Here is a 113,143-nt window from a genome sequence, read left to right as displayed (position 1 = left end):
ATACTTCAGTGAAAGGAGGAATCATGAGAACGATTGAAGAAGTTGAGAAACACCTCCGATCGTTGCACTTGCACGGCATGGCCCAGACCCTTCAAGCCCGCTGTCTGCAGGCACAACAAAACGGATCAATGAGTGTTCTGGATGTCCTGACAGAGCTTGTTCAAGATGAATTGGACTGCCGGCAATCACGATTGATTGAGCGACGTTTTCACAGCTCCGGGCTGGATGAACGAAAGATGATGCAGGATTTTGACTGGTCTTATAATCCCCGTCTCCCCAGACAGGAGATTCTTGAGCTGATCAGCGTAAAGTTTGTGCAATCTGCCGCCGATGCGCTTTTGATCGGCCACCCCGGCACTGGTAAAAGCCATATTTCCAAGGCGGTTGCGCATGCCGCGATCCAGGCCGGTTATCAGGTGGCCTACCGGGAAGCGCAATGTTTCTTTGAAGACATCTTTGAAGCCACGCAAACAGGAAAGCGCAAAAAGCTGTTCAAGCTGTTCTGCGGCGCCGATCTTTTGGTGATTGATGATCTGTTTCTGAAAAAACGTCTGCTGCAGGCCGCCGCTGATGATCTGCTGGATGTGATTCTGGAGCGCTATCGCCACCGAAGAAGCACGATGATCACTTCAAACCGGCCGATTGAGGACTGGGGAAAGCTCCTCGGCGACAATGCTGCAGCTTCGGCCATTCTGGACCGTCTGTTGCACTGCGGGCATCTGCTGAAATTTGAAGGAAAGAGTTACCGGCTCAAGGAGGCTTCTAAAAGACTTGCCTTAGAAAAGAAAAATAACTAACTTAACACCTGTTCTGCCGACCTTGGGGTGGGGGATTTTGACCCGGCCACAGGTGGGGGATTTTCAGGTGGCCATCCGGGGACTGCTTGATTTCAATCCGCAATTGACAAATTTTCCATAAATTACGAAGTTCGTTTTTAGTCCTTATTACCATGCTATCCGAAATCTTCTAGATGATTAGAGACGTGAAATTATGAAATATTTCACTTTTTTGGGAAATTATCATGTGGTATGTTTATTACAAAATGTCGGGAAAAGCGAACTTCGTATATTAATTGTTAGCGACCCCCGCCCCTTCGGGGCGCTTTGTTAAAGAGTAACTTGTTGTATGGTTCAAAAACGTTTACTGTCAGTCCGGCATCCGGGATGAGGAGACCGTATAAGCACTGGTGCTTTTTTATATGCCCGGTTGTTAGCGTGGTCCGGGGGCTGGCGAATTTGTCATTGGTGAAGCTTTGCTATCCCGTTCAGAAGAGAGCCGTATTCGACAGTTCCCCTTTCCGGTCATGCCGATTACATCTTTCGGAAGTCGGAGTCATGAAACAGAAAAAAGCAGTTAAAAAGAGCAAAAAGCTTCCCAAGCATCTACAGCACATCAACCAATATGCAGCAGGCATTGACGTCGGTTCCAGGAGCCACTTCGTAGCGGTTCCCGAGGATGCCGACGAGCAACCGGTGCGAGAGTTCTCCACCTTTACGGGTGACCTTGAACGGCTTGCCGAGTGGCTGATCGCCTGCGGTGTTACGACGGTTGCCATGGAGTCCACCGGCATTTACTGGATACCGGTCTTTGAAATACTTGAGAGCCATGGTCTTGAGGTCAAACTGGTGAATGCCCGGCACGTCAAGAATGTTCCCGGTAGAAAGAGCGATGTTCTGGACTGCCAGTGGCTGCAGCAGTTGCATACCTATGGCCTGCTTCGCGGCGCCTTCCGTCCGGATGAGCAGGTTTGCACCCTCCGCGCCTATGTGCGGCAGCGTGTCACACTGGTTCGGAGTGCTGCTTCCTACATCCAACGGATGCAAAAGGCACTGGCCCAGATGAATCTTCAACTCCACAATGTGGTAGCGGACATCACTGGTGCCACCGGCATGCGGATCATCAAGGCCATTCTGGGCGGTGAACGCAACCCTGATGTCCTTGCCGCCATGCGTGACAAAAGGTGCAAGAACAGCGCAGCTACAATTGCCCGTTCCCTCAAGGGCAATTATCGACCGGAACATCTGTTCAGTCTGCGCCAGGCAGTTGAGTTCTACGAATTTCACCAGTCGAAGATCGCAGACTGCGATCGCCAGATACTGGAGCAATTGAAGAACTTCGATGCTCAGGATTTTCCGAATGACGGATCGCCAAGCCGTTTAGGCGAAGCGCTGCAGCGCATGACCGGTGTTGACCTGACCAGCATTGACGGCATCGACACCAACACCGCCCTCAAGGTAATTGCTGAAATCGGCACGGATATGAGCCGTTGGAAGTCAGCCAAACATTTTGCCTCGTGGCTCGGCTTATCTCCTGGGGCCAGGATTAGTGGCGGCAAAGTTCTGAGCAGCACAACCAAACCCGTTGCCAACAAGGCAGCAGCCGCTTTGCGCATGGCCGCCTTCACGCTTTTCAATTCAAAGAGCGCCCTGGGGGCTTATCTGCGAAGGCAACGGGCACGGTTGGGTGCTCCCAAGGCTATCACTGCTACGGCACATAAACTGGCCCGCCTGATCTACGTCATGCTTTCCCATGGAACCGACTACATTGATGCCGGCCAGGAATATTATGAAGAACGTTATCGTACTCGGGTCCTGCAAAATCTGAAACGGAAAGCCCGAGAATTGGGGTTTGAATTGGTTACATTACAAGAACCAGCTGCTGTATCATGAATCAAATAAAATTAAACCCTTGGCGTTAAGTTACTCAGAAGGTCATAAAAAAACAGGATCAAAAATCATGATAGGAAAAAGAACTAATATATTTATAGCTGTGTTCATAGCTGTTATGTTTGTCGCCGTCATATTCTTTTACTACCAAAAGATTGGCGACAAGAAACGCAGTTTGATTTGTGCCAAATCTTACACAAATTTGATTCTTAAAATGTATGAAGCCCAAACACTTCTGGATGCCTATGTGGAAAACGCAAAAGTCAGAACAGAGAATAAACACCTGATAAAACGAAATTTAGAAGAAGCTCGAATGTCATATAAAGAAATGATGTCACATTCGGGAAAAACGAAATTAAGAATCCACAATCTTAAACAAGCAATTGACGATTGGGAGCGCTTTTCCAGTGCAGTTGTCTCTGCATTTGGAGAAATATCCGAAAAGGGTATTGCAGAGGATACAGGCGAAATACCTGCTTATTCGAAATTGGCTATGGAAAATTTCATCCAGTCAATGTTTATCGCATTTTCAACATTCAGTAATTTAGAACCAGAACCACCAGTAAAAGAAAAGGAAAATATCAAATTAAATCTATCCCAAGAAGACAGACAGTATCTTTCAGGCCGCCTTCAAAATGCTTATAAGAGTATCTGCAGTAAAGAAAAAGAGAAGAAAATACTTTCTGGTATAGAATGGTCTTTGATTGGGACAAAAAACTTTATTGACGATCCGAATATAGGGATAGAACAGATAATTAGTTGTAAAGAAATCCATTGATGAAAACAAGGTTTGACCTAACATCGGTGTGAACTCGGACTGGCAAATCCGCTGCACTCCTTTGCCAGCCGCGTACACCGTGCGTTAGAGCATATATCGTACCATGAGAATTAGTGCAGAGTATTGAAAGATGATAAACTACGGGAGATTCGATGAGTGTTGCAAGCCAAGTAGCTGATGCAATAAAAAAGCTTTTAGACGACCGTTTCGAAGATGCTATTATCGCATCGAGTGTTGCACTTTCAGCCACTGCTCGATTGGAAAATCCAACATTAGGAGATAAAGACGCTTGTCGTAAATTTCTAGAATATTACCTCCCTATTATCAGCAAAATTGCTTGGGGGGCTTTTGGTGTTTCACAACCCATTAATTTTAAATATCGACGTCTTGATTCTAGAAAATCTGGTATCGCTGTCCGCACGATGCCAGAAATGCTGTATGACGTTATACGATGTACAGCAGTTCATGAAGCAAAACTACCAGACAATTTGAGATTCACAAATCAGTCAGTCATTCAGCTAGGTAATGATGGCGAACTCGCATTACCAATTGACCTAATCTATGGACTGCTAATAGCCGTAGTAGCATCTCCCAAAAACTCTGATCAGAGAATCGAGGGAGACCCTGTTTTTTCTTTTGGCGGTAAAAGCATGAGGTTCAATGAGTTGTGGGGAAACCGAGATAAAATTGAAGTTCTTATTGGGATCAAATAATTAACATCATGGTTTTGTCTGTAAATGGGCAAGCCCTAACGAATAAGGATTGAGACGAAACCCGCAGGGTCGTTTCAATCCTGGGTTCAAGTAAGCCGGGGATGTAAGGGTAATGCTTCGGGAGGGGATTCTGAATAAGAGAGAAAATGGCCATTTCCCAATCCAGGGAAGGAACAGACCGAAACAATTGGGAATGTGGAAAGGGAGCGTCAGGGTATTTTTTCACGAAAATCCCGATCATGAAACCCTATCATCAAGCGAAAGTGCGGTTTCCCATGGCTCAGGGCGCAGATGGCCATTGCCGCCGACTGTTCGCGGATTTCGGGGATGGGGAAGATCCTATGTTTCGGGTTCTTTCTATCCCGAAGAGCAGTATTCCTTTCGAAAAGGAAGAATGCTTTTGAGGAAGATCAACACCCCGCCACAATCAGGACAGAAGGGACCATGAGGCGGATTTTGGCTTTCCGGCGGCACCGGAGGGGGATTTTCGTCTTCTTTCCCGAGCCGCTGGCGGATGTCTTCGGGACAGATGTTCGAGCTGGAACTCATGAACCCGAAGTGTCGGACTTTCATGAATCCCGAAGGGAGGACATGCTGGAGAAAACGCCTGATAAACTCCAGGACATGGAGGCTCAGGGACCGGTAACGTCTACTGCCATGTTTCCGGTATTTGAAAGTTACCGTGTGGTTTTCCACTTTAACGATCCGGCTGTTGGAGATGGCCACTTTAAAGACATACGGCGCAAGGTATTTCAGCGAAGCGGCCCCATTTCCAACGGCTTGACTGTTGACAACCCAGTCGGCCTCCCAGACTTTGGCCTCGACGGAATCAAGTAAACCGGTTTGATTCAGCTGTTCCTTGAACTTTGCCTTGAAGATCGGCGACAGCGCCTTGACGGGGGCATAGAAGTCGGTTCTTGAAGACAGCCAAGAGGAGCGGCCTTTGTTGAAGCCGCCACCGGGCACGATGTAATGGATGTGAGGATGATACTTCAACTGCCTTCCCCAGGTATGGAGTATCCCGGTGAAACCCGGCAGATCGGCGCCGAGGAATTTGGGATCTCTGGCAAGAAGTTTCAGTGCGTCGGAAGAGGCGGAGAAGAGAGCTTCATAACCGGCTTGCTGATGGGAACGGATAAAGGGACGCAGCCCCTCCGGCACCGTGAAGGTAATGAGAAAGTGCGGGACTGGGATCAGCCGTTCGAGTTGCGCTTCGAGCCATTGCCCGGTTTTGTGGTTCTGACACTGGGGACAGTGACGATTTCCGCAGGAACGGAAGATGGAATGGACCTGGCCGCAGGTCCGGCATTTATAGACGGTCATGCCGTAAACGGAGGTACGGCATGCGATGATGGCCTGGAGAGCTTTATGATGGCCTGCCGGCATATCATCCCCGTAGCGGGCGACATATTCGGGGCTGTAAGTGCGGAATATTTCTGTAAGGGTCGTCATATTACAGCTCCCTCATGAGATTGTTGATCTTCTCCCAGGCGTCCTGCTGTCCTTTGGAAGTCAAATGGAGGTACACCATGGTGGTTTCCAGGCGGACATGACCGAGGAACTGCTGAATGGTTCGCAGGTTGACGCCGGCCTCCAGGAGATGGGTGGCATAGGAGTGTCGGAGGGTGTGAATGGAGACGTTCTTTTTCGCGATGCAGGCCAGTTGTTTGGCTCTTCGGAAGGCGCCCTGGACACTGCTTTTGGCCATAGTCGAGGAAGTATAAGACGATCGCCTGCGGTCTCTTCCGATAGCAGGGAAGATAAGCCGCGGATGCCGATGGGTTTTCCAATGCTGCCTGAGGATATGGAGGGTTCCTTCCGGCAGGGGGACGTAGCGGTCTTTTGCCCCTTTGCCACGATGGACATGAATCATCTTTCTTGTACTGTCGATATCGGGAACCTCCAGATGGAGGCCTTCATGGAGGCGTAGGCCGCAGGAATAAACGGTGGTCAGGTAGGCGTGGTTGTGGGGGGTATTGACGCAGGACAGTATCCTGCGGACTTCTTCCTCGCTGAGGATGGAAGGCAGCCGGTGCTCCGCCTGGGCGCGGAGGATATTGAAGATGTGCCAGTCATGCCGTAGGATGTTCGTGTAAAAGAAGCGGATTCCGCAATAGCAGATTCGCATGGTCTTTGGCGACCAACTGCTGACGTTTTTCCGGTAAAGGAAATATTCCCGGAGTTCGTCTTCGGTGATGGATTCCGGTGTTTTTTTGCAGTGCTCGGTCAACATCCGCACGGTGCGGACATAGCTTTCCTGAGTACGTTCGCTCAATCCGTTGAGCTGAAGGGCTTCGATCATTCTTTCGGACCAGTCTGTCATCATGATAGATCTCCTTTTCTGAAAATGATTTTCCCCGGACAAACGGGGATTCAAAGGAGACATACCGGACAGATGGTTTAGGCGGGAAGATGAAAGATGGGAATTGGTGAATTTTATAAAGTGGTTTTTCTACCGCGAATGCGGTTTACTTGAACCAGCGCATGCAGGCCGACGCGCTACGCGCGCGGCTGATGCGCACCGTTAGCTGGTTAATGCTTTCATGGCGGAAATTATTTGTTTATGAAGAGATAATAAGTTTTGAAGGTAAAATTACTGACCCTCTCTTACCACCCTCTGCGTGGATAATTCCATCCAATGAATTGGAACAGTTCATTCGTAAATATAAAACTCGCACAGTAGTTTCTCGTGCAGATGTTAAAGCAAAAGGTGAGAAATTCTTGCATTCATGGTCATTAATTTGTGGACAAAACCAGCTAACAAGCGCATCCAGGTCGAAGCGGTACAGCCACGGGGCTGATTGCCGTCGTTACTCTCTTTCCGAACACTAATCGATATATTCTGGCTCTATCTTTTTAAAGCATTGGTAGATGAATTTTTCATTGATCGTTACCCATACGTTACCCATGAATAAAAAAGGCACTTAACCTTGATTGGCTAAGTGCCTGATTTTAATGGTGGGTCAGGACAGAATCGAACTGTCGACACTCGGATTTTCAGTCCGATGCTCTACCGACTGAGCTACCGACCCAACCTGATGTCGGAGTGGTTTGAAAACTGAGTGACTGATTATAGGATGTGCCCTGGTTTGTCAAGGCCTTTTTTAATCTCCTTCAGGGGTGGATGGTTCGTCATTCCGGTGAATGACCAGGGTTCCGGCAATTTTGTCATGCCAGCCCTGCTTTCTACTGTCAAACATTATCCAGAGGAACCCAAGGAATAGAATCAATCCGGAAAAAATGGAGCCCACCCAGCGGAGAAAAGCGATGCCGAGGGTCATCTTTTCGCCGGAGGACTGGATGACCTGGAGGCCGAAGAGCATCTTTCCCGGCGTCCGGCCGGATATGCCGTGAAAATAGGTGAAATAGAGCATCCCCAGGAGTTGGGTCGTCAAGTAATAGATCAGGGCAAAACGCCCCAGGGTTTTTTCCGGCTCCAGGCCGTTAAACCCCGCGCTGAGGCCGGACAGGCCGACCAGAAAGAAGAGAAGGCAGATAACAAAAAGGATGATCTTGTCCACGAAAAAGGCCATGGCCCTTTTCCAGAATCCTCCATACCGGTAAGAAGTCATGGTGCTGTTCCTTGAAAGATTGTTGTCAGATTTTTACTTTTCGGAGAAAGCGTCAAACAGGCCTGCCTCATATTGGAGAATGGCCAGGATGGCAATGGCCGCTGTTTCCAGTTTGAGGATTTGTTTTCCGAGGCCGACGGAAACAAACCCCGATGTCCTTGCCTGTTCAACTTCTTCCGGGGTCAGCCCTCCCTCCGGTCCCACGAGAAAGGAAAAATCGCGGGCTCCGGAAAAACGCTGCAACGCCTTTTTCAACCCCAGGCGGGATTCCTCTTCCCAGAAGATCAGTTTGGCCGCATCCGGTTCAGAAGCCTTCAGCATGTCTGTAAAATCCTGAATTTCCGTTATCGCCGGCACATCACAGCGGCGGCACTGCTTTGCCGCTTCCCGGGCGATCTTGCGCCATCGATTGATTTTATGAAGCGCCTTTTCCGGGCCCAATATCGGAACGGATCGCTCGGAGGAAAAGGGCCGAATCTCATCGACACCCAGCTCCGTGGCTTTCTGGACAATGAAATCCATTTTCTGAGCCTTGGGAAGCGCCTGGATAAGGGTGATACGAGCGGGCCTGTCCGCTGCAGCATTCGTGTCGAGAATTTCCACAAGGGCCTGCTCAGCGGAGATGGTGACGATGACGGCGGAGTGATCCCGGCCCGTGCCGTCAAACAGGGTAAGCCTGTCGTCCGCCCTCATCCGCATTACCGAGCGCACATAATGGAGATCATCTTCAACCAGAACACAGCAGCTGCCCACGGACAAAGGTCCCGGGTAATATAGCCTGGGGAGGGTCACGGCTGATTCGTCTCTTTTTTCAGCACATAACAGACCCATTCCTTTTCCGACAGGCTGGATAAGAGTTTCAGGGGTTCACGGAAAAAATGGGCTTCAATGTCACTCTGGTTCTGATCGATGATTCCGGAGATGATCAGGTAACCTCCCGGGCGCAGGAGGGATGTCAGCGTTTTCTTGAGTTTGATCAGCAGTTTGGCCGTCAGGTTGGCGACAATCAGGTTGTAGGTGTCCTTCAGGGTGCTTATTTCCTCCTGGGTGACGGAAACCCGGTCGCCCACGGAATTGATGATGATGTTTTCCATCGCGATTTCCGTTGCTTTCGGGTCGATGTCCACGCAAAGGACCCGTTCCGCCCCCAGCTTTGCGCAGGCAATGCCCAGGATGCCTGTTCCGGTACCCACATCCAGAACGTTCAGAGGTTCCGGAAAGCGGTGCGTGAGAATAAGAGTTTCCAGGGCTTCCAGGCACATCCGCGTGGAGGCATGCTGGCCCGTCCCGAAGGCCATTCCGGGATCGATTTCGATGACGGTATCCCGCCCCTGGGGGGTGTAGCGCTCCCAGGTCGGCTTGATGACGATTCCTCGACTGACCCGGAGCGGTTTGAAGTACTTTTTCCACTGCTCCCCCCAGTCCGGGTCCGTGATGATCTCCGTGGCCAGTTCCGGGGCATCGAGCTCGGGGAAGATCTGGGAGAGGCTCTCAAGGTACGATTTAAGCGAAGAGACGCGGGTTTCCAGGCGAACGTCAAAGGGGAGATAGGCATTTACCGATTCCTTCGAGGCCGCTCCAGGAAAGTCGCCGGACGACTGGATCTTATTCTCTTCCTGGTAAACGCCTTCAGCTCCCAATTCCGTTACAAAATTGGATAGCGCGTCCACCAGCTCGGGTGGAGAAGACAGCACGATTTTCAACCATTTTCCCTTGTTGCCCGCGTCCTTTGCGGTGCGGCTCGCCATGGTTCGGCCTCCTGAAATGGACTGGAAAAACCCTTCCCTCGATAACATCCCGGACGATCTGTTCCGCATCCGAACAGCCTTCCGGCAAAACAAGCGTGCTGATTTATAACCCCTTTCCGTCGATATTTCAAGCGGCTTGAAATTTCATGGCCATCATGATAGCGTTCACTCTCCGTTCTTAATAGAATGCAGGTATCAGGGTTTGTCTTCCAGATGAAATACTATCCCGTTTTTTTTGATTTGAGAGAGAAAATCTGCCTTGTCGTTGGTGGTGGGGGCGTTGCCGAACGCAAGGTCCGGCGGCTTCTCGAATGTGACGCCGCTGTCCGCGTGGTCGGCGAATGCCTTTCCGGGGGGCTGCAAACTCTGCAGAAGGAGGGGCGGATCCAATGCCAGGTTGGCCGGTATTCCCCATCCTGCCTGGATGGCGCGTTCATGGTGATCTGCGCCACAGACGACAGGGCCGTCAACGAGCAGGTGATGCAGGATTGCAGGAAGCGCGGGATACCGATCAATGTAGTGGATGATCCGGAGCGCTGCGATTTCATCCTTCCTGCCATTGCGGAACAGGGGGATTTGAGCGTCGCCATCTCCACGGCTGGAAAGAGCCCTGCCCTGGCCAAACGCCTGCGCCAGGAACTGGAGCGCCAATACGGGCCGGAGTACCGGGAGCTCCTTGACATGCTTGGGGAGCTCCGGAAGCGGAGATTGGCGAAGGGACATCCTTCGGAGGAGAATCAAAAGGTTTTCGAGGCCATTGTCTTTTCAGACATCCTGGAGCACCTGCGAAAGGGAGACCGGGCCGCAGCCGACGAGAAAATCCGCCGTCTTGCCGGGGAGGATCTGGAACGGAACGAGCCATGACACCCTTTCTTTTCAAAGCGGCCTTTTGCGCCTATCTGTTGAGTACACTGGGCTACGTGACTTCCATTCTGGGGAAGCGGGTCCGGATTGCAAGGGCGAGCCTTTGGCTGATGAGCGCCGCGTTCGGCTTTCATTCCCTGTTTCTTCTTTTCAGAATCGTTGAAAGGGGGCACATCCCGATCCTGGGTTACCATGAAGTCCTCAATTTATTCGCCTGGATCATGGCCGGGATCTTCATCTTTTTTCAATTCCGGACCCGGACGGTGGTCCTGGGGGCGTTCGTTTCTCCCGTTGTGCTGCTGATGATGATCTATGCCAGCCGCGGGATCGGGTCCGTGGCGGTGATGCCCGCCGTTCTGAAGGGGACCCTCGTGCCGGTGCATGTTCTCCTTTCCTTAACCGGAGAGGCCCTCTTCGCCCTAGCCTCATGTGCGGGAGCCATGTATCTGCTGCAGGATCATTTCCTCAAGCGGAAAAAGGCCCGGCGCGTCAGTTCAATCCTCCCTTCCCTGGGGGATCTGGATCGGATCAATCACCTCTGCCTTCTCTGGGGGTTCCCCCTGCTCACATTGGGAGTCCTCATGGGGGCCTTCTGGGCTCGAGTGGTCTGGGGAAGCTCCTGGCAGTGGGATCCGAAACAGGTCTGGACCCTGGCCGTCTGGGGGACTTATGCCGTGCTGCTTCACCAGCGCCTGGCCATCGGCTGGAAGGGGCACAAAACCGCCGTGTTTTCGCTGTTGGCCTTCCTCTTTTTCCTGACGGCCTTTCTTGTGGGAAAGAACCTCTTCCCGACGATCCACCGGTTTGTTTGAAATCATGGGCATTCTTCTTATCGGCATGAGTCATAAAACGTCTCCCCTGGCGATCCGGGAGCGCCTTTCTCTGTCCTGCGAAAATTCCGGTCATCCCCTGGAGCGGCTCCGGCAGATGCCGTCGGTTCGGGAAGCCCTCTATCTGGCCACGTGCAATCGTGTGGAGGTGCTGGTCTGCACGCCGGACCAGGCGGAGCGGGAGGCCGGGGAAGGGTTGAAGGCCCTGCTCGCCGAGCGGGCGAAGATTACCCTTTCTGAACTGGAGCGCTGCCTGTACGCCTTTTCCGATGCGGAGGCTGTGCGCCATCTTTTCCGCGTGGCATCGAGCCTGGATTCCCTGGTCATGGGAGAGGCGCAGATTCTCGGTCAGGTCAAGGAGGCCTATCGCGTCGCTGTGGAGCAAAAGGCGACGGGGATGATGCTGAACCGGATTCTCCACCATGCCTTCCAGGCGGCCAAGCGGGTGAGAACGGAAACGGGCATTGCCGACAATGCCGTGTCCGTCGGGTTTGCGGCGGTTGAACTGGCGAAGAAGATCTTCGGGAGGCTGGAGGGGAAGGCGATCCTTCTGGTGGGGGCGGGGGAGATGTCGGAACTTGCGGCCCGCCACCTGTTGAAGCAGGGTATTTCAACCATCTTCGTCGCCAACCGGACGTATGCGCGGGCCGAGGAAATCGCCGGCCTCTTCGAGGGAACGGCTGTTTCCCTGGAGCAGATTCCGGAAGTTCTGAAAAAAGTGGACATCGCGATCAGCTCCACCGGCGCGCCCGATTATGTGTTGACCCGGGAAATGGTTGCCTCCGCCCTGCACCGGAGGAAAAACCGCTTTCTCTTTCTTATCGACATCGCCGTTCCCCGGGACATCGAGCCGTCGGCCGGGGAAATTGACAACGTCTATCTCTACAATATCGATCATCTTCAGGAGCTGGTGGATGAAAACCGCCACCTCCGCGAGAGGGAAGCGGCCAAGGCCGAGATCATCCTCGAGGAGGAGATTCAGAACCACCTGGACTGGATTTCCAGCCTGGAAGTGGTGCCCACCATCGTGCGGTTCCGGGAGAAGATCGAAGGGATCATGAAAGCCGAACTGGAAAAGTCCGCCTCGTGGCGACAGGCGCTCAGCGAAAGCGACCAGAATCATGTTGAAAGCCTGGTTTCTTCCGTCGTCAACAAAATCCTTCATGAACCCACGGCGTGCCTCCGGGAGGAGAGCCGGAACCGGAACGGCCTCGCGTACGCCGCCGCCCTGAGGCGGCTGTTCAAGCTGGAAAAATAGAAGGGGAGGGGAACGCACATTCGAGAGAAACTGAACATCGGAACAAGGGGGAGTGCCCTGGCCCTGACTCAGACGCGGCAGATCGCGGCGCTTCTGCAGCGTCACTATCCAGCGATGCGGATTGAGGTGGTGGTGATCAGGACCAGCGGCGATATCCAGAAGGATGTGCCCCTGGCCAGGATCGGAGGCAAAGGACTCTTTATTAAGGAAATCGAAGAGGCCCTGCTGGCCGGGACAGTCGACCTGGCCGTCCACAGCATGAAGGATCTGCCTGCCGAACTGCCTGAGGGGCTCAGGATTGCCGCGGTCCCGTTGCGCGAGGACCCGAGGGATGTCCTCATCTCCGGGACGGGGCTTGGGATCGGTGAGCTGCCTGCGGGGGCGCGAATCGGGACAGGCTCCCTTCGCCGGATCGTTCAGTTGAGCTCCTGGCGGCCCGATCTGGAGATCCTGCCGATCCGCGGCAACCTGGACACGCGGATCCGGAAGGTGACGTCGGGGGATCTCGACGGAATCGTCGTGGCTGCGGCGGGCATCCGCCGGATGGGATGGGCCGGGCAGGTGACGCAGTTTATCCCGGCGGAAAAAATGCTGCCGGCGGTGGGGCAGGGGGTTCTCTGCCTGGAAACCCGCTGCGGCGAAGAGGATCTGGACGCCGGCCTCGCCTTCCTGGAAGACGAACGGACGCGGCGGGAGGTGACGGCGGAACGGGCCTTTCTGAGGCGCCTGGGCGGCGGCTGTTCCCTGCCCGTGGCTGCCTTTGCCGAGGAGCGGGAGGGCTCCCTGACCATCCGGGGGCTCGTGGGAAGCCTGGAGAAGGGAAAGATGATCCGCCATGAACTTCAGGGAAAGGCGGCAGACGCCGCCGACCTGGGAACAGAACTGGCCGATGCCCTTCTGGACGGGGGCGGGCGCATTCTTCTGTCTGCGTTGAACAGCGGGCAGCCCTGAAACGGGCCTCATTTGATCAGGCCCCGGTAACGAAAGAAAGCAGAGATGATCATGTTATGAGCAGGAAGGGAAAAGTCTATATTATTGGTGCGGGACCGGGAGATCCGGGCCTGATGACGTTGAAGGGAGCGAAATGCCTCCAGGAAGCGGAGGTGGTGATCTACGACCATCTGATCAGCCCCGAACTTCTCGACATGGCGCGCAGGGATGCTCGCCTCATCTATGCGGGAAAGGAAGGGGGCCGGCATACCCTGTCGCAGGCGGAAATCAACCAAAGGCTCTTGGAGGAAGCCGGTTCGGGGCGTGTGGTGGCCCGTCTGAAGGGCGGCGATCCCTTTGTCTTCGGGCGCGGCGGGGAGGAGGCGGAAGAGCTGGCCCGGGCGGGCATCCCCTTTGAAGTCGTTCCCGGCGTCACGTCGGCAATCTCCGTTCCTGCCTATGCGGGAATCCCCCTGACGCATCGCCGCTTCACGGCATCCGTGGCCTTCGTGACCGGCCATGAAGATCCCCTGAAAGAGCAGAGCGAGATCGACTGGAAGTCCCTGGCCGGCATGGGTACGCTGGTTTTTCTCATGGGGGTCCGCAATCTGCCCCAGATCGCGGCCAGCCTGGTTGCCCGGGGTAAAAAACCGGACACCCCGGCGGCCATGATCCGCTGGGGAACGACGGTGGATCAGGAGACCCTGACCGGTACGCTGGCCGATATCGCCGAACGGGCCGAAGCCGCTGGATTCAAGCCGCCGGCCATCCTGGTGGTCGGCGGAGTCGTCGGCCTGCGGAAAGATCTGAACTGGTTCGAGACGCAGCCCCTCTTCGGAAAGGGCGTCGTGATCACCCGACCTGAACCCCAGGCGGCTTCCATGGCCGCCCTGCTGCGGGATGCCGGGGCGCGGGTCGTTTCGTTCCCCACCATCCGGATCGCCCCCCCGGAAAGCTGGGATGAACTGGATGCGGCGATCCAGCGCCTGGAGACGTATGCCTGGCTGATATTCACCAGCGCCAACGGCGTCCATCATTTCCTGGAGCGGCTGCGGGCCGCCGGCAAGGATCTGCGGGATCTGAAGGGAATACGGCTCTGCACCATCGGTCCCGCCACGGCGGCGGTTCTTGAAGGCCAGGGCCTCCGCGTCGACCTGGTCCCGGAGACCTATCTCTCCGAGGGCGTCGTAGCGGCCTTCGAGCGCTACGACCTTTCCGGGCAGCGGATTCTCCTCCCCCGGGCGGAGAAGGCCCGCGATGTCATTCCGAATGAGCTGGCCCGCAGGGGAGCCTCCGTGGATGTTGTGACGGCCTACCGAACGGTGAACTCCGGCCGGAAAGCGGCGGAACTGGCGGAGCAGATCGCCCTGGGGCGTGTGGATGTCCTCACCTTTACGAGCCCCTCCACGGTGACCAATTTCCTGGAGATCATGGGGCCGGATTTTCTTCCCATCCCCGCGGGCATCCGGGTGGCCTGCATCGGACCCGTGACGGCCGCCGCCGCCAGGAAAGCCGGCCTGCCCGTGGATATCCTACAGGAGGCGTACACCGTTCCGGGCCTCGTGGAGTCGCTCAAAGACTTTTTTGCCAGAGGTTGAATGCTGGAGCATTCTCCAGTTTCTGTTCATATCTTGTTGCTCGATAAAGGACCGCAGGGTCCATTAGGAGGGATACAGCCATGCCGGGAAGCTTTCCGAAACCCGTCGTTGTGGTCAGCAAATGCCTGGGCTTTGATTCCTGCCGCTATGACGGCTCGAAAATCGATACGCCCTTTGTGGAAAAGCTCAAGGCCCATGTGACGTTCCTGCCTGTCTGCCCCGAAGTGGAGATCGGGTTGGGCGTGCCGCGCAAGCCCATCCGGATCGTCTTCGACAGTGGGAAAAAGGCCCTGTATCAGCCGGCCACGGGAAAGGACTTTTCCGGGCCGATGCAGAGCTTCGTCGAGACCTTCCTCGATTCCCTGGCGCAAGTGGACGGATTTTTTCTGAAAAGCCGTTCGCCTTCCTGCGGGGTGGGAGACGCCAAAATCCACGACGGCTTTGAAGAGGGGGCGCGCACTTTCAAGGGGCGCGGGTTTTTTGGCGACGCCGTCCAGGAGCGCTTTGCCGGGCTGCCTGTTGAGGATGAAGGGCGGATCCGCAATTTTTCGATCCGGGAGCATTTTCTATCCCGGATTTTTCTCTTCGCCCGTTTTCGCGAGGTGAAGGCCAATGGGACCATCCAGGGGCTGGTGAATTTCCATTCGGCCCAGAAACTCCTGCTCATGGGGTACAACCAGGCACAGATGCGCCTTGCCGGCAAAATCGTCGCCAACCACGAGAAAGCCGATTGGAAGACGGTCGTAACCTGCTACGAAGAGCACCTGGAACGGGCGCTGGCCCACCCGCCGCGTTTTACGGCGATGATCAATGTCCTGCTGCACGCCTTCGGCGGGTTCTCGGAAGTGCTCTCGAAGGAGGAAAAGGCCTTCTTCCTGGAGAGCATCGAAGAGTACCGGGACGAACGGATTCCCCTGAGCGTCCTACTTCACATCCTACGGGCCTGGTCCATCCGGTATAAGAATAACTATCTCCTGGGGCAGACCTTTCTTCAGCCCTATCCCCTGGAGCTGGTGGAAATCTCCGATTCGGGGAAGGGCAGAGACCGGTAACGGCTGCGCCGGAGAAACCCCTGCCTTCCGCTCCCGGCCCCTCCGTTTGCGCCCCTTCAGGCAGAACCCGGCCTGCCGTTTGGTCCGAGGCGCGCCTTCGCCGAACCGGCGGGCGGCACCCTGGCCGCTTATTCAGAAGCAGCTCCCCATCCGGAGCTGCAGGAGATTCTGGATCATGAGCGAGCGGTTTATCAGTGAAGCCTTGATCCCTGTCGTTTCCACCTGCGACACCTCGCGGATGGCCGCCGGGGAGCCCGGTCTGCCGCGGGAGTTCCTGTGGCGGGGCCGGAGCGTTGAAATCGCCGCGGTTCTCCGCACCTGGCGCGAAACGGGAACGTGCCGCCACGGCAGCCCCGAGCGGTATGTCCGCAAACACTGGTTCGAGGTTGCCACGACATCCGGGGACGTCCTGAAAATCTACTTCGAAAGACAGCCCCGCCGCGGAAAGAAGGAGCCCCGCTGGTGGCTCTTCAGCATCCGGGAACCGGGGGAACATTGAAAGACGAAGCATGATTTTTCAGACCTGACAAAGGCAACTTCTCCCTGGCGGCTCACGCCCCCTTGAGGTCATTGATCAAGGGATCGCCTGCCAGAAGTTGGTGAGATTCGACGTCCTTTTCGGTACAGGCCCTCTCTTTGCGCATGTGGGGATAGATCCTTGCTGCTTCAACAGTCAAAGGAAAACAATCGCGGGAACGGATCCCTTGGTCGACCTGAAGGGCGTTCTGCATTCCTGTGCGGTCCGGGTCAGTCAGGGCAGAAGCGGCGCTTGAGCCCTTCGCCGCTGCCGTCCGGGGTTTTGAAAAAGGAGGGGGTCGGGAACAAAGGGGTGTCCGGACCTGTCTAACCACAAAAACGAAGGATCACCTGGGCAGGAACGGGCGAACTGGAGACATCCTGCCCATGAAGAAAGGGAACCCTATGGGAAAAATTCGAAAGGCTTTTTGTTCGTTGCTCCCCTTTGGCGCAGCGCTGGCGATTTTTCTGGCGGCTCCGGTGATTTTGGCTGACGCTGAGGGGGTGCCTATGGAACCTCTGGTCAAAGGCAATACGGCCTTTGCCGGAAAACTCTACGGGGAATTGAGGAGCACGGAAGGCAATCTCTTCTTTTCCCCCTTCAGCATCTCTTCGGCGATGGGCATGACCTACGCCGGGGCGCGGCAGAACACGGCAAGGGAGATGGCGGAAGTCCTTTTCTTTCAGATGGAGCCGGAGCAGCTGCCTTCGGCCTTCAGGCGCCTCAATTGTGAACTGGCGGCCAATGCCTGCCGGGCGGGCCAGAAGCTCCGCATCGCCAACGGGTTGTGCCTTTCCGGGGGCGATGTGAGCCGCGATTTCAAGACCCTGCTGAAAGAAAACTTCGACGCGGAGCTGTTCTCCGGCGGGGTGGACGAAATCAACGGCTGGGTCAGGGAGAAAACGGAAGGGAAGATCGAGAAGATCCTCGAAGGACTCGATCCCAACTCGGTCTGCGTCCTCCTGAATGCCGTCTATTTCAAGGGCCGGTGGGAGAGCCGCTTTCGGGAAAGCGACACCCGCGACGCCCCCTTCAGGGTGTCGCCCGGCCATGAGGTGACGGTTCCCTTCATGTTCCGGAAAGGCGATGTTTCGATCCTGAGGAAGCCGGATTTCCAGGCCGCCTCCATCCCTTACGAAGGGAACACCCTGTCGATGGTCGTTCTGCTGCCCGCCGAGGCGGACGGGCTGGGCCGCCTTGAAAGGCGGTTGACCGGTGAAAACCTGGAGCAGTGGCTGGAAGAGCTCGATGCCTCCCCCGCCGGAGAAACGGAGCTTTATCTTCCGAAGTTCAAGCTGGAGACGGGGTACGACCTCGTGCCCCCGTGCAAAGCCCTGGGCATGAAGGACGCCTTCGACGCCTCCGGCAGGGCGGACTTCCGCGGCATGGGCTGGCGGAAAGGCGAGCTGTGGATTTCTCAGATCAAGCACCGGGCCTTTGTCGAGGTGAACGAAGAGGGGACGGAGGCCGCCGCCGCGACAGCCGTCGCCATGGTGACGAAGGCGATCCGGGAGTCCCCGGTGTTTCGCGCCGACCATCCCTTTCTCTTTCTCATCCGGGACAACCGGACCGGGACGATCCTGTTTCTGGGCCGGATCGTCAATCCCGCGGACGCGACCCGATCGGTCAAAGTTCCTTGACGTACTTGTGAATGCGGGTTAAGAATGCAGTGGCATCTGGCTTGAGGAATCAAGCCGGCATAACAACGTTCAAGGAGGTCAGCTATGGAGACTGCTCTGGAGTTCATCAAGGCCAATCCGGTTTTCCACCTCGCCACGGTCGAGGGAAATCAAGCCCGTGTCCGCCCCTTCGGTTTTGTCATGAAAAGAAACGGCGCCCTCTACTTCTGTACGAACAAAAGCAAGGACGTGTACAGGCAGCTGGTGCAGAATCCGGATATCGAGATTTCCGGTATGGGAAAGGACAGCTGGCTGAGGATCCGGGGCCGGATCGCCTTTGACGACAGCCGTGAGGCCAAGGCCCAGGTTTTCGAAGAGATGCCGGATCTGCTGAGAATTTATCCCAAGGGGGCGGATGACGAACTTTTTGTGACCTTCTACTTTACGGCGGCGGAAGCCAAGCTGTTCACCTTTGCCGCGGCTCCGAAAATTATTCCCCTTGTCTGAGGGCCGTAAAAACGAGCGAAGGACAACTTCGAAAACATGAACGCTTCTGCCGGGGGCGCTCCCGCTCCCCCAAAAAGCAGAAGGCGATATAAGGTTGAGATATGATTGGTATTTCCAAGCTTTACTGCGGGGCGGTCGAACCGGCGGATGTGCTTCGGTACAACCGGGAATCAGGCCGGCTGCCCTCCCATCTGCTCCAGTTTTCCAAGGACAAGCGCCCGGTCGTCGTCTGGAACATGACCCGGCGGTGCAACCTGAAGTGCGTCCACTGCTACTCCAGCTCCCAGAACATCCAGTACAGCGATGAGCTGACGACGGCGGAAGCCAAGGCGATGATCGAGGACCTGGCCGCCTTCGGCAGCCCCGTCCTGCTCTTTTCCGGCGGCGAACCCCTGATGAGGGAGGATCTTCCGGAGCTTGCCCGGTACGCTGTCGAACGGGGCATGCGGGCGGTGCTGTCCACCAACGGGACCCTGCTTACCCGGGAAAAGGCGGCGGTGCTGAAGGAGATCGGCCTGTCCTATGTCGGCGTCAGCCTCGATGGCCGGCGCGAGACCCATGACCTCTTCCGGGGCGTCTCCGGCGCTTACGCGGCGGCCATGAAGGGGATCTCCATCTGCCGGGACGAGGGGATCAAGGTCGGGGTGCGCTTTACGATCAACCGCCGGAACGCCGCCGACATTTCCGACATCTTCGACCTGCTGGAGGCGGAGGACATTCCCAGGGTCTGCTTCTATCATCTCGTGTATTCCGGGCGCGGTTCCGCCCTGGTCGCCGAGGATCTCTCCGCAGAGGAAACCCGGCAAACCGTGGATCTCATCCTGGACCGGACCCGAGACCTCTTCGAGCGGGGGCTGCCCAAGGAAGTGCTGACCGTCGACAATCATGCCGACGGCCCTTACCTTTACCTGCGGCTGCTGAAAGAGGACCCCCGGCGGGCGGCGGAGGTGATGGAACTTCTGCAGATGAATGAAGGGAACAGCTCCGGCAACGGCATCGGCTGCATCAGCTGGGACGGCGAGGTCCATCCGGACCAGTTCTGGCGGGGCATTTCCCTGGGCAACGTGCGCCGCAGACCCTTCAGCAGGATCTGGACCGATGAGGAGAACGGGCTGCTGATGAAGCTCAAGGACAAGAAGCCCCATCTGAAGGGCCGCTGCGCCACCTGCCGCTGGCTTGAAGTCTGTGGTGGAAACTTCCGGGCGAGGGCGGAGGCGGTGACGGGAGATCTCTGGGCCCCCGATCCGGCCTGTTATCTGACAGACGAGGAGATCGCGCCGCCGGACAAGGCCTGAATTTCAGGATAGATCCGGAACAACTCAAAAAGCGAGGTGACGAACCCATGAATTTTCCTGAATATCGACCGCGGCGCCTCCGGAAGAACGAACTCTTCCGGAAGCTCATCCGGGAAACCCGCCTGTCCGTGGACAACCTCATTTTCCCCCTTTTCGCCACCGTGGGCAAGGGCGTGAAAAAGCCCATCGGTTCCATGCCGGGCCATTTTCAGCTTTCCGTAGACCTGCTGGTGAAGGAGGTGCAGGAATGCCGGGCACTGGGGATTCCCGCGGTGCTGCTCTTCGGGATTCCGGACAAAAAGGACGAGGCCGCCTCCGGGGCCTTCGCCAGAGATGGAATTGTGCAGCAGGCGGTCCGGCGGATCAAGGACAAGGTCTCGGATATCCTCGTGGTGACCGATGTCTGCCTGTGCGAATACACGGACCACGGCCACTGCGGGATGATCGAAAAGGGTGAGGTCCACAACGACATGACCCTTGAGGTTCTGGCGGAGACGGCCGTCTCCCACGCGAAGGCCGGGGCGGACATGGTGGCGCCGTCGGCCATGATGGACGGTCAGGTCGGGATGATCCGCGAAGGGCTCGATGAAGCGGGGTATGAAACCGTTCCCATTCTGGCCTATTCGGCGAAATACGCCTCCTGCTTTTACGGACCCTTTCGGGAAGCGGCGGAAAGCGCCCCCCGCTTCGGGGACCGGAAGGCCTACCAGATGGACCCGGCCAACGGGGACGAGGCCATCCGGGAGATGAACCTTGACGTGCAGGAGGGTGCCGACATCCTCATGGTCAAGCCGGCCCTGCCCTATCTCGATGTCATCCGGCGGGCCAGGGAGGAATTCGACCTGCCCGTGGCAGCCTATAACGTGAGCGGGGAATTCGCCATGATCAAGGCGGCGGCTCAGCTGGGCTGGCTTGACGAGGAGAAGGCGATGATGGAATCCCTGACGGCCATTCGCCGGGCCGGTGCGGACATGATCCTCACCTATTTCGCCATGGAAGCGGCCAGGGTTCTGCAGCGATGAGCGCCCCCCTTCTTCCCTCAACCCTGCGGATGGTGGCCTGGGAGGTGACCCGGAGCTGCAATCTCTCCTGCATCCACTGCCGGGCCTCATCACAGAGGGGCCCCTATCCCGGTGAGCTTTCCACGGAACAGGGGAAGAAGCTTCTGGAAGAGATTGCAGCCTTCAGCCGGCCGATCATCATTCTGACGGGGGGTGAGCCCCTCCTGCGGGATGATATCTACGAACTGGCCGCCTACGGGGATGGGCTGGGATTGCGGATGGTCCTGGCGACCAACGGCACCCTGGTGACGGAGGAGATCGCCCGGCGGATGCGTGAGGCGGGGATTCAGCGGGTCAGCATCAGCCTGGACGGGCCGGATGCCGCCAGCCACGACGCCTTCCGGCAGATGCCCGGAGCCTTCGCCGGCGCGCTGGAGGGCATTGAAGCCCTGAAAAAGGCGGGAATGGAGTTTCAGATCAACACGACGATCACCAGCTCCAACCGCCATTCCCTATCCGCCATGATGGAGTTGGCCGTCCGCCTTGGGGCCGCGGCCCATCACATCTTTCTGCTGGTCCCCACCGGCCGGGGGAGGGACCTCGCCGGCCAGGCCATTTCTTCACAGGATTACGAGGACACCCTCCAGGCCTTTCATTCGGCGAGCCTGACCAGCCCCATTCTCTTGAAGGCCACCTGTGCACCCCATTATTACCGCATTCTCCGCCAGAGGGGCGGCGCCGGAAGCCAGCCGCCGCCTGAAGGCCACAGGGGCCTCCATGCCGTGACCCGGGGGTGTCTCGGGGGGATTTCCTTCTGTTTCATATCCCACACCGGATCGGTGCAGCCCTGCGGCTATCTGGAACTGAACTGCGGAGAGGTCACGGAGACGGGGTTCGAGGGGATCTGGAAGAATTCCGCCGTGTTTCAGAAATTGCGAAATCCGGAATCATACAGCGGAAAGTGCGGCCGCTGCGAGTTTTTCCGGGTCTGCGGCGGCTGCCGCGCCCGGGCGCATGAGCTGACGGGCGACTACCTGGCGGAAGAGCCCTTCTGCGTCTATGAACCGAAGGGAAAAGGGGCACCGCGCGGGGCGGATTCGTAGCCCCTCATTTAGGACGGAGAAAGCGGCATGGATGCCCTCGATAAACATCTTCTGAATCTGCTCCAGACGGATTTCCCCCTGGAGGCGGAACCCTTCCGGGCCGTGGCGGAAAAGCTGGGGATTTCAGAAGATGAGGTGCTGCGCCGCATTTCAAGCCTCAAGGACGAGGGTGTGATCCGGAGGATCGGGGCCGTGCTGGACAGCGCAAGGCTCGGTTTTGCCAGTCGCCTGTGTGCCGCCCGGGTTCCCGAAGAGCGGGTGCCCCTCTTTGTGGGCCGGGTCAATGTCCTTCCGGGCGTGACGCACAACTACGGGAGAAGCCATGCCTGCAATATCTGGTTTACCCTGATCGCCCCATCGGAAGAGGAGCTGGAGGGGACGATCGAGCGCCTTTCCCAGGAAACGGGGATCGAAAACATCATGACGTTCCGGGCCGCTCGAACCTTCAAAATCGACGCCAAATTTCTGTTCGATGAGCCCCCGCCGGAAGAGGAGACGCCTCCCGCGCAAGAGCGGGAAGGAAGGCCCTCTACGCCATCATAAAGAAAAAGATCGTTTCAACGGAACATGAAAAAGCTTCTCCTGCTGATTCTGCTTGCCTCTGTGTTGTTTAGCCTCTCCGTTCTGGGTGTTCCCTGCCGGCTCGATGCCGGGGAAAAAAGGCAGATCCGGATCCTGCATGTCAATGATTTTCACGGTTTTGCGGAGCCATACAGGCCCTACGGTTCCGATGAACTCTGGGGCGGCGCGGCATTCCTCGATGCGGAGATCCGCTCCCTCCGCTCCGATCCAGCCGTTCCTACCCTGCTGCTCGCGGCGGGCGACATGATCCAGGGGGACAACTGGGCCAATCTTTTTCAAGGGCGATCGGTCATCGAACTGATGAACGCCATGGCCTTCGACGGCATGGTTATGGGCAACCATGAACTGGATTTCGGCCAGGCGGCTTTGAAGGAGAGGATCCGTGAGGCGACGTTTCCCGTCCTGGCGGCGAATGTCCGGGGAATTCCGGGGTTGAAGCCTTTTGTGATCAAGGAAATCGGTGGTGTGAAAGTTGCCGTGATCGGGCTGGTTACCGAGCGCACCCCCCTGTGCACCCATCCGGCCAATGCCGTGGGACTGACCTTTCTCTCCCCGAGAGCGTCTTTGGAGGCCGACCTGCCGGAGCTTCGCAAGGCTGCCGATGTGGTGATCGTTCTGACCCATCTCGGGCATGATGCCGATCGGGTACTGGCACAGCAGGTAGCCGGCGGCGTGGATGCCGTGATCGGCGGCCATTCCCACACGCGGGTGGCGAATCCCCCCGGAATCGGCAATGCGCCGGTTCTTCAGGCCTGGGAGCATGGCAAGGCCCTGGGTGTCCTGGATCTTACCCTCGAGGACGGCAGGGTAACGGCTTACAGCGCCCGCCTGGTCGATGTGAAACCGGGTGGCCGTCCCGCCGAAGGGCCGGTGGCGTCGCTCGTCGGTCGCTATTCGCAGCGGATGGAGGCCCTGTTGAGCGAGGTGGTCGGCCGGACCCGGATTTCCCTTAATGCCGCGGAGGCGCGATATCGGGAAACCAATTTCGGCAGTTTCGTGGCGGACGTTGTCCGTCGCACCGCGGGGGCGGACGTCGCCCTGATCAACGGGGGGACCCTCCGCAGGAGCATCAGGAAAGGTCCGATTGTGTTGAAGGACCTCCATTCGGCTCTGCCGTTCAACAATTATGTCGTGGCATTCCGGCTGCGGGGAGATAAGCTTCGAGAGGCTTTGGAGCATGGTGTGGCGGCTGTGGAAGCGCGCGACGGCGCCTTTCCCCAGATTTCCGGGATGACGGTTGCCTATGATTCTTTAAAGCCGCCGGGGCGGCGGATACAAAGGATAACCGTAGGCGGGCGTGAGCTGGAGTCGGGGCGGGAGTACACGGTGGCGACCCATGATTTTCTGGCGGCGGGCGGCGACGGTTACAAGGTGTTCGGGGAGGTCGTCTCGGCTGAAGATCTCGCCCATCCGGCCGAAGGAGGCCGGCAGGGCTCGAAGCTGGTCTACAATGACGCCAGCCGCTGGCTGCGTGATATCGTGGCCGACACCATCCGGACACTTCATGAAATCCGTCCGCTGACGGAAAACCGCATTGTGGAGGTTTCCGCACCGTGAAAGTCTATGTCAACGGCCATGCCGTTTTCCTCATGGAGGGGATGACGGTCCGCCATGCCCTGCTGGCGTCTCAGTTCGGGGAGAGCTGGGAGAAGGCCGCCGTTCGTGATGAATGGGGCAATGAAGTCGGCATGGAGGGCGCTCTCCAGGAGGGCCAGAAGCTCCATGTAACGTTCTCTCCGCACGATGCAGAATAACCGCAGGCCCCGTCGTCAGCCCGAACGCCCCGGATGACCGCCATGGAAAAAGGCGGCGGGGCTGAAATGCAAGGAACCCGGACCGAAAGCCCTGCCTTGCGAGAGCGCGGCTAGGGGTGGATTAGGAGGGGTTTCTATGGTATGGAAGACGAAAACTCAGCAGGGCTGAACAGTCAGGATTCTTATGCCGACAGGGAAAAACGGGAAAAACAAGGGAAGTGACGCCATCTATCTGATCGACGGCAGCAACTATCTCTACCGGTCTTTCTATGCGATCCGGGAGCTTTCCAATTCCCGCGGCTTTCCGACCAACGCCGTTTACGGATTCACCAATATGCTCATCAAGCTCCTGAGGGAGCATGCTCCGCCTTACATTATCGTGATCTTCGATCTCCAGGGTCCGACCTTCCGCCACGAGACCTACGACCAGTACAAGGCGACCCGGAAACCGACTCCCGAGGCCCTGATTGCCCAGATCCCTTCCGTCAAGGAGATGATCCGCGGTTTTTGCATCCCCATCCTGGAGCAGCAGGGAATCGAAGCGGATGACCTGATCGGAACCCTGGCCCGCCGCTTTGCCGGAGAGGGACGGAAGGTCGTCATCATTTCGGGCGACAAGGACATGATGCAATTGATTTCTCCCGAAGTAACGATGATCGACACCATGACCGATCGGACGTATGACGAAACCGCGGTCAGGGAGCGTTTCGGGGTGGAGCCGGAGAAGGTTCCCGAAATCCTGGGGCTGATGGGAGACCTCTCGGACAACATCCCCGGCGTGCCGGGAATCGGGCCGAAAGGCGCCCGGCGGCTCATAGAAGATTACGGGAGCATTGAAGAGGTCATCCGGAATGCGGATCGCTTGCACAACGCCAAACTTCGGGAAAGCATCCGGGCGTACACCGATCAGGCCCTGCTGAGCCGGGATTTGGCCCGCATCCGCACCGATGTGCCGCTGAACTTCGACCTGGAAGAGGCCCGTCTCCGGAAACCGGACCGGGAGGCCCTGACCCGCCTGTTCCGGGAGATGGAATTCTCCTCCCTGCTTGAGCAATTCAGCGTCCATGAGGACCCCGGGGAAAGGGCATACCCTGTTCTGCAGACCCCCGAGGCCCTGGGCGCTTTCCTGTCGCCCCTGAAAGAGGGCGGTATGCTGGCGCTGGAGATGGTGCTGTCCCATCTGGAACCGATGCGGGCTGAATTGATCGGAATGGCCCTGGGGCGCGCCTCCGGAGAAGCGGGTTATCTCCCGCTGGCGATTCCCGGAGAGGAGGAATCCCGCGAGTCCCGGGAGGCGCGGGTATGGTCTGTTCTTTCCCCGTTTCTGGCCGATCGGAACGTGACTCTGGCGGGTCACGACATCAAAACGGCCCTGATCGTTCTGTCCCTGAAAGGAATGGAGGTGACGGGCCCTCTCCTGGACACGATGGTGGCGGCTTACATCCTCAACCCGGCGCGGCGGGGCTTCGAGCTTTCCGAGGTCGCACAGGACCATCTGCAGCGCCGGATTGACTCCCTGCGGAACCTGACCGGCAGCGGATCCCAGGCGCTGTCCCCTGCTTCCCTTCGGGTGGAGAGCCTCGCGGAGTTTGCCTGCCGCAGGGCGGAGGCCGTTCGGGATCTTGCGTCCCGGCTGACGGCAAAACTGGAGGAAGCGGGGATGCGGCAGCTCTTCGAGTCGGTGGAGATGCCCCTCGTGCCGGTGCTGGCCGCCATGGAGGAAAAGGGCGTTCTCCTCGATCTGGAGCTGCTGAACAAAATGTCTCAGGAACTGGAATCTCTCCTGGCCCTGTCGGAGGGAAAGATATACGCCCTGGCCGGGGAAAGATTCAACATCGCATCCCCCAAGCAGCTGCAGGTGATCCTGTTCGACAAACTCGGCCTCCCCAGGGGCAGAAAGACCAAGGGAGGCTATTCCACCGATGTCGATGTGCTGAGCAACCTGGCCCTGAACCATGAACTGCCCGCTGAGATCCTTTCCTACCGGAGCATGACCAAACTGAAATCCACCTACATCGATGCCCTGCCTCTGCTGGTCAATCCGAGGACAGGCAGGATCCACACCTCCTATAACCAGGCGGTCGCCGCAACGGGGCGGCTCTCCAGCAGCAATCCCAACCTCCAGAACATCCCGGTCCGCACCCTGGAGGGAAAGCGCATCCGCCAGGCCTTTATTGCACCGCCGGGCTGCTATATCGTCTCCTCCGATTATTCCCAGATTGAGTTGCGCGTGCTGGCCCACCTGTCCGAAGACCCCGTCCTGATCGACGCCTTTATCGCCGGTGAAGACATCCACAGCCGGACGGCCGCGGAGGTCTTCGGCGTCTTTCCGGAAATGATCAACGCGGAAATGCGCCGGCAGGCCAAAGTCATCAACTTCGGCGTGCTCTACGGGATGAGCGCCTTCGGCCTGTCGAAAGAGCTGGGCGTTTCCCAGAGACAGGCCCAGCTTTACATTGACGGTTATTTCAACAGATACACCGGTGTCAGGAATTATCTCGACAGAATTCTCGCGTCGGCCAGGGAACGGGGGTATGTGACGACTCTGCTGAGCCGCCGCCGCTATCTTCCGGAGATCGACAGCAGCAATGCCGCTGTGCGGCAGCTGACCGAACGGATGGCTATCAACGCCCCGATCCAGGGCACGGCTGCTGATCTGATCAAAATGGCCATGCTGAAGATCGCCGCCCGCCTCCGGGAAGGGGGGATGAGGTCGGCAATGACCATGCAGGTTCACGATGAGCTGGTTTTTGAGGTGCCCCGGGAAGAGAAGGATCTGCTGGTGGATCTGGTCCGGCAGGAGATGGAAGGGGTTTTTCTGCTGAAGGTGCCTCTGAAGGTGGACATTACCGTCGGACGAAACTGGGATCAGTCTCTCGTGCAGCGTCCCGACCAGCCGGAAAATGCGATGTGATCAGAGTGGAACAGGCCGGGCGGCCGGCCCTTCGAGCCGCCGATGAAGATTCCGGCGTCATGGGGGCAGGAAGAGGCCGCAGGCGTGGCGGATGGCCCGGTACGCTGAGACGAAGCTGATAAACAGAGAAACAGGAGTACCTGAAGGATGAAGAAGTTTTCCGTTTTGCTTTCCCTTTTGCTGATGATGATTTTCTTTTATCCCGCGGAATCGATGGCCCGCAACGAGGAGAAAAAGAAGGCTCCCGCCGCCAAAACGGCTCTCAAAAAGGCAAAGAAGTCGCCTGGAAAGGTTCAGGATAAAAGGAACAGCCGCAAGAGCAGCGCCCCCGAAATCCAGTCCGCCATCCTGATGAATATGAACAACGGACGGATCCTTTATGAGGAGAATGCGGACAAACCCCTGCAGCCCGCGTCCCTGACCAAGGTGCTGTCTCTTTTTCTGACCTACGAGGCAATGGGCAAGGGAAAGGTCTGCTGGATGGATCCTGTGTTGATCAGTTCCGCCGCCCGGCAGGCGGACGGGTCGAGAATGTATGTTGAAGCGGGGGAAAGGGTCCCTCTGGAAGTCCTGATCAAGGGGATGACGGTCATATCCGCCAATGACGCCTCCGTGGCGGTGGCGGAGCATGTCGCCGGAAATGTCGACCGCTTTGTCGAGCGAATGAACCATAAGGCCGCCGAGCTCGGGATGAAGAGCAGCGCCTTCCGGAACCCAAACGGTCTGCCGGCGGAAGGGCAATACACCACGGCGCGGGACATGCTGATCCTGGCCAATGCTTATCTCCACCGTTTCCCGGGCTCCCTGGCCCTTCATTCCATGCGGTTTTATCGTTACAAGAACATCACCCAGCACAACTGTAACGCCCTTCTGCAAAAATATCCCGGTGTGGACGGGCTGAAAAGCGGTTTCGTCCGGGCGGCGGGGTATCATCTCATTGTAACGGCCCGCCGGGGCAACACCCGCCTCATTGCCGTCGTGATGGGGGCGAGAAATCCGGAAATCCGGGTGCGGGAATGCCGGAAACTTCTGGACATCGGATTTCAGATGCTTTCGGCGGACAGTGGCGGCCATACAACAGCCGCAGAAAGGGCGTTTTTCGCACAGCCGCGGTTAGAGAAAGTCCCCGAGCGTGCGATAAAAGCACGCTATCCGTGCGATATGTGCACGCACCGTAACTACTTCAATATACACGTATAAATTGAATATCGCCCTGCCGCTTTGCCTTTAAAAGGCAGATATCGCACTTTTTGTCCTGCCCGAATAGCGTAGTACGTACTCCTTCCCGGTATTCATCCAATCCATCCATTCCGCAGATAAATGTAAATCATTGATAATATATGTAAATTTCTCGGGCTTTCTGGATGGCGATCTGGAGAGAAAGATGGAATTGAACTTGGTATTGCTCTTGCAATAGTTATGGTCAAGCGTGAAATGTTGTAGAGAACGGTGAACGACCAAGGGGTTCTCGCTTCTGAAACTGTGTCCGGTTAACGCGGAGTAGGACAGGCGGTTGGTTGTTGTTCCATGAGTCAGGAGTGCACAAAAGAAAAATCGCCCGGTGAAGAACAGCGGAAGAAGCTGTCCGGTGACTCGAATCAGGCCGCTGTCGCAAATGAGTACGAGTTTTTTCTTTCGGAAAGTGATCTTTCCGAGGATAAAGAGATAGGGGAAAACCAGAAAAGCGATTTGATGGACTTTTTCCTCTCGAAGTAGCGGAAGTAAGTGTTTCTCGTTTGACCATTTCAATAGAGCGGTGGGTGGTTGTTTCCTCCCCTCCTTTCCCACCCACTGCTCTCGTCTCGTGATCTGAGAGCGGATCTTACAAGATGATTCCTTTCAGTGTCCATAATGGTGGATGGTTTTTGGCTCCCTCCTTTTCCATCCACCATTTTTTTATCTTCCAACCCTTCCTTTCAACTCCCAATCCGCTTCAGACCATTTAATCCATCCGCCGCAAAACCAGGGCCGATCGAGTCGGAAGATAGAGGCTGGCATAATGCCCTGTCGGCCCCCCGGGCTGGGGCCGGGAGGTGGTGAAGTAAACCTGGCCGGGCTCAAGCCGGCCGTGGCCGCCGAATTCAGGTGCATCGCTGTCGAGGATGAGCCGGTACTTCCCGGGCAGCAGGTCAACCGGATAAGAAGTGAAGGATTGATGGGGATGAAAACAGAAGAGGAAGACCAGCCCTGCCCGGTGGAAACCGAGAAGCAGGTGCTCCTGGTTTTCCAGGATCAGGTGCGGTCCCGGGGAATTCAGAAGGTCATGCTGGTCCGCAAGGTGCATCATGGCCTTGTCGAACTCCGCAAGGAAGCGGTAACGAAGGTTGGCGTCGTCCCTGAGGTGCCACTGGCGGCGTGCATAATGGTAAGACCAGTTGTTTCCCTCACGGGGGAAATCGATCCATTCGGGGTGACCGAATTCGTTGCCCATGAAGTTCAGGTAGCCATTGCCTGCGGTGGCCAGTGTGATCAGGCGGATCATCTTGTGAAGGGCAATTCCCCGGTCTACCAGGAGATTGGGTTCAAAAACGTTCATGTGGGTGTACATGCCCGCGTCGATGAGGCGGAAGATGATCGTTTTGTCCCCCACAATGGCCTGGTCGTGGGATTCCGCATAGTTGATCGTTTTTTCGTCAGCCCGCCGATTGGTGAGTTCGTGGTACAGGTGACCCATGGGCCAGTGTTCGTCCGGGATTTCCTTCAAAAGCCTGATCCAGTAGTCGGGAACTCCCATGGCGAGGCGGTAATCGAAGCCGAAACCGCCCTCCTCCGGAGGGGTTGCCAGGCCGGGCATCCCACTCACATCCTCTGCAATGGTGATGGCATCGGGCCGCACAATATGGATTACCCTGTTGGCTAGAGCGAGATAGGTCAAGGCATCCTCATCCACATTCGCATTGAAATAATCCTCGTATCCGCAAAAGGCTTTTCCCAGTCCATGATCCAGGTAAAGCATGCTGGTCACACCGTCGAAGCGGAATCCGTCGAAGTGATACTCATCGAGCCAGAAGCGGCAGTTCGAGAGAAGAAAGTGAACGACTTCCGGTTTCCCGTAGTCAAAGCAGCGGGAGTCCCAGGCGGCATGATCCCCCCGCGGGCCTTCATGGAAATACTGGTAGAGAGTCCCGTCGAAGCGGCTGATTCCTTCCTCTTCGTTCCTGGCGGCATGAGAATGGATGAGATCCATAATGACCGCTATCCCCATCTCATGGGCGGCATCCACTAGCTCCTTGAGCTCCTCCGGCGTGCCGAAACGGGATGATGCGGCGAAAAAACTGGATACGTGATAGCCCAGGGAGCCATAGTAAGGATGCTCCTGGATGGCCATGAGCTGAAGGGTGTTGTAGCCGGCGTCAGCCACGCGGGGCAGAACCCGTTCCCGGAATTCCGCGTAGGTTCCGACCTTCTCCTCCTCCTGGGACATGCCGATATGGGCTTCGTAGATCCGGGGGGCCTCCGCCGGCCGGCGGAAGAGGGGATGGCGCCAGGGGTAGGGATGTTCCGGCTCCCAAACCTGTGCGGTGAAAAGCTTCGTATAGTCGTCCTGGACAGCCCGGCGCGCATAGGCGGGAATCCGCTCGCCTTCGCCGCCCGGCCAGCGGACCAGGAGTTTGTAAAGCTGGCCTGAGCGAAGCATCCGGTTGGAAAGGCGTACTTCCCAGTCCCCCCTCTCCCCGATTCTCTGAAGAGAAAACTCCTGTCGTTCGCGCCATTCGTTGAAGTCGCCGATCAGGAAAAGTGCGGTGGCATTGGGAGCCCATTCGCGGAAGATCCAGTCGTCTCCCTCGCGGTGCAGGCCGTAATACTCATGACCCGAGGCAAAATCGGCCAGACGGATCCGCCCTTCGGTAAGGCGCTGCTCCATCGTGCGGATTTGTTCCAGCCGGCGCCGGATTGCGGGAAGATACGGGGACAAGTAGGGATCGTTCATCAGTGACATGGGTGAGTTCCTGGTTGGAATGGAAATGAAAGAAAACGCGTTCAGTTTAAGATAGAGGAAGGGACTGGGGCTGTCAAGGACAAAGAAAATGGGCGTCTCTGCCGCCGCCGGAATGCTCTGAGACTTCGCGGCATTCAGGCCGGCTTCCCCTTTTGCGCCCTCAGGTTCCCGGGGAAGCCGCGGGCCAAGCCCGTCAGAACCCGGATTCCTGCAGCACTCTTGAGTGCGGATACGTGGAGCCGGCCATAAGCCGGCTGGTTACCGGAACTCGACGGTGACCGTTTCCTGCGTCTCTGCCGTGATGCCGGGAAAAGTGCGGAGCATCTCCGTTAGCTCTTTCGGGTTTTTCCTGTCGGCCTTCACAATGTTCCGGAACAGGTCTGTATTGGAGGTTAACTGGTCAAAATCCATCTCCATCAGCGTAATCCGGGAGCCCTCCCGATGGGTTGCATTTGTGGCGAGCACGGAGCCCTCGACTTCCACGGCAAACACCATTCTCAATCCATGAAACAGGGATTTGAACACTTCAACCGACTCTTTCGTTATGTCCTGTTGTTCCGGGTCACCCGTCGGTTTTTCGCTGGCTGTTTGACTCTTTGTGGAGTTCGGCTTTTCCTGCGGTTTGGGTATCCGGATCGTCAGGGTTGAAGGGCTGCCCTTTTGAAAGGAGAAGGAGATCTTCTCCGGAAGAGGGCCTTCTATGGCCCCGGGGCCCGAAACCGTCGGTTCATCGGGATTCTGGAGAATTTTCAGATTGTTGATGTCCTCAAAGGCATACAGGGCGCGGTACCCGTTTCCCTGCTGGGAGGTGATCCGTTCCGCTGAAACAAACCGCACGCCCATTCCCATCTTTTCCGCGTTTCTCCTGAGTTTTTCCTCATCCAGGAGGTCCAGTGGACGGCTGCCTCCCTTCGTCCCGCCCTGCATCAGTTGGCTGGCCTGCTGGTTCATCAGGACTCTCGATTCAAGGGTCCCGCTGCCGTCAGCTCTGACCCGGACCGTCGTTTCCACGTTCAGGCAACCCCAGAGTCCGAACATCAGAAGCAACGAGACCAAAACTCTGATCCGGAAATTCATTTTTTTGACTCCCGACGATTTCCTGTTAGCTGAAGGCGATCCCCATCTCTGAGGGGCCATGGCTTCCAGGGTCAAAAGGCCCGTTCGAAGCATCCGCATGCAGGAAACAACCAACGCGTTTCAAACGGCAATAAAAAACCCGTCATTTCTAACGGGTTTTTTATATCTGCGGACTTCCAGAACCGATGATCTGGTGGAGATGAGGGGGATCGAACCCCTGGCCTCGGCATTGCGAACGCCGCGCTCTCCCAGCTGAGCTACATCCCCATCCGGAAACGGAATACTTACCAGCGAAAGAACGATGCCTTATAATATGAACATTCCTCCTCTGTCAAGTAATTGTTCACCGTGAAAGATTCCCGACCGACGACGGCATCCTGCCTATCCGGGCCATCTTTTTGAATTTGCCGGAGCGTTCTTGCCGACCGGCTTTTTGTTTCGATCATCGACCGGCGGATATAACAGGATCTCCTGAACAGGGGAAGGATCCTGTTCCAGGTTTTCCGGGCGGAAGGCTATGGACCAGGGGGATCTTCCGATCCATGCAAAGGGGTGTCACCTTTTTTGCATAAAGTGCATTCCGTATGACCGTTTCACGGGTCAGAATCCATCAAACTCAGCAAGGTGAACACTTATGGCAAAAATCGATGCTTTTTTTCAATTGATGCATGAACAGGGCGCATCGGACCTTCACCTCATTTCCGGGCAGCAGCCTGCCATTCGGCTACGTGGCGAACTGGAGCGGGTCAAGTATAACACCCTGGATAATGATGAACTGAAGGCCATGCTCTATGAAATCACCCCGGAACACAAGGTCAAGCAGTTCGAGGAAACGGGCGATGTGGATTTTGCCTATGAAATTCCTGGATTGGCCCGCTACCGTGCCAATTTTTTCGAGCAGAAGTTCGGCGTGGGGGCTGTGTTCCGGGAGATTCCCAGCGAGATCCTGACCTGCGAGCAGCTGGGACTTCCACCTGTCATTTCCAAGCTGGCCTCGCTCCCCCGGGGGCTGGTCCTCGTGACCGGACCCACCGGCAGCGGAAAGTCGACGACCCTGGCGGCCATCGTCAATGAAGCAAACCGCATCCGCAAGGATCACATCATCACGGTCGAAGATCCTATCGAATTTGTCCATCAGAGCCAGAGCTGCATCGTCAATCACCGGGAAGTGGGCATCCACACGCAGAGTTTTTCGGCGGCTCTCAGAGGCGCCCTCCGTGAAGACCCGGACATCATCCTGGTGGGCGAAATGCGGGATCTGGAAACCATCTCGCTGGCCGTGGAGGCCGCCTCCACAGGCCACCTCGTCTTCGGGACACTCCACACCACAAGCGCGGCCAAGACGGTTGACCGGGTCATCGAGGTGTTTCCCTCGAGCGAACAGGCCCAGATCCGCTCCACCCTGGCAGATGGTCTGCGGGCCATCATTGCCCAGGTTCTGTTCAAAAGAATCGACAAGAAAGGGCGCTGCGCCGCCCTGGAAATCCTTATTGCCAATGCGGCGGTACGCAACCTGATCCGCGAGTCCAAGACGTTCCAGATCCCCTCCATGATTCAGACGGGGAAAAAGTACGGGATGCAGCTTCTGGATGACGCCATCATGGAGCTGTTCAATAAGGGCTGGATCAGCGCCGACGAGGCCTACATGAAGTGCAACGACAAGGCAAAATTCCGGGCTCTGTTGAAAAGCCCGCCGGCTGATTTCACGGAAGTGTAATCCCGGCAGCTGCAACCAGGCAGCGGATCGTCGCGAAGAGTGTGGAGGGGGAAAAGGCCTGCCCCCAGTGATCTATTTCTGAGGAGCCAGAACATGCGAAGGCAGGAACTCGATTATATTTTAACGGAGATGCTCGATAAATTCGACCATGTGTCCGATCTCAATTTTACCGTGGGTAAGCCCTTTCAGGTTGAAAGTTCCGGGCAACTGACCTCCGTGGACTTTGACCCTCCTTTTGAACGCTTGACGCCCTTTCAGACGGAGATGCTCGCCCTGAATCTCATCGGCGGAGACCGCCGCCTGACGGAAAACCTCATTGCCTCGGGGTCCTGCGACTCTTCCTATGAACTGCAGGGAAAGGCCCGTTTCCGTGTCAATATCTTCTCCCAGCGGGGAAACTATTCCATTGTCCTGCGAAAGCTGGAAACCACCATCCCGACGATTGTGGATATGAATCTGCCGGAGGCCTTCGAAAAAATGGCCCAGGAGATCAACGGCATCATTCTCGTCACCGGAGCCACGGGAAGCGGAAAATCCACCTCCCTGGCCGCGATGCTCAACGCGATCAACGAGTTGAAATCCGTCCATGTGGTGACCCTGGAGGATCCTGTGGAATTCGTCCATCCTCACAAGAAGTCGACCTTCAATCAACGGGAAATGGGGATCGATTTCGACACCTTTGCCAATGGGCTTCGTGCCGCTCTGCGCCAGGCGCCCAAGGTGATCCTGGTCGGGGAAATGAGAGACAGGGAGACGGTGGAAATCGCCCTGGCCGCGGCGGAAACGGGGCATCTGGTTGCGAGCACCCTTCATACGGTCGATGCCGGGCAGACCATCAACCGCATTCTCGGAATGTTCCCGCGCGAGGAGGAGCGCCAGATCCGCATCCGTCTGGCCGACACGGTCCGCTGGATCGTCTGTCAGCGGCTGCTCCCCAAGGAAGGGGGAGGGCGGGTGGCGGCCTTTGAAGTGATGGCCAGCAACCTGCGCGTGAAAGATACGATCCTCAACGGGGAATCGGAGGGCAAGACCTTTTACGAAATCATTACCGCCGGCAAAGCCTTCGGGATGATCACCTTTGATGAGTATATCGTGGAATTGTATGCACGAGGCCTCATCAGTGAAGAAACGGCGAAGATTTATGCCTCCAACAGGGGAGTCGTGGGCCGGGGAATCGATTCGGTCAAGAGCGCCAAGGGTGAGGCGACAACAAGCCTTGGCAAGCTGGAGGTCGATACCGGCTATGGAAAGATGAGAAGATTTTAGAGGGAGGCGGTAACCTATGGAGGAAGGCAAAAATCCTTTGATTGAGAATGCAGCCGGTTCGTATGACGCTTCGGAGCGGCTCTTTGACTTTCTGGTTGAGCAGGGGGAGACGGCGCTGGTTTGCGAGAGCGATTCCGGCGCGATAGAGAACATCAGCACGGCTCTTAAACGCCTGGACTATGCTGTGAACGTGGCGGAGTCCGCGGAGGACGCTCTTCAGAAGATGCGCTTTCACATTTTCGATGTGCTGATTCTTCATGATGATTTTGACGGGCAGAAGGGGGGCGAGAACCTTCTGAAGGCCCTGGAATTGCTGGACATGTCCATTCGGAGGAAAATGTTTGTCGTTCTCGTTGGCGACTCTTTCCGCACCATGGACAATATGGCGGCCTTCCACAGGAGTGTGAATCTCGTTGTTCATACCGGGGATCTCAATGAGCTTGCGGCCATCGTCAAACACGGGGTGCAGGAGAACAAGGTCTTTTACCACACCTTCATGGAGACCTTGAGGAACATGGGGCGGATCTGAGGCGGGCAGGATCAGGCTCTGTTGCCGGCTGAAAGACCCTTGGCTTTGCGGCGGGCTTCTTCCGCCTGCTCGGGGAGATTGAGCTTTTCGTAGGATTCGGCCTGGTAAAGGTAAAAAAAGGCATTGTTCTCTTCCAGGGCGATGGCGCGGTCGAACATTTCCACGGCGTCAAAATGGCAGCCTGCGTCGGCCAAGGCGCGTGCCAGGCGGTTGTAATAGCTTGCACCAAATCTGGGGTTACAGGCAACGGCGGCTTCCACGCTGTGCCTGGCTTCGAAAAGGTGCTGCTGCTTCACCTGGACTTCCGCCAGGCGGATCAGGCAGAGGGGATCGCCGGGGCAGGTTGCCAGGCTTCGGCTCAGCAGGATTTCCGCCCGGTCCAAGGCTCCGGATTCCGCAAGGGCATTGGCCAGGCGCTGATAGAAATGGGCCGCTGCTTCCGGATCCAGGGCGACAGCCTCCCCATAGGCCGCTTCAGCGGCATCGTATTTTCCATCGGCGACAAGGGCGTCGCCATAAAGACAGAAAAGTTCCGGGGCGTCCGGCTCCAAACGGGTGATCTTTTCGAAGACCTCCACCGCTTCAGAAGTCATCCCTGCCACCAGAAACGCATTGCCCAACTCCCTGAGAAGGGGGTATTCATCCGGCTGCGCTTCAACCGCCTGGCGGCAGATCGCTACAAGACGGTCATACTGCCGCCCATCGCGGTAGAGCCGAACCAGTTCGTCAAAGGCGAATCCGGTGAAGACTTTGAGCTTCAATTCCGCGGCAAAAAGCGTTTCAAAACAGCAGATGGCCTCTTCGCGGGAGCCGCTGTCGTGAAAGGCCCATGCCTGAGCCAGGAGGAAGGATTCTTCGCCGGGATACTGCTCGACAAGCCGGCCGTAGAGCACGGCCGCTTCAGCATACCGCCCGGCTTCCATCATCTGTTCCGCCGATGTTAACAGGATTTCCTTTTCGGAATCGGGTTTACTGGACATACTTCAACATGATGCCATCGCTTTTTCCCCGGAAGAGGACCGCTCGACCGCCGTGCAGCCCCCTTCCGGGATTACGCGTCTATTTCAGCAACTGCAGGATCCGCAGCAGTCGCCGGGTGCCAGTGATGAGGTCACCTGAAAGCCGGATCCTCGTTCATCTTCGATAAAATCGACATAAACGGGTTTAATCTGTTCAAACAGGTCCGTGGTAATCAGGAACGTGATTCCCCTTTCCTGAAATTGTTCGTCGCCGTCTCGAGGCTCATCCAGAGCCATTCCCAGTGAGGGACCGGATCAGCCGCCCTCCGTCAGCGTCAGCCTGATCGGGTGGACCTCCTCCAGGGTTTTTAAGAACTCATGGATCTTCTCTCCAGCTTTTTCCGAAACTTGAAACATTCTTTTCTCCTTCGGCAGAGATGGTGGCATCTGCCTCTTCTTTTGAATTTAATATGCGGAATACTGAATGATTCCTGGAATTTTGTCAATGAATTTCTGTCATCGGGGAGGGGACGGTTCCGCTTCTCGAAGTTCATTCCTGTCCAGTTTTCTCGCCTCGCTGATCAGCAGGATCGGTATCTGGTCCCGAATTTCATAAAGAAGCCCGCAGGCTGAGCAGGTCAGCCCGTCCTCATTCTCTTCCGGATCGAATTTCCCCCTGCATCGCGGGCAGACCAGAATGTCCCGCAGCTTTTTCCCGATCATGCTCTTCTCCTTTTCCTCTTTCTGTATTGCCTTTTATAGGCGGGTGATTTCGACCGGTCCGCTTCCTGCCGCTCATGGCGAGTCGGGATCCGGCAGGGGAATGCACCTCCGGGCCGCAGGAGACTCCAGGACGCCCTTCACGGCGTCGAAGACCTCGTCCACGGAAATGTTGTGCATACAGATCCGCGTTTTGCAGGATTTCCGGAGGCAGGGGCTGCATTCCAGGCCTTTGCGCAGGACCCGGTGCCCTTTCCCATAGGGCCCCGTCCGGGCGGGATCGGTCGGTCCGAAAAGGGCGACAACCGGTGTTCCCACCGCCGCCGCCAGATGCATGGGGCCGGAATCCGTGGTGATCAGCAGCCGGGCGCGCTGGTAAAGATGGGCCAATTCGCGCAGAGACGTTCGCCCGCCGAAATTGAACGCAGGCGCGGTCATCCGAGAAAGAATGTTCTCCATGGGGGCCGGATCGCTGCCCGTGAAGACGACCGCCGCCTTCAATTCCCGGGAAATCCGATCTCCCAGGCGGGCGAATTTTTCGTCGTCCCAGAGCTTGGTGTCCCAGAGCGCCACGGTGTTGATGGCGACGAGATTTTCCTGGCCGCTGAGATGGAATTCCTCGAAGAGGTGATCGATGTGCCGATGCTGGGGGGCCGATATATCGAGGAAAAATTCCGGCTGCTTCACATCGGCGCCCAGGTGCCGCGGAAAATCCAGGTAGCGGTCTACGGCATGGCGGCTCAGGTCTTCGGGAATTTTTTCCGTATAAAAAAGACCACTCAGCTCCTGCATGCTGTCGTAGCCGAGCCTTCGGGAAGCGCCGCTCAGCCATGCCAGAACGGCGCTTTTGAAGAGGCCGTGAAAATCAATGACCAGATCGTACCGCCGGCTGCGAAGGTCGGAAATAAAGCGCCCCGCCTCCTTCAGGACTTTGGAATATTTCCCCTCCTTCAGCTCTTTGATCCAGCGCTTCCTGCCTGAGATGATGAGTTCATCGAGGCAGGGATGATTTCTGAGCAGATCGGATGCGGCCTCTTCGACGACCCAGGATATGTGGGCCCGGGGGAAGCGGCGCCGGAGGGCGGCCAGGGAAGGGAGGGTGTGGATGACGTCGCCCACCGCGCTTAATTTGACGATCAGGATCTTCACGGTTCGAGGTCCTGAATAATCCAGCGAACGGCGTCGAGGAGACTGGCGGCGATCCTGTCCGGCCAGGCCCGGCCTTCCCATTCTTCATGCGGGAGATCCGGCGTATGCCCGGGGAGGCAACCGCCCCGAACGAGGACCGATTTGATTCCCGCCCTTGAAGCCGCTTCGATGTCGGTGGGCATGTCGCCGATCAGATAGGACCGGGAAAGATCGAGATTCATCTCTTCCGCCGCCTGCCGCAGCATGCCGGGTTCCGGTTTGCGGCAGGGGCAGACCTTCCGGTACAAGCCGAGCCCTTCGGTGGGATGATGGGGGCAGTAGTAGAAGCGGTCGATCTGCGCCCCCTGCGCCAAGAGCAGCTTCTGCAGGTGGACGTGCAGCATCTCCACAACGGCTTCCGTAAAATAACCTCGCGCAATGCCGGACTGGTTGGTGGCGACGACGGCCTTCATGCCGCTCATGTTGATCAGGCGCACCGCCCTGGCGCTGTCCGGAAAAAGCTTGAGCCTGTCCAGGCGGTCGAGATATCCGACCTCTTCAATCAGCGTACCGTCTCGATCCAGAAAGACGGCGGGATATTTCTTCATTTCCTTACCTCCGTTCTTCGGTCCGCCTGTTCGTCGGTTGCGTTGAACGGCCTGTTGATGATGAGCGCAATATAATTCCAACTGCGGGGAAAAGCAATTTCAAAGCTGTCAAAAAATTTCTGATTTCTCGGACAAGTTGCTTCTGTACAAGGTGCGGCCATAAATGTTAAGGTCTTACACCCTCTGTTTGGTGAATAGTTCTTCTTTATCCCCAGACTGAATTCGACAACGTTGCCCGATTCCAACGGTTCCCAGGGGGGCGGAAACCGCTCATCATTCAATTCCCGGTCGATGTTCGTAGGGGATGAGGAAGGGAAGAAATTTTTCGACGTTTTTAAGGAGGCGGTCATGGAATGCACGATCTTAATCGGCGGTCAGGCCGGACAGGGGCTGGCTTCCATCGAAAGGGAACTGGCGGCGCTCCTCTTCCGGCTCGGCTACTTCTTTTTTGCGACCAAGTTTTATATGTCCAGGATCCGCGGAGGGCACAACGATCACCTTTTCCGAATCGCGGAACGCCCTGTTCACGCCCTGAGCGGAGAATCCTGGGATGTCCTGGTTTCCCTGGATGAGGAAACACAGCGGAGGTGCAAGGCGGATCTGAGCGCCCGGGGGCTCTGTCTCTCTCCCGCGGAAATCGCCGAGATCGAGAAGAGGGCGAAGGATGGGTTTTCCAATGTTGTCATGAGCAATCCCCTCCTGGTGGGGGTGCTTCTGCGGATCATCGGGGTCCGGTCCGATGCGCTGGAAGCAGCAGCCAGGGAAGAGGACCAGCCGGCGGCCCTGCTGGCGGGAATGGCCCTGGCGGAGGAGTGGGACATGGCCGACCGCTTTGTCCTTCAGCCTAGGGCGGAAAGCCCCTATACCTTTGACGGAAATTCCGCCATCGGATTCGGCTCGCTTCTGGGCGGGTGCCAGTTCATGGCGGCGTATCCCATGACGCCGGCCACCTCCCTGATGCTCTATGTTGCGAAGGCGGCCCTTGAGCTGCCGGTGCATTTCGAGCAGGCCGAGGATGAGATCGCGGCGATCAACATGGCACTGGGGGCCTCTTATGCTGGGCTTCGGTCCATGGTGGCGACATCCGGCGGCGGTTTCGCCCTGATGACGGAGGCCGTTTCCCTCGCGGGAATGACGGAAACGCCCATCGTGATCGTCATCGCCCAGCGCCCCGGACCCTCGACGGGATTGCCGACACGCACCGAGCAGGGGGACTTGAATGTTGTGCTTTCCGCCGGGCATGGGGAGTTCCCCCGCCTGGTTTACGCGCCCGGTTCCCTTCAGGAGGCCGTCGATCTGGCAAAGCGGAGCTTCGAAATGGCCGACCGGTACCAGATTCCTGTTTTTATCCTGACGGATCAGTATCTGGCGGATTCCATTCAGCTGCTGGAAGGTTCTCCCGAGCTTTCCGTTGCATTACGGCAGTATGAGATTTTTGATGCCTCTTACCGCCGCTATGCCCTGACGCCTGACGGCCTGTCTCCCCTGACCTATCCGGGGCTTGGCGAGGCCCTGGTCCGGGTGGATTCCGATGAGCACACGGAGGCGGGGAAGATTACGGAAGATCTGGATCTGCGGGTCCGGATGGTGGATAAACGCCTGCGGAAGGCGAGCCGGATGGATAAAGACGCCGTTTTGCCGACCCTGTACGGCGATCGGGATGCGGACATTTGCCTGATCAGCTGGGGTTCGAACCGGGAGATTGTGGAGGAGGCGGCCGACCGGCTGACTTCGGAAGGCCATCCTGTGGCCGCTTTGCACTTTTCCCAGGTTTATCCCCTGGTGCCGGCCATGCTGGAAGGAGTTTCACTGGCCGGAAAACGCCTCATCGCCATCGAGAACAATGCCACAGGGCAGTTTGCCGGACTGTTGAAGAGGGAACTCTCCCTGGAGATCAACGACATGATTTTGAAGTATAACGGCCTGTGCTTTTCCGTCAGGGAACTTTGTGACGAAGTGGCGGCCCGCTTTTTTGTTCCCGGAGGTGTGAAATGAACGACCACGGTGAAATAGCCTGGTGCCCAGGCTGTGGAAATTTTGCCATTCGCGACGCCCTGGAAGGGGCCCTGGCCGAGCTGGCCATTCCGCCGCGGGAGATCGTCCTGACTTCGGGGATCGGCCAGGCGGCCAAGATGCCCCAGTATCTGGCTGGAAATTATTTCAATGGGCTCCATGGCCGCGCTTTGCCCGTTGCGGTGGGCGTCAAGCTGGCAAGGCCGGAACTGACGGTCATCGTTGTTTCCGGCGACGGCTGCAATTACGGGGAAGGGGGAAACCATTTCCTCCATTCCCTCCGCAGGAATCTGGACCTCACCGTGCTGACCTGCAACAATCAGGTCTACGGACTGACCAAGGGGCAGAGCTCTCCCACAACCGACCTCGGGCGGATGAACATGTTCGATCCACGGGGCAATGAGAACGAACCCCTCAATCCGCTGGCCCTGGCCATCGTGCTTGGGGCTCCCTTTGTGGCCAGGGGATTTGCCGGGGAGAAGGAGCACCTCAAGGGCCTTCTGAAGGAAGCCATCCAGTTTCGCGGAACGGCAGTCGTGGATATTCTTCAGCCCTGTGTTTCCTTCAACAAGGTCAACACCTACGCCTACTATCGGCAGCGGGTTTACCGGCTGGACGCCTCCGGAAAAGACCGCCGGGAGGCACTGGAGATCGCTGAAATCCAGGGCGACCGGATTCCCGTCGGGGTATTCCTGAAAGATGAGAGCCGGTCCCCCCGGGAGACGGCCGGACGACTTTTCCGGAAGAGCGTGACCCCCGGAGACATGGAGAACCTTCTGCAGAAGTGGCATGGCGCCGCCTGAATCGCGATCCGCTGTCAAAACGGATGCTGCGCGGAAGGCCTTGCCGGCCCCTCGACGCAAGGCGGCCTGCGCCTCTGTCCACGACTCTTGCCCCGTTACGCCATCTCTGATATGGAGTTGGGGATAAAGGGGGAAAGAAAAATCGCAACCACGGATGAAAAAAGCAATCGCGGCCCCTGGCAGGACGTGGATGAAGCGGACTGGCAGGATTGGCGGTGGCAGGTACGAAACCGGGTACGGACGGAGAAACTCCTCGATGAATTATTGAAGGATGCGCCGGAGATTTCCAGGCTGAGGCGCACCGTAATCCGGACCTATCCCTTCGCCGTCACCCCGTATTACTTCTCCCTGATGAAGCCCCGGGATGCCGGAGACCCCATCCGCCTTCAGTGCATCCCCGACCCCCGCGAGCTCACCTTTTCCCTGGGGGGAGTGGAAGATCCCCTGGAGGAAGGCAGGGATATGCCTCTGCCGGGTTTGATTCACCGTTACGCCGATCGCTGCCTGGCCATGGTGACCCACTCCTGCATGATGTACTGCCGCCACTGCAACCGCAAGCGCTTCTGGAAGGCGGGAAGGGCGGAGAAAGCCCGGCTTGGCGCCATGATCGATTATGTCGCCGCGACGCCGGGGATCCGCGAAGTCATCGTCTCGGGAGGCGATCCGCTGACCCTGCCGGAGGCTGTTCTGGACTCGTTCCTCGGGGCGCTGCGCGCCATTCCCCATGTTGAGGTCCTGAGGCTCGGAAGCCGGGTGCCTGTGGTTCTTCCCATGCGGATTACGCCGTCACTCGTGCGGATGCTCAGAAAGCACCGTCCGCTGTGGTTCAATACCCAGTTCAACTCTCCGCGGGAGCTTACGAAGGAAGCCGCCCTGGCCTGCCGGCGTCTTGTCGATGCCGGGATTCCCCTGTCCAACCAGTCGGTTCTGCTGCGGGGCGTCAACGACACCTGCGAAACGATGCGCGAGCTTCTCTACGGGCTGCAGCGGATTTCCGTACGGCCCTACTACCTGTTCGCCTGCGACCCCGTCCGGGGGGCGGATCATTTCCGAGTGGACCTCTGGAAGGGGATGGAGATGATGGAGCGGATCTCCCGTTCGACTTCCGGGCTCTGCGTGCCCCGCTATGTGATGGATGTGCCGGGCGGCAAGGGTAAAATGCCTCTCCAGACCTTCTCCCTGCTGAACGATTCCTTTTTGCCCTGAATGTCCCGGGAAAGAATCTTTTTTTGACAAGTCGCTGAAAATGCATTAAGAAACGTCACCCCTGAAGCCCAGAGGAGGAGAGGACCGGCTCTCCGGGACGGAGGGGAGTCTTTAAAAGCCGAAAAAATAAAAAGGAGTGTCATCCGATGTACAGCGCCAGTGATTTGAGAAAAAATTTAAGGATCAAGCTTGAAGGAGATCCATACATCGTTACGGAATTCAATTTTGTCAAGCCCGGCAAAGGGCAGGCCCTTTACCGCTGCAAACTGAAAAACATGATCACGGGAAATCAGTTTGAGCGGACCTTCCGTTCGGTGGACGTCTTCGAGCCGGCGGATCTCCAGGAGAAGAAAATGCAGTACCTTTACGAGGAGGGGGGGCAGTATCATTTCATGGACAACGCCTCCTACGAGCAGATCGCCCTTTCCGCCGATCAGGTGGGCGACGCCGCCCATTTTCTGATCGACAATCTTGAAGTGGAGATCCTCCTGTTCGAAGACAAACCCCTGGGAATCAGCCTGCCCAATTTCGTCGACCTGACCGTCACCCGTGCCGATCCCTGGGCGAAGGGGGATTCCGTTTCCGGCAACAGCAAACCGGTGATCCTTCAGACAGGTTATCAGATCCAGGTTCCGCCCTTCGTTGAGGAAGGCGAGAAGATCCGCGTGGACACCCGCACAGGCGAATACCTGACCCGGGTCAAGGGATGATGGCCGGAAATGACTGAACATCCCGGCACGGGCACCGTGGGGCGCTTTAAAAAAAATTTTTCAGATTGCGGGATGGACCCGCACCCTTCCGAAACCTGGAAGCTGGCCGGGAAGCGGGACATCTTGAGGATCCGGGGGGAACTCCTCCATTTCATCCGCCTGTTTTTCCGGGAGCGCCACTATCTGGAGGTGGAAACGCCTGTCCTGATCCCGGCGCCGGCACCCGAACCACATATCGATGCCGTCGCCTGCGGCGACCGGTACCTGCAGACCTCACCGGAACTCTGCATGAAGCGCCTTCTTGCCGCCGGATATCCAAGGCTTTTCCAGGTCTGCCGCTGCTTCCGGGAGGCGGAGCGGGGAAGCCGCCATCTGCCGGAATTCACGATGCTCGAGTGGTATGCGGTGGAGAGGGATTACCTCTTTCTCATGGACGAGTGCGAAGCGCTGCTTCGTTTCCTGAGCGGAACGCTCTACGGGAAAGAGGAATTTGCCTACCAGGGCCGCTCCATACGCCTCTCTCCTCCCTGGGAGAGGCTTTCCGTTGAGGACGCCTTCCGGATGTATGGGGGATTGTCCGTTCGGGAGGCCCTGGCGGAGGACTGTTTCGACGAGGTCCTTGTGAGCCGCATCGAACCGAACCTGGGGACGGAGCGCCCCACCTTCCTGTACGACTACCCTGCTGAGCTGGCCTCCCTGGCCCGGACCAAGGAGGCCGATCCCCGCCTCGCCGAACGGTTTGAGTTGTACCTTGGGGGAATCGAACTCGCCAATGCCTTTTCCGAACTCATCGATCCCCGTGAACAGGCCCTGCGATTCGAAGAAGCACAGCAGCAACAGATCGCTTCCGGCAAGAGGCCCTATCCCTGGCCCGGACGCTTTATCGAGGCCCTCTCTGCAATGCCCCCTTCGGCGGGTATCGCCCTGGGCGTGGATCGTCTGGTGATGTTACTGACGAACCAGGCCTCTGTGGATGACGTCGTCGCTTTTCCCCCGGAAACACTGTAAAGGCGGATAAGGAATCGAATCCCGGATTCCATGCCTGGGTGGGAGCCTTTTCAACGGCCTTTTCGGCCTTCAGCCTGCGCTGTTCGGAACCTCCCGGCCTTTTTGCCCTGTTTTCCATCTTTAATCGGAATCCGGACGATAGCGGATCTTGGGGAAGAGGTTTATTGACAAGGGCTCTTTTTTTCATTAGAAGAAAACCTGCAGGTTAATCCAGAAGTGATCAGGGAGTGAAATGTGAACGAACTGGCATCGGTCAACACCGCGAATTTGGGAGGGCAATTCCATGGCAGCGTACTGAGCATGATTATGGACGCAGGGATCCTCGTTCAGCTCGTGCTGCTCATCCTGCTCGTATTTTCCGTCGTCTCCTGGGCCGTCATTGCAACAAAATACCGAAGTCTCCGCAAGGCCAATTCCGAGAACAGCCTTTTTCTGCAAGCCTATATGAAGAGCAGCAACCTGGCGGATGTCTTCCCGGAGGCAAAAAGATACACCTCATCAACCCTTGCCGCTGTCTTTCGCGCCGGATATGCGGAGCTGATCAGCATGGCCAAGGCGGCGCGGACAACGTCGTCATCCCGGGGGCAGGAGGACCCGTTCGTTTCCGGTCCGGATCTGAAGGGCCTCGACAATGTCGAACGAGCCTTGAACCGGGCCTGCAGCGCCGAATCCACCAAGCTGGAAGCTGCGCTGGGCTTTCTGGCAACGACCGGCAGCGCCAGCCCCTTTATCGGCCTGTTCGGGACCGTCTGGGGAATCATGGACACCTTTCGCAGCATCGGATTCCGGGGTTCGGCCACTCTTGCCGTCGTGGCGCCGGGTATTTCCGAGGCCCTCATTGCGACGGCGGCGGGTCTCGCCGCAGCAATCCCGGCCGTTATCTTCTATAATTACTACCTGAACCGCATCAAGAACATGTCCCTGGAAATGGATTCCTTCGCATCGGAGTTGATGAACATCATTGAACGCTACTATGTCAAGGCGTAAAGACGGAAGGGTGTGAAGCCGGTTATGCGCTATACGCGAAAGAGGCAGCGGACCGAAGAGCGGCCCATGGCTGAAATCAATGTCACCCCCCTGGTGGACGTCGTCCTGGTTCTGTTGATTATCTTTATGGTGACGGCTCCGATGCTTCAGACGGGCATCGACGTGAACCTTCCCAGGGCGAAGTCTCAAAATGTGCATGTCACAGAGGAAAAAGTCGTCCTGACGATCGACAAGGCCAGGGGTATTTTCGTGAACAAGGCACAGATCCCCCTGGCCGAACTGGGCACACGCCTGGAAGGAGCCTTTGCCAACCGGAGCGAGAGGGAGCTTTACCTGCGGGCGGACAGGGCCGTTCCCTATGGTTTCGTTGTGGAAGTGATGGCGGAAATTCGAAAGGCGGGCATCGATAAACTGGGCATGATCACCGAACCGCCAGAGGACATCAAATGACCTTCAACAGCGCATTCGAGGAGTCCCCGGGAAACCGGGGTTTCCTGCGGCGCATGATTGTTTTCTCCCTCCTGCTGCATGTTATAGCCCTTTTCCTTTCTTCTGTGCTTTCGACATCGTCACCGCCGAAAAAAATCATGAGCCCGAACTATACGGTAGATCTGGTCAATCCCGTGGATGGTGGCGCAAGGGGGCGTCACGGCGGCGGCTCGGAAAAGCCTGTGCCGAAGCCCGCGGACATTCCAGCTGCGGAGCCCAGAACGGAAGCCGGCAGGGCGGAGTTGCCTTTTTCCAGGCCGATAAAGAGGGCCGAAGCGGAAAAATCCCCGGCCAGGCCCATGGAAAAAGCTGTTGAGAAGAGCGTCAAGCGGGAGCCGTCCGCCCCGGTGATTCCGTCGAAGCCGGCGGCCAAGGCGGAAAAAAGCCGGGGGGCCGAGCCGGCAAGGGGGGACGCCATTGAGAAGATTCTCAAGAGGGCGGAGTCCAGCCCGAAGGCGCCAACGCCGGCACAGAGCAAGGCCACCAGGCCGGCAAGGGGGGACGCCATTGAGGAAATTCTCAGGCGGACGGATTCGGAACGGGGGGCGAAGCCGGCTTATAAGGGGGGGGCAGAGGCATCCCTGGGAAAGGCCATGGATGAGATCCGCAAACGGGTGGATTTTGCCGAGCGGAAACAGCAGGTTGCAGGTGCCTCCTCCGCTGCGGGGACTCTGGCCGGTGCCGCGTCCGGCAACGGCGCCTCGGGAATTTTAACGGAAAACAGCCTCTCCGGAGCGGGGAGCGCTGCGGAAGTTAATGCCCGCATGTATGCCTACTACCGCGCTGTCTGGGCAAGAATCAAGAAGCACTGGACCATGTCTCCAGGGCTGCTGCCCAAACAGAATATTGTCGCCGTCATCCACGTCCGGGTCCTTCGCAACGGATCGGTTGAGGGGATCAACTTCGAAAAGCGTTCAGGAAATGCCTATTTTGACGAGTCGGCCCTCAGGGCGGTGCGTAAAGCCAGCCCCTTCCCGCCCCTGCCGGCAGGCGGAAGTGAAGATCACGTAGAAATCGGCATCCGCTTTCACTCATCGGAGCTCAGATAAGAAGAGCACCCGGGTCAGCCGGAACCGAACTTTTTCGCTGCCGGCCCGGAATCGGGGCCGTGGCGGAGGCGTGAATAAGGGGTGCGGGAAGTCTGTAGAGGAGCAGGGCGGGTCCGATGTCCGGGGCTTTGATCTCCTCGAATTGGATCAAGGTGCCGGAGAGCCGGTACACGGGAGGTTCTGGCATGGAGAAGGAAAATAAACGGAAAAGAAGACCATGGGCGGCGATTCTACTTGTATGCTGCACCCTTGCGCTGTGGGGGGGAGCGCCGGTGCTGCGGGACGCCGGGGCAAGGGTCTATATTGATATCGATTCGCCGGCATTTCAGAAAATACCCGTTGCCGTTGCCGACTTTGCCCCCATGCAAGGCAATTCGGGTCATGAGGAGCTCTCTTCATGGTTTCCCGGGGCCCTGAACAAGTCCCTTGACCTGACCGGGTATTTTACACTTTTGGATGCGCACGGCAGTTCCCTCAAGGCGAATCCGCCCGCTTCGAAGGAGGGTGGAGTCGACTTTGCGGGCTGGAGCAATCTGGGCGCGGAGTACCTGATATCGGGGGGATTCGCCCATCACGGAGGGAAGCTCTCCGCGGAATTCCGGCTCTTCGATGTCGTGCAGGGGCGTCAGGTTCTCGGGAAACAGTATTCGGGCGGATTTGAAGACCGCGGGGAGATGGTTCTTTCTTTCACCCGGGAAGTACTCCGGTTGCTGACTGGAGCGGAAGGTTTCTTTGATACGCGGGTTGCCTTTGTCGCCCGCCAGGGTCAATCTTCAACCCTCTACACGGCGGGATTCGGGGCAGTCCTCGGCGCTCAGGAACTGACCAGAGTGATGAATTCTCCCGCTCTGATTCTTTCTCCCCGCTGGTCTCCCGATGGCCGTTATCTGTGCTTTGCCTCGTATCGCGACGGGCAGCCCGATGTCTTTGTGATATCCCCTTCCGGTTTCGGTCTGAAAAAGATCGTCGGTTTCAAGGGGCTTAACCTTCCCGGTGCGTGGTCTCCCGATGGCCGGCGTCTGCTGCTGACCCTGAGCAAGGATGGAAACGAGGAAATCTATGCAATGGAAATTGGCAGCGGGCAGTTGCAGCGTCTGACAAGCAATTTCGGAATTGACGTGTCTCCCGTCTGGTCGCCTGATGGACGGAAGATCGCCTTCGTCTCGAGCCTTTCCGGGTCGCCGCAGATTTACGTGATGAATGCCGATGGTGGAGACGCCCGCCGGCTCACCTATTCGGGCAGTTACAATACGTCTCCGGCCTGGTCCCCCAAGGGGGATAAAATCGCCTACGAGGGGCGATCGGGAAGCGGCTATCACATTTTTTCCGTGGATGAGGATGGCGGCAATGTCCGGCAGTTGACCTCCGGAGCGGGCGATCATGAATCGCCTTCCTGGTCTCCCGACGGCCGTTTTCTCGTATTTACGATCCGCAGCGGCGGCCGCAGCAGGATCAACATCCTCAATGTGAACACCCTGGACACGCGGACCATTTACGAAAGCGCCGACCGCATCCTGAGTCCGGCCTGGTCCCCCCGGTTAAAGTAAAAAAGTTTCAATTTCCCTGATTTATTGAGAAATAAAAAATTTTACAATTAAGGATTGACCTTTTTTTACAGAGTGTGATTTAAAATTTCAGCGTTGTTTTTTTTCTTGGGAAACGGGACGGCGGATACCGCATAAGCAAGCCCTTTTCCTGGTTTCTGAAGGTGAGGATATTTCCCGCTTCGGATGTTTTTAAGGGGTAGAGAAAGGAGAAGGATCGATGATGAAGACATGGTGGGTGCTGGGGATATTGATCTGCGTGCTTTTTTTAACCCTTGTTTTTACGGCGGGATGCGCAAAGAAACCGACTCTCGGGGAGGGGACGGGGGGGGCACAACCGGCGGGCGGACAGATTGAGGGCGCGACGGGGATGGCGGCGCCCACTCCTGAAGAATTGGCCGCCATGAATAAGGCGAGGGCTCTGAAGGAGCAGACGCTCAGGGAGCAGGCGGAAAGGGAGCGTCAGGCAAAGGAGCGGGCAGAGAAAGAGCGCTTGGAGAGAGAGAAGGCCGAACGAGAGCGTCTTGAGAAACAACGGGCGGCAGCCGAAGCGGAAGGAGCGGCCCAGGCAAGGGGTGAAGGTCCCCTTGCGGATATCCATTTTGAATTCGATCAATTCAGCTTGAACTCCGAAGCGCGTGGACTGCTGCGGAAACATGCGGCGTGGCTTTCGGCTCATCCCGGGTACGATCTGACGATAGAAGGCCACTGCGATGATCGCGGGACGACGGAATACAACCTGGCTTTGGGCGAGCGGCGCGCCGCGGAAACTCTGAAATTTCTTGCTGCACTGGGAATCGACACGGCCAGGATGAAGACGATCAGCTACGGGGAAGAGATGCCCCTGGATGCTTCAGGAACGGAAGCCGCCTGGGCAAAAAACAGAAGAGTGCATTTCGTCGTCAATCCGAAAAAGTAAGATGCGGAGGTAAGTCTTTTGAAAATCTTGAAACTCCTTGCCCTAGTTGCCGGCCTGGCTCTTGTTTCGGGCTGTGCCACAACCAAAGACCTGGACCGGACTTCGGCTGAGCTGAATTCGAAGATCGGCGTCGTCAACGAGAGAATGACGGCGACCAATGAAAGCCTTTCGGCCTTGAAGAAAGAGGTCGACGCCAGTAAAACCGTCCTGGAGACTTTGCGAACAACTCAGGCCAATGAAGGCGCCGACCTGACCGAGCTTCGCGACCAGGTGCAGAAGTTGCGGGGCCAGATCGAGGTGCTCAGAAAAGAGGTCGGAGGGGTATCTGGACGGAGCGGCCATGATGAACTGAAGGAAAAGGTGGATCAATTGGCCCAGAAGGTCAATTTTCTGGAAACCTTCCTTGCCATTGGGAACAAAAACAGCCCGGCCTCCGGTATGAACGGGACCAAGGCCAAGGAACCGGTGAAACCCAAGACCGCCAGGGAGGACCAGTATGCAGCCGCCTACCTGTCCTTCAAAGAGGGAAAATACGAAAAGGCAAGGACGGAATTCCAGAATTATCTGAAATCCTATCCCAAATCCAGCTATTCCGATAACGCCCAGTTCTGGATTGGCGAAAGCTACTATTTCGAAAAGAAATATGAAAAAGCCATTCTGGAGTACGACAAGGTGGTCAAAGGCTATCCCAATGGAAACAAGGCGGCCAACGCACTGTTCAAGCAGGGGCTGTGCTTTATGATGCTGGGCGACAAGGCCAGCGCCAGGCTGATTTTTCAGCAGGTCATCAAGAATTATCCGAACACGAGCCAGGCCAGGACAGCCCGCGCCAAGCTGCTGGAAATCAAATAAAGAAGCGAATTACTACTCCTCATTGTATCTGACAGGTTCCATGCCGTCCGGGATTTCGAGAGCAAATAAAGCCGCCTCGATGCCATCGAGGATCTGGAGGTCCGTATAGCGAAGGGTGAGGGTCACGGGATTCGAATCCCCGATGACAACGGATATCTTTGCCGGAAAATCGCCCGTCTCCTTGATGCTCCCGCGGTCTTCAAAGCGTGCCCTGTAGCGCAGCTCCCCATCCCGCCCCCAGAGAGCCGCCTGGTGAAGGGCTCCTGATCCCTGCTCCAGCCAGAAAGCCTGAATCTTATTCCCCCCCCGGTAGACTTCCAGGCGGTCGTATTTCCCTTCCAAAAATCCTTTCAGGGTGACATCCGGTCCCTGGAACCTGGGGACAGTTCCCCGGAGGAGGGCAAGCATGTCGGAAAGCTGGAAACGGTACGAGAAAAAGGGCAGAAAAGCGGCCAATTGAGCGGGGGATGGCGCGCCGATGTAATATTTTCCCTCCTGGGGCAGAAGGACTTTCATCGTGTCCTTTTCAAAGGTGAGATAAAAATCGGGGGGGCCGAAGAGAGGAATCGATTCGAGGCGGAGGCGGTCGGGATACTGCAGCAGAATAGCGGCTTTTAACGGGTAGCGCCTGGAGGGGGTGGCAATGTCGATTCTGGCCAGGGCCTTCAAGGCCGGGGGCTTTTCTTCCGCCGCCGCAAGCTGCTGCCAGAGCATTGGCGGAGGTACGGAGCTCATGGCCACTGGCTCCGGCGCCGTCTCCGTCATTGCGGCGCAGCCGGCAAGGATCAGTATGGCCGGCAGGGCGAGAAGGAGCATACGGCAACGGCCCATCGGTTTTCCGGATCCGCTCTTTTTCTTGTTTTTGATGGGATTCATGGGCGCAGCCGCTTCTTTCCTCTTTGAATATCCCGGTCGGATCCTCAATGGCCCAGCTGTTCGATCTTTTTTCTCAGGGAAGAATTTTCGGGAGAAAGCTTCAGCGCCCGCTCGTAAGATTCCCGAGCCTCTTTCATCTGTCCGAGCTTTCTGTAGGCATCGCCGAGATGCTCTGCAATGGTCGGATCGTCGGGAATCAGCAGGCTGGCCTGTTTGAGGTACCGGATCGCCTGTTCGATCCGGTTCATTTTAAAATAGACCCATCCCATGCTGTCCAGGATATAGCCATTGTCCGGCTTTAACGCCAGCGCCTTGCGGATCAGGCTTTCAGCCTCATGAAGATGGATGCCCTTTTCGGCATAACTGTAGCCGATGAAATTGAGGGCCTCCGCATGATCCGGGTTGAGTTCCAGAACATGTCTCATGGTGCGGATGCTTTCCTCGAAGCGATCCATCTTACTGTAGAGTTCACCCAGTCCGTAATAGAGCTCCGAGTTTTGAGGGAACTCTTTCAGGCCTTCCTGGAGAAGGCTTTCCGCCTCCGGGTAGAGCTGCTTTTCCGAATAAAGTGCTGCCAGGTAGGTGTAAAGATTGGGCGCTTTTTTCCCCTTCGAGAGAGCTTCCCGGACGATGCCGATGGCCAGATCGGTCTGCCCTTCTTCCTTGAGCAGTATGGCCATCCGGATGCGGGTATTGGCATACAGATCCGAATCCGGGGGGATCTTTTCATAGATCTCCATCGCCTTTTTGCTCTCATGAATTTCTTCATAGGCTGAGGCCAGGAAGTACAGGATTTTCGGATCAGAGGGCGCCAGGATTAATCCCTTTTTAAATTCTTCGATAGCGGCCTGGTGATTACGCCGTTCATAATAGATCAATCCGAGGGTGAAATGGATGTCCTTATTGGAGTCGTCGATGCTCAGGATCTCGCGGAATGTCTGTTCCGCTGCCTCGTAATTGCCCTGTCGCAGGTAAAATTCCCCCAGGCGGATTCGAATGTTGACCCGTGACGGATGGCGCTGAATGAAGTCCTGATATGCCGTGACGGCCTGCTTGAATTTCTTCTGCCGCTCATAGAATTGAGCCAGATCGATCAGCGCCGCTTCCAGGGAGGGCTTCAGGGAAAGGGTCTCCAGGAAATAACGTTCCGCTTCTTCATATCGCTTCAACTCTGCCAGTACTTTGGCCATGTAGTAGGTCCCGAGAACATTTCCGGGATCTTTTTCCAGGAGGAGGGCGAAGACCTTGACGGAATCGTCGTAACGACCGCTTTCAGCATAGAGCGTTCCCATGTAGAGATAGGCAGGGATGTTGTCCGGGTCGAGTTCAATCACCTTCTTGTAGGTGCGTAAAGCCTTTTTATAGTCCTTCATCGTGATATAGAGGTTTCCCAGAATGAGGTAAACCTCCGTGTCCCCGGGGTCGTAGACAAGGGCTTGTTTGCACAGGTCGATGGCTTTGGTGATCTCCCCCTTCTCGACATAAAGCGAGGCCAGTTCCTTCATCAGGTAGGGGGAAAGAGGATCCTCCTGGAAGGCAGTCTCCAATTCTCCGATGGCGTCGTCCAGCCGGCCGTCCATCGCGGCAAGGACTCCCAGTATGTAATGGTATCCCGCGCTGGAGGCTGAGGCGGATGAAGCCCTGTCGGGAAGAGCCCTTCCGGATTCCGGTGGGACTAGGGCGCATCCCCCCAGGGCGAGAAAGACCGAGAAGGTAAGAAGTATCTTGACTATCAGCGTGTTGTGCATACGTCCTTTGGAGATAACATCTCGATTCTTGAGGGAAGTTTCATGTGTCTCAGCGTTGTCTGCCCGTTGCCTGGTTTTTTCACTGAACCATGTGTGACACGGGAACAATGAGAACCCCCCGGGATTTCCATTCCGGAACAACCTTCTCCAGGGCCGCGATGGTGCCCGCATAGGGGTGGCCGATGAGAACCAGGCCGCGATGGCTGCCCTTTGAAGAAGACAGCACGTCCAGCAGGATTCTGCGGGTGGCGCGGTAATCCTGCCCGTTGTCAATGAAAATCTGCCTGGCGGCAAAGGGAACCCCGACTTCTCGAGAGGCCGGAGCCGCTTTGGATTCCGCTGTCGTGCGGCTGTCGATAAAAAAGAGCCCCCTGCCTTTCAGTTCCTTCATGACCACAACCATCTTCTCCTCATCCTCGGTGAACAGGGATCCCATGTGGTTGTTCACGCCGGATATATGTGGCACGGAGTCCAGGTTCCTGGTGAGAACCTTTTTGAGTTCGTCGTGGTTCATCGCCGTGAACAGCGCCCCCGGCCCCGGCTTTTCCTTGGGGTATGCATGGGGCTCCATGGGCAGGTGGAGGAGAATGTCCCTGCCCGCTTTGTGGATCATTTCCGCCGCGGCAACAGAGTGAGGCCGATGAGGCAGAATGGCGAAACTGATGGGTGCTTCAATCTTCAAGAGGTTTTTTACCGAAGACAGATCGAAGCCGATATCATCAATGAGAATGGCCACCTGCAGACCGGACAGGCGCTCCTGCGAAGCCGGCTTTCTTTTTTCCGGCTCCGGGGAAGGGGCCGGTGTCCCCTTTTCGCGAGGTTCCTGAACGACGGGAGGCGCTTTACCGGACCCCTCCTGTTTCATGGGGGCGTGTTTTCCGGGAACGGGCCTGCTGACCGCCGGGGGAAGTTTTTCCTCGCCTGGGCGATCGGAAAAGAGTTCATAAAAAACCGCGGCGGCAACAACAAGAAGCAGCAGAATGACAATTCGCTTGATTGTTTTAAAAGGGTCCGCTCCCTTTCTGCCTTTCCGCTGGGATCGTCCGGTGGCTTTCTTATTCAAAGGTCTTACCTGACTTCAGCTCTCGTCACATCTTCCCGGCGCCCTGAAAAATGCCCCAACTTTTCAAGATGTCGACAGCCGCCTTGAGCTGATTGTCCTGTGACTGATCATCAAAAGCCCGTTTTTTCAGCTCGGCCGGTTTCTTGTCTTCCTCTCCGGGGGCCTTGATGTGACCCTTGAGATCCCTTTCCCGCATGCCTTCACTTTCTGTACCATTTTCATCGGCTGGTTTGATATATTTGACCGTGACATCCGGAGTGATCCCCTCGGCCTGGATGGAGCGCCCTCCGGGGGTGTAGTATTTGGCTGTTGTCAACTTCAGTGCCGCGCCCTCCTCCAGGGGGATGACGGTCTGGACGGACCCCTTGCCGAAGGTCTGAGTTCCGAGGACGAGCGCACGCCCGTTGTCCTGCAGCGCCCCGGACACGATCTCGGCGGCGCTGGCCGTTCCCTCGTTGACCAGAATAACGATGGGGCAGGTCAGCTCATTTCCGTCATCCCGCGCCACAGACTTGCTTTCCACGCTCTTGATGCGTCCCCTTGTAGAGACAATCGTCCCGGACTTCAAAAACACATCTGAAACCTCGATCGACTGCGCGAGCAGCCCGCCTGGATTATTCCGCATGTCCAGAACAAGCCCCTTCAATGGGAGGGGCGACTTTCCCTGCAGTTCAGAGATCGCCTTTTTTAAATCTTCGGCGGTTCTCTCCTGGAAGGCGGAAATACGCACATAGCCGAACTGATCATCGATCCTCCTGGATTTGATGCTCTTCACCTGAATGATGGCCCGCGCGATGGTGATGTCCTTCGGTTTGGGGAGCCCTTCCCGCATGATGGTTATGGTCACCTTTGTATCCCTGGGGCCGCGCAGCTTGGTGACCGCTTCCATGATGGTGATGTCCTTCGTGGACTGACCGTCGATCTTGATGATCTGGTCCCCCGCCTTGACGCCTGCCAGAAAGGCCGGGGTGTCTTCAATGGGGGACACCACGGTCAGAACGTCATTGAGAATTGTAATCTCGATGCCGATTCCGCCAAAAGAGCCCTTTGTTTCCACTTCGAGCTCCTTGAACATTTCCTCGGTCATAAAGGTGCTGTGAGGATCCAGCGACTTCATCATCCCGTTGATGGCGCCTTGAAGAAGTTTTTTGGAATCGACGGATTCAACATAACTTTTATCTATGATATCAAGTACTTCACTGAATACTTTGAGCTGTTTGTAGGCGCTGCGGTCCAGGGCAAAGGCCTGACCGTTCCCGATGGGAGATAGAAAGATCAAGAGCGTGAAGAGGCATCCTGCCTTCAGGATCCTCCTGTTCAAAATGCTGTTCATTCAAACCTCCATGGTTGAAGTTTCTGGTTTCCGCGGCCCGCCAACCGGTGATCTTGGGCGGGCCTTGAAGCAAAAGGTCAAACTTGTTAAAAAAAACGTCCTGGTGATTACAGGACTTCGTTGAAATAAAAAAACAATCATTGAATTTTGTTGCGTCAAAATAACATTTTTTTTTATGAAATTTCCATTACTTTTTCATTTCAGAAGCGTTGCCGTGCGGCCGGGCAGGGCGTCTTTTTCGCCGCCTGCCATGAAATGAAGAAAGGTGGATTATTCTGTTGCCTGTCGCATTGGTGTGTAATAAAGAACAGGGATGCTGATACAAGAGAACTCGGGCCGGGCAGGAAAAGGTCATGCCGGCCGCATCATAACCCTTCTGACGGATTTCGGGCTCCGGGATGTTTATACGGGAATTCTGAAAGGCGTGATAATCGGCATTGCACCCTCTGTTGCGATTGTCGATTTGACGCATGAAATTCCCCCTCAGGACGTTCGGGCCGCGAGCTTCTGCCTGGCCATGGCTTATCCCTTCTTCCCGAAGGGGACCATCCACCTGGCCGTTGTCGATCCGGGGGTGGGCACACAGCGGCGGGCCGTTGCCGTTGCGATGGACGATTCGGTGCTCGTCGGGCCGGACAATGGAATCTTTTCCGGAGTCTTTCAGAAGGGGGTCATCCAAAGGGCGGTGGCCCTGACCCGGGCGGAATTCTGGCTGACGGAAAATCCAGGCTGCACGTTTCACGGCCGGGACATTTTTGCCCCCGCAGCAGCCTATCTGGCCTCCGGAGTGCCCTTTGCCAGGCTGGGCGAGGCCGTTGACCCGGCCACGCTGGTGCGCCTGGATCCCGCCGGCTGGAGCGAGGACGGGGATGGCTTTTCAGGGTGCATCCAGTATGTCGACACGTTCGGAAACCTGGTGACGGACATTCCCGGGCGCCTCGTGGAGGGAAAACAGTGGAAAATCCAGGCCGCCGGGCAGGAAATTCCCGGCGGAAAAACCTATGGGGGTGTTTCGCCGGGTGCTTTGCTGGGCCTTGTGGGGAGCCATGGATTTGTGGAGATAGCGGAAAACGGGGGGAGCGCCCGGATCTCGCTGGCCATGAAACTGGGCGATCCGGTGCGGCTTGTGTACGATGACGTCCGGTGACGGATTTCTTGGAAGGATGTGAGCAGATTGGTCATGAACAGCCCTGTTATCCTGGTTCTTGTCGCCCTGGCGGCTATCGCGGTCGTTCTCCAGGTGGTTCTTGTCTTCCGTAAACCCCGCGTCGATCCGGCCTTCAGGGACGATGTGATTCAAGGTGTCGAGCGGTCGGCTGAGCGGGCGGAGCGGACCGTCAGAGAAGAAATATCCAGGAACCGGGAAGAATCGGCCAATGCCCTGCGGCAGTTCAGGGAGGAGCTTGCCGGCACCCTCAAGGGCGCCGGAGATACCCTTCATCAGCAACTCTTGAGCCTGACCCGCATCAATGAACAGAAGCTCGAGGCTCTGCGGGTATCCGTGGAGGATAAACTTCAGGCCATTCAGAGCGACAACGCCACGCAGCTCGAACGGATGCGGGAGACGGTGGAAGAGAAGCTGCAGGGGACGCTTGAGGCCCGCCTGGGTGAGTCCTTCCGGCAGGTAAGTGAACGACTGGAGCAGGTATATCGGGGACTGGGCGAAATGCAGTCCCTTGCCGCCGGGGTGGGGGATCTCAAAAGGGTCCTGACCAACGTCAAAACGCGGGGCATCTGGGGCGAGGTGCAGCTCGGGGCGATGCTGGAGCAGGTTCTTCATCCCGAGATGTATGCAGAGAACCTTTCGACGAAGGAAAGCGGAGAGCGTGTGGAGTTTGCCGTAAAGCTTCCCGGGCGGGACATGGAGCGTGATGAGGCGGTCTGGCTTCCCATTGATGCAAAATTTCCCATGGAGGATTATCTGCGCCTCCTTGAAGTCCGGGAGAAAGCCGGAGGGGAAAGCGCGGAGGCTGCCGCGAGACAGCTGGAAAGCCGGATCCGGCAATGCGCCCGGGACATCTGTGAGAAGTACATCAATCCACCGAAGACGACGGATTTCGCCGTTCTGTTTCTGCCTGCGGAAGGGCTCTTCGCCGAGGTGGTCCGCCGCACCGGCCTGGTGGAATACGTTCAGCGGGAATGCAAGGTGGTCATTGCCGGACCCACCACGCTCTGGTCTCTTCTGAACAGCCTCCAGATGGGCTTTCGAACCCTGGCCATCCAGAAGCGCTCCAGCGAGGTGTGGGCCCTGCTTGCCGCGGTGAAAACGGAATGGACAAAATATGGCGAAGTTCTGAGCAAGGTCCAGAAGAAGCTCTCCGAAGCGTCGGATACACTGGACAAGGCTCAGAGCCGGAGGCGGGCGATCGGGAAAAAGCTCAAGGATGTGCAGGAGCTTCCCGATACAGAGGCGGAGGCCCTGCTGAGGGTTGAAGAGAGCCGGGAAGAGGGTCCCGCCTGAACGGAAAAAGAAGGCCCCTCAATGCTGTCGATCTTTCGCATTGAGGGGCCTTCGGTTTTTCAGGGTTCAACGAAGCGCCGGATTAAGGCTTACCGCTGAAACACCGCGCTGACTCTCCGGTTCTTCTGCCTGCCTTCGCTGGTCGCGTTGCTGGCGATCGGTTTGTCGGGGCCGTAACCCACAGCCTTGATGCGGGAGGCATCGATGCCGAATTCGCTGACAAGATAATCCTTGACGCTGTTGGCGCGGCTCTGGGACAGATTGATGTTGGCGGCTCTCGCCCCGGCATTGTCCGTGTGGCCTTCGATGACGACGGTTGATCCGGGATTCTCTTTCAGGAATGCTGCAACCTTCTCGATTTCAGCTCTGTACTGGGGCTGAATGTCGGATTTTCCCGTGGCAAACTGGATCTTGAGGGTCATGCCTGCGGGAGCCTTTGCCTTGGGTTCGGGAACCGGCTGGGGTTCCGGAGCTGCCGGAGCAGGAACCGGTTTGGGCTCTTCAACAACCGGGGCCGGTGCTGGGGCTTTCGGCGGAGGGGTTGTCAGGAAGACCTTCTCCACAAAATCGGCCATGCCCTGCGGGGTGGAGATGCTCTCTCCCGTGACCATGAATCCGCACTTGCCGGCATCGGCTACCTGCTGCATCATGTTGATGCCTTCATTCTTGTCACCAATGTCAATCGTTTTCGTTTTGTCGCCAAGGAGAACGGTGTAGATGCAGACTCTATCGCCGTAGGCACTCTTCATTTTCTTTGCTGCTCCGACCGGGTCATAGGCTTCCATATCCTCGCCGTCGCTGAAGGCGATGACGGCCAGCTGGCCCGACTCCGATTTCAGATCGGCGGTTGCACCATCAAGAGCCTTGTCCAACGGGCTGAGGCCTCTTCCCCAGGTAAAGGGCTTAATGGCGTCCGGCAGAGCGGCCTTGTTGTACGCCGCGGGGCCGAAGAGATTCCATGAAGTCGCATCCTCGAACACGTTCTTCTGGCCGAAGGCACGCGCTGCAGCATTGAGCTTCAGGTTGGGGATCGTGTCATTAAAGAGATTTATAAGGGCTTTTTCCTGCTTCAGTTTGGTGGTCAGTTTGCAGTTGTCATTCATCGATCTGGACTGATCGACAAGGACCTCAAAGGAATTGACCTTCTGAACGAGCTGTCCTGAGGTCAGCTTCGGGTTGAGGTCCACCGCCGTGACGAGGGGTGCCGCTTTCTGCGTGGCGCATCCCGTCATCAAGGCAAACATCGCGAGGGGAGCAAGGATCTTGAAAATTGTTTTTCTGTGCATTTTTTTCTCCTTTCTGACTTAGTTTAACCTACAAAATTTAATTTGTAACACGCTTTTAAACTACGGCATAATAATAACATTGTTGAATTGTGTCAAATGGAATCATCACCTGGAACATGCTTAAAGCGTTTTTTCTTCATTTTTAATGCACTTCAGCTCACCAAGGCAAGATATGGTTCCAGAACAGGCTCAAAGAAATCAGGGAGAACCAAAGGGTTGCGATCTTAAAAAAATTGAGAGAAAGGGTTCTTTTTCTTGATGAAATGAAAACATTTGGAAAAATGATTCAGATTGCGGGCGTGATGGATATGGCCGAAGCCCGCCTGCTGGCTGCCGCCGGCGTGACCCATCTCGGGTTTCCCCTGCGTCTTCCAGTCCACCGGGAGGATCTGAGCGACGCCGAGGCGGCGGCGATTATTGCGCGGTTGAGTCCGTCCGTGGGGGCGGTCCTGATCACTTACCTCGATGAGGCCCGGGACGTTGCCGGGTTATGCCGTCGACTGGGCGTTCGGATCGTTCAGCTTCATGGAGAAATCTCTCCGGCGGAAGTTTTGCGGCTGCGGCGGATCGCTCCGGAACTGGCCGTTATCAAAAGCGTCATTGTGAAGGACAGCCACCTGGGAAAGGTGGGGGCAGAGGTCTTGAATTATGCGCCGCTCGTGGACGCCTTCATAACGGACAGCTGGGATCCGGCAACGGGAGCCTGTGGAGCCACGGGCCGGGTCCATGACTGGGATGTCAGCCGCCAACTGGCGGAACTTTCTCCGAAACCTCTGATTCTGGCAGGCGGCTTGGGGCCGGAAAACGTTCGGCAGGCGATTATCCAGGTGCGTCCGGCCGGAGTGGATGCGCACACCGGGGTGGAAAGGCCGGACGGCCGCAAGGACGAAAAGCGGGTGCGCTCCTTCGTGGAGGAGGCGAGGGCGGCCTTTCGGGAGTTGGACGCCGCCCGGGATCGGGGATGATCTCAAGGCTGCAAAGCGGAATTTTCCCCGGCCCGCTCCTTAATTGCCCCGCCGTTTCGCGGATTTTCCGGAAAACGGGCGCTCCCGGAGGAGGACGTAAGTCGCTCCTGCGCCCCCATCGAAGGATTGGGCGCTGGAAAAGGCGATGAGCCATTTCTTCCAGGCCCTGGAGGTCAGCCGGGCGCGGACGCTGTTTTTCAGCACCGGCTCGGCACGCGAGGAAAGGCCGCGTCCATGGATGATCAGAACGGCCCGCTTCCCCTTTGCCAGGGCCTCCTTGAGAAAGGCGTCAACGGCTGTTTTGGCCTCCTGTGCGTTCATTCCATGAAGATCGATGAAGGCCTGGATGGAAAAATCGCCTCGATGAAGCCGCCAGGCGTAGGACGAAGGGACAGAGCATCCCGTTCCTTCCATGTATTCCGGCGTTTCCGAGACGTTGAAGCCCTCCCCCATCTCAACGAGCTTACGCAGGCTCATAAAAGCCTCAGAGGCTCCGTTGTCCGGCGGACAGAGGGCTGCAGCCGGTGATCTTCCGATCGCCCCCACATCGCTTCTGCCTTCGTCCAGGGGCTTAACCCCCTCCCTTCTCATGGCGTCCAGAAACTGCCGACGCTCCGCTTCGACGTCAAGGAACCTATCGCCCCGCCCGGCTTTCGGCGCTGCCGAATCCCCGGCGGCCGGGGGAAGAGCGGCGCTTTTTTTTGAGACCGAAACAGCGATATTCTCAAAGGGGTTGAAGGTCAACGGGAAGAGTGGAGCAGTCATGGGTTCACCTCCTGTTTTGTATTCAGAAGATGCCTGTTGTTTACCGGAAAACTCTGCTCAGGGCAACGGGTTTTCCTCTCCCGGCTGCTGAAAAACCCTTTTCCTGCCCGATATGCTCGGCAAATTCGGGCCTTCCTGAATTCCTGGTTCCTGAAATGAGCCGCCTATTCACGGATTTCCGGTCACGGATGTCCGGTTGTCTTCAGCTTCGAGAACGGCGCGCAGAAAACGGCCCGTGGGGCAGGACTCCACGGCGGCCACCTCTTCCGGGCTTCCGGCGGCCATAATCCGCCCCCCGCCCGGACCTCCCTCGGGGCCGAGATCGATGATGTAATCGGCGGATTTGATGACATCCAGGTTGTGCTCGATGACCACCACCGTATTGCCCATGTTCACCAGGCGCATCAGGACATCCAGCAGCTTCTGGATGTCGGCGAAATGCAGCCCGATGGTCGGTTCGTCGAGTATGTAAAGGGTGTTGCTGTTGGCCCGTTTGCCGAGTTCCCGGGAAAGCTTGATCCGCTGGGCCTCGCCCCCGGACAGGGTGGTGGCCGATTGCCCGAGGCGGATGTATCCCAGGCCGACATCGTAGAGGGACTGCAGGCGGCCGCGGATGGAAGGGATGTTCTCGAAGAAGGCAAGGGCCTGATTGACGGTCATATCCAGGACATCGGCGATGTTTTTGTCCTTGTATCGGATGTCCAGGGTATCGGGATTGAAGCGTCTGCCCCCGCAGGTGTCGCAGGTGACATACACATCCGGCAGGAAGTGCATCTCAATCTTGATCAGCCCGTTTCCTTCACAGGCCTCGCAGCGTCCGCCCTTGACGTTGAAGCTGAAGCGACCCGGCTTGTAGCCCCGCATCCTGGACTCCGGCAGCCCGGTGAAGAGGTCCCGGATGTAGGAAAATCCGCCGGTATAGGTGATCGGGTTGGATCGGGGGGTTCTGCCGATGGGCTGCTGGTTGATCAGGATGACCCGCTCGATGCCGCCAAGATCCACGATGCGCCGGACCTTTCCCAGGCCGCCCCTGCGGTTGTTCAGCCGCCTGAACATGACCCGGTAGAGGGTTTCAATGATCATTGTGCTCTTTCCGGACCCGGATACGCCTGTGACGGCGGTGAAGACACCGACCGGTATCTTGATTGTGAGGTCCTTCAGATTATGCTCGTGGGCGCCTTCCAGGTGGATGAAACGCGAGGAAAGAGACCGCCGGGTTGGGGGAAGGGGAATGGAAAGGCGTCCCGAGAGGTACTGTCCGGTCAGGGACTGTATGCTTTGCATGATTTCCCCGGGAGTGCCCTGAAAGGTCACCTCCCCGCCGTGGACGCCGGCGCCCGGTCCCATGTCGATGATGGAGTCCGACGCCAGCATCATGTCCTGGTCGTGCTCCACCACCAGAACGGTGTTTCCCATGTCCCGCAGGCGCTTCAGGGTCGCGATCAACCGTTCGTTGTCCCGCTGATGGAGTCCGACGGTGGGCTCATCCAGGACGTAGAGGACCCCGACCAGGCCCGAGCCGATCTGGGTTGCCAGCCGGATGCGCTGCCCTTCGCCGCCGGAAAGGGTTCCCGCGGAGCGGGCCAGATCCAGGTAGTCCATTCCCACGTCGAGCAGAAAGGTCAGGCGATCCTTGATCTCCTTGAGGATCCGCTCGGAGATGAGCACTTCCTGGGGCTTCAGGGACAGGGAAAGGAAAAAATCCATACACTCCCGGATGGAAAGCAGGCAGACCTCATGGATGTTCCTGCCGTTGACCCTCACGGCCAGGCTTTCCTTCCTGAGGCGTGTGCCCAGGCAGGTCGGGCATTCCCGCAGGCTGATGTATCGCGACAGATCCATCCTTGCGGTGCTGTAGGGGGATTCGTGGTAGCGCCGGTCCAGTTGGGTGAGCACGCCTTCAAAGGAGCGGTTGTAAAAGAAGCGCCTACCGCCGCGATCGATAAAGAATGGGATCTCCTCTTCCCCGGAACCGTAAAGGAGAACACTCCGAATCTTATCGGACAGATCCCGGAACGGAGTGTTGAGGTCGAAGCCGTAATGCTGAGACAGGGCGTCCAGCATCGAGAAATACTTCATGGAGCTGCGTCCCGCCCAGGGGGCGATGGCGCCTTCGCGCAGGGACAGGGCCGGATCGGGGACGACCAGATCTTCGTCAAAATACATCCGCGTTCCCAGGCCGCTGCAGTCCGGGCAGGCGCCATAGGGGCTGTTGAAGGAAAAGAGCCGGGGCGCCAGCTCGGGGAGGCTCACCCCGCAGACCGGGCAGGCGTAATGCTCACTGAAGAGGATTTCCTCCCCGGCGCCCAGGTCGATGTGGACCAGGCCGTCGGTCAGGGCGGAGGCCGTTTCCAGGGAATCGCGGAGGCGCTGCCGGATGCCTTCCCGAAGAACCAGGCGGTCGACCACCACATCGATATCATGCCGGCGGTTCTTGTCCAGCCGGATCTCCTCCTCCAGTTCACGGGTCTCTCCGTCTACCCGGACCCGGACATAGCCTTCCCGCTGCAGTTTTTTGAATTCCTTCTGAAACTCCCCCTTTTTCCCCCGGACGATCGGGGCCAGGACAATCAGGCGGCTTTTTTCCGGAAGGCTGAGGATCGTTTCCACCATGGAATCGATTTTCTGAGAGCGGATTTCCCGTCCGCAGACGGTGCAGTGGGGGATGCCGATCCGGGCGAAGAGAAGGCGGAGGTAATCGTAAATTTCCGTAACGGTGCCCACGGTGGAACGGGGATTGTGGCTGGCGGACCGCTGCTCGATGGCGATGGCCGGAGACAACCCCTCGATGGACTCCACCTCCGGCTTGTCCATCTGGCCGATGAACTGCCGGGCGTACGTGGAAAGAGATTCCACATATCTGCGCTGACCCTCGGCATAGATCGTATCGAAAGCCAGGGAGGATTTCCCGGAACCGCTGACCCCGGTGACGACGACCAGCTGGTTGCGGGGGATGTCGAGGCTGATGTTTTTAAGGTTGTGCTGTGACGCACCCTTGATGCGGATAAACTCTGACATGCAAAGACAAGCCTTGAGGCGTGCATCCGGTTCCGGATTACAGCTTTATTTCTATGTGCGATTTGGCCCTTAATTCGGTGAGCCAGGAATCCAGTTTCTTGTCGATCTTCTCATCCTCGATTCTGGATTTAATTTCTTCCCGAACCGTTTCAATCGGCTTGTTGCCTTCGCCGCGGCGGTCCGTCACCTGAAGGATGTGAAAGCCTACAGGAGATTCAATAACGTCGCTGATCTCCTTTGTGCTCAGGCTGAAGGCGGCTTTTTCCACTTCGGGCAGCATGGTTCCCTTTTCCACAAACCCGAGGTCTCCACCGGAGGAGGCCGCCGGGCCCTGGGAAAACTGCGCCGCAAGACTGTCGAAGGATTCGCCTCCCTTGAGGCGCTTTCCGATGTCCGTCGCCAGGGCCTGAAGTTTTTCCCTGACTGCGTCATTCATGTCTTTGGGGAAGACCAGGAGGATCTGCTTGAGCCTCACCGCTTCGCTCCCTTCATAGGAATCCCGGTGCAGGCGATAGTATTCGCCGATTTCCTCGTCGGTTACCATAACCTTGGCGCGGACTTCCCGCCGGACGAGGCGCGTCCGCATCATGGTTTCCTTGGCTTCCCTCTTGTAGGTTTCCAGGGTTTTTCCCTCAAGGGCAAGGGCCTGCTGGAATGCCTCCTGGCTCATCTTCCTCCTGGCAAGCATCCCCCGGATCGAGGCCATAACCTCTTCATCCGTGACGGTAATGCCTGATTTCCTCGCTTCCTGCTCGATGAGCAGGGTGTCGATCATCCGGTCCAGGAGGCTTCGCCTGGTCTGCGCCATGACCCGGTCCTTGTCGGGCCCCTTATAGCTCTCTTCGATCTTCTGCCTGTAAGTTTCAAAGGCGGTATCCAGCTCCACGAGGGTGATGACCTCGTCATTGACAAAGGCGACAATGCGGTCGACCACTTCCGCCCGTCCTGATAACGCGAAGGTCGGGATGGCCAGCAGGACCAGGGCAAGGATACGTAGCTTTTTCAAGGAATGCCTCCTTCATGAAATGGTATTTTGGTGTTGTCCGTCTCAACCCCTCCAGTCGCCTGGAAGGCAAAAAATGCAAGATGAAGGGAACTCTAGCAGAATGCGCTTCCCGCTTCAATTCTTAATTCGGGTTCCGGAGCTGTTTCCTCCGAAGGGCGCCCTTTTCAGGAAAGCAGCCGCAGCACTTCCCCCGCAGCGGAAAGGATTTCCTGCCCCTGAAGACCGGGAAGGGGGATATAGAGCTTGTAATCGGGGGTCAGGCGCAGGCCGCGGTATTTCCGGCGGGCGAGGGCCAGGATCCGATCCGGCTCCACCGGGGTGTCGGCGGAGAAAAAGATGAATATCTGCTTCGAGTCGTAGCCCATTTTTCTGGCCCGGATCCCCTTCAACCGGCTGCGAAGGCGGATGACGCCGAGAAGGTTGGCCACTTCCGGCGGAAGGTAGCCGAAGCAGTCCGCCAACTCTTCCCGGATTTCCTCCAGCTCCTCATCCGAGTCGGCCGTGGAAATCCGCTTGTACGTCACCAGCCGCCGGTGAACGTCTGCCATGTACTCTTCCGGGATGTAGGCGGGAAGCCCCATGTGAATTTCCGGAACAATCTCCTCTTCGGGGATGGCCTCCCCCTTGATCTCGCGAATCGTTTTTTCCATGAGCTCCGTGTACAGCTCATAGCCGACCGCCGATACGTGTCCCGACTGCGAGGTTCCCAGGAGGTTGCCGCCTCCGCGGATCTCCATGTCGCTGGAGGCGATGCGGAAGCCGGATCCGGGTTCCGAAAAGTCCATGATGACCTGCAGGCGTTTCTGGGCGTCCCGCGATAGCAGCACCCCCTTGGGGACAAGGAGATAGGCGAAGGCCTCCTCGCTCGATCGCCCCACGCGCCCCCGTATCTGGTACAGCTGGGCCAGGCCGAACCGGTCCGCACGGTTGATGAGCATCGTGTTGGCCGTGGGGATGTCCAGGCCGGATCCGACGATGGTCGTGCAGACCAGGACGTTGCATTCCCTGCGGAGAAACCGGCCCATGGCATCCTCGATTTCCCTGGGCTTCATCTGTCCGTGGACGACACTGATCTCCGCCTCCGGGACCAGCTTTTCCACGAGGCGGGCCATGGTGTAGATCGATTTGACCCGGTCGTGAAGGAAGAAGACCTGCCCCTGGCGGGCCAGCTCATTCCGAATGGCGTCCCGGATGATTTCTTCGTTGAACTCCAGGACATAGGTCCTGATGGTCTGGCGGTCCTCGGGCGGCGTGTTGATGATGGACAGATCGCGGATTCCCACCAGGGAGAGATGCAGGGTGCGTGGAATCGGCGTGGCCGACAGGGTGAGGACATCGACCAGCGTCCTGAGCTTCTTCAACTTTTCCTTGTGGGAGACGCCGAAGCGCTGCTCTTCATCGATCACCACGAGCCCCAGGTTCTTGAAGGTCACATCCTTCGAGAGCAGCCGGTGCGTGCCGATCACGATGTCCACCTGGCCCCTGCGGAGTCCATCCAGGACCGCCGACTGCTCCACCCTGTTCCGGAAGCGGTTGAGGGCCTCGATGCGGATGGGGTAGTCCTTCATGCGGCTGACGAAGGTGGAAAAATGCTGCTCCGCCAGGATGGTCGTCGGGACAAGCACGGCGACCTGCCTGCCGTCCATGACCGTACGGAAAGCCGCCCGCATGGCCACTTCCGTCTTGCCGAATCCCGCATCGCCGCAGATCAGCCGGTCCATGGGCTTCGCGCTGTTCATGTCGTTGTGGATGTCTTCGATGGCCCGGGCCTGATCGGGGGTTTCGTCGTAGGAAAAGGCGGCGCAGAATTCTTCATACACGGCATCCGGGGGAGCGAAGGCCCGCCGCTCCATGATCTCCCTGGCGGCGTAAATGGCCACTAGCTCTTCGGCGACTTCCCGGATGGATTTCTTGACCCGCTCCCGCACGGCGTCCCAGGATGTCCCGCCCAGTCTGTCGACTTTGGGGATGTAATTGTCGGGGCCGATATATCGGGAAATCTGATCAAGGCGGTCCACGGGAAGATAGAGCTTGTCGCCGCTCTGATATCCGAGCAGGAGGAAGTCGTTTTCAATGCCGCCGACGTTCAGCTTCTGCATCCCCTGGTAGAGGCCGATGCCGTGGTCCTTGTGGACGACGTAATCCCCTTCCTTCAGATCTCCGAAAGAGCGGAGAAAGTATCCCTCCCGGGCGGAGCGGACGCGCTTGCCCGCTATTTTCTTCCCGAAAAGCTCCTCTTCGCTGATGGCGGCCAGGTTCAGGTCGGAAAAGAGAAAGCTCCGGCTCAGCCTGCCCTCCCTCAGGCTCAGTGCACCGGGTCCGGAACCAAGCAGGGCCTCGTCGATCAGCAAGCCTTCAGGCATCCGGACGGTCAGCTCGTAGTCTTCCAGGAGGTGGTGCATCCGCTGAAGGTTTCCCTTGCCCGAACAGAAAATCGTCACCAGCATGCCCGACTGCAGCCACGGCCGGATCCGCTCGATGAGCGGTGAAAGGAGGGTGTCCTCGCTGCCGGGCCCCCGATGGAGATCGCCCAGTCCCGGGTCCGTGTCCAGGGGAAGGTAAAGGGATTCCGCCCTTGACGGGGTGGAATCCGCGCCGGCTCCGGGGTGGGATTCCGGCAGGCGGTCAAGAGCAAGCCCCTCCAGGATCATCCGTTGAAAACGACGCAGGTCTTTCAGGAAGGAGGACTTGCTGACATAGGAGGCTTCCCGTTCCAGGTAGAATTTTTCTTCCCGTCTCGCCTTCAGCAGGCAGCGGTCAATCTCGTTCTCAATGCTCTGGCCGGCATTTTCAATGGCCAGGGCGTCGTCCATCACGATGAGGCATTTCCCGGGAAGGTAATCGAAAAAGCTCCCCAGCGGGCTGGTCTTCGGTGAGATGCCCCGTTCCGGCGCACCGGAGTCCGGCTCCAGGGATTCATAGAACAGGGGCAGAAATAGAGGGTTCAGCGATGTGGACAGGCCCGCGTCGATCATTTCCGATAGGTGCTCCCGCACGGTCCGTGGCAGCTCCAGGGCTTTCGCCCTGCTGTGGATGTTGCGCAGCGCCTGCTGGCGGCAGTCTTCAGAAAGAATCACCTCTCTTGCCGGGCACAGCACGAAGGCATCCCGACGGCCGGTGGAGCGCTGAGAGGCGGGGTCAAAGGCCCGGAGAGATTCGAGGTCGTCCCCATCGAATTCCAGGCGGAGCGGCTGGTCCTCCATGGGCGGGAAGAGGTCCAGCACATGCCCCCGCAGACTGAATTCCCCCTTTTCTTCCACGAGGGTTGTTCGCTGATATCCGCCGGCGATCAGTTTGGCGACAAGATCCTCCCGCGGGATCTCGCTTCCCGGCGTGACAATCTCCAGGTATGCGTCAAGAAGGCTCCGGGGAACAACTTTCTGCATGAGGGCCTTCAGGGGGGCGACGATGATGGCTGGTTCATCCGCCAGCAGGCGGGCCAGAACCTCCATTCGGACCAGTTCGACCTCGCGCTGCAGGGCGAACATGTCGATGCTCTGGATGTCCCAGGGAGGGTACAGGAAAACCTTGTCCCCGCCGAGAAAGAGGGAAAGATCCGAAAAGGTCTGCCGTGCCTCTTTCTCCGTCGGGCTCAGGACGACCATGGGCCTGCCGAGCTTCCGCGACAGGGCCGCGATGAGGAAGGCGTTGGCCGAACCGTGCAACCGGTTCACGGATAACTGCTCAGCGCCGTGGTCTATCTTTTCATAAAGCATCCGGAGAACCGGAGCGGAAGGGCCTTTGGATGTGGAAAGTATTTTTCTCAATGTCACAAAATTCCGGCCGGAATCGGCCAGGGCGGAATTCCGGTCATCAAGCGTTCTTCAAGCAGGCCTTTTTGTCGTGATCAGAAAGGCGGCAGCCGTTTGAATCAGGGGACTCCTTCTTCAGCGGATGGCCAGCATCCGGTCCAGGGCCCTCTTTGCCGGAATGCGGATCGCCTCGGGAACCTTCACGACCGGCTTCATCGTTTTCAGGGATTCCAGGATGTTTTCCAGCGTGATCATCTTCATGGTCTGGCAGACAAGATGTTCGGAGGGGGAAATAAAGATCTTTTCCGGGTTCTGCTTCTTGAGCGGGGTCATGATCCCGATCTCCGTGCCGACGATGATTTCCTTGGCCTCCGTTGTCCGGCAGAACTCGATCATGGCTGACGTGCTGCCCACAAAGTCGGCCATTTCCACGACGGCGGCGTTGCATTCCGGATGGGCGATGAAGAGCGCGTCGGGATGTTCCGCCTTGGCGCGGGCGATCTCCTCCGGTTGAACAAAATGGTGAAAGGGGCAATAGCCGTCCCAGGGAATGATTTCTTTGTCCGTAAACCTTGCCACGTAGCGGGCCAGATTGCCGTCGGGGATCATGAGGATCTGCCGCGAATCCTGAAGGCTCTTTACCACCTTGACGGCGTTGGACGAGGTACAGCAGATGTCCGAGTGCGCCTTGATCTCCGCCGAGGAATTGATGTAGGTGACCACGGCTGCGTCCGGATACCGCTGTCGGGCCTTTTCCAGTGCGCCGGGCGTGATCTTGTCGGCCAGGGGGCAGCCCGCATCCAGGTGGGGCAGGAGGACGGTCTTGTCCGGGCACAGAATGGATGCGCTTTCCGCCATGAAATGAACCCCGGCGAAAACAATGACCTCTGCCTCCGTCTGGGCGGCCTCGATGCTCAAGGCCAGAGAATCCCCAAGAAAGTCGGCAATTTCCTGAACCTCTTCCCTCTGGTAATAATGGGCCAGTAGAATGCCGTTCCGTTCGCGAAGCAGATCGCGGATTTCCGACTGCAGGTCTGATCTGTTCATAAGTCGAGTCCTCGATTCCTTGATAGGATGAAACTCCTGTTAAGGGAAATATAATATAAAAACACACATTACAAGATGAAAAAACAGAGGATTGTGGTTGTTGACAGAACGGGGGAATTGGGATAGCTTTCCGGACAGTTCCAGAGCCTGCGAACTGGACGGCGTTTTCCATGGGTTTCTACGGGGAGTGGGAAAATCGGTTGAAAAAAAGGTGCGCCATGATTCAAGTTGAAGATGCCCTGAATATCATCTTAAAAGAGACGTTTCCTCTGGGTGCGGAAAAAGTCGCTGTCCTTGAAAGCCTGGGGCGTGTCCTCGGAGAGTCCGTTTATGGTGGGCGGATTATTCCGCCACGGGACAATTCCTCCATGGACGGTTACGCCGTACGCGAGGTGGATACGCAAGAGGCTTCTCCTTCCAATCCAATCATTCTGGACGTGATCGAAGACATTCCCGCCGGGTCCATTCCCAAACGGGCCATCGGGATCGGCCAGGCGGCAAGGATCATGACGGGTGCGCCCATTCCGGAAGGCGCTGATGCCGTGGTCAAGGTGGAGGACACCCGGCAGACCGGACAAAGGGTAGAGTTGACCGTTGCCGCGAAAAAAGCGGAAAACATCCGGTTCGCCGGCGAGGACGTCCGTGAAGGAGAAGAAGTCATCCCTGCCGGAACCGTCGTGCGCCCTGCGGAAGTGGGGATGATGGCGGCATTGGGGAAGTCCTTTGTCTCCGTGTATCAGCGCCCCGTGGTGGCGGTCATCGCCACAGGCGACGAACTGGCGGACATCGACGACCCGGTTTCATCGTGGAAGATCGTCAACAGCAACGCCTACTCCCTGACGGCCCAGATTCTGCAGTGCGGAGCCGTTCCCCTCTTGATGGGCATCGCCCGGGATAACCGGGAAGATCTGCTGGCCAAGTTTCGGCCGGCCCTCAGGGCCGACGTGATCCTTTCTTCCGGAGGGGTGTCCGTAGGTGATTACGACATGGTCAAGGATATCATGACGGAAGTGGGTACAGACATTGAGTTCTGGCGGGTGGCGATGAAGCCTGGGAAGCCCCTGGTGTACGGCAGGATCAGTGGAAAGCCGATTTTCGGCCTTCCGGGAAACCCAGTGTCTACAATGGTCTCATTTGAACAGTTTGTCCGTCCCGTTCTCCTGAAGATGATGGGGCACCGATTCCTCTTTCGAAGAACCGTACAGGCGGTTCTGAAGGAAGGATTGGACAAGCAGCCGGAGCTGACTTATTTTGTGCGCGTTCATGTGGAGCGCAAGGACGGCGGTTATGTGGCGGTCCTCACGGGAGAGCAGAGCTCCGGCATCCTTAAATCCATGGTGCGGGCCAACGGCTTGGCGATCCTTCCGAAAGGCGTGCGGAACATTTCTTCCGGAGAGCGGGTCACCGTGCAGATGATCGACGACTCGTTCAACATGACCCTGAATCCGGAATATTTCCAAGAGAGATAATGGTTGACAGGCATCGCCTGTTGGGGTTTAATACCCCCTCTCAAAAAGAACGTCCATATTACCCGCTTTACTCTTTTCCAACGGAAGTGCCAAGGTCACTGGTGGGCCTCCCGGACTTCAAATCCGGTGTGGGGCGCTAAAACCGTCCCAGGTGGGTTCGATTCCCATGCACTTCCGCCAATTATAATCCGATACAATCCAAAACAGTATAAAAAGCCTTGATTAATCAGGCTTTTTTGTATCTCCTGTCGGGGGTTGTCCAGCAAAATCCATCTATAGACGCACTTTTTCGGGGTAGATATTCCGTAGGATACCCCGAAAAAGGTAAACTGGATACCCTATAAAAGGAGAAAAACCTAATTACCGCGATCAAGATCATCGACTATGTCCTGAAGGTGAAGGAATTGAATGATATCGAACAGCGGCTTGATGCCATAGAAAAGGCCGTTCCCAACATGAACAAAAGAAGATCATTCAACAGCTAAGGAAGGAGGACGATCGATGCGAGGAAACATTTTGAAGAGTTTGGAAATTATGGAACATGCAATAAACGTCGGGGGTGAAATTCCTGATAAGGAAAAATCTCAAGGCACCACGGTTGACCGCTCTTTTGTCCTGGCCACCAAGCGATTTGACAAGCATTTGACTTACGTCTCGATGTCGAGACACCGGGAAGATGCAACGATTATTACGGCAGGAATGATTTCAAGAACCGTGAAGCCCTGGTCCATTCGGTGGAAAAGAGGAATACAAAATCGCTGGGAGAGGACTTTGCCAACCATCGAGGTTATGAAACCCTTGAAAGAGAGGCGGACAAGTTCAAGGAAATCTCCGTCTCGGGAAAAAGCTACCTGGAAGTTCCCAAAGGCCGTCTGAATGAGCCGATCACGGGCGAATATTGGGGCGACATCAAGGTTCAGGGGAAAAACTATCACCGGATTGAAAATCTTGAAAGTGGACAGAAATACCTCGTCCCTGCGACAGAGCAGGGAGTACCCCCAATGCTACGGCTTCGGGATGTGGTGTATGACGGCAAGGATGTCTTGAAAGCGGCGGAAAAGGTTCGTGATATAGCCAAAGACAAAGCTATTGACAGGACAATGGAAAGGCTTCTGGAACGATGAAAAAAACCCCAGATAGATATACACAGGCAGCCATCATCACAGCCATCATTTTTCTTGTCCTAATGACTCACGGCCGGATTGGATGGCTGTGCGGAATCTTAAAATAAAGCCTCAATATCCATCATGCCATGCAGGACCCTGACAATCGCAATACCCCCCTTAATCGGCATGTAGAAAATCAGATATTTACCAATAGGGAAACTTTGCAAGCCGGGGTGGAGGTCATCCCGATTCCGGCCCATCTCTGTAAACCGTGCAAGCTTTTGGCAAGTTTCCTCGATTTCATCAAGAAATTGATCCGCATGGTCGGGGCTGTCCTGGGCAATATACAACCAAATCTCGTCAAGATCGTTTTCAGCCTCGGGGTGCTTGATAATCCTCGGCATTAGCCGGTTGCCTTCTTTTGTTGAGCGGCAAGCCGCTTGCGGCCCCGCGCTTTTATGGCTTCCACGTCTAAAGGTGTTGGCTCACCGCTCTCCAAGCCTTTCTTGATTGCCATCTTCAGTTCTTCAAAACGAATGGCGTGGATTCGGTCTCGTTCTTCGAGAAGGCGCAGGGCTTCGCGCAAGACTTCGCTTGCAGAGCCATAAAGCCCACTGGCGACTTTTGCTTTAACCAGTTCTTCAAGCTGCGGCGTAAGGGAAATGTTCATGACTTACCTCCTTTTTTCTTTATATAAAGAATAACATTAAATGTCAATCTTTGTCATAGAAAAGGGTAACATGGAAATTCCCCAACACCCAATCAGAATCCTCTGAGTAAGTTCGATAAATTACTCTACTTCAAAGCGCCGCCGAGGCGGCGTGGGTCGCTATCGAATTCATGCCACACCGAGGCCAGCAGTGGAGAAGCGCTTGGCCTCAATTACAGCCGCTGAACGTCCATGACGATCACAGAGCACATAATCCGCTCGCGTCCCGTCCGGCAGGATATATTCATAGCGGACACTGTTCGGGTCCTGCGTGTTCCATCCTTGATCGGCGAGCTGGGCATCAATCACTACGCGTGAAAAGGCTTCATTATTCGGCATGAGCTTAGAGTTTGACCTTTCAACTTGTAGGAGGAAGGGTTAAATCTGTTTTAGGCTATTGCTTCTAGGCCTTTTTTCTGCACTAGGGCAAGCAGCTTAAGAGAGGGGCCACGCGGCTCTTTTTCTCCTCTTTCCCATTGGCTCACCAAGCCAACTGTCACATTCAGATATTTTGCAAATACGGCTTGGCTGACCCCTGCTTTTTTTCTGACTGCCGCGATTTCCTTCGCCGAAAGCTTTTCTACGCTCGTCAGGCAAGATACATCGAAATCACGCATCGTCTTTGTGTCTATCAGACCAAGGCGATGTAGGCCGGTCGCCGTCTCGTGCAGCGCTTCAAGCGCTTCACTCTGATATTTTTTCGCCATGGTAGTTTACCTCCTCTAATTCACCTGCGTTTAATGCTTTGGTTATGCCATCATCATTGAAACTCATTAATATTTACGCCATTTTTTGGTATACATCCAATTCCACGGCGCTCAGATTGGCCTTTGTGCTCTTCGGAAAACCATACACGAACACGGCTCGATTTTTTGCGCGATAGACAACAATTGTTCTGTAGCCGCCTCTTTTTCCCTCGCCTGCACGTGCCAGCCTCTTTTTGGTAAGGTTTTCCCCAAGATCACCGTCATGCAGGCCATTTTCTAATTCCTGGACGGCATCCGCCAGTTTCTTATCGCTGAGATCCTCTTTTCGTGCAAAGCGTGTAAACCACTTGGTTTTGAATATCCGCACTCAGCTCCTCCAATCCTTAGACGGAATATAATACTTGGTGTTATACATTGCAATAGTTTTTATCGGTATGAAACCATTTTAGTTCTGTGCCGCCGCTCGGCCTGTGTCCCGCCGCAGCCGGAAATGGACTTTTACCCCACTTGTTTTAACATACAAAGGCTTCTCCTGAAGGATTGATTTCAGAATAGCTCCTCTGTCGTTGATGTTTTCGCAGCTCTCTGGCTGCTTCCAGTTTTCTGTCTCGCTCTTTGAAGATTTCTATGTCTCTGGCTTCAAGTCTGTCCAAGGGGGAAACGTACCCGATGGCGCTGTGCAGCCTGGTCTCATTGTAATACGTGATGTACTTTTGGACCATTCTACGGGCATCGTCATGGGAAAGTGCTCCGATTGCACCGGTGAAGCGTATCATCGGCGATCAGCACCTTCATGTTGGCGGCGCCGGTCAGTGGTTTAAGCTCCTCTTGGATTCCCTGAGCACTCAACAACAGCAGGAATCTTCTCCAATGGGTATGGACTGAGTTGAGAAGGCGATACACCGTGTCTTTGGCCATGCCACAGCTTCCTCCTGTTTCGAGGGTGCGGTACAGGTTCTTGCCGGTAAAAACCAGGGTGAACAGCATGCGGAACACAACGACAGGAGAAATCCCCTTTTCCTTGTCGATGTTACTGCGCTTTCGCAGATTACCGATTTTCTGATTTTGAAAGAACTGATGGATCTGGTTTTTACCGGAAATGTTGTCTGTTACAATCTGGCATATCGCGTCACCCCGTGCGGGAAAGGGGTATTGTTGGGGAACAAAACCCACATATCACACTTTGTGATGCTATAATAATAAATACAACATGTTGTAAGTATTTTACGCCTTCCGACCACTTTCTTGATCTGATCACGAGAACGTGTCTTTTGTATGCCCGTCCGGTAATGTTTGAGAGCATGAAAACATTCAATCTTTTTATTATTCCCTATCGGGAATATATTTCTTGACGATTCCTCTCTGAACGATTATTGTTCCCGAAAGGGAATTATGGAGGAAAGAAATGTGAAACACAAAGCAACGACAGTGGCGGATATTGGCACAGCTGTCAGAGAAAAACGCAGGGAAGACGATTTGACACTGGCCGATGCAGCAGCTTTATGCGGTGTCGGGTACCGGTTCATGTCCGATTTGGAAAACGGCAAAGCGACGGCGCAGCTTGGGAAAGTCCTGCGGGTTCTGACGGCGCTGGGGCTCGATGTTTACATCGAAGCAAGGAATTGGCCGAATGAGTAAAGTGGTCGGCATGGATAACCCTGGCCTGGATGTCTATCTCTGGGATCAAAAAGTGGGACGGCTCTGGCTGGATGATAAAAGACGCTTTGTGTTTCAATATGACACGGAATGGATACATCAGAAGGGTTCCGTTCCCTTGTCGCTGCACCTTCCTTTGAGAGAGGAGGCATACCCTGATGACGCCGCCCGCCCTTTTTTTTCCAATCTCCTGCCGGAGGCTGAAGTCAAACGGGCCATTGCCCAACGCTTGAGAATTTCTGAGAGCAATGACTTTGCCTTGTTGAACGGCATCGGCGGGGAGTGCGCGGGGGCGGTATCCGTAATGCCCGAGGGAATGGCTCCCGCCATGAAACCCGGCTATCGGGAACTCCATGGAGAAGAACTGCACCGGATGATCATCGAGCTTCCCCGAAGACCGCTGCTTGCCGGAATCGAAGGAATGCGACTTTCGCTGGCCGGCGCGCAGAACAAGTTGCCTGTTTACATGGAAGACTGCCGCATCTTCATCGCCACGGGAAATGCGCCCAGCAGCCATATCATGAAACCGCCGATCAGGGATCTGGAGGATACGGTTGGGAATGAAGCCTTCTGCATGATGCTCGCACACAAAATGGGATTGTCGGTTCCGCCGGTTACAATCCGCCGGGGTCTTGATCGGATTTTCATCATCGCGCGCTATGACCGCAGCAAAGACACGGATGGCCGCATCGTGCGTCTGCACCAGGAAGACTTCTGCCAGGCCCTGGGATTTCTCCCCGAACAGAAATACGAAAGTGAAGGCGGCCCGTCTTTAAAACAGTGTTTTACCTTACTGCACGAAAAAAGTATCCGTCCCGCCGCCGATCGAATGGCCCTTTTGCGGTGGACGATCTTCAATGTCCTGATCGGCAATGCCGACGCTCATGCTAAGAATCTGGCCATGCTTTTTACGGACCGGGGGCCGCGACTCGCGCCTTTTTACGATCTGATCTGCACGCAGGTCTATCCTGATTTGATGGACAAACAGGCCATGAGGATAGGTGGTGAGAACAGACCGTTCTGGATGATGAGGAAACACTGGGAACGATTCAGCGAATCAATCGGGATCAAGCCGAATCTTGTTTTGAAAACATTAAAGGAAATGTCCGCCGCCGTCCCCGCGGCGGCGCAAACGCTGTCAAGCGAGTTCAATCAAATAGACGGGACGTCCACAGTCATCGAGAAGATACTGGCTGTCATCGAGAAGAGGGCAGAGTCTGCCTGAGGTGTTGAAGGCAGGGCCTTGACCCCTTCCCATCTTACCCCTCTACGAAAAGGAGCGGAGTAATATCTGAAGATTGCTCTTTTTGTTCTTCAATCCAAGCTTCTTCCTGATGTTTTCCCGATGGAAATCAATCGCGCGCTTTTTCGCATCCAGGATTTCCGCGATCTCCTTGGTTGTCTTGCCGTCCTTTATCAGAGTGGCGATCTGAATTTCCCTTTTCGTAAGATTCAAATATTTTGAGGTCAACTTCTTGACAAAAGGTGATGCTATCTCGTCCAGACGACTTTCCGCTATCTGGACGAACCCCTTCTGGACTTCATCCAACGGCGTCTTTTTGAGCTGTTCCAGATAGGGTAGAACCTGCTCCCGGATGTTGGTAGTCACTCGTTCCTTGAGTTCCTCTGTATCCTTTTCGATGGTGTTCAGCAGAACGTTCAAGGTCGTATTGACCTCCTGAAGATTCTGCGCCTTGAGCCTCAACTCTTTCTCCCGTTCCAGCAACGCCTCTTCGGCATATTTTCGTTCCGAATTGTCGAACAAAGATCCCCGGCTCATCAGATAACGGCCATTTTCATCCGATACCACTGTTGCGTTGATGAGGACGGGCAATCGGCTGCCATCCTTTCGAATAACGGTGTACGCATGGTCACGCGCCCAGCCCCGTTTTTTGAAGTCAGAAAATTTCGTCATGAACAGCGCCTTCTCTTCAGCCGGCAGCAGATCGGAAAATTTCATCTTTCCGACCACTTCTTCGCGGGAATATCCAAGCCAAGAAAGTTCCGTCCTGTTGATGCGGAGATAGGTTCCATCCTCTGCGAGGGAATGGTAGCCGCAGGGTGCATTCTCGTAGAGGTCGGTGATTTCTTCTGTGTAGTTCTTCAGTTTTTCCTCCACCTTTTTCTTTTCGGTAATATCCTCCGCGATTCCCTCCAGGTAGGCTATCGTGCCGTCTGGGTTGAGCATCCGCCGGATCGCCATTTTTCCGATCATCATGCTTCCATCCTTGCGAATGTGGGGAATTTCTCCATAAAACCATTCACGTTGCTCCAGTGTGGAAAGAATCAGTGCCCGGTTTTCGATGGTTGTGTGGAGATCTGTGGCCGTGTTGACAACGGACGAAATCACTTCCTCCGGGGATTCATACCCGAGCATTTCGGCAAACGCCTTGTTGCACCGAAGAAAGCCGCCTTCAGGAGAGGTCTGAAACATGCCGATCGAAGCGTTCTCGAACAGATTCCGGTACAAGGCTTCACTGTTCATGAGGGCCCTTTCCACGTTCTTGAGGCGGGTGATGTCCAGAAGAGACACCACGCTTTTGAGGGTTCCCGGTATCATGGCAACCGTCACAGCAACATCCCGAAGTGAACCGAATCGGTCAATCACTTTCATTTCATAGTTCTTGGGGGCCGCTTCCGGATTCACCCTTCTCAGGCTATGATATTCCATCAGCTGTTCAATATCCTCCTGCAGCTTGAAATCCTTCCAGCTTTTCTTTCCTTCCAGCTCATCTCTCGTGTAATGAAACAAGCGCTCAACCTCCTTGTTCGCCAGGGATATGATCGTATCGTCCTCGACGATCAGGGTGGCTGTCCCCGTGTTTTCAAAAATGGTGTGGTATTTATTTTCCGATTCGCACAAAATTTCCTCAACCCGCTTGCGCTCTGCGATTTCCAAATTCAATTGCCGGTTTCTTTCTTCAAGCTGGGAGGTGCGCTCTTTAACCAACGCCTCCAGGTGGCTGCCGTACTGCTTCAGCGTCTCCTCGGCAGTTTTGCGCTCGGTAACATCTTCGGCAAACCCCTCGTAATAACGGATTTTCCCCTCCGCGGTGCGAACGGTTCGACCTCGCAGGTGTATCCAGCACAGGCTGCCATCCCTCCGGCGCATTTGCGTTTCAACGCTTGCATTGTTCTGCTGATCCAGGAGCGAAACAAATTCCGTGCGGCCTTCAGGGTCGGCGTAGAGCTGCTTGCCTGCATCGGTCACCCTGCTCATCAATTCCGACGGCGAATCATAGCCGAAGATCCTGGCCATCGCCGGGTTGGCTTCAAGAAATCGGCCTTCAGGGGATGTACGGTACATTCCTTCAATGGCGTTTTCAAAAATCCCCCGGTATTTTTCCTCTGCCGCCCTGAGAGAATCCACCAGGGTATTCCGATCCGCCGCCAGCCGCTTCAGGTTCATATTATTGAAGCTGAGCTGGGAAAACATCCGGGCAAGCTTCATGAGAAACGCCATTTCGGCATCCACGGATTTTCTGCTGAATCGTGGAGCCGCTTCCAGTGCCGCAAGATACTCTTCTTCAGGAAACCCGTATTTCCTGGCCTGCAACCGGAACAGTTCCTCATCGGGGGGGGTATCATCGAAGAAGAATTGCCCGGAAATGATGTTGGCCATGTGCCTGCCAGCCACCACGATCGGGGTCGCAATCTCCCACATGTTGTTCTTGCACCTGTAGAGCCGGTACTTGCCTTCCGGTATGCCGGAGGACAGCTCAATATCACTTTCGATGCAGTTCCTGCAGGTTTCGGGGTGCATCCGATGGAATCTCCGGCAGATCTCTCCCCATCCCGGGCCGGCCAGCACCCTGCCCTTGAGGTCGACGATCGCCAAGGGGATGCCGGCAAACTTCTGGAAGCTGTCCATCAGGGAATGAATGCTCGGAACATCGATGACAGAGGAAAGCTCCAAATCGCCCAAAGATCCTTCGAAGCGAAGCATTTCCTTGTCCGGTGAGTCTCCTCTCTGTTCGACGGGTTTGTCATAGTGACCTCCGGATTCCGATTCCTGAAGGAGTTCAATCATGGTATCCGAATAGTTGACACGCTGTAGTTTGGTTTTGTTCTCGCCTTTCATAACACTGTATCCTTTTACGTATTGCTGAAAAATCGTTCCCTGCCGACGGCAGGGATCAACAATCATGAAGTTAAAAAATCATCCGAATTCTTTCAACAAAGTCCGAGCACTTCCGCCTGGCGGAACGGCAGACGGCAGCAAGGGAACATGGGCGCATCGCCTTTGTTGATCGTCGCCTTTCCTGGTCAAATCCGCCTGTGGATGGGCGGACGAAAGCGAGGGTACAACGATTTCTTTCTCTTTTTCAAATCAAAAGTTCATCGAAGGGGTGAACCGTGGAGAGGTCTGAAGTCTGGAAAGGCGCCGGGATTTCGACGCTCCATCGGCGCCGGTTTCAGTCAAGCCGCTTCCGGAACCGGGCGACGGCGCCGACAAAAACGGCCAGCCCCAGGACCGCCATGGCGGCAAATTGAGGCCACAGGATCTCCATCCCCACCCCCTTGAGAAAAATCCCCCGGATGATGACCAGAAAATAGCGTAGCGGATTGAGCAGGGTCAGCCATTGAACGGCTTCAGGCATGTTGTCGATGGGGAAAACGAAGCCGCTGAGCATGAAAAAGGGGAGGATCACGAAGAACGTCGTCATCATGGCCTGCTGCTGCGTTCCGGAAATCGTGGAAATGAAGAGTCCGATTCCCAGCGTGCTGAGCAGAAACAGGCAGGCGGCAAGAAGGAGAAGAAGAATGCTGCCCGCCAGGGGAATCTCGAACCAGAAGACGGCAATGGCCGTGACGATGACCATCTGGGAAAGAGAGATCACGATGTAGGGAATCGTCTTGCCGAGAATCAGTTCAACCGGTGAAATCGGCGTTACCATCAGCTGCTCAATCGTTCCCGCCTCCTTCTCCTTGATGATGGCCATGGAGGTAAAGAGGAGGGAGATGAGCATGACGACGAAGGCCACAATGCCGGGAACGTAGAAATTCTGGCTGTCCAGATTGGGGTTGTACCAGGTGCGAACGCGGGCATCGATGCGGCCGTAGTCCATCCGCAGCGGGTGAAGCTCCCTGATCAGCTGCCGGTTCAGCCGGTCCAGGACGAGCATGGTGTAGGCGATCCGGATGGAGGCCATATTGCTCATGGTTCCGTCCGCCAGGATCTGAATCCGGGCGGTCCGCCCTTTCCGGATTTCCGAACTGAAATCGGGGGGGATCTTCACGGCCAGATCGATCTTTCCCTGAAGAAGGAGCTTTTCCAGGGAGGCATCATTTTCCGGCCGGTAGCGGATTTGAAAGATTCTGTTTCCGCTGAAGGAATCGGTGACTTGGCGGCTTTCCACGGTCTGTGACTGATCCATCAGGGCCAGCCGGATGTTCCTGATGTCGTAATTGACCACGTATCCGAAAATCAAAAGCTGAATGATGGGGGTAATGATCAGAAGGGGACGGTTACGCTTGTCACGGAACAGCTGAATAAATTCTTTCCGGACCAGTTCCCGGATGCGCAGCCAGCTCATTCTAGATTCCCTCCCGCTTCAGCGCGAAGAAACTCGCAAGGGCCAAAACCAGGAACATGATCAGCAGAACGAGGAAGGAGAACCACAGCTGGGCAAATCCGAGGTTCTTGAGATAAACGCCGCTTAAAATCCTGATATAGTAGGTTGCCGGGACGAATTGAGCCAGAAGCTGCAGGGGCCTGGGCATGTTGAGAATCGGAAACACAAAGTTCGACAGCAGCAGGGAGGGCAGGTAGGTAACCAGCACGGCGACCTGATTGGCGACGAGCTGCGATTTGAGAACGATGGAAATCAGGATCCCGAGGGTGAGGGCAACGGCCAGGTAGAGCGCGGAGGCGAGAATCATCAGCCAGAAGCTTGATTTCATGGTCACGCCGAAGAGGAACTGCCCCATGAGGACGGCGATAAGGACGTCGATCATGCCGATTATGAAGTAGGGAATGGCTTTCCCGGCAAGAAATTCCCCCGTGTTCAGGGGGAGCGACTTGATGGTTTCCAGGGTGCCGTTTTCGTATTCTCTGGCCACAACAAGTGAGGTCAGCATGGCGCCGACGATCATGAGGATGACGGCGATGTTTCCGGGGATGATGAAATTCCTGCTCTCCAGGTCTTCGTTGAACCAGACGCGGATCCTCCCCTCAAGGGGGGGGCGGATCGGTTCTCTCCCCTGGCGGTTGAGAAAGTCGTCCAGGAGCCGGAGATTCTGGTTTTCCAGAAAGGCGTTTATGTAGCCCCTGGCGATACTGGCATAATTCGGATCGCTGCCGTCAAGAATGACCTGTAGCGGTGCCTCGCGATCCCTGGCGAGGTTGTTCGAAAAGTCCGGCGGAATCACGATGGCCAGGAGGGCCTGCCCCTCGTCCAGATAGCTGTCGACCTCCCGGATGCTCCCTGGATGGGCGACGACGTCAAAATAGGAGGAGGAGTCGAGCTTCCGGATCAGGTCCCGGCTGGCGGGGGTCGCATCGTGATCCACGACGATCGTCCGGATGTGGTTGACATCGAGGCTGAGGGCATAGCCGAACAGGAGGATGAGGAGCAGGGGAAGGGCAAAGGCCAGGTAAAGGCTGCGGACATCACGGAGGAGGTGATAGAATTCCTTGCGGATGACCGCTTCGACCTTTGCCGGATTCATCTCTCCTCCTATCCGGCGATTCCGCCGCCCGGGATGGTGAAGAGCCCGCGGCGGTTGATCATGACGGATTGGGCAATGATTCTCCTGACGTTCCGGGACTCGATGCCCTCCGCCAGACTCATGAAAAAAGGCGGAATGCCGATGGAACCGACGGCCATGAAAAGCGGGACGAAACACGGCCGGAAGGGCTTCATGAGGCAATCCTCTTCAAACGCTGTTTGCGGAGACGCTGCCCGCTATTTCCCGTAGTTCTCCCAGGAAACGAGATGCCAGGGGAAAACCGTAAACGTAAAAAGGCCGGCCTTGACGGCCGGATCATTTTCGGCTATGGAGCGGGCCTCCGCTTCCCCGCCCTCCACTTCGAGCAGGGAGGCCCCGCCGCTGCTGTCCAGGAATGGACCCGCCATCCGGACTTTTCCCTCAAAATAATGCTTCTGGATGTACTCTCCATGGGCCTGGAGAGGCTGGTCGAAGATGTGGCGTCCCGGAATCCAGGCCGGGCCGGGTTTATAGAGAATCAAAAAGGTCTTTTTCATGATCGAATTCCTCCGGAACATAGTTTTGTGACGCTTCAGAACCAGGCGCCAGACCGGTTCCAGCCGCCGGCGTGTAGCAGGTACGGGATCGCCGATTCCTGTTTACGGCGTCTGTTCGCCGCGCCCGGCCATCAGTGCCACGAAGGCGTCATCCAGCGTCGCCTCCTTTTTTCCGGGGCAGGCCGACTGGATGATGTTTTCGGGGCCGTCGGCCGCGACGATCCGCCCCTCGTTCAGCATGACGATCTTTTCGCAGTAACGGGCCTCATCCATGTAGTGCGTGGTGATGAAGACCGTGATGCCATCCCCGGCGAGCCGGCGGATAAAATCCCAGAAATGCCGCCTGGTAATGGGATCCACGCCGGCGGTCGGTTCGTCGAGAAAGAGAATCTCCGGATCGTGCAGCAGGGCGCACCCCAGGGAGAGGCGCTGCCGCCAGCCGGGGGGAAGCGTTCGGGTCAAAACATCGCGGACCGCCTGCAGACGGGTCAATTCGAGAACCCAGGCGATTCGCTCCTTCCACCTGCCGGGGGCGACCTTGTAGACGCCGAGATAAAAACGGATGTTCTCATAGGGCGTCAGATCCTCGTAAAGGGAAAAGCGCTGGGACATGTAGCCGATTGCCTGCTTTACCGTTTCAGGCTGGGAAATGATGTCGCGGCCGGCTACGTAGCCCTCTCCCGATGTGGGGGTGAGAATGCCGCAAAGCATGCGGATGGTCGTTGACTTTCCGGAGCCGTTCGGGCCGAGAAAACCGAAAATTTCCCCCCTTTCGACTTCGAAAGAGATCCGGTCAACCGCTGTAAAGGAGCCGAAGCGCTTTTCCAGGTTTTTTACAACAATGGCCTTATCGTTGGAAGGAGTCATTCCGGAGCTCCTCATCCACTTCCTGTATCCGGGAAATCACTGCCTCTTCCAGGCTGGGAAAGCCGTATCGCATGGCTTGCGGCGAGGCGGTCTCCAGGATCAGCGCCTGGTGCATGATGGCAACCTGGTCGCACTGCTCGCCTTCATCCAGGTAGGCTGTCGAGGTCAGAATGGTCATCCCGTCGTTCTGCATGACCCTCAGCATGTCCCAGAATTCCCGGCGGGAAACGGGGTCGACGCCGTTGGTCGGCTCGTCGAGAATCAGCACTTTCGGTTCGTGAACCAGAACGGAGGCCAGGCCCAGTTTCTGCTTCATTCCTCCCGAAAGCTGGCCCGCCGGACGGTGGGCGAAGGGCAGCAGATGGGAAAAGCCCAGGTAGCGCTCTCTTCTCAACTTCGCCTCCGTTCCCCTGATCCCGTAAATATCCATGAAAAACTTGAGATTCTCATCAACGGTCAGATCCTGATAGAGTCCGAACCGCTGGGGCATGTAACCGATGCGGTCCCGGACCTGCCGCCGGTGGGTCGAAACATCCAGGCCGTCGATGGTGATGGTTCCGGCGGAGGGCTGGATCATGGTGGCGATCATCCGCAGCAGGGAGGTCTTTCCCGCCCCGTCCGATCCCACCAGGCCGAACATGGAACCCGCGGCCACCGAAAGGGAGGCCTCCGAAACCGCGGTCACGGCGCCGAACCGCAGAGAGACCTTTTCAACTCGGATGATCGGGTTATCGGAGCCAGGCATCAGCAGGCATCCCCGCCTTGAGTACGAAATCGGGGTTCGGGAGGGCGACCTTTACGAGATAAACCAGTTTGACCCGCTCCTTGAATGTCTGGATGATCTTCGGGGTAAACTCTCCTTCCGGGGAGATGTAGGAGACCTTGCCCTTGAAGATGCGGTCCGGAAAGGTGTCCACCTTGACATCGACGGCTTGCCCCGGCCGGACCTTTCCGATCTCCGTCTCGCTGACGAAGATCTTCAGATCGACGGTGGCAAGATTGGACAGGGTCAGGACTTCCCTTCCGGGAGAGACGACTTCCCCCGGCTCGACATTCCGGCTCAGCAGGATTCCATCGAAAGGGGCCCTCAGGGTCGTGTAGGCCCTCTGGATGTTCACTTCCTCGAGGGCCGCCCGGGCCGCCTCCGCCTGTGAACGGGCGGCCTGGAGCTCCATCCGGGTGGCTTCGATCTTCTGCATTTCACTGCGGGCCTTTCCAAGCACGGCCTCGCCTTCCCTCAGGGCGGCCCGGGCGTTGTCATAGCGAAGCCTTACGGCATCCCGCTCCTTTTCCGAAACCACCCCCCGCGAAAAGAGCTGAGCATACCGTGCATTGTTCCTGGCCGCATCGGTCAGCGTGTATTTCAGGTTATCCACCTGGGCCGACGCTTTCGCAACGTCCTCGGGCAGCGATGTTCTGTACAGATTGAGGAGAACTTCCAATTGCTTCACGCTGTTTTCGGACCGGTCCACGGCGGCCCTGGCCTGATCGCGGCGGGCGTTCCATTCCGCCGTATCGAGTTCCGCCAGCACCTGGTCCGCCCGGACGGCTTCTCCTTCCCGGATGTGTACGGCGGCAACCCGGCCAGCGGTCTGAAAGGCGAGCTGGGCGTCCGTACTTTCAATCGTTCCGGAATAGTAGGCTTCCCGCCGGCTGTTCTGCCGCTGCCCGAAATAGACAAGCAGGCTGGCGGCAACCACGACGACGATGAGGATCATTGGAATGAGGCGTTTCTTCAGCATGGAACCTCTGGGGATTCTTCCGGCAGACAGGGGGATTGATCGTTCATAAATTCTCCTCGAGAATGGGCGTTTATATAGCACGTCTTGAAAAGAACGTCAATGTTATCCTCTCGCTGTTAATCCCCTCTGTGTCAGTCAATTGACATCGGGATTCCGGTGCCTGTGAGATTCCAGGCCCGCAGGAAGCGGAAAAGCGTTTTTTCTCCTGCCGGCATCTCCGGCCTGCCGGGGAGAGAATCTTCCCGGAGCGTCAATGGAATGGCTTCATGGCGGAACATGCGGGGCCGAGGTCCTGGAGGATTTCCGCGGTTCCGTCGGTTCGTCCGAGGGCTCGTCGAGGTTGGTTCCCGGCGGCCGCCAAGCCCGCCGCGGGGGATTCGCCGAGCCATCCTGCAGCGGCTGAAGGCGGTTGCCGGGACAGGTGAAGCTGGTATAGCCATTGCTTTGATCCTGTGAGGTTCTTCAATGCGTTGAATGATGGGGGAAATCTGTGATCTGCAGTGCAGCGGTTCCGAAAGCATCCGCAGAAGCGGCCATATCGTGCTCTCCGGCTGGGGTTGATGAATGATGACTTTGCCATGGAGGAACTCCGACAGGATGCTCCGGATTGCCATTCTCTTCTTCTGGGTCTTGAGTCTCACCGCCTGGGGGCAGGGCGTCTGCCGGGCGGAAACGGAACATCAGAACAGCCGGGTCAGGCAGGTTTCGTCCTATCAGAAGATGGAGAGCGCCGTTCAGGAAAGGGACAGGCTGAAGTCGAAAGGCATCGAGGCCTATTTCAAGGAAGTCGAAATCCCTGGAAAGGGGACCTGGTACCGGGTCTTCGCCGAAGAAAAACGGCCGCAAAACCGGATGTCCCCGCCGGCAAAGGAAAAAAAGCGACCGCAGAAGGCTGTGAAGCCGGCTCACAGCGCGTCAAGCGCAACGGCCGGGGGGACTGTTGTCCCCATCACGGATCAGAGGGCGGGTGAAAGCGCCCGGGTAGCCAAAGGTGCCGGTTCCGGAATGAAGCAGGCCATCTTCAGCAGCAGACTCCTGCCGTCGGAAAACGGCAGAAAACCGGAAACGCCGGCGGGTTCCAAGGGGGGCGACGCTCCGGCTTCGATCCCGGCCGGGCAGAGCCCTGTCTGCTCCGAATATGAGGCGGCGAAGACGGAATTCGACGCCCACCGGTATCAGCAGGCAGCGGGCATGCTGAACGCTCTCCTTTCGAGTCAGAAAAGCGACGCCGCCCTGTACGAGAGCAGCCTGCGGCTTCTCGCCGATTGCCTCTATTTTCTCGGTGAAAAGGAGAGCGGGAAGTACGGATCGCAGACCATTGAGTCCTACAGGAATATTCTCTGCCATTACCCGGACCCTCGCAGCGGAAATGATGTGGCGAATTTCCGGCTGGCGGACATCCTGGAACGGACGGGGAGTTACGAAGAGGCCTACGAGGCTTATTCGAATGTCCTATCGAAATATCCCGATTCTCCTTACGGGCAGGAAGCGCTCTTTCGGATGGGGAAGATCCTCTATCAGACAAAACGCTACACCCATGCCATTGATAAGCTGAAGAAATATTTATCGTTATCTCCCGATGGGTCCTATGCGTTCCAGGCGTCTTTTCTCCTGGGTTATTGCCTGCGGCAGACGAATCAAAGGCCGGAGGGGGATGCCTGGTATCGGAATGCGCTGAACAAGTGGAGTTCCTTTGATGGGCTGACCACCGATATCCTGCATGATCTGGGGCTCTACCGGTTTTCTCAGGGGGATTACACGGGTTCGGCAAACCTGTTTCTTCTGTGCTTCAACCTCCAGCCGGACGGTGATCTGAGAAAGAACGCCTTGTACAACTTGGGGAGATCCCACTATTTCGGCGGCCGCTTTTCGACGGCATTGAAAGTGTTCAGCCTGCTTCTGGAGTCCTATCCGAATACCCTGGAGGCGAATGAAGGCATCCTTTTCATGGCGAATATCGGCGTCATGGATCCGAAGGCGGAGTTCAACGCCTGCATGGCGGGACGGGATTACTTCAAAAATCCCATAGAAACCTACGATTGGATGCGGACAAAATATCCCGGGGGCTATCGGGAGGAGTGGCTTTTGTATCAAAAAGGGTACGCCTTGTGTAAGTCCGGCCGCTTCAAGGAGTCCCTCGAACTGTACTGCAGGCTTCTCGATGCCTTTCCCCATGGACGTCTGCATCAGGAGAGCAGGGCCTATCTTGTTCTGAATGCAACCCACCTGATCGAGGAAGCCCGGGCAGGGGGGGATTTTCTCGCCGTTGCGGACCTTTATTACCGGGTACGCAACAAGGTGCCCCTGTCCGCCGAGTCGACGGCAATGTTCTTCAGGATTGGAGACAGCCTGTGGAAAACAGGGCTGAAAGCCGACGCCGTGGCCCTTTTGGACCGCCTGAAGCAAAAGAACAATCAGGCGATGGAGACATCCGTTTCGGATCTCATCATGTTGGAGTCCGACCGCAGCCAGGGGGAAATGACCGATGAAAAATGGAAAGCCCTGCTGGCGGAGCTTGCAAGGAATGGCGGTGACGCGGCAGATGCGGCGAGGCGGAATCTGGCGGATTATTTCTACGGGAAAGGCCGGTACGATAGGGTGATCCCCCTGTATGAAGAACTGATCAAGGCAAAGGGCCGTGCTGATTTTCTTCCGATCTCCAGAAATTATGCCCATGCCTTGAGACATCAAGGACTCTGCTCTTCGGCCGTCAGCCGGTATCGGGAAATTCTGGACGCGTGCCGCGAGGATCCACAGAAATGCGACCAGGGGTTTGTTGCCGATGTCTGCGCGGGTATGGGGGATTGTTATTATGAAACCGGCGATTATCAGAACGGTCTGGCCATGTATTCACAGGCCTTTCCGGGGATCAGGCACAGGGAATCCTCGATGTGGGCCCTCTTTCGGATGGGGCAGAGCTACCATAAACTGAATGATGGGGCCATGGCGGGAAAAAGCTTTGCCCAGCTGAAGGAGCAAAGCGGCGATGCCTTCTGGCCGAAAGTCGTGGATTACTGGGTTGCCGACCAGGCGTGGTCCAGGAGCAATCGCGATTATCTAGAGAAGAATTGAACGTGCGGGAGTTGGGTCATGAACGATATTTCTTCCCTTCAGAAATCCTTTGAAGGGTTCAATCAGGCGACTCTGCATATCCAGCAGGCCTTTGCGCGTCTGGAGAAGAAGTTTGAAAGCCTGAACCGTGAATTGGAGGCAAAAAATGAGGAACTGCTGAGAACGCTTTCCGAGAAGGAGGAGATGAAGGGTTATCTGCAGAATATCCTGGAAAGTTTAACCAACGGCGTCCTTGTGACCAATCTGGACGATGAAATCCAGGTGCTGAACGCCGCTTCGGAAACTTTTCTGGGAAACTCCCAGGAGAGCGTTTTTGGGAAACATCTTCGTGTCCTCTTCGAGGATCTTCCTTCGAACGAATGGATGGATATTTTTCTGAACAAATCCCACCCGAAGGGAAGAAGCGCCCGCATGAGCTTCAAAGACCGCCTTCTTGAAGTAACGGGATCGCCGATCAAATCGGGCGGGCGGAAAATGGGAACCGTTTTTATCCTTCGCGACATCACCCGCATTGAAAAACTGGAAAGCATGGCCAAACGGTCCGAAAAATTTGCAGCCCTGGGTGAAATGGCGGCCAATATCGCCCATGAAATTCGAAACCCCCTGGGAAGCATCGAATTGTACGCCTCGCTTTTATTGAAGGAATTAAAGGGGGACAGGGAAAAGGATCGTATTTCAAGGATTATCTCGTCCGTTAAAAAGATGGACAACAAAATATCCAATCTTCTTCTCTTCACAAAAAACCGCAATTTGATTTTGCAGCAGATTTCTCTTCACCTTTTTTTGAAGGAGCTTCTTGGATTTTGCGAGCCCATGATCGACCGGGAAAACGTCTTGGTCAAAACGGCCTTTTCAGAAGATGAACCCTGGATTGAAGGGGATGTTGAAATGCTGAAACAGGCGTTTTTCAACCTGATCCTCAATGCGCTGCAGTCTCTGGATCAACGGGGGGGGATCCTCTGCTTTCAAACCTGCTACCCGGACCCCGGCCAGGAGCAGGAGGCGGATGAGCCCTTTATCGAAATCACGATCGTCGATTCCGGAACCGGCATCGCCGGGGAGGCGCTGCCCAGGATCTTTGATCCCTTCTTTACGACCAGGGAAGAGGGATCGGGGCTGGGACTGGCCATCGTCCACACCATCATCGAAATGCATCGGGGATACATCCATGTGGAAAGCGCCGAAGGGAAGGGAACGACGGTGCACATTCTCCTGCCCCTGACGGACCGGGGAATGCGCTCCAGGGGTCCGGGGGGTGAAGCGGCGGCGGCCTCCGTCACGAAGGGGATGGACTCTTAGAACGATCCGGATGGGAAAAGAATGAAAGAAACGCACATACTGGTTGTTGATGACGACACCTCCATGAGAATGGCTCTCTGCGAAACCCTGGAAAGCTGCGGATACCTTGTCGAGGCTGCGGCCAACGGCATCGAAGCCCTGGATAAGTTCAGGGCCGGCGCCTTCGAAGCGGTCATTACGGATATGAGAATGCCCGGAATGAGCGGCATGGAAGTCTTGAAAAGCATCAAAAAGATCTCTCCGGAAAGCCCTGTGATCCTCATCACCGCTTATGGAACCGTTAACACCGCGGTGGAGGCGATGAAGGAAGGGGCCTCCGATTTCATCATGAAGCCCTTTTCCCTTGAGGACATCGAGTTCGTCGTCAAGAACGTCCTGGCCACCCAGGGCGGAAAGGACGAAAAGGGAGGCCGGGCGGAACGAAAAATCCCGGCTGCCGACCGGGAGATCGTCACACAGGACGGCAGAATGCTGGGCATCTTTGAATTCCTCAAGACGGTGGCCAAGAGCAAATCCAGCGTCCTGATCCAGGGGGAGAGCGGAACGGGAAAAGAGCTGTTCGCCCGGTTCCTCTACCGCCACAGCGATCGGAAGCACATGCCCTTTGTGGCGGTCAATTGCGCCGCCATCCCCGAAAATCTCCTGGAAAGTGAAATGTTCGGCTATGAAAAAGGGGCGTTCACCGGGGCGATGCAGCGGAAAATCGGAAAGTTCGAGCTGGCGAACGGGGGGACGCTGCTTCTTGATGAGGTGACCGAAATGAGCCCGCACCTGCAGGCGAAACTGCTGCGGGTCATCCAGGAGAAGGAAATCGACCGGGTGGGTGGAAAGATGCCCTTTCCCATTGACGTGCGGATCATCGCCACGACCAATGCAGACATCCGGAAAGCCGTTGAAGACAGGGCGTTTCGGGATGACCTGTATTATCGGCTCAATGTCATCCCGCTGAAAATTCCGCCCTTGCGGGAAAGGAGGGGCGACATTGAATGCCTTGGCCGTCATTTCCTGGAGAAATACGCCAATCTGAACGGAAGGCCCTTGCCGGTGCTGGACGACAGCACGTTGAAGCGCCTGAACGCCTACGACTGGCCGGGCAATGTCCGGGAACTGGAAAATGTCATTGAACGGGCGGTGCTGGTCTGCCAGGGGGATGCGGTATTGCCGGAGCATCTTTATCTGGAGGATGTCGGGTCCGATGACCCGCCCGGGGAAAAAATGTCCCGTTTCCGGGAAGAGATTGCCGATGGAATTCCTGAAATCGACTTTTCCAGGGACATGACGATCTGGGAGATGGAAAAGGAACTCATTTTCAACACGCTGGACAAGGTGAAGGGCAACAAAACAAAGGCGGCGGAAATATTGGGCATCAGTGTCAGGACCATGAGAAACAAACTCCAGGAATATTCGTTAAAGGGTTCGGAGTAGCGTTAACCTGGAACCTTTTCTCCAGGATGGTACATGCCTTGCTTGAATCGTCTCTGAACAGAGGGGGAAAGGATGGATTTTTTATTCAACAAGACCTTCGGGATGTTGTCCGGGATGCTTGGATATCGTTCTTCAAGAAACAAAGTGGTTATGTCCAACATCGCCAATATGGATTCTCCTGATTACAGGCCGAAGGATTACGTCTTCAAGAGCACCCTGGACAAGGCCCTGGCCGATGTGAACAGCCTGGCCCTCGCGAAGACGGATAAAAAACATCTGCCTGCCCTTCAGGACGAGATTTCGGACAAGGATTTCAAGGTCGTGGAAACGGGAGACAAGGTGAAGATGGATGACGAAATGACCTCTCTGGCCGAAAACCACCTGATGTACAACCTGACCGTTGAAATGCTGGCGCGCAAGTTCAAGGGGTTGAGCACCGTATTGAAGGAGACGAAATAAAATGGATTTTCTGACGTCGTTTCGCATCTGCAGTTCCGGGTTTGCCGCTCAAAGGTCAAAAATGGATGTCATAGCGAGCAATCTGGCCAATGTCTCTACAACCAGCACGCCCGAGGGAGGGCCGTACAGGCGCAAGATCGCCGTGTTCTCTTCGGAAAATGTGAACAAAAAATTCAGCTTCGGAGATAAGTTGAGGGACGCCGTGCAGGAGGTCTCCCTGAAGGAGGTAATCCAGGACCGGGCGGACGCGAAAAAGGTCTACAATCCATCCCACCCGGATGCCGATGAACAGGGCAATGTGGAGATGCCCAACGTCAATGTCGTAACGGAAATGACGGACATGATCACGGCAAGCAGGGCTTACGAGGCCTGCGTTACAGCCTTTGACGCAACCAAGAACATGGCCCTTAAAACACTGGACATCGGGAAATAACGCCATGCGGGATGAACCCTTTTCCCGGAGACCGCGTCGACGGCCGTTCGATCTGTAGCCGGAGGCGAAGGGAAGAAAGGCAGCCTGAGTTGAAGAGGTGAAGAAATGAACGACTTATCGGTCCAGGGCAAGCTGATGCCGCCGTCCGCTCTTTCGGAGAAGAAGACCGGGGGAGAAGGGAATGAAGGAGCGTCTTCGTTTGGCGATGTCCTCCGCAATACCATACATGACATCAATAAGCTTCAGCATGACGCTGATGCGGCGATATCCAAGGTGCAGGTGCATGATACGGGCAGCATTCATGAGGCGATGATCGCCCTGGAGAAAGCGAGCATATCCTTCCAGACCATGATGCAGGTCAGAAACAAAATCATAGATGCCTACCAGGAAGTCATGAGGATGCAGGTATGAGTGTTTTTCTGCTTCGGCACATGAAAGGGTAAGTTGTTATCGGCATGCAACCTCTTCTGGGTTTCTTTGAGAAGTTCCGGCAGAGCTTCACGGAGCTGGCGCCGGCAAGGAGATGGTCCATACTCATTGCGGCTGGAATCACGCTCACCGCTTTAGCGGCGATGGTGTACCTGGCGAACCGCACCGAATATAAAGTCCTGTTTTCCCATTTGTCCGGTGAAGACGCATCCGCCATTGTAACAAAACTCAAGGAGAAAAAGCTTCCCTACGAAGTGACCTCGTCGGGAGATACGATCCTGGTTCCTCAAGAGAGGGTTTCAGAGCTTCGCCTGGAGCTGGCCGGGTCGGGTCTGCCGCAGGGCGGCGGGGTAGGCTTCGAGATCTTCGACCAGAAAAACCTGGGAGTTACGGAATTCGAGCAGCAGATGAATTATCGGCGCGCCCTCCAGGGCGAGTTGGCGAGAACCATCAAGGGATTGGAGGAAATAGAATCCTGTCGGGTCCATATTGCCCTGCCGAAAGAGTCGCTTTTTGTCAGTGAAGAGAAAAAGGCGACCGCTTCCGTCACCCTCAAGATGAAGCCGGGCCGCTCACTCGGTGCCTCGCAGATCGATGGAATCGTTCATCTGGTGGCGAGCAGTGTGGAGGGCTTGAATGCGGAAGACGTCATTATTGTGGATAATAAAGGCAGCATCTTATCCAAGCTGAAAGGAGAGGCGGGGATTTCCGGCCTGTCCGGTTCACAGATTGAATTTCAGCGCAATCTTGAAAAGGACACGGCCGCCAGAATTCAATCCCTCCTGGAAAATGTCGTCGGGCGGGGCAAGGCCGTAGTTCGAGTGTCCGCTGACCTTGATTTCCGCGTGGCTGAAAAGACGGAAGAATCCTATGATCCGGAATCTCCGGTTGTACGGAGCACCCAGAAGCAGTCCGAGAAAACGGCCAATTCCGGGGCGGCCAATTCGAGCGCGGGGCAGGAGAGGCTGGATGAGATCATCAATTATGAAATCAACAAAACCGTCACCAAAACGGTCATGCCCGTTGGCGAGATCAGGAAGCTCTCCATCGCCGTTCTGGTTGACGGTGTCTACACCAAGGATAAGGAAGGCGCCGAGAGTTATCAGCCCAGGGACAAAAAGGAGATCGAATCCATCGAGAGCCTCGTTCGAACCTCCGCAGGGTTCAACGCCGCCCGGGGCGATCAGGTCGCCGTCACCAATATGCCGTTCAAAAAGCTGGATTCGGAAGAAGGCGACAGCGGTGGCTCCTGGCTTGGAGACGGCCTGGTTCAACACTCCTCGCTGATCAAATATCTGCTTCTTCTGATCGCCGTGATTCTTGCCTTCTTCTTTGTCATCCGTCCCCTCATCCGGGGGCTGGCCGGACAGACTTCCCAGAGGGCCGTCGAAAACCAGGCGCTTCCGGCGGACGTCATTGAATTGAATGGAAGCCCCCCCTCCCTGGATCTGGTGTCTGCCCATGAGAAGGAACTGAGCGAAGTGGAATGGACGAGAAGACTGGCCGTGGAAGATTCCAAGGCTTTTGCGGAACTGCTGCGGAACTGGCTGAAATGAAACGCGGGGAATCCATTCAAGAAAAGAGGACGAGAGGGCTCCGTGGAACGGGAGATCAGGGTGGTGACAAATGGGAAGCATAACGAATGAAGAAAAGGCTGCCATTCTGGTTTTATCATTGGAGGAAGAATACGCTTCCGAAGTGATGAAGCATTTAAAGCCCTCGGAAATAAAACGTCTCGGAAAGTTCATGAGCCGGGTCAGCACCATCTCATCGGATACCATCTCTTCCATTTCCAAGGAATTCTGTTCCCTTGCGAAGGAAAAGGGGAGGCTCATCTCCGTGAGGGACGACTTCACCAGGAACATCGTCATGAAGGCGGTCGGGGAAGCTGAAGCCGAGAATATCCTCAGTGAAGTGTCCAGCGTCCGCTGCGATGACAATCCGATCACGGAAAAGCTCCGGGACGTAGACCCCAAGGTCCTGATGGATTTTACACGATCGGAGCACCCCCAGACCATTGCGCTGATCCTTGCCCATTTAAAGCCTGAAAAGGCGGCGCAGATTCTGGAAAATTTTACGCCGGAAATGCAGTTTGAAATCACCCGCCGAATGGCCACGCTGAAAAGCGTCCCCCAGGAGTATATCGATGAAATTGCGCAAACCCTGGAAAAGGAGATTGTTTCAGGGGCGACGACCAGCCAGGATATCGGTGGGGTCCGTGTGATGGCCGACATCCTGAACAAGATGAACCGGGCCAGTGAAAATTCCATTCTGACGGCCCTGGAAGATACGGATCCGGAACTGGCTGCCGGCATCCGAAACCTGATGCTTACCTTTGACGATATTCTTCAGCTCGATGATCGCGGATTGCAGGAGATTCTGAGAGAAATCAGCAGCGAGGATATCGGCAAGGCCTTGAAGCTCGTTGATGAGGGGTTAAGGGAAAAGGTGTTCCGCAACATGTCGAAGAGAGGGGCGGAGATGCTTAAGGAGGAGCTTGAGATCATGCCTCCCATCAAGGTCTCGGAGGCGGAGGTGAGCCAGCGGGCGATTATTGAAATCGCGAAGAAGATGGAAGCAGAAGGCCGTATCGTCCTCTCAAGGGGCGATGTGCAGGATGAGTATGTATAGGCAGACGAGGATCATCAAGTCGCAGGACGTTTCTTATGTTTCCCAACCGACCGGCGGTGCGATGGATTTTATGCCACTGAGTGTAACGGGGAGGGATCCGGGGGAAGAGAAGAGGGGCTCCCCCGAGGAGACAAGGAAACGGGAAATAGAGACCATCCTTCAGCAGGCGAAGCAGCAGATGGACGAGGTCCGGAAGAGCGCCTACGAGCAGGGATATGCCGCCGCCATTTCGGAGGCGTCCGAGGCTCAAAAAAAGGAGATGCTGAGGGTGGAAAACACCCTGCAGGCCCTTGCAAAAGAGCTCGGAACCTTCAAGGAAAAAAGCCTTGAAACCGCGGAAAGGCAGGTGCTGGATCTGTGCTTTTCAATTGCCGAGATGGTTGTGCACAAGGAGATATCCACCGACCAGAGCGTAATCCTCAACGTCTTAAGAGCGGCCTTTCGCAATATCGTCGAGAGGGAAAACATCAAGGTCAGGCTGAATCCAAGCGATTTCCAATATATGGTGCAAATAAAAAACGATTTCATAAACAGTATGGATGGCTTCAGGAATGTCTTCTTTGAAGAGGATGGAGCCATTGCACGGGGCGGGGCGATGATCGAAACCACTTCGGGGGACGTCGACGCCCGCATCAGCGAACAGCTCAACGAAATAAAGTCCGGGCTTCTGAATCTGCAGGCCCCGTGACCATGCCCCCGTTCCCGTTGAGTACCTGAACCATGCATCTTGAATCGACACAACGGACGCCCCGGAATCCCTGCCTGGATTTTTCCAGGTACAGGCGTGCTCTCGGCAGAATTTCGCCGATCAAAGTATATGGCAAGGTGAGTGAAATTGTCGGCCTGGTTGTCGAGGGCAACGGCCCGGCGGCTTCCATCGGAGAGCTCTGCGCCCTCCTGCCCCCTGGACAGAAACCGGTTATTGCCGAAGTCGTGGGGTTTAAAAAGGGCAAGGTGATCCTGATGCCGTTGGAAAACATCCAGGGGCTGGGGCCGGGATGCAACATCAAGTCCCTGGGCAGGAAGGCGGCAGTGAAAGTCGGAGAAAGCCTTCTGGGACGGGTGATCGACGGATCGGGAAGCCCGATCGACAACAAGGGTCCGATTGAGGCGGAAGAGGAGTATCCTCTGTATGCCGAACCCATCAACCCCCTCGTGCGGGGAAGAATCTCCGATCCCATCGATTTCGGCGTAAAGGTTCTCAATGGGATGTTCAGCTGCGGCAAGGGGCAGCGGATGGGGATTTTCGCCGGGTCAGGCGTCGGTAAAAGCGTCCTGATGGGGATGATCGCCCGTAATACCAATGCGGACATCAACGTGATCGGCCTGATCGGCGAGAGGGGCAGGGAGGTCCGCGAGTTTCTCGAAAAGAACCTGGGGAAGGAGGGACTGGCCCGCTCCGTTGTTGTGGTGGCTGCATCGGATATGCACCCGCTCATCCGCATGCGGGCGGCTTATGTGGCAACGACCATATCGGAATACTTCCGGGACCAGGGCCGCAATGTCCTGCTGATGGTGGATTCCTTGACGCGGTTCGCCATGGCCCAGCGTGAAATAGGCCTGTCCGTAGGGGAGCCGCCCACCACGAAGGGGTATACCCCCTCCGTTTTCAGCCTCCTGCCCAAGCTCCTGGAGCGGGCGGGAAAGGTGGAAGACCGGGGAAGCATCACGGGGTTATACACGATCCTGGTCGAAGGAGATGACTTCAATGAGCCCATTTCCGACACGGCAAGGTCCATTCTGGACGGGCACATCTATCTCTCCCGGGATCTGGCCAGCAGAAACCATTACCCCTGCGTTGATGTTCTCAACAGCGTCAGCCGCGTGATGATCGACATCGTCACTGAAAAGCACAAGAAAGCGGCGAATCAGATCTTGAACATCCTGGCGACCTATAAAAAGGCTGAGGAACTGATCAACATCGGCGCCTATGTTCATGGAAGCAATGCGGAGATCGATTACGCCATCCGCATGATCAATCCGGTCAATGCTTTCCTGAGGCAGGATATTCATGAGCGGTTTGATTTTGAAGAAACCACCGGGATGATGGAGAACCTCTTCGCGGCGGAATAGGGGTGTCATGTTTAAATTCCCATTGCAGACGGTTCTGGAATACCGGACGATTCTTGAAGAGAGGATGCTGATTCGCTTTTCTGAAGCGGTTCGCCGGATGGAAAAGGAGCAAAAACGTCTCGATGCGCTGGTTCAGAAAAGGGCAGACCTCGTCGGCACGCTGAAGGGCCTGCAGGAAAGCAGGACATCCGTGGAAAAAATCGCCATTCTGTTCAGGGGGATCGAAACGTTGCACGAAGAGGAAAAAGGGCAGAGGGGGATCCTTTCCGAGGCATCGGTCGAAGTCGAGGCAAAGCGCCAAGACCTTCTGGAGGCCGTCAAGAAGAGAAAAATGCTTGAAACACTGAGAGAAAAAAATCTGGAAGATTATGAACGTTCCTTAGCGGACCTTGATCGCAAGGTCATGGATGAAATGGGAATTCTCCGGTTTGATGGAGCCGAGTCATGAAAAAGGCCTTCTATATTCTTCAAGCCTTCATCCTTTTGGTTTTTCTTGTCAAGATTGCCACCGTCTGCGGCCTGGTGACGTTCATGGAGCTTCCGCACGGATCTGTGCTTTCTGAACGGAGCGCACTGGCGGAGCCAATGCGCCAGGGATCGTCGGAAGCGGCCGTCAGGGATGTCGTGGATGACGAACTGGCCCCGTCGAGAACTCTGTATACGGCTTTACAGGGCCGGCAAAGGGACCTGGACGGAAAGGAAAGCGCCCTCAAGGCCGAAGAGGCGAAGCTGCTGTCGTTGAAGAAAGAAATTGCTGAAAAAATAGACGTTCTGCTCAATCTTGAACAGAAGCTCAATTCCACCATTACGGCCAACAAGGAAGCAGAGGCCAAGCGGTACAAGGACTTGGCCAGAGTGTATGAGGCGACCCCTCCGGCGAAGGCGGGGGCCATGCTCGAAAAGCTGGACCTCAAAACGGCGGCTGGGATCACCATGCACATGAAGCGTGACAAAGCCGGTGTCATCTGGGGTTTCCTGAATCCGCAGAGGGGGGTGGAGATTACCAGGGAAATCACCATGGCCACGCAGAAGGCTCCGGAATGACCCTTGCGGAAATTGTCGTACAACCGCCCCGGCCGCGTCAGGGGGCGCTACCATCCAACCGGGAAGCCTCGGACCGCCTCTCCTGGTCCGAGCCCCTATCCAAAAGGCCCATGCCCCTCCCCGCGTCTCTTCTTGAATCAATCCCTGGAAACCCCTCGATCCGCCTGTGAAATCGGAAAATCTGTTCAAATCCGTCGAACGCTTCTGATGCTGGAAGGAGATTTTCGGCCGGCCTTGACATTCGGGGGAGGTTTGATATCATCAGGCCGTTTTTACCCAATCTGAAAAAGTATTCTACTTCGCGGAATTTATGTCTTTTGCTGGCGATTTGTCATATCGGAGCTGGGTCGAAGTGGACCTGGACAGCTTTACACGGAACTGGTCGGAACTGCGGCGGCTTGTCGGGCCTTCGGTCAAGATCCTTCAGGTGGTCAAGGCGGATGCTTACGGCCATGGCGCCATCGAGATCTCCCATACGGCGCTGAAGAACGGAGCCGCCTGCCTCGGTGTGGCCAATGCCGACGAAGGCGTACAGCTCCGGGTCAGCGGGATTACCGCCCCGATCATCATTTTGAGCCCGTCCACGAAGGGGGAGATCCGCGAGATCATCAAATACGGATTGACCCCGTCTCTGTCGGATCTTATGTTTGCCGGGGAATTCCAGCGCCACCTTGAAGAGGCGGGCGTGACGGCGCCCGTTCATATCGAGATCGACACGGGAATGGGCCGGGGCGGCATCCTCTGGAACGAAGCCCCCGCCCTGATCAGGAAAATTCTCGCGTTCCCGAATATCGTGGTTGAGGGCCTCTTTTCCCATTTTGCCTCCAGCGAGATCTGCGTCAATTTCAACGAACAGCAGGGGACGCTTTTCCTCGCGCTGGTCGAGAAGCTGTCCGCGGAGGGGATTTCGATCCCGATCAAGCATATGGCCAACAGCGGTGCGATTCTCAATTACCCGCGGTTTTTTCTGGATATGGTGCGTCCCGGCCTTATGTCCTACGGGATTCATCCGGCGACCCAAACGGAGGGGAAAGCCGACCTCTGTCCCGTCATGAGCTTCAAGACCCGGGTGATTCTCCTCAAGGAATTTCCCAAAGGGGCGGGGATCGGCTATAACCGGACCTACATAACGGATCGCCCGTCCCGGATTGCCACCCTTCCCGTAGGGTATGGCGACGGATACGGAATCATCCTGTCCAATCAGGGCGAGGTGCTGATTCGGGGGAAGCGTGTGCCTGTCGTCGGAAGGGTTTCCATGGACATGGTCACCATCGATGTGAGCTCTCTTCCCGATTGCCGGATCGGCGATGAAGCGGTTCTCATGGGGCGGCAGGGCGGTGAGGAAATTTCCGCCAACGACATCGCTTCGCGAATCGGGACCATCAGTTACGATATTCTCTGTACTCTGGGCAAGCGGGCCCCCCGGATTTTTGTGCAGCAGGGCCGAGCCGAAGCCGTCGAACCGCGGCTGCGAAGGATCTTCATCCCCCAGGAAGAGCGGTCCCTGGCGAGGATCGACGGGATGATCCGCCAGTGCTTCCAGGTCAGGGCGCGAAGCGAAGAACTGGGTGACGCCATTTTTTACGAAATGTTTGAGGCGCTCTTCGGAAAAAATGACCGGCCGTTGGAGCTGCGGACGAATTTTCGCTATGATATCACCTTATCCGAACCCGGGGGTGAACAGGCCGGGGAAACGGGGCCGGCAGCCGACGGGTTCCGCGTGACGACCCATATCGAATATACCAAGGTCTTCCGGAATCCCGTCTTTCTCATCGGCTGCGCTCTGGATAACGGTCAGCTCTCCGCTTTTTTTGATGATCCGCTCTGTGAATATCGATGGCTGCTTCAGGATGGCGGCTCCGGAGACGCGGATAAGGATTTCAGGGTGAACCGGGTGCGGATCGACGAGGAGGACATTCCGGTCATCCGAAGGGAGAGCACAAACCGCGGCTATGAAGTCTGGTGCGGCGGCGAGCATCTCAAGGAAAGGCTCGGTCAGCAGGTCAGAGTGGAACTGGAGGTTGTCACCCGCTCATCACGGGGCTGCAGGTTCTTCCCCGTCTATCTTGTTTACCCCACGCGCGGCCTGGAGATTAACTTCCGCTATGAAGGGACGCCCGTTTCCACCGTCCAGGAAATCTGCTTTTTCGCCGGAAAGCACCCCTATCCCGAAATTATCCGGGATCCTGGACGTTGCGTTTCGCTGCGAATTCGTGATGGTGAATGGATCTTCCCCAACAGCGGGGTGACCTTTCTCTGGGACTATGATCCATCGAAGTAGGCTGAACACGCATCAACAGGGTTCCGGTTCAGGCAGGAAGAACGCTTCAGCGCGGAAGGGCGGATCAGTTTGAACAGCACGGCACCAAGAATATCTCCGGAATGAAGAGAGGCGCTTACATGGAAAAGAAAACGGTGGGGTTGTTTTTCGGCGGGTTGAGCAACGAGGCTGACATATCCGTCATCTCGGCAAAAAATATCATCAAGGCCTTTGATTACAGCAAATACAACCTGGTTCTGGTTTACTGGCACAAAAACAACAAATTCTACGTGCTGGAAGACGCCGAGGAAGCAGGTCATCCTTCGGAAGAGCAGGAAATAACCATGGGCGATTTTTCAAGGCTCTTTGATGTCGCCCTGCCGATCACCCATGGCAAATACGGGGAAGACGGGGCATTGCAGGGGCTCTTTGAAATCCAGAAGGTGCCCTATTGTGGATGCCGGGTTTTGAGCTCGAGCTTATGCATGGACAAGGCTGTCTTTAAAACGTTTCTGATCGGCCATGGTATTAGCCAGGTCCCTTTCGACTTTATGGATCTGCGGGGCAGGAAAAAGAGCGATGTCGATCAGTGGGTGGAAAAAATCAAGGGCAGTTTTGAATTGCCGGTTTATATCAAGCCGTCCAATTCCGGTTCGTCCGTTGGAATTACGAAAGTAACCGATTTTAACGAGTTGAAAAAAGCCGTCAGGGAGGCCGCCCGGCACGACGATAAAATCCTGGCCGAGCAGGGGCTTGTAAATCCGAGGGAAATTGAAGTGGCCGTGCTGGGCAATGATGAATTGATCATTTCCGAGCCGGGAGAGCTTTTCCTGGGCGGGGCCTTCTATGATTTCGATGAAAAATACAAGAAAAACAGAACCCGGGTCGCCATTCCGGCCGATCTTGAGGCTGGCGCCAGGGATGAAATCAAAAGCACAACGGAGAAGGTTTACCATCTGTGCGACTGCAAAGGCTTTGCCCGCGTAGATTACCTCCTGTGCGACGGCAGGATTTATCTGAACGAGATCAATACGCTGCCCGGTTTCACCGATATTTCCATGTTTCCGATGCTGATGAAACGTTCGGGCATCAGCTATAAAAACCTGATATCCAGAATTCTGAAGTTGGCGCTCTGATCATTGTTCCGTGGAAGAAAAATTGCGCTTTGACACCGGGAACGCATCGCATGTTGCTTCCGGATATGACTTCAGAATCTTTTCTGTCAAGGGACCGGATAAAAGAAGCGAAATCTCTTCATCGACATATTGACAATTTGAAATTTATGCTTATAATTTGACGGAATTTATATGTTGCATCAGGGAGTTAAGGGATATCATGAGGGACCGGTTTTTCAATCCGTCGCAGATGTCTCTGATGAAAGCCGCTTTTGACCACGCGGAACAGCTCGTGGCGAATTACTACCGGTTCGGGCGCCGGGCATTTCAGGCGTACCGCTATGATATCCGGACCTTGGCCGAGCTGGAAACCCATGAGATTCAGGATGGGGCCTTTGCCCACCTCTGTCGGTATCGCTATGAAAAGAAGAGGTTTCCGGATGTCTCGCGAAGTTTTCACTTTTATCGCGTCTGCCTTCAGGACAACCGGATCCTGGATGCCGTCGAACGGGCAAACTCCTTTATCAAGTTCGCGCCCCTGATGCTGTATATTGCGGCGCACGAGCTGGTTCATGTCATCCGCTTCGATGAAGGTCTTTTTGATTTCGAGGCGCCCCAGGAAGAAAAGATCCGGGAGGAGGAAATCGTCCATTCCATCACCCGACAGATCATGCAGCCGGTTGTGCATCATGATCTCGGCCTCGTCCTTGATTGTTTCAGCAGCCAGTACCAGATTGGAGATTTATACAATTAAGTTATAATACATGGAGGTTTAAGGTATGCCGATTTATGAGTACAAATGCCGGAAATGCGGGAGAGAATTTGAAGTCTTTCAGAAAATCACCGAAGCGCCGGTACAGCAGTGCCAATACTGCCAGGGAAGTGTGGAAAAAATGATTTCCCTTTCTTCCTTTCACCTGACCGGCTCGGGATGGTATGTAACGGATTACGGCGGAAAGAAGTCTTGTGCTCTGGAATCCAGGCAGAAAGAGTCGACCGGCAGCTCGTCCAGTGACACAGCGACCTGCAGCGGCGGCGATTCATCCTGCTGCGCCGGCTGCAAAGCCGCCGAATAGAAGGCCGCGCGAGAAATCTTCGCGTCTCCAAGTGAAAAAAAAGCATCTAATCCTGAGAGGTTAGATGCTTTTTTTGTGGATTGACCGGCTCGATCGAAAAGCCTCCAATTCGAGGCATGTACACTGTTTAGCGGGTCATTTTCCTCTTCAGGATTGCGAGACCTGCGAGACCGTGTCCGAAAAGAAGGAGCGCGCCGGGAAGAGGCACAGGTGCCGCCGTTTCCGTGATCGTCAGCTCCACGCCTGCCACGGAACCCCAGTTTTGACCTCGGGACTCAACGACATAAAGGCTCACAACATCGTCTTTATCGACCGCCAGGTCATTGAGGGCCTGGCCGGCTACCAGGGCATCCAGGAACGTCAGGGCATTCGCTTCGCCATTGTGGCTTGCATGGCTGATCGTTCCTGTCGCAAGAAGGGTGCTGCCGAGGTAGAGGGAAAAGTCGTTGCTCCTGGACACGCCCGCGTGGTCATACCAGATGCACCCGGAAAGGCTGATGGTCCCTGCTTCGGGTGCGGTCCATGTGAGGATGGACTCACCGTATGTTCCACCATTGGAGCTGTCCCAACTGTGCGTGTAGATGTTGTTGTCCGTCCCCTGCCACCACGCAGGCAGGAAATTGCCCCAGGAATTTCCCATGGCAAAGAAATCCATTCCAGCCGTCATGGGGCTTCCCGTGCCCACCTGATGCTGAAGAAGTTCGGAACCTTTCCATACCGCCCAGGTTCCATTGGGGTTGTCGATTTTGCTCCAATCGGTTGCCAGATCATAGGTTGTGGCGCACAGAGCGATCGACGGCGCCAGAAGTAAGGTCAGGAGCAAAACAAGTGCAAAGAATTTTCGTAAACCAAGCCGTCTCATCATTCATCCTCCCTGTTTTTTGACTTCAAAAATGATGACGAACTACACACCCATATCGCGAATTAATCAATACCTGAAAAACCGTATTTTGGGGTGCGGATTTGGCTTACAGGGAGACCCGATTGGCTGAGGAGGGTTCCTCCTATTCAACGATGATCCGGCCGGCTGGGGCGGACAAGACCTCGCCGACGATGGCCGCTTCGGCCAGGCCGGCGGCGTGCAGACGGGCGAGACAGGCTTCCGCCTGGTCGGCAGACAGCGCGAAGAACAATCCGCCTGAGGTCTGCGGATCGAAGAGAATGTCGGATCTCCATTCCGGACAGGCTGGACTCAGATCCATCAGGGGCATCCGGAAATCTCGATTCCGGTAAAGGCCTTCGGGAAGGATGCCCATTTCGGCCAGTTCCCGGATTTCCGGGAAAAAGGGAACCCGGTCGGAAAAAATCCGGATGCCGATGTCCTGCCCCTCGATCATTTCCGCGAGGTGGCCGAGGAGTCCGAAGCCGGTGATATCCGTGCAGGCGTGAACGGCCGGGGTTGCCTGGATGATTTCAGCGGCCTTTTTGTTCAGCGCCGCCATGGAGGCGATGGATCGAGCAATCAGGGCTTCCGAGGCGATTCCGGCTTTTATGGCCGTACCGGCGATCCCGGTCCCCAGGGGTTTGGTGAGGATGAGGCGGTCTCCGGGGCGGGATCCGGTATTGAGCAGGACCTTATCCGGATGGACGGTCCCCGTTACGGAAAGGCCGTATTTGAGCTCCTTGTCCTCCACGCTGTGGCCGCCCACCAGCACGACCCCCGCTTCCCGCATCTTGTCCAGACCGCCGAGGAGGATCTGGCGGAGGATGGAGATGTCCATGGTTCTGATCGGGAAGCAGACGATATTCATGGCGGTCAGCGGCAGGCCGCCCATGGCGTACACGTCGCTCAGGGAGTTGGACACGGCAACCTGGCCGAAGGTGTAGGGATCATCCACGATGGGCGTGAAGAAATCCAGGGTCTGAATGAGGGCAAGGTCATCCCGTAATTTGTATACACCGGCATCTTCACCGTGCTCCATTCCCACAATCAGGTTGGGATCAGAGATCAGGGGAAGATCGCACAACGCTTCACTCAGGTCTCCCGGACCTAATTTGCAGGCTCAACCGGCTCCCGAGACGGTTGTGGTCAGTCGGGGCTTCTTGGGATCCTCCATGAACCATATCTCCAATCTTGAATTTTTTTAAAATCAAGTCCTTGTTTGCCGATGCCTGCCGGCCGCCGCTCAGGGGAAATGCGGCCAGGCAGGTTTGCGAACAGCCATGGACGGCACGAATATAGAAGAAAGCCGCAAAGATGTCAAATTCATCGAGAGACAACAACCGAGTTGATTATTCCTATCCGTTATGATAACAGGACCATCTATGGCATACAATCCTTTTCGGAACATCACATTTCAACAGCTTGAAACCCTGGTCGCCCTCGTCGGAGAGCGGAGCTTCAGCCGGGCTTCACGCCGGGTCTGCCTCACCCAGCCGACCCTGACCAAACACGTCAAAAACATGGAAGAGGATCTGAACGTCCGCCTGGTCAACCGGGAGCGAGCGGGGATTTCCCTGACTCCCGAAGGGAAGGTCCTTTACGATTATGCCCGGAAAGTGCTCCATCTGCGGGAAGAGGCGGGTGAGCGGCTGATCCGGATACAGGATCGCGCTTCGGGAGTGATCGACATTCAGGCAAGTACGATTCCTGCGACCTATCTTCTCCCTTACGTTCTCGGGAGCTTCCATAAAGACCATCCGGAAATCCGGGTTCATGTCCAGACGGCCGACAGCGATGAGTCTCTGGATGCGATCCTGAATGCGGCCTCGGAAATCGGCATCATCGGGAAAAGTCCCCAGAATCCTAAGCTCCACGTGGAAACTCTCTGGGAGGACCGTTTGGTTCTCGCGGTGCCCAGGGGGCATCGTTTCGCCGGCAGGAGGACCGTGTCCTGGAGCGAGCTGGCCGAGGAGCCCTTTGTTGTCCGGGAAAAAGGATCCGGGACCCGGGAGGTCTTCGAGAATTATCTTCGGAATGTTGTCGGCTGGACTCTGTCCCGTCTGCGGATCGTCGTGGAGCTGGGGAGCTCGGAGGCTGTAAAGGAGGCCGTTCTTGCAGGTCTTGGAATCTCGATGATTTCCGTCCATGCCGTCGACCGTGAGCTTCGTTCCGGTATCCTGTGTGAAGTTCCTGTGGAAGACTGCCGCATTGAGCGTTCTTTTTATTTGATTTATCGCAGACAGCTTGCTTTAATGCGCCACCATCAGATCTTTCTCGATTTTATACGGAGCCATCCCATAAACCGGTAACAGCCCTTGAAGGACATCATGAGAGAAAAAATCCTTTATTACAGTACGAACCGTTATCTTGCCGCCGTAGAAGGCAGAAAGCCCGCGGAACCCGTTTCCTTCCGGGAAGCCCTCCTCCTGGGGCAGGCCCCCGATGAGGGGCTCTATATGCCCGAAACGATTCCCCGGTTATCCCTGAAAGATATCCATCATCTGAAAGGCCGGCCCTACACGGCGGCCGCTCTGCTGGTGGCGGAGGCCTATCTCGGGGCGGATATGCCCCCGGAAACCCTGGCCGCGGTGATCGAGTCGTCCTACAATTACGACGTTCCCCTGGAGAACGTTGTGGATCGCCTGTACGTCCTTCGTCTCGACCGGGGGCCTACGGCGTCGTTCAAGGATTTTGCGGCCCGGATGATGGCCCGCCTGATGAGCCATTTCCGCGACCCGGGGATGCGCCTGAATGTCCTGGTGGCCACGTCGGGGGATACGGGAAGTGCCGTGGGGGAAGCCTTCAAGGGCGTCGATGGGATTGATGTCTATATCCTCTACCCCCGGGATGAGGTAAGCGGACGGCAGAAAAAGCAGCTGGATACGATCGGCGGCAATGTGTGTACGCTGTCCGTGGACGGAAAGTTCGATGACTGCCAGAATCTCGTCAAACAGGCCTTCGCCGATCCGGCCTTGGCCGGCTTGAATCTGACCTCCGCCAATTCAATCAATTTCGGCCGGATTCTTCCCCAGATGATTTATTACGTCTATGCCTATGCCCAGCTTTCCGAGCCTGGAGACGAGATCGTCTTTTCCGTGCCCTCGGGAAACTTCGGGGATGCCCTGGGATGCGAATATGCCAGGCGGATGGGGCTGCCCCTTCGCAGATTGGTGATGCCCACCAACGAAAACGACGAGTTCCCCCGCTTTCTGGAAACCGGAGTGTACGGGAAGATATCTCCTTCCCGCGCCTGTCTTTCCAACGCTATGAATGTCGGCCACCCGAGCAATCTGGCCCGGTTCTTCGAATTGTACGGAGGGACGGTCGATCGGACGGGCGTTGTGCACCGGGTGCCGGACCTGGAAACCATGAGGAGGAACATCTTCTCCGTGGCCGTTTCAGATGAGGAAACCCGGCAGACGATCCGCCGGGCTTATGAACGATACCGGCTCCTTCTGGAGCCACACGGTGCCGTGGGCTGGTGCGGGCTTGAACGCTACCTGGAGCAGGCTGGAAAGACGCCGCTTTGCGTCTGCCTGGAAACGGCCCATCCGGCGAAGTTTCCTGAAGAGATCGAATCGTTGTTGAACATCAGTCCCGAATTGCCGGTCAGCATGCGGGATCTTGATCATCGGTCGGGCAAACCTCTGCCCATGGCCGCCGATTATGAGATCTTCCGCCGTTTTCTGCTGACGACGCTGAAGGCCACGGATTAGGATTCATCCGGCCTTGCGGAGGATGACAGCTCACGGGGGCAGACCGGCAGGGGGCGATCCAGCCTGGTCGCGGCATCCTCAGGGAGGCGGGAACGAAGCCGCTCCGATCATTTGAAGCAAAGCCGTCCGGCAACAAAGGTCATTTTGGTGGCTGGTACATGGGCCGGCTTATCGTAGGCTTAAACTCCGATTTATCCGAGCTGCATAACGGGCATGCCCAGTCGTCAGGCAGATCTTCGAAGGCTGTGCCTGCCGGGATGCCGCCTATGCGGTCCCCGTTTTCCGGATCATAGATGTAACCGCAGACTGCGCACTTGTACTGCTGCTTTTTTTTATCCATCTGATCTGCCCTTCCTTCCCAGCCGTTTCCCGGCAAGCATACCGTTTCTGTGATATCAGGGAACGCCGTATTGGAGAAGCGCCCGGGAGCAGCTTTCGGGAATGAGCCTGGGATAACCGTAATATCCCAGCCTCCCGCCATTATCCCCGTGGAAATCGCTTCCTCCCGTCACAAGCAGATGATGCCGCTTTGCGAGTTCCCCAAAGAGCTTGACATCCTGCTTGTCGTGCATGGTGGCATAAACCTCGATGCCGGCAATTCCCTGATCGGTCAATTCCTGGGTAATGTGCTCGTATTCCCTGTAGTCCCTGCACCTGAGAGACTTAGGATGGGCCAGGACCGGAAGGCCTCCGGCGCTCCGGATGAGACCGATGGCCGATTCCGGTGAGAGCTTTTCCTTGGAGACATACCCTGGAGCGCCCTTGTCAAGATAGGTGCGCAGGGCGGAATGGATATCGGAAGCGTAGCCCTTTTTTATGAGGGCGCGCGCTACATGGGGCTTGCCGGGCGCGGCTCCGTTGGATTCATGGCACACATCCTCGCGGGTTAACTGGACCCCGGCGCGATTCAGCCGTTCAACGATTTTCAGGACCCTCTCTTCGCGGATGCTCTTCAGCTGCGCCAGCTTATCCCGAAAATCCTCGTCATGATGCCGGATCCCATATCCCAGAAGATGAAATTCCCCTGTGGGATAGGAAACGGATAACTCGATAGCCGGAAGAAAGTTTATCCCCTCTTGCCGTGCCTCCCGGGCCGCCTCGTCAAGACCGTCGGCAGTATCATGATCTGCAATGGCGATGACGGTAACACCCTCTTTTGCAGCCATCCTGATGAGATCGGTCGGGGTCATCAAACCGTCCGAGGCTGTGGTGTGGCAGTGAAGGTCTACCATGATGCAATCCTGTTCCCCTCGCTCATTTAAGGCAGGTCAATCTTCGGTTGCTCGGCTTTCCTGTACAGGAGAATGGTCCTTCCCAGGATCTGGGCAATTTCAGCATTGAGAGTCAACGCCATCTGTTCGGCCGCCTCCCGGCGGTCTGAAAGGCTGCTCTCCAGGAGCTTCACCTTGATCAATTCATGATGCGCCAGGGCCGAATCGGTTTCCCGAAGGACGGATTCGGTGAGTTCACCCTTGCCGATCAGCACAACGGGTTTCAGATCATGTCCCATTCCGCGAAGAAATCTCTTCTGCTTACCTGTCAGCATGCAATCTCCAAAATAGGGATGACTTCCAGTGGTGACGAAGAAGGCATCACCTATCCAACTCCTTCATCCCTTTCACGATTACGGCTCTATTTTTGCGTTCGGGTCCTTTGACCATTCCTGCATGGAGCCGTCGTAATTTTTTACATTTGTGTACCCGAGAACTTCATGCAGAATGAACCACCAGGTACTCGCTACCCTTCCCGTATCGCAGTAGACGATGATCCCCCGTGACAAATCGCCGCCCACGACCCCGGATGCCATATTCTTCAACTGATCCTTGGTTTTCAGCGTATAACAGCATGTTTCAAGGTGCTCACCCGGCGGATACTTATCAAACACCTGTGCGGTGGGAAGATTGACCGCCCCTGCGATTCTGCCCGCCTTGGCAACAAAGGGAAGCTTGTTTTTGCCGCTGAAAAATTCCGGCTCCCGGACATCTACAATCAAGGCCTTTCCCAGTTGACTCGTGACGTAGTCTTTATCGGCTAAAAGATTCTTGTTGAATTTTCCCTGGTAAGGCTTAGCCTTTGGTTTTACGATATCCGTTGAGATGGCCCGTTTTTCCCTCATCATCCACTTGGTATATCCCCCATTGAGGATGCCGACGGTCTTGACCCCGGCATATTTCAGAGTCCATGCCACCCGGGATGTGTTGACGCGGTCAGGGCCCGATTCCGTCGTCCCGGCAACGACAACGATCGAATCAGGACCGATGCCCGCGGAACTCAATAGGTCGACAAGTTCATCGTCCTCGGGGAGCTGATTGTCAAAATCGCCCTTTTTGATGGCCCACGTCCCATAGAAGAGACTGATGGCCCCGGGGATGTGGCCTGTCCGATAGTCTTCAACTTTCCGGATATCCACGATGATCAATTTTGGATTGTCAAGATTCTGGTGGAGCCAATCGGTGGAAACAATCGGCGAAAACCCTTCGGCAACCACTGTCAGGGGCAATAAAAAGAACACGATCAAGAGAAGAGCATACATATTGATTTTTTTCATATTGTCTCCTTTCTGCTGATTGGGAGTCGGTCGGCACGAGAATCCGCTTTTCATCTGCGAACGTTCTCCATGCGCTCATCCTTGGTTCGATATGCCTGTGATGATTTCTCCTTTTGCTCGTCATGGTTGAACAGTTATTGAGGAAAGGTTGGTTTGCCGGATTGCCCCACCTCCTTTCATCCTCGAAGCAAAGGTTACCGGGAAATGGCTTTCGGAGTGGAAATCAATCCCTCGTTTGCCTTGGCGCCTCCCTTCAGGAGGGTTTCCCGCGTCAGGAATCCGGTCCTGTCCTTGTGACAGGAATCGCAGGATCGGGTCCGGTCCGTGCGTTTCCTGATGTTGTGGGCAGGGGTGTCCCAGTAATTCGGAAGATTGTCGTAATGGGCCATGCGAATACCTGCCTTCGCAAAGGAATCACGGACGGTGGGAATGACGCGGAGCGTCGTGACCTCATTCCTGTTCCGTGGGTTTTTCCCGAGGATGAATCCAGGTTCGGACTTGGCGCCCGTCCCTTCATGACAGTTGTAGCAATTCCGGTACTGGCCGCCCGAGTGGCAGCCATAGCAGCTCACCTTGCCGAGGTGAACGTTGTGGGCCATCGTCGTCATGGGTTTCTCCGACGTGATGGTTTTGTGGCAGTTCGTGCAAGAGGGGCGGTCCTTCACCTCCTGCTTGGTCATATACTTCTGTCCGTCGCCGTGGAGTTCCTGCTTGTTGTGGCAGTCAAGGCACATCATCCCCTTCTGGTAGTGGACGTCTGTCGTTCCGCCGTATTCACCCGTGTATTCCGGGTAAACGCGCCCCCCGTGACAGAAGGCGCAGGTCTTTGCTTCGTCCTTTTTGACGAATTTGTGGCCCTGGATGAGGCCCATGCTGATTCCGGAAACAGGCGGTGACTTCACGTGACAATCGCCGCAGGAGGCATGGCAGCTCCGGCAGGATTGTTCAAAAACCTTCTTGTCAAAGTTTTTCAGCTCCTCCTTGGAAAAGCGGCCCATGACACCCTGCCTCTGGCCGATTGTTGTATAATGCAGGGATTTTCCATAGGTGTCCGCGGTCTTTCCGTGGCAGCGGCCGCAGGTTTTGAGATTGTCCGACGGCCGGCATACCAGCCCCTTATGGGCCGACTCCTTCTTTGTGCTTGTCTTGTCGCCCTTGTGGCAGATGTCGCATCCCTGGGAGAAATGGGGATCTTTGGCTAAAAGTGCGGAGTCGACGAGATAGCCCTTGTAATAATCTTCCGCCTTCACGGGCGGAGGGGCGCCTGCTCACCCCTCGCCTTCACTGTGAAGGGTGGGCATCCTGACCAGGGACTTCATCTTTTGATCGTCCGTGTGGCAGGAGATGCATTGATCGGCAGGTGGATCTGCTCCAACCCATACCGGCAGAAGAAAAAGGAGAAAAGGCAGCAACAAAAGGAAAAAGCGCTTCGTTTTCATAACGTCCTCAACATTCTGTGGCTGAGGCCACTCAATTAAAAGGAATCGAAAAGGATCCGGTCCGTCTTACGCGAAAGCTTGCTCTGAAGTGGCTGTCCCTGACCTAGGAGCTTTTATCCATTCTCGGATAGTATGGGAAGTTTACCACAACATTTCTTTTCATCAATCTTTATTTAAACGCAGAAAGGCCTTGAGCCCTGAAAAGGAAATTGAGGGAGGCGGCGCTCAAATCCGGTCATTTTACGCCGACGAGCCGCATCAGGAAGAGAACCAGGCTCAGGATGGTGAGTCCCGCTGTGAAGACGATCCCTATGATGCAGGCCATCGTGCGCGCCAGGTGAGGCCTTGTAAAGACCATCCGGTGCTCGGGGTCTGAGGGGTTTTCCCCCTTGAGGCCCAGGATCTCAAAGGTGTATCGACCCGGAAAGGCAATGTCGAAGACCCTCAGTTCCCGGGTCGCTTTTTTGAATCCCGAGGTGGTCGTCCGCAAAAAGGCCCTGCGGCTCTTCACCGCCATTCCATCAGGTCCCGTGAGTTCGTATTTCAACGCTGCAAAACGCCTGCTGAGGATGGGGCCTTCCATGCAGAGGACAACCCTGCCCGACTCGGAAAAATTGATCTCCTGGCGATCGCGGAGGGGGACACTGATCAGCCGCGACTCTGCCTCAATCCGGATCACACCGATGATGCATTTTACGAGCAGGATGACAGAGAAGAGAAATACCGGGACGGATATCCAGATGCCGTACTTGTAGATAAAAGAAAGAAATTCCATGTCTATCTCCCTTTAAGCGTTTTTTGCTGAGCATTGTAGCCGCCATTTCCTGCCATTCTATGCCTGGTGAGCCCTTATGACCGATTTTAGGAAGTGACGTTCAATTTCGTATGGTTTGTCATGACACAGAAGATCGTTGTGTCCCATGGTGACAAAGGGCAATAAGGGGTTTCTTCTTCAGGGAATACCGGCGCTCATTCTGCTGACCAGCACCATTGGTTTTCCCAATGTTGCGGCGGCAATTTCCTGGGTCGATAACATGTTGGGGGAATAACGTACAGTCCATAGCGGTCTGTGCTTTCAGGCAAACACATTTCGAGTGAAGTATAGCTTCTCAGGTAGAATCATCGGATCCCTCCTGCACCACCAGAAGTTCTTCCTTCTCCATCATTTTCCAGGGAAGATCCTCCATGATAGGCTGGGAGCAAACAATGCAGGAACTCTCCGAGGAGGCCTTGAAGAGAGAATAGTAATCCGGTTCCCTGGCGTAATCGCGGTAGGCGAACAGGCGTTTCCCATCGCTGAAGAGGCAGTTGAGAGCGGAGAAGGTATAATCCCGCCTGATCAGGGAAACGCTGTTCATAAAGGCCCTGGCCAGGTCAAAAGACGGATCGCTCATGACATGCAGGAAGAAGACTTCCGTATCGAGGGCATCCTCTCCGAGGCCTGGAACGGTTATGCCGGGAATCAGCCCCTGGTAATTGTAGATTGTGCCGTTATGGGCAAAAACCGTGTTTTTGTAGTGGAAGGGATGGGCATGCCGGGACGTGGAGGTGTCGTTCCAGGCGGACTTGCGCAGATGGAGGATCAAAACAGGACATTCCCCGGCTCTTCGGAGAGGGCTCGTGATCTTGTCC

The 113,143-nt window shown here is 56.2% G+C and carries 108 protein-coding genes and 3 tRNA genes (2 of these 111 cut by a window edge); 63 read left to right on the top strand and 48 right to left on the bottom strand.

Features of this window, described 5'->3' with window-relative positions; genetic code table 11:
- The 5 genes from istA to ACJ77P_RS10225 all read left to right on the top strand — a co-directional run.
- A protein-coding gene (gene istA, locus ACJ77P_RS10245; protein ID WP_408998162.1) for an IS21 family transposase crosses the window boundary here: on the top strand, positions 1-12 show its 3' portion. It extends 1,620 nt beyond the left edge of the window; the window shows 12 of its 1,632 coding nt (coding positions 1,621-1,632); its start codon lies off the left edge, out of view; its stop codon occupies positions 10-12.
- 11 nt (positions 13-23) lie between these two features.
- On the top strand, positions 24-797 hold the full coding sequence (istB, locus tag ACJ77P_RS10240; RefSeq protein WP_408998161.1) for an IS21-like element helper ATPase IstB: 774 nt from the start codon (positions 24-26) through the stop codon (positions 795-797).
- Positions 798-1,334: 537 nt separating this feature from the next.
- Complete coding sequence (locus tag ACJ77P_RS10235) at positions 1,335-2,669, top strand: IS110 family transposase (protein ID WP_408998160.1); 1,335 nt, start codon at positions 1,335-1,337, stop codon at positions 2,667-2,669.
- A gap of 67 nt (positions 2,670-2,736) precedes the next feature.
- A complete protein-coding gene (locus ACJ77P_RS10230) occupies positions 2,737-3,444 on the top strand; it encodes a hypothetical protein (protein WP_408998159.1) in 708 nt (235 codons plus the stop codon).
- 152 nt (positions 3,445-3,596) lie between these two features.
- Complete coding sequence (locus ACJ77P_RS10225) at positions 3,597-4,157, top strand: hypothetical protein (RefSeq protein WP_408998158.1); 561 nt, start codon at positions 3,597-3,599, stop codon at positions 4,155-4,157.
- Between the two features lie 357 nt (positions 4,158-4,514).
- Here ACJ77P_RS10225 and ACJ77P_RS10220 read toward each other — a convergent pair whose 3' ends face one another.
- The 6 genes from ACJ77P_RS10220 to prmA all read right to left on the bottom strand — a co-directional run bounded on the left by ACJ77P_RS10220 (position 4,515) and on the right by prmA (position 9,477).
- Positions 4,515-5,609, bottom strand: coding sequence for a transposase (locus ACJ77P_RS10220; RefSeq protein ID WP_408998157.1), 1,095 nt, complete (start codon positions 5,607-5,609; stop codon positions 4,515-4,517).
- 1 nt (position 5,610) lies between these two features.
- Entirely contained in the window at positions 5,611-6,483 is an 873-nt protein-coding gene (locus ACJ77P_RS10215; RefSeq protein WP_408998156.1) for a site-specific integrase, read from the bottom strand.
- A 630-nt stretch (positions 6,484-7,113) separates the two neighbouring features.
- Positions 7,114-7,189 (bottom strand) — tRNA-Phe (locus ACJ77P_RS10210).
- Positions 7,190-7,261: 72 nt separating this feature from the next.
- Positions 7,262-7,729, bottom strand: coding sequence for an RDD family protein (locus ACJ77P_RS10205; protein ID WP_367360257.1), 468 nt, complete (start codon positions 7,727-7,729; stop codon positions 7,262-7,264).
- Between the two features lie 33 nt (positions 7,730-7,762).
- Positions 7,763-8,560, bottom strand: coding sequence for a 16S rRNA (uracil(1498)-N(3))-methyltransferase (locus tag ACJ77P_RS10200; protein WP_367360256.1), 798 nt, complete (start codon positions 8,558-8,560; stop codon positions 7,763-7,765).
- Entirely contained in the window at positions 8,518-9,477 is a 960-nt protein-coding gene (gene prmA, locus ACJ77P_RS10195; protein WP_408998155.1) for a 50S ribosomal protein L11 methyltransferase, read from the bottom strand. Before prmA ends, ACJ77P_RS10200 begins: the two co-directional genes overlap by 43 nt.
- A gap of 213 nt (positions 9,478-9,690) precedes the next feature.
- On the opposite strand from prmA, the gene ACJ77P_RS10190 reads away from it, so the two are divergent.
- The 17 genes from ACJ77P_RS10190 to ACJ77P_RS10110 all read left to right on the top strand — a co-directional run bounded on the left by ACJ77P_RS10190 (position 9,691) and on the right by ACJ77P_RS10110 (position 28,501).
- Positions 9,691-10,341, top strand: a complete 651-nt coding sequence (locus ACJ77P_RS10190; protein ID WP_367360254.1) for a bifunctional precorrin-2 dehydrogenase/sirohydrochlorin ferrochelatase — start codon at positions 9,691-9,693, stop codon at positions 10,339-10,341.
- The gene (locus ACJ77P_RS10185) at positions 10,338-11,153 is read left to right on the top strand and encodes an inner membrane protein YpjD (protein WP_408998154.1); all 816 of its coding nucleotides are present in this window, start codon (positions 10,338-10,340) and stop codon (positions 11,151-11,153) included. The genes ACJ77P_RS10190 and ACJ77P_RS10185 overlap by 4 nt, the downstream gene beginning before the upstream one ends.
- A gap of 4 nt (positions 11,154-11,157) precedes the next feature.
- Positions 11,158-12,429, top strand: coding sequence for a glutamyl-tRNA reductase (gene hemA, locus ACJ77P_RS10180; protein ID WP_408998153.1), 1,272 nt, complete (start codon positions 11,158-11,160; stop codon positions 12,427-12,429).
- 18 nt (positions 12,430-12,447) lie between these two features.
- Positions 12,448-13,380 carry a hydroxymethylbilane synthase gene (gene hemC, locus ACJ77P_RS10175; RefSeq protein WP_367360316.1) on the top strand — a complete coding sequence of 311 codons (933 nt, stop codon included), beginning with the start codon at positions 12,448-12,450 and terminating at the stop codon, positions 13,378-13,380.
- 56 nt (positions 13,381-13,436) lie between these two features.
- Positions 13,437-14,957 carry a uroporphyrinogen-III C-methyltransferase gene (cobA, locus tag ACJ77P_RS10170; RefSeq protein WP_408998152.1) on the top strand — a complete coding sequence of 507 codons (1,521 nt, stop codon included), beginning with the start codon at positions 13,437-13,439 and terminating at the stop codon, positions 14,955-14,957.
- Between the two features lie 80 nt (positions 14,958-15,037).
- Entirely contained in the window at positions 15,038-16,009 is a 972-nt protein-coding gene (locus ACJ77P_RS10165) for a YbgA family protein (RefSeq protein ID WP_408998151.1), read from the top strand.
- Between the two features lie 175 nt (positions 16,010-16,184).
- Entirely contained in the window at positions 16,185-16,508 is a 324-nt protein-coding gene (locus tag ACJ77P_RS10160; RefSeq protein ID WP_408998150.1) for a DUF6504 family protein, read from the top strand.
- A gap of 527 nt (positions 16,509-17,035) precedes the next feature.
- Positions 17,036-18,166: a serpin family protein gene (locus ACJ77P_RS10155; protein WP_408998149.1), complete on the top strand. Its 1,131-nt coding sequence runs from the start codon at positions 17,036-17,038 to the stop codon at positions 18,164-18,166.
- An 84-nt stretch (positions 18,167-18,250) separates the two neighbouring features.
- Positions 18,251-18,652 carry a pyridoxamine 5'-phosphate oxidase family protein gene (locus ACJ77P_RS10150; protein ID WP_408998148.1) on the top strand — a complete coding sequence of 134 codons (402 nt, stop codon included), beginning with the start codon at positions 18,251-18,253 and terminating at the stop codon, positions 18,650-18,652.
- A gap of 101 nt (positions 18,653-18,753) precedes the next feature.
- Complete coding sequence (gene ahbC, locus ACJ77P_RS10145) at positions 18,754-19,947, top strand: 12,18-didecarboxysiroheme deacetylase (protein ID WP_367360246.1); 1,194 nt, start codon at positions 18,754-18,756, stop codon at positions 19,945-19,947.
- Positions 19,948-19,994: 47 nt separating this feature from the next.
- Positions 19,995-20,969, top strand: a complete 975-nt coding sequence (hemB, locus tag ACJ77P_RS10140) for a porphobilinogen synthase (protein ID WP_408998147.1) — start codon at positions 19,995-19,997, stop codon at positions 20,967-20,969.
- Entirely contained in the window at positions 20,966-22,051 is a 1,086-nt protein-coding gene (gene ahbD, locus ACJ77P_RS10135; protein ID WP_408998146.1) for a heme b synthase, read from the top strand. Before hemB ends, ahbD begins: the two co-directional genes overlap by 4 nt.
- A 27-nt stretch (positions 22,052-22,078) precedes the next feature.
- On the top strand, positions 22,079-22,594 hold the full coding sequence (locus ACJ77P_RS10130; RefSeq protein WP_408998145.1) for an AsnC family transcriptional regulator: 516 nt from the start codon (positions 22,079-22,081) through the stop codon (positions 22,592-22,594).
- A gap of 24 nt (positions 22,595-22,618) precedes the next feature.
- Complete coding sequence (locus ACJ77P_RS10125; protein ID WP_367360242.1) at positions 22,619-24,190, top strand: bifunctional UDP-sugar hydrolase/5'-nucleotidase; 1,572 nt, start codon at positions 22,619-22,621, stop codon at positions 24,188-24,190.
- Positions 24,187-24,387, top strand: a complete 201-nt coding sequence (locus ACJ77P_RS10120) for a hypothetical protein (RefSeq protein ID WP_367360241.1) — start codon at positions 24,187-24,189, stop codon at positions 24,385-24,387. The genes ACJ77P_RS10125 and ACJ77P_RS10120 overlap by 4 nt, the downstream gene beginning before the upstream one ends.
- Positions 24,388-24,571: 184 nt before the next feature.
- On the top strand, positions 24,572-27,301 hold the full coding sequence (polA, locus tag ACJ77P_RS10115; RefSeq protein ID WP_408998144.1) for a DNA polymerase I: 2,730 nt from the start codon (positions 24,572-24,574) through the stop codon (positions 27,299-27,301).
- A gap of 147 nt (positions 27,302-27,448) precedes the next feature.
- Positions 27,449-28,501, top strand: a complete 1,053-nt coding sequence (locus ACJ77P_RS10110; RefSeq protein ID WP_408998143.1) for a D-alanyl-D-alanine carboxypeptidase family protein — start codon at positions 27,449-27,451, stop codon at positions 28,499-28,501.
- 27 nt (positions 28,502-28,528) lie between these two features.
- On the opposite strand, the gene ACJ77P_RS10105 is transcribed toward ACJ77P_RS10110, so the two are convergent.
- The 4 genes from ACJ77P_RS10105 to ACJ77P_RS10090 all read right to left on the bottom strand — a co-directional run bounded on the left by ACJ77P_RS10105 (position 28,529) and on the right by ACJ77P_RS10090 (position 32,585).
- Entirely contained in the window at positions 28,529-29,089 is a 561-nt protein-coding gene (locus tag ACJ77P_RS10105; protein WP_408998142.1) for a hypothetical protein, read from the bottom strand.
- 154 nt (positions 29,090-29,243) lie between these two features.
- Entirely contained in the window at positions 29,244-31,232 is a 1,989-nt protein-coding gene (locus ACJ77P_RS10100; protein WP_367360315.1) for an alpha-amylase family glycosyl hydrolase, read from the bottom strand.
- Between the two features lie 267 nt (positions 31,233-31,499).
- A complete protein-coding gene (locus tag ACJ77P_RS10095; protein ID WP_367360237.1) occupies positions 31,500-32,318 on the bottom strand; it encodes a hypothetical protein in 819 nt (272 codons plus the stop codon).
- A gap of 191 nt (positions 32,319-32,509) precedes the next feature.
- A tRNA-Ala gene (locus ACJ77P_RS10090) sits at positions 32,510-32,585 on the bottom strand.
- A 367-nt stretch (positions 32,586-32,952) separates the two neighbouring features.
- Between ACJ77P_RS10090 and ACJ77P_RS10085 the strand changes: the two genes are divergently transcribed.
- The 3 genes from ACJ77P_RS10085 (at position 32,953) to ACJ77P_RS10075 (ending at position 35,830) form a co-directional block, all read left to right on the top strand.
- Positions 32,953-34,035, top strand: a complete 1,083-nt coding sequence (locus ACJ77P_RS10085) for a type IV pilus twitching motility protein PilT (RefSeq protein WP_367360236.1) — start codon at positions 32,953-32,955, stop codon at positions 34,033-34,035.
- Positions 34,036-34,128: 93 nt separating this feature from the next.
- Complete coding sequence (locus ACJ77P_RS10080; protein WP_367360235.1) at positions 34,129-35,301, top strand: type IV pilus twitching motility protein PilT; 1,173 nt, start codon at positions 34,129-34,131, stop codon at positions 35,299-35,301.
- A gap of 16 nt (positions 35,302-35,317) precedes the next feature.
- The gene (locus tag ACJ77P_RS10075) at positions 35,318-35,830 is read left to right on the top strand and encodes a hypothetical protein (protein WP_367360234.1); all 513 of its coding nucleotides are present in this window, start codon (positions 35,318-35,320) and stop codon (positions 35,828-35,830) included.
- An 11-nt stretch (positions 35,831-35,841) separates the two neighbouring features.
- Here ACJ77P_RS10075 and ACJ77P_RS10070 read toward each other — a convergent pair whose 3' ends face one another.
- The 5 genes from ACJ77P_RS10070 to ACJ77P_RS10050 all read right to left on the bottom strand — a co-directional run bounded on the left by ACJ77P_RS10070 (position 35,842) and on the right by ACJ77P_RS10050 (position 39,245).
- Positions 35,842-36,810 carry a lipopolysaccharide assembly protein LapB gene (locus tag ACJ77P_RS10070; protein ID WP_367360233.1) on the bottom strand — a complete coding sequence of 323 codons (969 nt, stop codon included), beginning with the start codon at positions 36,808-36,810 and terminating at the stop codon, positions 35,842-35,844.
- A gap of 84 nt (positions 36,811-36,894) precedes the next feature.
- On the bottom strand, positions 36,895-37,206 hold the full coding sequence (locus tag ACJ77P_RS10065) for an IscA/HesB family protein (RefSeq protein WP_367360232.1): 312 nt from the start codon (positions 37,204-37,206) through the stop codon (positions 36,895-36,897).
- Positions 37,207-37,305: 99 nt separating this feature from the next.
- The gene (locus tag ACJ77P_RS10060) at positions 37,306-37,512 is read right to left on the bottom strand and encodes a Trm112 family protein (RefSeq protein WP_367360231.1); all 207 of its coding nucleotides are present in this window, start codon (positions 37,510-37,512) and stop codon (positions 37,306-37,308) included.
- Positions 37,513-37,584: 72 nt separating this feature from the next.
- Positions 37,585-38,658 carry a lipopolysaccharide heptosyltransferase I gene (gene waaC, locus ACJ77P_RS10055; protein ID WP_367360230.1) on the bottom strand — a complete coding sequence of 358 codons (1,074 nt, stop codon included), beginning with the start codon at positions 38,656-38,658 and terminating at the stop codon, positions 37,585-37,587.
- Positions 38,655-39,245 carry a D-glycero-alpha-D-manno-heptose-1,7-bisphosphate 7-phosphatase gene (locus tag ACJ77P_RS10050; RefSeq protein ID WP_367360229.1) on the bottom strand — a complete coding sequence of 197 codons (591 nt, stop codon included), beginning with the start codon at positions 39,243-39,245 and terminating at the stop codon, positions 38,655-38,657. The genes waaC and ACJ77P_RS10050 overlap by 4 nt, the downstream gene beginning before the upstream one ends.
- A 348-nt stretch (positions 39,246-39,593) precedes the next feature.
- Here ACJ77P_RS10050 and ACJ77P_RS10045 point away from each other — a divergent pair, with 348 nt between their 5' ends.
- From ACJ77P_RS10045 to ybgF, 11 genes are all read left to right on the top strand, one after another.
- A complete protein-coding gene (locus ACJ77P_RS10045) occupies positions 39,594-41,240 on the top strand; it encodes a 2-oxoacid:acceptor oxidoreductase subunit alpha (RefSeq protein WP_367360228.1) in 1,647 nt (548 codons plus the stop codon).
- Entirely contained in the window at positions 41,237-42,061 is an 825-nt protein-coding gene (locus ACJ77P_RS10040) for a thiamine pyrophosphate-dependent enzyme (protein WP_367360227.1), read from the top strand. The genes ACJ77P_RS10045 and ACJ77P_RS10040 overlap by 4 nt, the downstream gene beginning before the upstream one ends.
- Positions 42,062-42,178: 117 nt before the next feature.
- On the top strand, positions 42,179-43,267 hold the full coding sequence (locus tag ACJ77P_RS10035; RefSeq protein ID WP_367360226.1) for a KamA family radical SAM protein: 1,089 nt from the start codon (positions 42,179-42,181) through the stop codon (positions 43,265-43,267).
- 146 nt (positions 43,268-43,413) lie between these two features.
- Positions 43,414-43,977: an elongation factor P gene (gene efp / locus ACJ77P_RS10030; protein ID WP_367360225.1), complete on the top strand. Its 564-nt coding sequence runs from the start codon at positions 43,414-43,416 to the stop codon at positions 43,975-43,977.
- A 9-nt stretch (positions 43,978-43,986) separates the two neighbouring features.
- On the top strand, positions 43,987-44,985 hold the full coding sequence (gene epmA, locus ACJ77P_RS10025; RefSeq protein ID WP_367360224.1) for an EF-P lysine aminoacylase EpmA: 999 nt from the start codon (positions 43,987-43,989) through the stop codon (positions 44,983-44,985).
- Positions 44,986-45,219: 234 nt separating this feature from the next.
- The gene (tolQ, locus tag ACJ77P_RS10020; RefSeq protein ID WP_367360223.1) at positions 45,220-45,972 is read left to right on the top strand and encodes a protein TolQ; all 753 of its coding nucleotides are present in this window, start codon (positions 45,220-45,222) and stop codon (positions 45,970-45,972) included.
- Between the two features lie 24 nt (positions 45,973-45,996).
- Positions 45,997-46,422: a biopolymer transporter ExbD gene (locus tag ACJ77P_RS10015; protein WP_367360222.1), complete on the top strand. Its 426-nt coding sequence runs from the start codon at positions 45,997-45,999 to the stop codon at positions 46,420-46,422.
- Positions 46,419-47,510 (top strand): cell envelope integrity protein TolA, encoded by a 1,092-nt coding sequence (gene tolA, locus ACJ77P_RS10010; protein WP_408998141.1) that lies wholly within the window; start codon positions 46,419-46,421, stop codon positions 47,508-47,510. The genes ACJ77P_RS10015 and tolA overlap by 4 nt, the downstream gene beginning before the upstream one ends.
- Before the next feature lie 185 nt (positions 47,511-47,695).
- Positions 47,696-49,057 carry a Tol-Pal system beta propeller repeat protein TolB gene (tolB, locus tag ACJ77P_RS10005; RefSeq protein WP_408998140.1) on the top strand — a complete coding sequence of 454 codons (1,362 nt, stop codon included), beginning with the start codon at positions 47,696-47,698 and terminating at the stop codon, positions 49,055-49,057.
- Between the two features lie 217 nt (positions 49,058-49,274).
- The gene (gene pal, locus ACJ77P_RS10000) at positions 49,275-49,973 is read left to right on the top strand and encodes a peptidoglycan-associated lipoprotein Pal (protein ID WP_408998139.1); all 699 of its coding nucleotides are present in this window, start codon (positions 49,275-49,277) and stop codon (positions 49,971-49,973) included.
- A gap of 18 nt (positions 49,974-49,991) precedes the next feature.
- Positions 49,992-50,825, top strand: coding sequence for a tol-pal system protein YbgF (ybgF, locus tag ACJ77P_RS09995; protein ID WP_367360218.1), 834 nt, complete (start codon positions 49,992-49,994; stop codon positions 50,823-50,825).
- 12 nt (positions 50,826-50,837) lie between these two features.
- Here ybgF and ACJ77P_RS09990 read toward each other — a convergent pair whose 3' ends face one another.
- The 4 genes from ACJ77P_RS09990 to ACJ77P_RS09975 all read right to left on the bottom strand — a co-directional run bounded on the left by ACJ77P_RS09990 (position 50,838) and on the right by ACJ77P_RS09975 (position 55,845).
- Positions 50,838-51,701: a hypothetical protein gene (locus tag ACJ77P_RS09990; RefSeq protein ID WP_408998138.1), complete on the bottom strand. Its 864-nt coding sequence runs from the start codon at positions 51,699-51,701 to the stop codon at positions 50,838-50,840.
- Between the two features lie 44 nt (positions 51,702-51,745).
- Positions 51,746-53,449: a tetratricopeptide repeat protein gene (locus tag ACJ77P_RS09985; RefSeq protein WP_408998137.1), complete on the bottom strand. Its 1,704-nt coding sequence runs from the start codon at positions 53,447-53,449 to the stop codon at positions 51,746-51,748.
- Between the two features lie 79 nt (positions 53,450-53,528).
- On the bottom strand, positions 53,529-54,512 hold the full coding sequence (locus ACJ77P_RS09980) for a divergent polysaccharide deacetylase family protein (RefSeq protein WP_367360215.1): 984 nt from the start codon (positions 54,510-54,512) through the stop codon (positions 53,529-53,531).
- 25 nt (positions 54,513-54,537) lie between these two features.
- The gene (locus tag ACJ77P_RS09975) at positions 54,538-55,845 is read right to left on the bottom strand and encodes a S41 family peptidase (protein ID WP_408998136.1); all 1,308 of its coding nucleotides are present in this window, start codon (positions 55,843-55,845) and stop codon (positions 54,538-54,540) included.
- A gap of 313 nt (positions 55,846-56,158) precedes the next feature.
- Here ACJ77P_RS09975 and ACJ77P_RS09970 point away from each other — a divergent pair, with 313 nt between their 5' ends.
- A complete protein-coding gene (locus ACJ77P_RS09970; RefSeq protein WP_367360213.1) occupies positions 56,159-56,992 on the top strand; it encodes an S-adenosyl-l-methionine hydroxide adenosyltransferase family protein in 834 nt (277 codons plus the stop codon).
- Positions 56,993-57,025: 33 nt separating this feature from the next.
- Positions 57,026-58,306, top strand: a complete 1,281-nt coding sequence (locus ACJ77P_RS09965; RefSeq protein WP_367360212.1) for a DNA recombination protein RmuC — start codon at positions 57,026-57,028, stop codon at positions 58,304-58,306.
- Between the two features lie 89 nt (positions 58,307-58,395).
- Here the strand turns inward: ACJ77P_RS09965 and ACJ77P_RS09960 are convergent, their stop codons facing one another.
- A complete protein-coding gene (locus tag ACJ77P_RS09960; protein WP_408998135.1) occupies positions 58,396-59,592 on the bottom strand; it encodes an OmpA family protein in 1,197 nt (398 codons plus the stop codon).
- A 281-nt stretch (positions 59,593-59,873) separates the two neighbouring features.
- Here ACJ77P_RS09960 and ACJ77P_RS09955 point away from each other — a divergent pair, with 281 nt between their 5' ends.
- Complete coding sequence (locus tag ACJ77P_RS09955; protein WP_408998134.1) at positions 59,874-60,557, top strand: phosphoribosylanthranilate isomerase; 684 nt, start codon at positions 59,874-59,876, stop codon at positions 60,555-60,557.
- A 39-nt stretch (positions 60,558-60,596) separates the two neighbouring features.
- Here the strand turns inward: ACJ77P_RS09955 and ACJ77P_RS09950 are convergent, their stop codons facing one another.
- The 5 genes from ACJ77P_RS09950 to nadA form a co-directional block, all read right to left on the bottom strand.
- Complete coding sequence (locus ACJ77P_RS09950) at positions 60,597-61,322, bottom strand: Smr/MutS family protein (RefSeq protein ID WP_408998133.1); 726 nt, start codon at positions 61,320-61,322, stop codon at positions 60,597-60,599.
- A 168-nt stretch (positions 61,323-61,490) separates the two neighbouring features.
- Positions 61,491-64,340: an excinuclease ABC subunit UvrA gene (gene uvrA, locus ACJ77P_RS09945; protein ID WP_408998132.1), complete on the bottom strand. Its 2,850-nt coding sequence runs from the start codon at positions 64,338-64,340 to the stop codon at positions 61,491-61,493.
- A 37-nt stretch (positions 64,341-64,377) separates the two neighbouring features.
- Entirely contained in the window at positions 64,378-65,346 is a 969-nt protein-coding gene (locus ACJ77P_RS09940; protein WP_408998131.1) for a peptidylprolyl isomerase, read from the bottom strand.
- A gap of 164 nt (positions 65,347-65,510) precedes the next feature.
- Positions 65,511-69,113: a transcription-repair coupling factor gene (gene mfd / locus ACJ77P_RS09935; protein WP_367360206.1), complete on the bottom strand. Its 3,603-nt coding sequence runs from the start codon at positions 69,111-69,113 to the stop codon at positions 65,511-65,513.
- 120 nt (positions 69,114-69,233) lie between these two features.
- Positions 69,234-70,145: a quinolinate synthase NadA gene (gene nadA / locus ACJ77P_RS09930; protein WP_367360205.1), complete on the bottom strand. Its 912-nt coding sequence runs from the start codon at positions 70,143-70,145 to the stop codon at positions 69,234-69,236.
- Between the two features lie 218 nt (positions 70,146-70,363).
- Between nadA and glp the strand changes: the two genes are divergently transcribed.
- The 3 genes from glp (at position 70,364) to ACJ77P_RS09915 (ending at position 72,738) form a co-directional block, all read left to right on the top strand.
- Positions 70,364-71,614, top strand: a complete 1,251-nt coding sequence (gene glp, locus ACJ77P_RS09925; RefSeq protein WP_408998130.1) for a gephyrin-like molybdotransferase Glp — start codon at positions 70,364-70,366, stop codon at positions 71,612-71,614.
- Positions 71,615-71,696: 82 nt separating this feature from the next.
- Positions 71,697-71,794: transfer RNA gene (locus tag ACJ77P_RS09920), tRNA-Sec, on the top strand.
- Positions 71,795-72,348: 554 nt separating this feature from the next.
- Entirely contained in the window at positions 72,349-72,738 is a 390-nt protein-coding gene (locus tag ACJ77P_RS09915) for a hypothetical protein (RefSeq protein ID WP_367360203.1), read from the top strand.
- A 98-nt stretch (positions 72,739-72,836) separates the two neighbouring features.
- Here the strand turns inward: ACJ77P_RS09915 and ACJ77P_RS09910 are convergent, their stop codons facing one another.
- The 6 genes from ACJ77P_RS09910 to ACJ77P_RS09885 all read right to left on the bottom strand — a co-directional run bounded on the left by ACJ77P_RS09910 (position 72,837) and on the right by ACJ77P_RS09885 (position 75,309).
- Positions 72,837-73,124, bottom strand: a complete 288-nt coding sequence (locus ACJ77P_RS09910; RefSeq protein ID WP_367360202.1) for a type II toxin-antitoxin system RelE/ParE family toxin — start codon at positions 73,122-73,124, stop codon at positions 72,837-72,839.
- Positions 73,124-73,390, bottom strand: a complete 267-nt coding sequence (locus ACJ77P_RS09905; protein WP_367360201.1) for a type II toxin-antitoxin system ParD family antitoxin — start codon at positions 73,388-73,390, stop codon at positions 73,124-73,126. Before ACJ77P_RS09905 ends, ACJ77P_RS09910 begins: the two co-directional genes overlap by 1 nt.
- Positions 73,391-73,818: 428 nt before the next feature.
- Complete coding sequence (locus ACJ77P_RS09900; RefSeq protein ID WP_367360200.1) at positions 73,819-74,136, bottom strand: helix-turn-helix domain-containing protein; 318 nt, start codon at positions 74,134-74,136, stop codon at positions 73,819-73,821.
- 73 nt (positions 74,137-74,209) lie between these two features.
- Positions 74,210-74,503, bottom strand: a complete 294-nt coding sequence (locus ACJ77P_RS09895; RefSeq protein WP_367360199.1) for a type II toxin-antitoxin system RelE/ParE family toxin — start codon at positions 74,501-74,503, stop codon at positions 74,210-74,212.
- A gap of 145 nt (positions 74,504-74,648) precedes the next feature.
- Positions 74,649-74,858, bottom strand: a complete 210-nt coding sequence (locus ACJ77P_RS09890; RefSeq protein ID WP_367360198.1) for a hypothetical protein — start codon at positions 74,856-74,858, stop codon at positions 74,649-74,651.
- Between the two features lie 13 nt (positions 74,859-74,871).
- Entirely contained in the window at positions 74,872-75,309 is a 438-nt protein-coding gene (locus ACJ77P_RS09885; protein WP_408998129.1) for a hypothetical protein, read from the bottom strand.
- 219 nt (positions 75,310-75,528) lie between these two features.
- On the opposite strand from ACJ77P_RS09885, the gene ACJ77P_RS09880 reads away from it, so the two are divergent.
- Positions 75,529-75,774 carry a helix-turn-helix domain-containing protein gene (locus tag ACJ77P_RS09880; protein WP_408998128.1) on the top strand — a complete coding sequence of 82 codons (246 nt, stop codon included), beginning with the start codon at positions 75,529-75,531 and terminating at the stop codon, positions 75,772-75,774.
- Positions 75,767-77,017 carry a type II toxin-antitoxin system HipA family toxin gene (locus tag ACJ77P_RS09875; protein ID WP_408998127.1) on the top strand — a complete coding sequence of 417 codons (1,251 nt, stop codon included), beginning with the start codon at positions 75,767-75,769 and terminating at the stop codon, positions 77,015-77,017. Before ACJ77P_RS09880 ends, ACJ77P_RS09875 begins: the two co-directional genes overlap by 8 nt.
- Before the next feature lie 42 nt (positions 77,018-77,059).
- Here the strand turns inward: ACJ77P_RS09875 and ACJ77P_RS09870 are convergent, their stop codons facing one another.
- From ACJ77P_RS09870 to ACJ77P_RS09835, 8 genes are all read right to left on the bottom strand, one after another.
- Positions 77,060-79,873, bottom strand: a complete 2,814-nt coding sequence (locus tag ACJ77P_RS09870) for a PAS domain S-box protein (protein WP_408998126.1) — start codon at positions 79,871-79,873, stop codon at positions 77,060-77,062.
- A 334-nt stretch (positions 79,874-80,207) separates the two neighbouring features.
- Entirely contained in the window at positions 80,208-81,329 is a 1,122-nt protein-coding gene (locus ACJ77P_RS09865) for an ABC transporter permease (RefSeq protein ID WP_408998125.1), read from the bottom strand.
- 1 nt (position 81,330) lies between these two features.
- Positions 81,331-82,464 carry an ABC transporter permease gene (locus ACJ77P_RS09860; RefSeq protein ID WP_408998124.1) on the bottom strand — a complete coding sequence of 378 codons (1,134 nt, stop codon included), beginning with the start codon at positions 82,462-82,464 and terminating at the stop codon, positions 81,331-81,333.
- An 8-nt stretch (positions 82,465-82,472) separates the two neighbouring features.
- Positions 82,473-82,658, bottom strand: coding sequence for a hypothetical protein (locus ACJ77P_RS09855; RefSeq protein ID WP_367360190.1), 186 nt, complete (start codon positions 82,656-82,658; stop codon positions 82,473-82,475).
- Between the two features lie 42 nt (positions 82,659-82,700).
- Positions 82,701-83,000 (bottom strand): YciI family protein, encoded by a 300-nt coding sequence (locus tag ACJ77P_RS09850; RefSeq protein ID WP_367360189.1) that lies wholly within the window; start codon positions 82,998-83,000, stop codon positions 82,701-82,703.
- A 102-nt stretch (positions 83,001-83,102) separates the two neighbouring features.
- Positions 83,103-83,867: an ABC transporter ATP-binding protein gene (locus ACJ77P_RS09845; RefSeq protein ID WP_408998123.1), complete on the bottom strand. Its 765-nt coding sequence runs from the start codon at positions 83,865-83,867 to the stop codon at positions 83,103-83,105.
- A complete protein-coding gene (locus ACJ77P_RS09840; RefSeq protein WP_408998122.1) occupies positions 83,848-84,612 on the bottom strand; it encodes an ABC transporter ATP-binding protein in 765 nt (254 codons plus the stop codon). Before ACJ77P_RS09840 ends, ACJ77P_RS09845 begins: the two co-directional genes overlap by 20 nt.
- Positions 84,596-85,609, bottom strand: coding sequence for an HlyD family secretion protein (locus tag ACJ77P_RS09835; RefSeq protein ID WP_367360186.1), 1,014 nt, complete (start codon positions 85,607-85,609; stop codon positions 84,596-84,598). Before ACJ77P_RS09835 ends, ACJ77P_RS09840 begins: the two co-directional genes overlap by 17 nt.
- 564 nt (positions 85,610-86,173) lie before the next feature.
- Here ACJ77P_RS09835 and ACJ77P_RS09830 point away from each other — a divergent pair.
- The 16 genes from ACJ77P_RS09830 (at position 86,174) to ACJ77P_RS09755 (ending at position 102,925) form a co-directional block, all read left to right on the top strand.
- Positions 86,174-88,681, top strand: a complete 2,508-nt coding sequence (locus ACJ77P_RS09830; protein WP_408998121.1) for a tetratricopeptide repeat protein — start codon at positions 86,174-86,176, stop codon at positions 88,679-88,681.
- Between the two features lie 18 nt (positions 88,682-88,699).
- On the top strand, positions 88,700-89,980 hold the full coding sequence (locus ACJ77P_RS09825) for a two-component system sensor histidine kinase NtrB (protein ID WP_408998120.1): 1,281 nt from the start codon (positions 88,700-88,702) through the stop codon (positions 89,978-89,980).
- Positions 89,981-90,001: 21 nt separating this feature from the next.
- Positions 90,002-91,405, top strand: a complete 1,404-nt coding sequence (locus tag ACJ77P_RS09820) for a sigma-54-dependent transcriptional regulator (RefSeq protein WP_408998119.1) — start codon at positions 90,002-90,004, stop codon at positions 91,403-91,405.
- Positions 91,406-91,477: 72 nt separating this feature from the next.
- A complete protein-coding gene (flgB, locus tag ACJ77P_RS09815) occupies positions 91,478-91,864 on the top strand; it encodes a flagellar basal body rod protein FlgB (protein ID WP_367360182.1) in 387 nt (128 codons plus the stop codon).
- Position 91,865: 1 nt separating this feature from the next.
- Positions 91,866-92,297 carry a flagellar basal body rod protein FlgC gene (gene flgC, locus ACJ77P_RS09810; protein ID WP_367360181.1) on the top strand — a complete coding sequence of 144 codons (432 nt, stop codon included), beginning with the start codon at positions 91,866-91,868 and terminating at the stop codon, positions 92,295-92,297.
- 105 nt (positions 92,298-92,402) lie between these two features.
- Positions 92,403-92,708 carry a flagellar hook-basal body complex protein FliE gene (gene fliE / locus ACJ77P_RS09805; protein WP_367360180.1) on the top strand — a complete coding sequence of 102 codons (306 nt, stop codon included), beginning with the start codon at positions 92,403-92,405 and terminating at the stop codon, positions 92,706-92,708.
- Positions 92,709-92,752: 44 nt separating this feature from the next.
- Positions 92,753-94,282 (top strand): flagellar basal-body MS-ring/collar protein FliF, encoded by a 1,530-nt coding sequence (fliF, locus tag ACJ77P_RS09800; RefSeq protein WP_367360179.1) that lies wholly within the window; start codon positions 92,753-92,755, stop codon positions 94,280-94,282.
- 70 nt (positions 94,283-94,352) lie between these two features.
- Positions 94,353-95,357 carry a flagellar motor switch protein FliG gene (fliG, locus tag ACJ77P_RS09795; protein WP_367360178.1) on the top strand — a complete coding sequence of 335 codons (1,005 nt, stop codon included), beginning with the start codon at positions 94,353-94,355 and terminating at the stop codon, positions 95,355-95,357.
- Positions 95,344-96,045: a FliH/SctL family protein gene (locus ACJ77P_RS09790; RefSeq protein WP_408998118.1), complete on the top strand. Its 702-nt coding sequence runs from the start codon at positions 95,344-95,346 to the stop codon at positions 96,043-96,045. Before fliG ends, ACJ77P_RS09790 begins: the two co-directional genes overlap by 14 nt.
- Before the next feature lie 32 nt (positions 96,046-96,077).
- Positions 96,078-97,430 carry a flagellar protein export ATPase FliI gene (fliI, locus tag ACJ77P_RS09785; protein WP_408998117.1) on the top strand — a complete coding sequence of 451 codons (1,353 nt, stop codon included), beginning with the start codon at positions 96,078-96,080 and terminating at the stop codon, positions 97,428-97,430.
- 7 nt (positions 97,431-97,437) lie between these two features.
- Positions 97,438-97,878: a flagellar export protein FliJ gene (gene fliJ, locus ACJ77P_RS09780; protein ID WP_367360175.1), complete on the top strand. Its 441-nt coding sequence runs from the start codon at positions 97,438-97,440 to the stop codon at positions 97,876-97,878.
- The gene (locus tag ACJ77P_RS09775; RefSeq protein WP_367360174.1) at positions 97,875-98,474 is read left to right on the top strand and encodes a MotE family protein; all 600 of its coding nucleotides are present in this window, start codon (positions 97,875-97,877) and stop codon (positions 98,472-98,474) included. Before fliJ ends, ACJ77P_RS09775 begins: the two co-directional genes overlap by 4 nt.
- A gap of 352 nt (positions 98,475-98,826) precedes the next feature.
- Entirely contained in the window at positions 98,827-100,755 is a 1,929-nt protein-coding gene (alr, locus tag ACJ77P_RS09770) for an alanine racemase (RefSeq protein WP_367360173.1), read from the top strand.
- 119 nt (positions 100,756-100,874) lie between these two features.
- Positions 100,875-101,870 carry a D-alanine--D-alanine ligase family protein gene (locus tag ACJ77P_RS09765; protein ID WP_367360172.1) on the top strand — a complete coding sequence of 332 codons (996 nt, stop codon included), beginning with the start codon at positions 100,875-100,877 and terminating at the stop codon, positions 101,868-101,870.
- 199 nt (positions 101,871-102,069) lie between these two features.
- Positions 102,070-102,603 (top strand): hypothetical protein, encoded by a 534-nt coding sequence (locus ACJ77P_RS09760; protein ID WP_408998116.1) that lies wholly within the window; start codon positions 102,070-102,072, stop codon positions 102,601-102,603.
- A 25-nt stretch (positions 102,604-102,628) separates the two neighbouring features.
- A complete protein-coding gene (locus ACJ77P_RS09755) occupies positions 102,629-102,925 on the top strand; it encodes an FmdB family zinc ribbon protein (RefSeq protein WP_367360170.1) in 297 nt (98 codons plus the stop codon).
- Between the two features lie 127 nt (positions 102,926-103,052).
- On the opposite strand, the gene ACJ77P_RS09750 is transcribed toward ACJ77P_RS09755, so the two are convergent.
- Both ACJ77P_RS09750 and selD read right to left on the bottom strand, forming a co-directional pair.
- Positions 103,053-103,790, bottom strand: a complete 738-nt coding sequence (locus tag ACJ77P_RS09750) for a hypothetical protein (protein WP_408998115.1) — start codon at positions 103,788-103,790, stop codon at positions 103,053-103,055.
- A 139-nt stretch (positions 103,791-103,929) separates the two neighbouring features.
- Positions 103,930-104,982, bottom strand: a complete 1,053-nt coding sequence (gene selD / locus ACJ77P_RS09745) for a selenide, water dikinase SelD (RefSeq protein WP_408998114.1) — start codon at positions 104,980-104,982, stop codon at positions 103,930-103,932.
- Between the two features lie 208 nt (positions 104,983-105,190).
- Here selD and ACJ77P_RS09740 point away from each other — a divergent pair, with 208 nt between their 5' ends.
- Both ACJ77P_RS09740 and thrC read left to right on the top strand, forming a co-directional pair.
- A complete protein-coding gene (locus ACJ77P_RS09740) occupies positions 105,191-106,117 on the top strand; it encodes a selenium metabolism-associated LysR family transcriptional regulator (protein WP_408998113.1) in 927 nt (308 codons plus the stop codon).
- An 18-nt stretch (positions 106,118-106,135) separates the two neighbouring features.
- Positions 106,136-107,524, top strand: coding sequence for a threonine synthase (gene thrC / locus ACJ77P_RS09735; RefSeq protein WP_367360166.1), 1,389 nt, complete (start codon positions 106,136-106,138; stop codon positions 107,522-107,524).
- A 139-nt stretch (positions 107,525-107,663) separates the two neighbouring features.
- Here thrC and ACJ77P_RS09730 read toward each other — a convergent pair whose 3' ends face one another.
- The 6 genes from ACJ77P_RS09730 to ACJ77P_RS09705 all read right to left on the bottom strand — a co-directional run bounded on the left by ACJ77P_RS09730 (position 107,664) and on the right by ACJ77P_RS09705 (position 112,286).
- Complete coding sequence (locus ACJ77P_RS09730) at positions 107,664-107,864, bottom strand: rubredoxin (protein ID WP_367360165.1); 201 nt, start codon at positions 107,862-107,864, stop codon at positions 107,664-107,666.
- A gap of 55 nt (positions 107,865-107,919) precedes the next feature.
- Positions 107,920-108,756 (bottom strand): PHP domain-containing protein, encoded by an 837-nt coding sequence (locus tag ACJ77P_RS09725; protein WP_367360164.1) that lies wholly within the window; start codon positions 108,754-108,756, stop codon positions 107,920-107,922.
- A 26-nt stretch (positions 108,757-108,782) separates the two neighbouring features.
- Complete coding sequence (gene yhbY, locus ACJ77P_RS09720; protein ID WP_367360163.1) at positions 108,783-109,070, bottom strand: ribosome assembly RNA-binding protein YhbY; 288 nt, start codon at positions 109,068-109,070, stop codon at positions 108,783-108,785.
- A gap of 78 nt (positions 109,071-109,148) precedes the next feature.
- Positions 109,149-110,072 (bottom strand): sulfurtransferase, encoded by a 924-nt coding sequence (locus ACJ77P_RS09715; protein ID WP_408998112.1) that lies wholly within the window; start codon positions 110,070-110,072, stop codon positions 109,149-109,151.
- A 194-nt stretch (positions 110,073-110,266) separates the two neighbouring features.
- The gene (locus tag ACJ77P_RS09710) at positions 110,267-111,322 is read right to left on the bottom strand and encodes a cytochrome c3 family protein (RefSeq protein ID WP_408998111.1); all 1,056 of its coding nucleotides are present in this window, start codon (positions 111,320-111,322) and stop codon (positions 110,267-110,269) included.
- A 424-nt stretch (positions 111,323-111,746) separates the two neighbouring features.
- Positions 111,747-112,286: a hypothetical protein gene (locus tag ACJ77P_RS09705; protein WP_367360160.1), complete on the bottom strand. Its 540-nt coding sequence runs from the start codon at positions 112,284-112,286 to the stop codon at positions 111,747-111,749.
- Positions 112,287-112,431: 145 nt separating this feature from the next.
- Here ACJ77P_RS09705 and ACJ77P_RS09700 point away from each other — a divergent pair, with 145 nt between their 5' ends.
- A complete protein-coding gene (locus tag ACJ77P_RS09700) occupies positions 112,432-112,560 on the top strand; it encodes a hypothetical protein (protein ID WP_408998110.1) in 129 nt (42 codons plus the stop codon).
- 60 nt (positions 112,561-112,620) lie between these two features.
- On the opposite strand, the gene ACJ77P_RS09695 is transcribed toward ACJ77P_RS09700, so the two are convergent.
- A protein-coding gene (locus ACJ77P_RS09695; RefSeq protein ID WP_408998109.1) for a class II glutamine amidotransferase crosses the window boundary here: on the bottom strand, positions 112,621-113,143 show its 3' portion. The gene runs 197 nt beyond the window's last position; the window shows 523 of its 720 coding nt (coding positions 198-720); its start codon lies off the right edge, out of view — the gene reads right to left on this strand; its stop codon occupies positions 112,621-112,623.

Origin of the sequence: Syntrophus buswellii, assembly GCF_046097065.1 — a bacterium.
GTDB lineage: Bacteria > Desulfobacterota > Syntrophia > Syntrophales > Syntrophaceae > Syntrophus > Syntrophus buswellii.
Note: the sequence above shows the minus strand (reverse complement) of the source record. Positions and strands in the feature narration are given on the sequence as shown.

What these genes read in the sequence shown, in the direction of transcription:
- istB (WP_408998161.1), top strand. Translation starts at nt 24, where the DNA reads ATGAGAACGATTGAAGAAGTTGAGAAACACCTCCGATCGTTGCACTTG.
- ACJ77P_RS10235 (WP_408998160.1), top strand. Translation starts at nt 1,335, where the DNA reads ATGAAACAGAAAAAAGCAGTTAAAAAGAGCAAAAAGCTTCCCAAGCAT.
- ACJ77P_RS10230 (WP_408998159.1), top strand. Translation starts at nt 2,737, where the DNA reads ATGATAGGAAAAAGAACTAATATATTTATAGCTGTGTTCATAGCTGTT.
- ACJ77P_RS10225 (WP_408998158.1), top strand. Translation starts at nt 3,597, where the DNA reads ATGAGTGTTGCAAGCCAAGTAGCTGATGCAATAAAAAAGCTTTTAGAC.
- ACJ77P_RS10220 (WP_408998157.1), bottom strand. Translation starts at nt 5,609, where the DNA reads ATGACGACCCTTACAGAAATATTCCGCACTTACAGCCCCGAATATGTC.
- ACJ77P_RS10215 (WP_408998156.1), bottom strand. Translation starts at nt 6,483, where the DNA reads ATGATGACAGACTGGTCCGAAAGAATGATCGAAGCCCTTCAGCTCAAC.
- ACJ77P_RS10205 (WP_367360257.1), bottom strand. Translation starts at nt 7,729, where the DNA reads ATGACTTCTTACCGGTATGGAGGATTCTGGAAAAGGGCCATGGCCTTT.
- ACJ77P_RS10200 (WP_367360256.1), bottom strand. Translation starts at nt 8,560, where the DNA reads ATGGGTCTGTTATGTGCTGAAAAAAGAGACGAATCAGCCGTGACCCTC.
- prmA (WP_408998155.1), bottom strand. Translation starts at nt 9,477, where the DNA reads ATGGCGAGCCGCACCGCAAAGGACGCGGGCAACAAGGGAAAATGGTTG.
- ACJ77P_RS10190 (WP_367360254.1), top strand. Translation starts at nt 9,691, where the DNA reads ATGAAATACTATCCCGTTTTTTTTGATTTGAGAGAGAAAATCTGCCTT.
- ACJ77P_RS10185 (WP_408998154.1), top strand. Translation starts at nt 10,338, where the DNA reads ATGACACCCTTTCTTTTCAAAGCGGCCTTTTGCGCCTATCTGTTGAGT.
- hemA (WP_408998153.1), top strand. Translation starts at nt 11,158, where the DNA reads ATGGGCATTCTTCTTATCGGCATGAGTCATAAAACGTCTCCCCTGGCG.
- cobA (WP_408998152.1), top strand. Translation starts at nt 13,437, where the DNA reads ATGAGCAGGAAGGGAAAAGTCTATATTATTGGTGCGGGACCGGGAGAT.
- ACJ77P_RS10165 (WP_408998151.1), top strand. Translation starts at nt 15,038, where the DNA reads ATGCCGGGAAGCTTTCCGAAACCCGTCGTTGTGGTCAGCAAATGCCTG.
- ACJ77P_RS10160 (WP_408998150.1), top strand. Translation starts at nt 16,185, where the DNA reads ATGAGCGAGCGGTTTATCAGTGAAGCCTTGATCCCTGTCGTTTCCACC.
- ACJ77P_RS10155 (WP_408998149.1), top strand. Translation starts at nt 17,036, where the DNA reads ATGGAACCTCTGGTCAAAGGCAATACGGCCTTTGCCGGAAAACTCTAC.
- ACJ77P_RS10150 (WP_408998148.1), top strand. Translation starts at nt 18,251, where the DNA reads ATGGAGACTGCTCTGGAGTTCATCAAGGCCAATCCGGTTTTCCACCTC.
- ahbC (WP_367360246.1), top strand. Translation starts at nt 18,754, where the DNA reads ATGATTGGTATTTCCAAGCTTTACTGCGGGGCGGTCGAACCGGCGGAT.
- hemB (WP_408998147.1), top strand. Translation starts at nt 19,995, where the DNA reads ATGAATTTTCCTGAATATCGACCGCGGCGCCTCCGGAAGAACGAACTC.
- ahbD (WP_408998146.1), top strand. Translation starts at nt 20,966, where the DNA reads ATGAGCGCCCCCCTTCTTCCCTCAACCCTGCGGATGGTGGCCTGGGAG.
- ACJ77P_RS10130 (WP_408998145.1), top strand. Translation starts at nt 22,079, where the DNA reads ATGGATGCCCTCGATAAACATCTTCTGAATCTGCTCCAGACGGATTTC.
- ACJ77P_RS10125 (WP_367360242.1), top strand. Translation starts at nt 22,619, where the DNA reads ATGAAAAAGCTTCTCCTGCTGATTCTGCTTGCCTCTGTGTTGTTTAGC.
- polA (WP_408998144.1), top strand. Translation starts at nt 24,572, where the DNA reads ATGCCGACAGGGAAAAACGGGAAAAACAAGGGAAGTGACGCCATCTAT.
- ACJ77P_RS10110 (WP_408998143.1), top strand. Translation starts at nt 27,449, where the DNA reads ATGAAGAAGTTTTCCGTTTTGCTTTCCCTTTTGCTGATGATGATTTTC.
- ACJ77P_RS10100 (WP_367360315.1), bottom strand. Translation starts at nt 31,232, where the DNA reads ATGAACGATCCCTACTTGTCCCCGTATCTTCCCGCAATCCGGCGCCGG.
- ACJ77P_RS10095 (WP_367360237.1), bottom strand. Translation starts at nt 32,318, where the DNA reads ATGAATTTCCGGATCAGAGTTTTGGTCTCGTTGCTTCTGATGTTCGGA.
- ACJ77P_RS10085 (WP_367360236.1), top strand. Translation starts at nt 32,953, where the DNA reads ATGGCAAAAATCGATGCTTTTTTTCAATTGATGCATGAACAGGGCGCA.
- ACJ77P_RS10080 (WP_367360235.1), top strand. Translation starts at nt 34,129, where the DNA reads ATGCGAAGGCAGGAACTCGATTATATTTTAACGGAGATGCTCGATAAA.
- ACJ77P_RS10075 (WP_367360234.1), top strand. Translation starts at nt 35,318, where the DNA reads ATGGAGGAAGGCAAAAATCCTTTGATTGAGAATGCAGCCGGTTCGTAT.
- ACJ77P_RS10070 (WP_367360233.1), bottom strand. Translation starts at nt 36,810, where the DNA reads ATGTCCAGTAAACCCGATTCCGAAAAGGAAATCCTGTTAACATCGGCG.
- ACJ77P_RS10060 (WP_367360231.1), bottom strand. Translation starts at nt 37,512, where the DNA reads ATGATCGGGAAAAAGCTGCGGGACATTCTGGTCTGCCCGCGATGCAGG.
- ACJ77P_RS10050 (WP_367360229.1), bottom strand. Translation starts at nt 39,245, where the DNA reads ATGAAGAAATATCCCGCCGTCTTTCTGGATCGAGACGGTACGCTGATT.
- ACJ77P_RS10045 (WP_367360228.1), top strand. Translation starts at nt 39,594, where the DNA reads ATGGAATGCACGATCTTAATCGGCGGTCAGGCCGGACAGGGGCTGGCT.
- ACJ77P_RS10040 (WP_367360227.1), top strand. Translation starts at nt 41,237, where the DNA reads ATGAACGACCACGGTGAAATAGCCTGGTGCCCAGGCTGTGGAAATTTT.
- efp (WP_367360225.1), top strand. Translation starts at nt 43,414, where the DNA reads ATGTACAGCGCCAGTGATTTGAGAAAAAATTTAAGGATCAAGCTTGAA.
- epmA (WP_367360224.1), top strand. Translation starts at nt 43,987, where the DNA reads ATGACTGAACATCCCGGCACGGGCACCGTGGGGCGCTTTAAAAAAAAT.
- ACJ77P_RS10015 (WP_367360222.1), top strand. Translation starts at nt 45,997, where the DNA reads ATGCGCTATACGCGAAAGAGGCAGCGGACCGAAGAGCGGCCCATGGCT.
- tolA (WP_408998141.1), top strand. Translation starts at nt 46,419, where the DNA reads ATGACCTTCAACAGCGCATTCGAGGAGTCCCCGGGAAACCGGGGTTTC.
- tolB (WP_408998140.1), top strand. Translation starts at nt 47,696, where the DNA reads ATGGAGAAGGAAAATAAACGGAAAAGAAGACCATGGGCGGCGATTCTA.
- pal (WP_408998139.1), top strand. Translation starts at nt 49,275, where the DNA reads ATGATGAAGACATGGTGGGTGCTGGGGATATTGATCTGCGTGCTTTTT.
- ACJ77P_RS09990 (WP_408998138.1), bottom strand. Translation starts at nt 51,701, where the DNA reads ATGAATCCCATCAAAAACAAGAAAAAGAGCGGATCCGGAAAACCGATG.
- ACJ77P_RS09985 (WP_408998137.1), bottom strand. Translation starts at nt 53,449, where the DNA reads ATGCACAACACGCTGATAGTCAAGATACTTCTTACCTTCTCGGTCTTT.
- ACJ77P_RS09975 (WP_408998136.1), bottom strand. Translation starts at nt 55,845, where the DNA reads ATGAACAGCATTTTGAACAGGAGGATCCTGAAGGCAGGATGCCTCTTC.
- ACJ77P_RS09970 (WP_367360213.1), top strand. Translation starts at nt 56,159, where the DNA reads ATGCTGATACAAGAGAACTCGGGCCGGGCAGGAAAAGGTCATGCCGGC.
- ACJ77P_RS09965 (WP_367360212.1), top strand. Translation starts at nt 57,026, where the DNA reads ATGAACAGCCCTGTTATCCTGGTTCTTGTCGCCCTGGCGGCTATCGCG.
- ACJ77P_RS09960 (WP_408998135.1), bottom strand. Translation starts at nt 59,592, where the DNA reads ATGCACAGAAAAACAATTTTCAAGATCCTTGCTCCCCTCGCGATGTTT.
- ACJ77P_RS09955 (WP_408998134.1), top strand. Translation starts at nt 59,874, where the DNA reads ATGATTCAGATTGCGGGCGTGATGGATATGGCCGAAGCCCGCCTGCTG.
- ACJ77P_RS09950 (WP_408998133.1), bottom strand. Translation starts at nt 61,322, where the DNA reads ATGACTGCTCCACTCTTCCCGTTGACCTTCAACCCCTTTGAGAATATC.
- uvrA (WP_408998132.1), bottom strand. Translation starts at nt 64,340, where the DNA reads ATGTCAGAGTTTATCCGCATCAAGGGTGCGTCACAGCACAACCTTAAA.
- nadA (WP_367360205.1), bottom strand. Translation starts at nt 70,145, where the DNA reads ATGAACAGATCAGACCTGCAGTCGGAAATCCGCGATCTGCTTCGCGAA.
- glp (WP_408998130.1), top strand. Translation starts at nt 70,364, where the DNA reads ATGATTCAAGTTGAAGATGCCCTGAATATCATCTTAAAAGAGACGTTT.
- ACJ77P_RS09910 (WP_367360202.1), bottom strand. Translation starts at nt 73,124, where the DNA reads ATGCCGAGGATTATCAAGCACCCCGAGGCTGAAAACGATCTTGACGAG.
- ACJ77P_RS09905 (WP_367360201.1), bottom strand. Translation starts at nt 73,390, where the DNA reads ATGAACATTTCCCTTACGCCGCAGCTTGAAGAACTGGTTAAAGCAAAA.
- ACJ77P_RS09900 (WP_367360200.1), bottom strand. Translation starts at nt 74,136, where the DNA reads ATGGCGAAAAAATATCAGAGTGAAGCGCTTGAAGCGCTGCACGAGACG.
- ACJ77P_RS09890 (WP_367360198.1), bottom strand. Translation starts at nt 74,858, where the DNA reads ATGGTCCAAAAGTACATCACGTATTACAATGAGACCAGGCTGCACAGC.
- ACJ77P_RS09880 (WP_408998128.1), top strand. Translation starts at nt 75,529, where the DNA reads ATGGAGGAAAGAAATGTGAAACACAAAGCAACGACAGTGGCGGATATT.
- ACJ77P_RS09875 (WP_408998127.1), top strand. Translation starts at nt 75,767, where the DNA reads ATGAGTAAAGTGGTCGGCATGGATAACCCTGGCCTGGATGTCTATCTC.
- ACJ77P_RS09870 (WP_408998126.1), bottom strand. Translation starts at nt 79,873, where the DNA reads ATGAAAGGCGAGAACAAAACCAAACTACAGCGTGTCAACTATTCGGAT.
- ACJ77P_RS09865 (WP_408998125.1), bottom strand. Translation starts at nt 81,329, where the DNA reads ATGAGCTGGCTGCGCATCCGGGAACTGGTCCGGAAAGAATTTATTCAG.
- ACJ77P_RS09860 (WP_408998124.1), bottom strand. Translation starts at nt 82,464, where the DNA reads ATGAATCCGGCAAAGGTCGAAGCGGTCATCCGCAAGGAATTCTATCAC.
- ACJ77P_RS09855 (WP_367360190.1), bottom strand. Translation starts at nt 82,658, where the DNA reads ATGAAGCCCTTCCGGCCGTGTTTCGTCCCGCTTTTCATGGCCGTCGGT.
- ACJ77P_RS09850 (WP_367360189.1), bottom strand. Translation starts at nt 83,000, where the DNA reads ATGAAAAAGACCTTTTTGATTCTCTATAAACCCGGCCCGGCCTGGATT.
- ACJ77P_RS09845 (WP_408998123.1), bottom strand. Translation starts at nt 83,867, where the DNA reads ATGACTCCTTCCAACGATAAGGCCATTGTTGTAAAAAACCTGGAAAAG.
- ACJ77P_RS09840 (WP_408998122.1), bottom strand. Translation starts at nt 84,612, where the DNA reads ATGCCTGGCTCCGATAACCCGATCATCCGAGTTGAAAAGGTCTCTCTG.
- ACJ77P_RS09835 (WP_367360186.1), bottom strand. Translation starts at nt 85,609, where the DNA reads ATGCTGAAGAAACGCCTCATTCCAATGATCCTCATCGTCGTCGTGGTT.
- ACJ77P_RS09830 (WP_408998121.1), top strand. Translation starts at nt 86,174, where the DNA reads ATGATGACTTTGCCATGGAGGAACTCCGACAGGATGCTCCGGATTGCC.
- ACJ77P_RS09825 (WP_408998120.1), top strand. Translation starts at nt 88,700, where the DNA reads ATGAACGATATTTCTTCCCTTCAGAAATCCTTTGAAGGGTTCAATCAG.
- ACJ77P_RS09820 (WP_408998119.1), top strand. Translation starts at nt 90,002, where the DNA reads ATGAAAGAAACGCACATACTGGTTGTTGATGACGACACCTCCATGAGA.
- flgB (WP_367360182.1), top strand. Translation starts at nt 91,478, where the DNA reads ATGGATTTTTTATTCAACAAGACCTTCGGGATGTTGTCCGGGATGCTT.
- flgC (WP_367360181.1), top strand. Translation starts at nt 91,866, where the DNA reads ATGGATTTTCTGACGTCGTTTCGCATCTGCAGTTCCGGGTTTGCCGCT.
- fliE (WP_367360180.1), top strand. Translation starts at nt 92,403, where the DNA reads ATGAACGACTTATCGGTCCAGGGCAAGCTGATGCCGCCGTCCGCTCTT.
- fliF (WP_367360179.1), top strand. Translation starts at nt 92,753, where the DNA reads ATGCAACCTCTTCTGGGTTTCTTTGAGAAGTTCCGGCAGAGCTTCACG.
- fliG (WP_367360178.1), top strand. Translation starts at nt 94,353, where the DNA reads ATGGGAAGCATAACGAATGAAGAAAAGGCTGCCATTCTGGTTTTATCA.
- ACJ77P_RS09790 (WP_408998118.1), top strand. Translation starts at nt 95,344, where the DNA reads ATGAGTATGTATAGGCAGACGAGGATCATCAAGTCGCAGGACGTTTCT.
- fliI (WP_408998117.1), top strand. Translation starts at nt 96,078, where the DNA reads ATGCATCTTGAATCGACACAACGGACGCCCCGGAATCCCTGCCTGGAT.
- fliJ (WP_367360175.1), top strand. Translation starts at nt 97,438, where the DNA reads ATGTTTAAATTCCCATTGCAGACGGTTCTGGAATACCGGACGATTCTT.
- ACJ77P_RS09775 (WP_367360174.1), top strand. Translation starts at nt 97,875, where the DNA reads ATGAAAAAGGCCTTCTATATTCTTCAAGCCTTCATCCTTTTGGTTTTT.
- ACJ77P_RS09765 (WP_367360172.1), top strand. Translation starts at nt 100,875, where the DNA reads ATGGAAAAGAAAACGGTGGGGTTGTTTTTCGGCGGGTTGAGCAACGAG.
- ACJ77P_RS09760 (WP_408998116.1), top strand. Translation starts at nt 102,070, where the DNA reads ATGAGGGACCGGTTTTTCAATCCGTCGCAGATGTCTCTGATGAAAGCC.
- ACJ77P_RS09755 (WP_367360170.1), top strand. Translation starts at nt 102,629, where the DNA reads ATGCCGATTTATGAGTACAAATGCCGGAAATGCGGGAGAGAATTTGAA.
- ACJ77P_RS09750 (WP_408998115.1), bottom strand. Translation starts at nt 103,790, where the DNA reads ATGATGAGACGGCTTGGTTTACGAAAATTCTTTGCACTTGTTTTGCTC.
- ACJ77P_RS09740 (WP_408998113.1), top strand. Translation starts at nt 105,191, where the DNA reads ATGGCATACAATCCTTTTCGGAACATCACATTTCAACAGCTTGAAACC.
- thrC (WP_367360166.1), top strand. Translation starts at nt 106,136, where the DNA reads ATGAGAGAAAAAATCCTTTATTACAGTACGAACCGTTATCTTGCCGCC.
- ACJ77P_RS09730 (WP_367360165.1), bottom strand. Translation starts at nt 107,864, where the DNA reads ATGGATAAAAAAAAGCAGCAGTACAAGTGCGCAGTCTGCGGTTACATC.
- ACJ77P_RS09725 (WP_367360164.1), bottom strand. Translation starts at nt 108,756, where the DNA reads ATGGTAGACCTTCACTGCCACACCACAGCCTCGGACGGTTTGATGACC.
- yhbY (WP_367360163.1), bottom strand. Translation starts at nt 109,070, where the DNA reads ATGCTGACAGGTAAGCAGAAGAGATTTCTTCGCGGAATGGGACATGAT.
- ACJ77P_RS09715 (WP_408998112.1), bottom strand. Translation starts at nt 110,072, where the DNA reads ATGAAAAAAATCAATATGTATGCTCTTCTCTTGATCGTGTTCTTTTTA.
- ACJ77P_RS09705 (WP_367360160.1), bottom strand. Translation starts at nt 112,286, where the DNA reads ATGGAATTTCTTTCTTTTATCTACAAGTACGGCATCTGGATATCCGTC.
- ACJ77P_RS09700 (WP_408998110.1), top strand. Translation starts at nt 112,432, where the DNA reads ATGGTGACAAAGGGCAATAAGGGGTTTCTTCTTCAGGGAATACCGGCG.